The sequence below is a fragment of the Portibacter lacus genome (assembly GCF_021533215.1).
Taxonomy (GTDB): Bacteria; Bacteroidota; Bacteroidia; order Chitinophagales; family Saprospiraceae; genus Portibacter; species Portibacter lacus.
This window is the reverse complement of record NZ_JAJNKA010000006.1, coordinates 115,344-230,686: the sequence shown is the minus strand read 5'-3', so window position 1 is coordinate 230,686 and position 115,343 is coordinate 115,344. Positions and strand designations below refer to the sequence as shown.

Genomic DNA, 115,343 nt, shown 5'->3' with positions numbered 1-115,343 from the left:
GGTGGGCAATTCTTCTTCATAAGCAAGCCCTTATTATACATGACCTGCGCCTTGAAAGCGGCATAGAAATCCCCGAATCTGCGAAGGAACTTAACAGACAACGATGGATGATCGGAAGTGAAGCACTTTTTTTTGGCGCCATTCTGATTTTCGGAATAATTCTGCTTAATCGGGCATTCCGAGCTGAAATTTTCGCAGCAAGACAACAAAAAAACTTCCTCCTTTCTGTAACACATGAATTAAAATCTCCGATTACTGCAATCCAGCTCATTCTAGATACATTCAAAAGAAGAAAACTAAATGAAAGTCAAGCCTTAGAATTAATTACAAATGGCCAAGAAGAAGCTTTCCGTCTGAATAAACTTGTAGAAGACTTGCTAACCGCCGCCAGACTTAATCCAAAGAAGAACTTAGATAGAGAAAATGTGGATATTCTGAAAGCGATTAATCCCATAATTGCTCAATATCAAAAGAACTATCCGCACTTCCAATTTACGGTTCCACCTTACGTAAACACATTTATTTGCCATACGAATGAACCAAGCTTGTGCTTAATAGTTTCTAATCTGTTAGATAACGCTGTTAAGTATTCGCCAGTTAACAAAGAAATAAAGGTGGAAATTTTGAAGAAAAACTCATCGGTGTATCTTCGCGTCCTGGATGCAGGAATCGGTATAATAGATGATGAGAAACTCAGAGTCTTTGATCAGTTCTATCGAATAGGTGATGAACATATCCGAACGACAAAAGGAACTGGATTAGGTTTGTTTCTGGTTAAAGAGTTGTGCACAAAATTAAATATTAAGGTATTTGTAAGGGATAATGAGCCAGAAGGCAGTATTTTTGAGCTTGTGATTCCTACAAAATGAAAAGACAATGGAGAAAAGAATACTATTAGTCGAAGATGAAATAACCATTCAGAAGGTTGTTAAAATGAATCTTGAACTTGAAGGTTATGAGGTAATTGTTTCAGCAAATGGAAAGGATGCACTAGAATTAGCTAAGAACCAATATTTTGATCTAATTGTCTTAGATATTATGTTACCAGAGGTCAATGGCTTTGAAATTTGTGAGCAAGTCCGACTAAACAATAAAGAAATCGGTATCATCATCGTTTCGGCTAAAGATAATGCTGAAGACCGTGTATTAGGATTGAAAATGGGAGCAGATGATTATTTAGCTAAGCCATTTAATTTAGAAGAATTACTTTTGCGCGTTGAAAAATTGATTAGTAGGAGAACGAAGACGGAGCGAGCAACCTCTGAAGTATACCAATTCGGAGACAATAGAATTAATTTTTCTTCGTATGAAGCACATGGAAATGGTAAAGATCTAGTATTGACTAAAAAAGAAGCACAGCTCCTTCAGTTGCTGATAGAGCGAAAGAATGAAGCCGTTTCTAGAGAGCAAATATTAAAGACAGTCTGGGGATATGACGTATTTCCAGCAACGCGAACGATAGATAATTTCCTTCTATCCTTTCGGAAATATTTTGAAAAGGACCCTAAGAATCCAGAATTTTTTAAATCCGTAAGAGGAATTGGATATAAATTTACAGATAAGTAATTATGATTATTAAGAGTGATGAAGAGCTCAAAGGCATGCAGGAAATTAGCGAAGTTGTAGCTAGAACACTAAGCGAAATGAGAGCATATGCTGAAGTGGGCATGACGACCAAAGAGATCGATGAATTTGGTGGTAAACTGCTAAAAAAATATGGAGCGAAATCAGCGCCATATGAATCTTACAAATTTCCAGGTTATACCTGCATCTGCGTGAATAATGAAGTAGCCCATGGCATTCCTCATTCAAGAAGAAAACTTGAAGAAGGTGATTTAATTAACATTGACGTATCCGGTGAAAAGAATGGATTTTGGTCTGACAATGGTGGATCTTTTATTATGGGAGAAGATATCCATGGTCATAGTGACTTAGTTCAAGCATCGAAAGATATTCTGCACAAAGCGATATTTGCCATTAAAGGTGGCGTGAAAGTCAATGAAGTCGGGAGAATAATTGAATCCGAAGCGAAAAAAAGAAAATTTACCGTTATAAAGAATCTTGCTGGTCATGGTGTAGGCAGAAGCCTTCATGAACCACCAGAAGATATCCTCAATTATCGTGATCGCTTTAATAGAGATCGTTTTAAGAGAAATGCCGTAGTTGCCATCGAAACCTTTATTTCTACCAAATCTACTGTTGCAGTTGAACTAGAAGACGGATGGACACTAGTAGGTAATAAGGGTGGTTTCGTAACTCAACATGAACATACAATTGTAGTAACAGATAAAGAACCGATCATTTTGACTTCGATGAATGGAGTCTGGGATTAATAAAAAATAAAAGAATGAATGTACATCCGTGGCATGACGTCGCTACTGGTGCGGAAGCACCTAATTTCGTAACTGGAATCATTGAAATACCAAAGAATTGTAGAGCGAAATACGAATTAGACAAAGAATCTGGAATGCTAATACTAGATCGAGTTTTGTACTCGTCTATTAACTATCCAGCAAATTATGGATTTATACCGCAAACCTATTGTGATGATAATGATCCGCTTGATATCCTAGTACTCTCTCAGATAGAAATAGTGCCTATGACCTTAGTTAAAGCTAAAGTGATCGGTGTCATGAGAATGATGGATGGAGGTGAAATGGATGATAAGATCATCGCCGTGGCTGCGAATGATATGAGTGTAAATCACTATGAACAGATAGAAGAACTACCAGCACACTGGATTAACGAATTACGTTCTTTCTTCGAAGATTATAAAAAACTTGAAAATAAAACGGTTACCGTTGATGAATTTCAAAACAGAAGTATAGCTATTGATGTAATCAAGCAAAGTATGGAAGATTACAGAGTGAAATTTGAAATTAAATAATACACTATACTTTACATTCGCATAGTTAAAGCATGAAATTGAGTTAGTAATGTAAAGTATGACAAGACATTACCTCTATTTTTCATCTTATAAACGAATTGCAGATGTTGTATAAATTATGTTTGTTTTCATATTGTTTATTAGTTTTTAATTGTTCCTTATCAGATGAACAGTTGAATAAAGATGAAAATCAAGAACATACCGTCAATCAGGACTCTTCAGTGGTCGTCGAAAAGGTTGCAGTTTCTGGAAATGAAAATGCATATCTTTTTAATGTTACCCTGAAAAGTCCTGATACTGGTTGTGACCAATATGCTGACTGGTGGGAAATCATCGATGTTTCGGGAAATTTAATCTATAGAAGGAATCTGAGTCATAGTCATGTCAATGAACAACCCTTTATTAGATCAGGATCTCCAGTACAAATACTAGCATCAGATTCTGTAATCATCAGGGGGCATATGAATAATTTCGGATATGGTCTTAGTGCAATGAGTGGAAGTGTAGCATCGGGCTTTGAAACGGTAATCCTAGATGATCAATTCGCCATATCACTAGACACTGTATCTCCTTTACCTCCTAAATGTGCTTTTTAAATGAAAAATCCTGCAGTTCTCTACGCGGAAAAACTAATGAATATCATTATTTCGAGTGTATCCCTATTAGAATCTTTAGGTCCTGAATTTCTGGATGGCCATAATGAAAATCAAAAATGGACATACAAAGAAATCCTTGGTCATCTTATAGATTCCGCTTATCATAATCACCAGCGAATTGTGCTAACATTGACCGAAAAACATATGAGTTATCAGTCTTATGATCAAGATCAATGGGTTGCATTAAACCAATATAAGTTAAGAGGTGGCGAGGAAGTTATTCAGACGTTTATTTCAGCACAGCAACACCTTGCTATTCTTATAGCTGGAATTCCCAAAGATGAATTGTTAAAGGAGTATTCGGAACATCATTTTGATAAAATGGCGATGAATAAGCTTGATCCGAGTATAAAAGGAACGCTTTCTTTTCTTGTGTGGGACTATATTTTTCACCTTGAACATCACTTGGCACAGATAATTAAAGGTTATATTGTTGTCAATGAGCAAGAATATTACAAATAGTTAGCAATTTTAAGAAAAACCCTTGCGTTTATTATTGGATGGGCAACTTAGGCACATTGTTTGTCGTATTTATATTTTTATTAATATATAATTAAGGATACATTAACACAATTTGGTTTTAAATTGTAGTCTTTAAATAAAAAAGGTTTATGCAGATTTCAGCAAGTATAGAAGAACAAAGAATCCAAAGAAGATCTAAGAGGTTTTCTGTGGCTATACATTTACTGCTCTTATTGCTATTGTTTTTATTATGGAAAATGCCTTTAGAAGTTCCAAATAAAAGCATCGATAGACAATTTGCAGTTGCGGTAAATTTTTCAGATTCTAAGAGTTCAGCAAGTTTCAAAAGTCAAGCAGCTGCTGGAGCACCTGCACCTAAAGACGAGAAATTTCAGAAAGCTGAAGTTACTCCTGAGCCAGAGGAAGAGCCGGAACCAGAACCAGAAGTGGAGCCAGAACCAATTCCAGAACCTGAGCCGGAACCAGAACCAGTTGTGGTAGAAACGCCAGAACCAACAAAACCTGTATTCACAAGAATCCTAGATAAAATTTCAGATGTAATTGCAGTAGAGGAAGAGCCAGTAGTCATAGAAGAGCCAGAGCCAGAAGTCATCCCTACTCCACCGAAACCTGCTCCTAAGCCGACTACAAAACCAACGACCAAGACGAAAACGACTGGTTCAGGAAGTTCAGGAGCCGTAAAAACATCAGGAAGCGATTCTAAAACAACTTCACCGAATGGTGGAAAAACAACTGGTGTAGGAAAAGCAGATGCTGGCCCTGGAGCAGGAAGTGATGCCGGTGGTGATGATGGAGATAGTGGAATCGGAGACGGAGGAGCTGGAATCGGGGAATATGACGATAGTGGTGATGGAGTATTCGGAAGAAGGATTACCTATCGAGATCCAAGTATGGTCGCTAATGCATCTGGAAAGTCAGGTAAAATAACATTTAAGGTATGTATCAACAGAAAAGGTAGCGTCCAGTATGTTGAAATCATCAACTCACTGACCACCATTAACGATAAGAAATTATTAAAACAAGCTTTAGCAGCTTTACAGAAATACAAATACGAACCTGATTTTACTGCGCCTAAAGAACAGTGTGGTCGGTATACATTGAAAATCGACAACTATCAAGGTATTAACTAAATAAAGGCTTCAAGAATAAAAAAACCAGCACGTTTCAAAATGTGCTGGTTTTTTTATTGCGTATTCTATTCTTCCGAAATTATAAAATTGACCTAAATAATCAAAAGCTTACATTTGAACTACTTTCCTAGTTCAGGAGGCACACGCAATTTCGTTGCTTGTTCTATTACATAGCCAATCTTAAGCAATTTCTCTTCAGACAAACTCGGTGCAATGATGGTAAGATTCATCGGTTCACCGTCCTCTTGATATCCCATAGGGATCGTGAGGGCTGGATAGTAGGCAATAGCAGCACGAGAAGCATCATAGTTATTAATAGATGTTATGGCATCTAATTCAAATTTTTCCATTGGCACATCAAAGAAGGCTCTTGCCGCAGCTTGTCCGTTACTTATAATTTCTTTCAGCTCGTCATCGGTTGTCTCATCAGCGATAATGCCTGCAAACAATTCTTGATCATATGGTGCACGTGTATCCATATCTTTCTGATTGAATATCATTACGTCTTTCACACTTCTGACTTGAACTTTAGGTCCTGCATGATTGGTCAAATATTCAGGCAAATCATTCCTCATATCTATATTAAGAATGGACAGAAAACCGTCTAAGTCCACTTTCGTAGGCTCATAACCGAATACCTCAGCACCCATTTTCTGCAAGGCGACCATTATATCTGCATACAATGGCACATTGTTCATGAAGGACTTATTCGCTCCTAATCTTAACCCGACTAAATCAAGCTCTTCCAAGTTCTGGGTATAATCTTTCTCATTAAAACTTAGAGAGGTATATGAATCTTGCGCATCTTTTCCTACCATAGCTGAAAGAACTATTGCATTATCGATTACATTTCTAGTCATCGGGCCAGGCGTATCTAGCGTGCTTGAAATGGGTACAATACCGCTTCTACTTAATAAACCTATCGTTGGTTTTAGCCCAACTACTGAATTCTGACTACTTGGCGAAAGAATGGAACCTGAAGTCTCAGTTCCGATGGCTGCAGCAGCATAATTTGCAGCCATTGAAGTTCCACTCCCAGCACTAGACCCACCCGTTTCATAAATGGTACGACCATATGGATTCAAGGTCTGGCCCCCGATAGCGCTGTATCCTACTGGACATCCACTGCAAAAGAAGTAAGCCCATTCACTGAGATTAACCTTTCCTAGTATAATGGCTCCTTTATTTTTCATTTGCTTAACGATGAATGCATCCTCAGCGTAATTGTCTTTTAGGGCAATTGCTCCAGCCGTCGTGGGCATTCCTTGCGCATTGATATTATCTTTTAGTAAAATAGGCATTCCGAAGATACCATGATCATCAGAGGAACGCGAAAGGTCCCTTGCCTCTGCGTCAGCAACTGCATTAGGATTTATGGCAATAATCGTATGCAGAGATGTATTCGGCTCAAATTCAAACTTATTAATTCTATAAAGATACCACTGCACTAACATCTTATAAGTCAGCGAGCCTTGCTGAATATGATTTTGGATCGTAGGTATATCTTGCTCATAAATTAATGGTTTCAGAGTTTCATAATCCTCACTAGTAAATCCCTTTATTTGCTTCTTAATTGACTTCTGGATGGCTTTTTTATCTAGAACCTTAGAAGTTATAAGCTTGTATTGCATCCTCTTGTTCTCATGCGTCGCATTCTTAGTAAGGATTGCAGCCTGGTCATATCCGCTTGCAACATTAGATGCCAGATTATTTTTTGATGAGCAGCTGACTATGACTGCGGCTATAAGTAGAAGGTAAACTAATTTCACTTTTCGAATTTTTAGTGAAATTAGTAAAAATTGCAATTCTTACCGATAAGTCTTATTCGCACTTTGTGATGTGCTAAGCTAATTCAAACTTTTTGAATGCAATTTCTACTCTTGTTCCATCTTCAGACACCACAGAAATATCACCTTTCAGTTGCTTAGTCAAAGCCTTAATTAACTTTGTTCCAAATGACTTATTCGAACCCGCGGAATCTATATCATAGCCTATTCCATCATCTGAAATGGTTAGCATTAACTGATCTTCAGCAGTTCTCAATTTAATTTTAAGAACACCTTCTCTTTCATCCGGGAAAGCATACTTTAAGCTATTTGTAATTAATTCATTGATAATCAGACCAAGTGGAACAATCGTATCTATGTCAAGAATAATATCATCTATATCTAGTTCTAATTCTACTCGACTCGGATTAATGTTGTAAGTATTAAATAATTCCGTGCATAGATCATCTAGATAACTTTTCACGTTCACTCCTTTCAGGTTCTCATTCTGGTATAAATCATTGTGTATTAAAGCCATAGATCGCACCCTAGACTTTCCATCTTCTATCGCTCCTGACACTGATGGATCCGAAATCGTCCTCGACTGCATAGACAACAAGCTAGAAACTAACTGGAGATTGTTCTTAACTCTGTGGTGAATTTCCTTAATCAGCAGGTCTTTATCACGCAATGCAAGAGATAGTTCCGATTTCTGAAGATTCACTTTCCTTAACACTCTATACAATAGGAAAGAAAGAAAACTTATTAGAAATAAACTGATTGCACCGATAACTATAGTTCTATTTTTCTGCTTCAGAATTTTTGCAGAGGCCATTTTTTCTGAATTTAATAGAGCGATTTCATTGTCTTGTTCCACTTTATTAAACTTCGCATCGTTCTCCGCAATTTCTCCAAGGTGATCTCGATTATATATAGAATCGCTAATCATCTTATAAGACTTTTGATTTTCGAAAGCCTTTTTATAATTGCCCGTTATTTCATACGCCTCTGAAAGTATTTCGAACGCAGATTGCTGGTGAGTCAGCGACTGTTGCTTTTCTTTATTCTCAAATATTTTCTCGGCTTCAATAATGGCCTCATCATAACGCCCCATTTTTAGCATAACATTGGCCAAACTAACTCTCGATTCATCTAAGTTATAATGACTTTGTTCTCCTTCTCTAATCTTAAGTGCGATATTATAGTTTTCATACGCTTCTTCGTATCTAGCTTGCTCAGAATATAAATATCCCATAAAATCAAAATAAAATCCTAGGCCCCAGTTGGTGCCGATAATAGAATCGTACTTTCCTTGCAGCCTCAAATTTGCTTCTGCTTCATCATACTTTTTTAGGTCAATGTAGACTAAACCTAGATTAGCATGAACATTAGCCATTCCGGAAGTATCCTTTGCTAGGTCATAAGCTTTTAATGCCATTTTATAGCGTTCAATCGCTTTATCATTCTGTCCCATATCAGCATAAAAACTAGCCAATCCATTATTTGCTCCTGCGATATCAGCTTGGCTTCCTTTCGCAACATAGAAAGCATGAGATTTCAAAAGGTAGTCTTGTGCGATGGTCATATTACCACTGAAGAGATTTAAAATGCCAATCTGACTAGCAGATAGCGCCATGCCCAGTGTATCTTTCGTTCTTTCATGATAGTCGTAATGTTGCTGATATTTTTTCAAGCTATTGACATAATTTCCTACAGCTCGCTGGGTCTTTCCTTGATACCTGACCACTTCCATGAATTTAGAAGAGTCTTGGTGGATACCAGGTATAGCTAATAGGCTGTCTACCAGCGTCATTGAAAAAGAAGGCTCTGTCCAAGAAACTTCTTCTAAGAGTTTCCAAATAGGTTCTTCTTTTTCAGTTAAAGGGATATTAGATGAAATGATCGTTTTGAGACTATCTAGATGAACAGACTGGCCTAGCGCGACAGTAGGAAGTAATAAAAAGTATGTGAGGATCCGTAAATTCATCTTGACCAAATTTTAAAGGAAGATAACTCATTTAAAAGAAGCCTCATAATGGAAATTGATTCAGTAATATCGCCACTGTCCAGCTGACTTTGAATTTTGGGGTATTTCTTATTAAAATCAAAGTTATGTTCCTTAATTTTCCTTGAAATAGTATATAAATCGATAGTGGTATCGATTAACTCTTGCTTCATAAGAGCAAAAATAAAGACAATTATTAAGTTTGATTTCACCCAGCAGGGTGATATTAGTTCTTCCTTTCGTTTCCGAATACGTCTTTATTAGACTTTCCTAGAATCTGATTAGGTCGTGGAGCTTCATCATAAGTGTGACTGAATAGCTTTTCTTCATACACCCACTTTCCCTCTTTATAGATATAACCTTCATAAGTTCCATCGGGCACCATTGTTGGACCTTGGCCTTCTAACTGCCCCATCACTTGCATTAAGTGATCATTCACCACCATTTTCATCTGGACATTATAGTTTAAGGATAAAATGGCATCCGCTGAATAGGTAAAAGTAATTCTATTCTTTACGACGTCTCTGGTATCCTTATTAGGAATGACAAATACTTCTTCACCTAAGCTAGGTCTACCATCCTCATCGAAACTTAAAACGTCGAAACTCTTAAATTTTGTAAATTGATCCAGTTGGCGATATGAAAAAAGATAGTTCTTTCCTCCCATCTGAATCATATTATAATATATGCCTCCAAGCCACTCTTCGTTATCCAACGTTAGATAATCTATATCATCTAATGTGTTGTAAGCATCGTTAAGCTTGAAAGTCTTGCCATCTTTATGAAGGACATAACCGTAGTATCCGTATGATGTCTCAGATTTCTGAACTTGCCAAGTGACAATTTTAAAATTATTCAAGCTATCCGAAAGAACAGTCAACTCTGGAGTAGTGGAGAAATCAAACTCAAAAGCATTCCCATCTTCTATAATTTGATCAAATGATTTCTGGAATTGGTCAAGCGCAAGGATTCTATTTTCAGCAGAATTCGCATTAATCATTACGTCACTCCAAAAAGAAAGATCTAATTGCTGCTGACCACTTAGTGAAAGCGATATGGTAAAAATCGTGATTAAACTAAAAAGGAATTTCATATAGATTTTTTGCTTGTAAAGTATAGTACAAGTTTAACGCCGAAAAAATTCCATTAAGTGCGCTGGGACAAGGTTAATAAAGCGTTAAGCTTATAGATATTAGTTTTTAAACTGCTCAACTTTAGATAAGATATCCAGATAATTAGGTCTGTCAGCCGCGGAATTATGAACAAAACTATATTTTATATCACCGTTATCGATAAGAAATACACCTGGCATTTGGAATCCATCTCCTAATTGCTTCCAACTAACACCATTACCTTTGATAATGGCTGCATCAACACCACGTACCCAATTTTTAAATCCAAACAACTGGTTAAAAGTACCTTTCACTAGGCCAAATTCTTGGTAATATTTACATTCTGAATCTTGCACCCACTTCGGGTTAACTAATTTATATTTTTTAAAATATTGTTCAGCAGTTTCTTTATTCGCCATATGAATAAAAACAAGATCCCCGCCTTTCTCCTGAATTTCATCTTGCAATTTAGATAAATCCTGGAGTGCTTCTCTACAGAAAATGCATCCGAAGTGTCTGAGAAAAACAACAAGCAGGGGTTTCTTTTTGGATAGCTCCATTACACTTTCACCATCGCTGGTAACCATTTTTTCAAGAACAGAATTATCCATTATAACATTTATGTTAAGACAAATTACATATTTTTATATACATCTATCACAGCTTTCACGTGCTCTGCAGATTCTTTCATCAAAGCCATTTCAGCTTCATCAAGTTTTAATTCTAAAACTTGCTTGATTCCTCCCTTTCCAAGTTTAACCGGAACACCTAAGAAGATGTCTTTTAAGCCGTATTCACCATTTAATTTTGCGCAACATGGGAAAATTCTATCTTCATCTCTGACAATAGCCGCAACCATCTGAGCTGCTGCTGCTCCTGGTGCATACCATGCTGAAGTACCCATCAATTTCACTAACTCTCCTCCACCCTTCTTTGTTCTTTCTACGATCTCATTTAATCTATCTTCTGCAACTAGTTCTGTAATCGGAATACCTGCTACAGTTGTATATCTAGGAAGTGGAACCATTGTATCACCATGTCCACCTAGTAACATTGCTTGAATATCTTTAGGAGAAACTTCTAATTCCATTGCAAGAAAAGCTCTATATCTAGCGGTATCTAATATGCCAGCCATTCCGAAAACCTGAGTATCAGGTAGACCAGAAGCTTCTTGTGCTGCATAAGTCATCACATCTAATGGATTAGAAACCACTATGATGATAGGATTCTTAGAATACTGCATAATTGATTTTGTAACAGTACTCACGATATTAGCGTTTGTAGAAATTAAATCGTCTCTACTCATTCCTGGCCTTCTAGGAATTCCTGCAGTAATCACAACGATATCAGAATCAGCAGTATCTGCATAATCTTCCGAACCAGTCATACGTGTACTATAATAATCTATGGGTGCCTGCTGGAAACTATCTAGTGACTTTCCTTTAGCAAAATCACCTTTAATATCAAGGAGAACAATTTCTCTTACTAAATCTTTGTGTGCTAAAACATTTGCTACTGTTGCACCAACATTTCCTGCGCCTACTACTGTTACTTTACTCATTATAATTTTTCTTTTATTAAATTCGTTTTCATAGAAGTTGCAAAGGTATTACATATTTTTTAGATATTTACCTAGAAAGAGCCACTTTAATACACATTTATTGTAGATCATGGGACATTACTAATAAACCATTTTTTATATTTTTGTTTTATAATTAGCATATGAAAGAAATTCTAAGCCTTTTTTTAACCATATTTATCAGCCATGTGGGTCTTAATGCCCAGACAACCAGCTGCGGAACAGTCTTTGATTCCCAAAGCATGAAGAATTTGATTGCGCTAAAAAAAGCACCACTTTCAAGTTCTGCTAGGTCTGGTGACTTTACTTATATCCCGATAATTTTTCACCTTGTAGCAAATTCTGATGGTGAAGGAAGGATTAGAATAGAAAGTGTGTTAGATCAACTTTGTGCGTTAAATGAAAACTTTGAGCCATTGAAGATTAAGTTTTATCTCAAAAACTCAGAAGTTAGATCACTTAATGATAATACCATTTATAGTAATCCAGCATCTGCTGCGGGATCTACCAAAATTTCCTTAGAGAAGAATAAATCAGGCGCGAATGGAATTAACATTTTCATTACTGATAATGCAGATACGGGCTCTGAAGGGACCACATTGGGTTATTATTCGCCTAGTCAAGACGTTATCGTTCTGAAAAAATCCATTGTCCAAAATGATACTCAAAGAAAGTTTGTCCTTGCCCATGAAATGGGACATTTCTTTAGCCTTCCTCATACCTTTAATGGATGGGATCAGGAACCATGGGATGGTACACCAGTTACTCAAGCGAATTCTCCAGGAGGAATTCTCAGTGAATTAGCTGATAGTTCCAATTGTGAAATTGCGGGTGATATGATATGTGATACACCGGCAGATTATAATTTAGGCTTCGGATGGGATGGCTGCCGAGACTATGATGGCGGTTGTGCAGATATCAGTGGTCAATTACTTGCACCAGATGAAAGTAACTTCATGGGCTATTTTCTAGGCTGTGATGATTATTACTTTTCTGAAATGCAGAAAGAAATTATACTGAAAGATTATGATACTGGACGAAGAGCCTATTTACGCGTAAACTATATGCCCAATGATGTTTCCATTACGGAATCACCTAGCGTCGTGGGACCTGCTGATAATTCAACAACTACATTTTATAATAGTGTAGAATTATCTTGGTCACCTGTAGAAAATGCTTCTCATTATTTAATAGAATTAACTCAGGGATTATTCAAATTTTATTACACAACAGACGAGACCAAACTCTTCCTAACTGATCTGAAAGAAGATAAAGCTTATCGATGGATGGTGAAGCCATATAGTGATGTTTATACCTGTGCAGATTTTTCAGAATCGTTTTCTTTTAGAACAGGAACCATGACTACAAGCACGAATCAAATAGAATTAGGTGATGAAATAAATATTTTCCCAAATCCAAATAAAGGGAATAATCTAAACATTGACCTTAATAATGTTGTTTCTGATTATGTAAATTATGAGATCATAGATATCAATGGTAGCAGGCTTTTTAGCGGAATTCTAAATAAGCAAATAACAGAAATAAGTAACCTTAATCTAATTCCAGGATTTTATTTGATTAAATTTACGCAAGAAAACGTTCAATTTTACAAGAAATTTATCGTCAATGAATAAATCTTTTATAATATTTTTCATCTCCATTTTTGCCCATACCTTAATAGGACAAACTCTTGACTATTGCGGAACGGAAGGTGTAAACGAAGAATGGGAAACTTTTCTTGAAAAGAATAATGACTTATTAGTTACTTCTAGAAACTGTGAAGTTTACGTTCCATTAACAGTGCATATATTAGGAGATGATAATGGTATCGGTTACCATCCACTTTCTTCCATTTTTGAAAATCTAGAGACTTTAAACAAAGATTTTGAGGAAGCTGGGATAACCTTCTATCTTGCTGGTCCATTAAATTATATCAATAAAACCAGTTGGTATGATCATTCAGAATTCAATTCTGGGTCACAGATGATGAATACGAACAATGTTGCGAATACAATCAATACTTATATCGTTCAAAACCCTGCAGGCAACTGTGGCTATCGTGCATATGATGGTGATGCTATAGCATTAGCGAAATCTTGTTCTAAACCTGGTGATCACACTTGGGCTCATGAGATGGGACATTGGCTTAGCTTAAGACACACTTTTTATGGTTGGGAAAGAACAACGTATGATGATTCTATGGATACGCCTTCTTCTATAGGTAGTCAAAATGTAGAATTATTAAACGGAGAAAATTGTAATAAATCTGCGGATAACTTTTGTGACACCCCTCCAGATTATCTAAGTTACAGATGGTCTTGTGATGATAATAACGAATTTCCAGATTCTCTTAAAGATCCTTCCGGAAAGGCATTTGCAGTAGATGGATCTTTATTTATGTCTTATGCTAGTGATGATTGTCAGTCTAGATTTTCAGGTGACCAGATCGAAGCCATGTGCAGCTATATGCAAAATTGGGTGCCAGAAGTTATTTCAAATAAAGATCCTCTAGCGAAAGTTGATATTTCTGAAACGGAATTGATCTATCCGATCGGTGGAGAAGAGGTAATGGGTGAAGTAAAATTAAAGTGGGAAGAAGAAGGAAATGCAACCTTCTATATCGTGGAAGTAAGCAGATTTTCTAACCTCGGGATACTAAGCTTAAGAGAATTAGTTAGAGGAAATGAACTTGATGTTTTCGGATTGTCTAGTGGTAAAAAATATTACTGGAGAGTAAGAGCTCTTAATGAATACGACTTCGATTACAAAGGTAATATGACAGAAACTGAATCATTCGTCACAGGAGAGTTAAGTTCGACTACAGATTACTATACTGAGCATCTACAAGTGTATCCTAATCCAGCTTCGCAAAATGATATCATTAATGTTTCACTTGATTCTCAGACAGGAGAAAATATAACATTGACCATTACAAGCTTAGATGGAAGAAATGCATACAGAAAAGAACACTATTTAAGAAATGGTTCTAATCAACTAGAGATTAGCACTGCAAGTATGCCATCTGGCATTTATTTTATGACTGGGATCGGCGAATTACATAAGTTTCAAAAGAAAATAGTCATTGAATAAATATTGACTTAGAATTTTTTACTTTTGGCGAAGAATCCAATAAAAAAGAAAAATGAATTTACACGAGTACCAAGGAAAGGAGTTATTAGCCTCATATGGAGTTAAAATTCAAAGAGGAGTTGTTGTTGAAGATATCAACGAAGTAGAGGCTGCATATAAGAAATTGCAAGATGAAACAGGCACTGAGTATTGTGTCGTAAAAGCACAGATTCATGCAGGTGGACGTGGAAAAGGAGGAGGAGTAAAAGTTGCAAAAAACCTAGAAGATACAAAGGAAAAAGCAGGTGACATCTTAGGAATGATGTTAAAAACACCGCAAACTCCAGGAGGTGTGGATGGCCCAGGAAAATTAGTTAGAAAAATAATGCTAGCTGAAGATTCATATGCTCCAGACTTTGATGCATGTAAAGAATACTACGTTTCTATCCTACTTGATAGAGGAAGTAAAAGAAATGTAATTATTTATTCTGTACAAGGTGGAATGGATATCGAACAAGTAGCTGAAGAAACACCAGAATTAGTACATAAAGAATTTATAGATCCTGCATTAGGATTACAGGCTTTCCAAGCTAGAAAAATAGCATTCAACTTAGGATTATCAGGAAAAGCGATGAAGGAAATGTATAAATTCATCACGAATTTATACAAAGCTTTCTTAGGCTCTGATGCATCTATGTTTGAAATTAATCCATGTATGCATAATGGAGATGATGAAATCATTGCGGTAGATTGTAAAGTTTCATTGGATGATAATGCTTTATATAGACATAAAGATTTAGCTGCGCTTAGAGATAAGCTGGAAGAAGATCCTACAGAAGTAGAAGCTGGAGAATACGGATTAAACTATGTGAATCTAGATGGAAATGTTGGATGTATGGTGAATGGAGCTGGACTTGCAATGGCTACGATGGATATTATCAAGTTATCAGGTGGTTCACCAGCGAATTTCTTAGATGTAGGAGGAACTGCTGATGCTGAAAGAGTGGAACAAGCATTCAAGATTATTCTGAAAGATCCAGAAGTTAAAGCTATCTTGATTAATATTTTCGGAGGAATTGTAAGATGTGATCGTGTAGCAAATGGTATAGTAGAAGCATACAAGAATATGGGGAATATTACGGTTCCTATCATTATTAGACTTCAAGGAACAAATGCTGATATCGCTAAGAAAATTATCGACGAGTCAGGTTTAGAAGTACACTCAGCTATTCAACTTCAAGAAGCAGCTGATATCGTAAAAAAAGTAATCGCATAGAATTAAGAACTTTAAGTGTTTTATAATTTTTCAGCCTTCTCAACGCCGTACAACGTCTGAGAAGGCTGATTTTTTTTTAAGTGTTATCCTGTTTTCTAGATGACAGGATAGAATAAGACAACAATTCCTTTGTTAAGGAAAATTAGTAATTTCATATTTTTTAAATTCTTCTTTAAATACACAATTGGAAACGTACTCATTATTTCAGCTCAACGAATACATTAAGAGGGTAATCGCTCTTAACTTTCAGGATTCCGTATGGATTAATGCTGAAATATCACAAGTCAAATATTCTCGTGGTAATTACTACTTGGACCTGATTCAGAAAGAAGAACATTCAGATACGATCAAAGCGCAAGCTTCAGCCATCATTTGGTTTAAAAAAGCAGCTTTCCTTGAGAAAAAATTTAAATCGCTCTTTAAGTCAATCTTAGATACTGGTAATGAAGTAAGAGTGAAGGTGAGTATTTCATTCAGCGAACGATATGGCTTCAGTCTGCTTATCGAAGATCTAGACGCTAGTTATACACTAGGAAAGGCAGAGATGGTTAAACAAGAAATTCTTAACAAACTTAAAGCAGAAAACTTACTTTATGTCAATGCTGAAATACCTCTTCCTGCTGTACTTCAAAATATTGCAGTCATCTCCTCAGAAACTGCCGCAGGTTATAAAGATTTTCTAAGTCATCTAAGAACAAACAGCTACGGATATCACTATAACATAACGCTGTATCAGGCTGCAATGCAAGGTCAGGCAGTAGAAAACGAAGTCATCGCTTCATTAGATCAAATAGAGCGTGAGGGTGGCTATGATTGTGTCGTCATCATTAGAGGTGGAGGTGCCAAGTTGGATTTATCAGCGTTTGACAATTATAATTTGGCTAAGAGAATTGCTAAATGTTCACTGCCTGTTATTACTGGAATCGGACATGACATCGATCAGTCTATAGCAGATATCGTAAGTCATACCGATTTAAAAACTCCTACAGCTGTAGCAGATTTTTTAATTGAAACAACGCTACATTTCGAATCCCGACTGATAGATATCGGCCAGCAAATTCAAATAACCTACAAAGACATTCTACAAGCTGAAAACAATAAGCTCGTGTTAATTTACGAGCAATTAAAAAATTCATTTTCCTTTAGAAAGCAGTTAGAGCAAAACAAACTGAATGAGCTAGATCTCAAACTCAAACATGGCAGCACGCTGAATTTAAAAAGTATGAAGGATTTACTCGTTTCTTTCGAATCTCAAATTGACCTATTAGCACCAGACAAAATTCTACAACGGGGTTTTGCTATCGTGAGACAAAATGGAAAAGTAGTGAAAGACGTCAAAAAATTGGACTCCAATAAAGAAATAGAAACAGAATTTATCAACGGTAAGATCAAAAGTAAAATAATATGAGTTATAAAGAAGCAATGACCGAATTAGAAGGAATATTAGCTGAAATCAGCAGTAATCAAGTAGATATAGATCAACTTTCAGAAAAGGTATCCAGAGCTGCTGAACTGATTAAAATGTGCAAGACTAAATTAAAAACAGCTGAAAATCAAATCCAAAATTTGCTCGAAAACGAAAACTAGGCATTAAGCTTCGTTCTTTTAGAGCTTAGAAAAGATTGGTCCAGAACAGGAGCTTTCCAACGCTCAGTTGGAAAATATACCGCATAAGAAACCAACACACCTAGTAAGGATCCAAATATCACATCTTCAAGGAAATGATGACCAAGGTAAATTCTCGAAACTCCAACAATACATCCAACTAAGAAAAACAAGATCGTCAATACTGGATTTCTTAAGTACAAACTCAATAAACTCATCAGCGCAAATCCTGCCATAGCATGTCCAGAAGGAAAGCTAGTCATACCTGTATAAGGTTCTATGCCTTCTATTTTATTATACATCGTCTCCATTCCCATCTTCTGAAAATATGCAAACGGTCTGTCAAAAGCGAAGATCTTTTTCAAAATTCCAGCAACTATCGTCACGCCAATACCAGTAAATGCGATAGCAAGAGAAACTCTATATCGTATAAAAAGAAATACCAGAGCGAATAAAGTGTAAGTTATTTCTTCTGCAAATTGCGTTGTAATAATAAAAAATGAATTCAAGCCATCACTGTGTGACATGCTTAGCTCTAATAATGCTTCACCTTTGTCTATCGACAAGCGAAAAACTAAAACCCCAATCCAAGCTAATATAAAAAGCGCTAAAAAAATCTTATTTATTCCTTTCATTCCTTCTTCTTAAATCGCGCAAAAATATCAGTCAGCCAATTAAAATTAAAACCACCGATATCCCCGAGCGCAAGGTAACTTAACAATACACTGACAGGAAATAGCGATATACAAGGTAGCCAAGCAGCCATTTCCGCACTTAGCGATTCTCCTTTGTTCAGTTTCTCTCCCATAATCATCAGAATAATAAATACCATGAAAAAGACAATCGCAATCAATAGTGGGTATCCATATCCTCCTTTACGCACGATAGATCCTAGTGGTGCTCCGATAAACATAAAGATGATACATATAGTCGCCCAACTGTACATCTGATGAAGTCGAAGAACATACCGCCGCTTATTCGTATCTTTCATCCTTTCTTCATTCAAGGAAGATTTAATCCTTTCGTTCACTGTCTGGGATAAATTTAACGCCCTAAAAATTACCGAAGAGGCAGCGTCACTTGGGAGAATCTGGCCAATAGATGTGACTGAATCCATTTCTACATCTTCTCTGAATAAGACGATATCCGTCTCGACTCTTTTCTTTCTAGGAGTTCTGATCACTTTCTTAGGGACACTTTTAACCTCCTTAAGCTTGTTGTTTAATTTGGCCAAATTATCCTTAGATGTTGCAGTCTTATTGGTGATCTTCTTAGCTGATGCTGGTTTTTCTTCAACAGACTTGGGTAGGCTTTCATTTTTCTTATAATCGCCCTTTATCCTTTCTTCTTCAGCCAGATCATCCATTGCCTTACGCTCGATTTCAGCAGAAGTCATACTTTCTTTGGCCTCCACTTCTTTTAGTCTCGTAGAATCTATGGTGATTAAGTCTAATTCCTTAAATGCGTATTTATTTCTATAAGATACTTTGACTAAGTCATTGTTCAAAGAATCAATTCCAGATAACAATTGGAAAGTATTATAAAGATCATACTTCCTACGAGCAAGTCCAGAAGTCCGTTCAGAAAATTCAAACTCACTCATATCAAAAGTCTTCTTCCACGTCTTAAAGTCACTTCTCAGAAAGGTAGTCGGGTTATTTCGATTCTTACTGTCCTTGTCCATCACCTCTCTAAACTGCTTCACATCTTCTAGCTCCATAATGAAATACTTACCATTATTAATAGTATACATCTTTCCTTTCTGAGCTGTAGTAAGATTCAGGAAACTTCTATCCGTATTATCATAGATCATGACGTCTTTAATTCCGACATCATCCGGATCCTTCTTCCCTACCCTAATACTGAATCCTCGAAAATCATCATTAAAGATTCCTTCCTCTATGGTCATCGATGGTTTCTGCTTTCTGACATTTTCGAAAGCTTGATAGAATTTTAGATTTGCTTTAGGTTTCAGGTAATTCGAAGAGACTAAAGAAAAGGCGAATGTAAACAAGGCTAGCATAATTCCTGGTCGCATCACCCTAAGCAATGAAACGCCCGCAGACTTAAAACTGGAAATCTCATACTTTTCTGCCATGTTCCCGTAGACCATGACCGAGGAGATCAGAATGGTAATCGGAACTGCTAGCGGAATAATGGTTACCGCGTAATAAAAAACCATTTCTACTAAAAACCAAAAAGACAAACCTTTCCCAACCAATTCGTCCACATATTTCCATAGAAATTGCATAACCAGTACGAATTCGGCAACAAAGAAAGAGAATACATAGGGCCCTACGAAACTCTTTAAAACCAGTTTGTCTAGTATTTTTAAAATCATTTACTATACTATATCGTTTTTATCCGACCTATTAGCGCACAAAGAAGAAAAAAAATAATAAATTTTGAGCGATTTGTAACATTTATTTATTCATATCGTCTCTATTATGAAGACATTATAATGCAACTCAAAGAATTTGAAAATATGGTTTTACCTTTTAAAAATAAAATGTACCGGCTTGCTTTAAGGATAGTTGGTAGTTCGCACGAAGCGGAAGATGTGGTTCAGGAAGTTATGATTAAAGTTTGGAAAAAAAGAGATCATCTTGAATCCGTGAAGAACATGGAAGCATGGTGTATGACGCTAACTAGAAATGAAGCGATCGATGCAACTAGATCAAAGCACAGACGAACTGTAGGAATGGAAACACAGTTTGATATGCAGGATCAAGGTGCAAGTGCACAAAGACAAATGGAATCGTCGGAAACAGTTAATCGAATCAAAGGTTATATCTCCGCTTTACCAGAAAATTATAGAACAGTTGTTCACTTAAGAGATATAGAAGAAATGAGCTATGATGAAATAGCAGAAGTTTCAGGATTTACTAAGGATCAAGTCAAAGTATATCTACACAGAGGAAGAAAGAAATTAAGAGAACAAATTTTAAATCTTAAATAATGAAAATGAATGAATTATTAAACCGCTACTTCGAAGGAGAATCCTCTCTAGAAGATGAGAAAGCACTTAAGGCGTATTTCGCTGGTGAGCATGTAGCGGAAGAACATAAGATTTATAGTGATCTCTTCCGTTTTTTCAATGCAGAAGCAGAAATCGAGTTTACGGCTGAAGATAGTTTCGACTTATTACTAGAGAAATACTTCGAAGGTGAAACGACTATAGCGGAAGAGCAGCGCTTAAAGCACTATTATAAGCACGGAGACGTAGCAGATGAGCACAAGCAGTACGCAGATCTATTCGCTTTCTTCCAAGAAGAAGCAGAAGTAACGTTCGATGCGGAAGATAGCACGAGTCTTCTTTTAGAAAAATACTTTGCAGGTGAAACTAGCATCGCAGAAGAGCAGCGGTTGAAATCTTACTTTAATAGTGACGATGTTGCGGAAGAACATAAGCAATATGGAGAACTTTTTGGATATTTTTCCATTGCACAGACAGAAGTATTAGAGAAAAAAATTGACCTAAAAGAAGCGAAGACGCTACACATTGTTAGAAGAACAATGATGGGTATTGCCGCGGGATTAGCACTCGTATTAGGTTCACTCTTTGTGATGAATTCTTACCAGGATTATCAAGAAGAATTACACTTAGCACAGATTGAAGAAGCTGAAGCTCAGGAAGCTTTAGAAACGACCATGGAAGCTTTAGCTTACTTAGGTATACAGTTTAACAAAGGAACAGAGTCTTTAGAAAAAATGAAAGCTTTCAAAAAGACCGAGATTTTTAAAAATTAGCAATAACATTCAATAACAATATCAATTTATTAAAATGAAAAAAATTAGTTTAATCTTAACCATGATGGTTGTCGCCATCGCCTCATCATTCGGGCAAGCAGACGCAATAGAAAAATACTTTGACAAGTATATGGATGATGAGAATTTCACGGTGGTTTACATCAGCCCGAAAATGTTTGAAATGGTTGCGAAAATAGCACCGGAAGACATGGATCAAGAAACCAGAGATGTTATCAAAGATCTTAAAGGGCTTAGAATTTTAACAACTGAGTATAATACCAAAGCTTTCTACAAAGAAGCAAAGTCACTGATCAACACTAAGGAATACGAAATTTTAATGACGGTAAGAGATGATGGGACCAATGTAGAATTTTTAGTGAAGGACTCTGGAGACATTATTAACGAACTCCTGTTACTTGTGGGTGGTGATGAATTTGTCATGATGAGTTTCGTCGGAAACATCGATCTTAAGAAAATAGCAAAGCTTGCTAACTCTGTAGATATCGATGGAATGGAACATCTTAAGAATTTAGACGACAAGAAAAATTAAATCCAATGAAAAACCTCTATATACTTGCATTGCTTTTATTTGTAACAAACATTGCATTTTCCCAAACCAGATCCCTTAACAAGTTCATAAATCACCATAAGGTAGAAGATCATGCACTTGCTATCAATGTTCCAGGATGGATGCTGGATGCAATCGGACTTTCATCAAATTTTATAGATGACGATGATGTAGAAGCGAAAGAGCTTTTAAAATTGACCGATAAAATTAGCAGGATTAGATTCCTAATTATCGATGATGGACCTGAGGTGGAAAAGAAAGATATTAATAAACTGCTCAAAGGCTTGCAGAACGAGCAATTCGAAGAGTTGTTATCCGTTAGAAGTGAAGGCACTCAAGTTCGTTTATTAATTCGTGAGAAGCGAAATCAAATCAGAAATATTGCCGCATTTATCAATAGTGAAGATGCAACCATCTTAATGAGTCTTTCAGGAAGATTCAAAATCGAAGATCTCAAGAATCTTAAAATCTGGGATTACGACAAAGACGAGGAAGAACTCCTTTCTATTTAAACAAACTCAATTAAAACAAATATTATGACCAAGTTAGCTATCATTAGCCTGTTATTCTTATGCCCATTACTAAGCTCTAATTTCAACCAATTCTTAGAAGACTTTGTAGAAGATAGAGAATGCTCTAAAATATCGTTGAGTGGAAATTTATTCTCTTTCAAGAACAGCGACAATGTCAAATCAGAAATTGACAATTTCCAGCTGTACATCTTTGACGAAGAGGATTACCTTTCTAAAAATGATGTTTCTAAAATTAAGAATGCTGTCAGAAAAAACAACTTGGAATTATTGAATTCCATAAAATCTAAAGGAAACTTAATAGAAATCTATGTCAATGAGAAAAATGGGATTATCTCCGAGCTTTTCATGATCGTGAAGGGAGATGATAGTAGTGTTTTGTTCAACGCAACTGGGAAGATAAGATTTGAAGATTTTAAGAATATCGACTTAGACTTCGATGGATCTGAAGAATTAAAAAATTATAAAAATTAATAACCGTTCTAGATTGTGAAAAGAAAAGTTGCTTCTGGCTGAGGCAACTTTTTTTTTGTTTTAAGACAAGGTCATCTTATCCATTGCCATCACGAACTTGTCTTTCTTATTCCTAGAAATAATCGCTTCATCGCCATTAACGAGAACCGCAATATTATCACCTTTGATGTACTTTCTTACGCACTTCAGATTAATCAAATGTGATTGGTGAGTTCTGAAAAAATTAAATTTCGAAAGCATCTCATCGTAAATTTTAATGACTTTAGAAACCGTGTGACAATCACCATTCCTCAGGAAAATTTGGCTGTAAGCTCCCATAGCCTTTATATGAATAATCTCCGAAATTCGAATATACTCCGTTGTGCTTGTTCCTGAAATCGCAATTAATTGTTCTTCAGAGTCTACCATCATCTTCGTTAACAGATTTCGAATGTTACTTAACTGAACTTTTCCTTTCGTCTCTACGACTTTCTTAACCGAGGAGATCAGTTCATCATCATCTATCGGTTTCAGTAGATAGTTCACCGCAGAATACCTAAAGGCATCGATGGCATACTGATCATATGCAGTAGTAAATATAATCTTGGGTTGATCTTTCTCTTCTAAAGCATTCAAAATATCGAATCCACTTCCATCCTTCAGTTGAATATCCAGAAAAATAATTTCAGGCTTTTGCTCCTTGATGAAATCGATTGATTCTTGAACACCTTCTAGCACACCTATGATGTTTATTTCAGGACAAGAATTCGAAATCATATGACTTAATAATTGTTGATTACGAATTTCATCTTCTATGATCGCAGCAGTTATTAATTCCATAGATTACGCTTTATTTTTTTCGAACATGAGCACAGCACGTGTCCCATTAGCCATATTATTTTTGTATAAATCTTCCATAAAGAAGCTTGATTTAAAATTTAATTTGTTCAAGTTCTTAATTCTTTCTTCTGTTAGAAAGATACCTTTTTTTGTGTTTGTGTTTTTGTAAATTTTCATTTTACTAGCAGCTTCTCTTCCGATCCCATTATCTTCTATAATGATTTTCACCATTCCATTTTCCTCCATCAGTTCGATAACAATGAGACTGTGCTCTTTTTTGTTAAGAAGTCCATGCTTAATGGCATTCTCTAGTTGTGGTTGAATAAAAAATGGCGGGATTAATATGTTTTCCGGATTTTCAACCTTGTTATTTATTTGATATTCAAAAGCATCAGAGAATCTTAATAATTCTAGGTCAAGGTAATTTCTAATGAAGTCTAATTCCTCCGAAAGCTTAATTTTCTGATGAGTCGAATATTGAATAACATGTCTTAACAACTTAGAATACTTAGACAGATAGATTTCTGCTGTTTTCGTTTCATTACTGGTGATCAACTGCTTTATAGAGCTCAGTGCATTAAAAATGAAGTGCGGATTCATCTGAGAGTTTAGTGCGGTCAGCTCTAACCTTGCTAGTTCTTCTTGTAGGATCAGTTTCTCTTGAATTCTAGAGTTTTTCACTTTTTGATACTTAAAAAGTCCGAGCGTAATTCCCGCTAAGCACAAAAACGCAAGTCCTGTTAACAACGCAAAGTTTTCATACCACTTTTGTTTTATCGTTGCTTCTAACTCTTTAACTTTACTAGTCACGCTACCATATTCATCGACAGATCTAAATTCCAAGTTCATTTTCCCTGGCTTAGGATTGTATAACACAAATCGGTTCTTTCCACTCAGATTTAACCAGGCACCTTCTTGATCTATTCTGGCTTGGAAAGTATTTCTTCCTCCGGAACTTGCTTGTGGGGTGGTCACCTTAACTTCTAATATTTTAACATCATTAGGAATTTTTATTTTCTGATCAGGATCAATAAATTGTGGGACGCCATTGAAATAAACCTGATCAATTAAGATTTCATTTATTGTATTTTGTAGCTCTAAACCTTCATCTATGATTTGGTCTATACCATTTTCTCCTCCAAAAAAAATCCTTCCATGCTCATCTTTGTAAGAAGACCTTAGGTTATAATTCTTATTAATCAGTCCTTGCTTGTAGTTGAATGATTTGATTTCAAAAGATGGGAGGGAAACCCGTAATATCTTATCTCTAGCACTAGCAAATAAGACCGAATCACTTGCGAAAACTACATTTGTAAAAAAATGGTCTTTAGTATTTACCTTTTCTTTTTTACCATTTAGATGCTTAATTATCAAACCATTATCCATTGCCAGTGCAATCAGTTTTTTATTAGGTGAGATATCAGCGTGGTTAATTTTAGTGATTTTTAATGAATCATGTAGTACACTTACCAAGATACTAGCAACATCTACTTCATCCTCATTTAAGTTATAATTGATGAGTCCTAAATTAGCCGATCCTAATATTAAATTCGATTCATCCTTTTGCAAAATAGCATTGATCGCATTACCAGCATTCGGATTAAATGTGGGTATTTCTATTTTTTTAACTACACCATTAGCTTTATTTACTTTAAATGCATTCTTATAACCTCCTAAACAATAGTAATTATCGTTTTCAACTGCGCTTCTTATAATTCCAGGAAATTCTACTGCTTCTTCGAACCCTGTTTCTGTGTTGTATACTTGAAAATAATTGAACATACACACGCCTATCCTACCCTTTCCGAAATCTACTAGGCTAGATATAAAATCATCCGCTAGTTTGCTGTTATTATCTGTAAAATGCTCGAGTTTATTTGTCTTTTTATGATAAACGTAAAGTCCTTTATTGGTTATGCTCATTAATATTTTATCCGCCATCACCACCATATCATTCACACTTCCTATATTCTTGGAAAGGTAAGTTGGAGTAAACGGACTATCATTAATGATATAATGCAGGTTTTTACTGAATAGCCAAGTCCTTTGCTTAGAATCTTGAAATGGTTGCCGTAAAAACCTCTCTTCTCCTAGTTCATATAGTGACTCTAAAATATGCTGAATTTCTTCTTTTTCAAAATCTACGATTTCAATAAACAATCCATTCACAGGAAACGAAAGCAGACGATTATTCTCAAGCCAAACGTAATGTCTAGAGCTCTTATAATTCTTATATGGTTGATATGATGGACCTATGAACTGTTTCAACTTAGGTTCATAATAGGAGATATGATTGCCATTCTGCAAGTATGCTACCCACACTTTACGCTCACTATCCTTGAAAAATCGAGCTTCATTATAATTTTCAAAAGTCTCTACATGCTTGGTCTCAAGATTAGCGATTTGTACAGATGTAGGTGTTGCAGCGTAGATCAGTTCATCTTGAATGGTAATGTCATTGATACTTTTAGAATTCAATGACGCTAGTTCAACTTTTCTATATTTCGCTTGGTCTCTTTTAAATATTTCCAAGCCGTATTCACTGAGCACAAAGAGGTAATTCTTATAGGTAAGTATCTTTTTTATACTTTTTGCTTCAAATTTCTGATTAGAATTAAGTAATTCTTGAAAACTGGAAAAGCTTCCTTTTTGATCAATGGTGTACAATCCTTGATAAGAAGTTCCAATCCAAAAATAGTCTTCACTTCTATGCAGTGAAAGGCAATTCTTTGATGGTAAATTTATGGCTTCTGGGTAGATATCTTCTATTTTCTCAAAATTACTTCCATCATAGCGAGAAATTCCATCGAAGCCATAAAACCATAAAAATCTAGACTTTTCTTCATACATTCCGACGATACCAGAATAGATCTCAACCTCCTCCTTTGAGAAATTAACGGTTTGCAAAAATTGAGCATTTAATTTTAGTACAAGAATAAAACAGAACCCAATATGTATTAAAGTTTTTCTCATAATGCTTTAAATTTAAGGATAAAGTTTAATGTTGCACTAATGATTTGGATTCTATCAATTTGGACAACAGAACTTTAATCTCAGCCATTTCTTCTTTTACATTAGCGAGTTGAAGTTCTTGATTTTCTATCTTTATTTTCTGTTGTTCAATGATTTCTTGTTGCTCTTGGACTGCTTTAACTAGCGGTACAACAAAGGCTGCATAACGAATTCCGTAAAAATCCTTTTTATTTTTGGGCGCATCTATACCTGAGAAGTCGTAACCTAAAGACTTTGCAACGGCCTCCACTTCTTGTGCGATGAATCCACTACGAATTAAAGTAGGTGCCTCACTTTGATCTATATATCTTCTATTTCTTTCCTCACCATATTCTCGTAAATAAAAGTCACGTACTGCATTCATATCTAACTTATAAGTAACTGGTCGAATGCGTTTTATAAATTCTAGCCCAACTACATTTTCCTCAACATCTTTTTTGAATTGCCCATCACTTACATTCGTCCAGTTAGCAAATCCGCCTATGGAAGTAACATCCTCATTCCCTATTCTCACTTGATGCGCCGCGGTACAATCTGCATCATTGCCTATCCCTGTATTATTTCCATTATCATTTATAGAGTTAGCAGAATAACCAATTGCTGTTCTTCGATGTCTTGTGGAATTAGCGAACAACGCGAAGACACCTACTGCGGTGTTTTCTTCGCCGTCCATATTACTGTGCAGCGCTGAATATCCGATAGCGGTGTTATAATCGGCCTTATTTTGGTACATACTGGAAGGTCCGATAGCAGTATTTCCTATTCCAGAGACATTTCTTAACAAGGATTGATATCCAACCCCAATATTATTATACCCAGTCTTGTTTGCATATTGTGATTTAAAACCAATGGCTACTTGTCCATGATAGAATGCATCTTCAACAGACTGGTACAATGCAGAATCACCGATTGCTACACTTCCTTTCTGGCTCGTTGCTAGTGCAAGAGCAGAATCTCCTATCCCTATGTTCGCTTCACCTGTTGAATTATATAGCAATGCTCCGTTACCGATCGCTACATTTCTATTACTATTATTCCTAGCTAATGCATATCTTCCTATTGCAATATTCTGATTACTGTTATAGGAATATGCTTGTGCATATTGACCAATACTAATATTTTGACTGCCTGCAACATTAAATGGCAGCGCCGAATTTCCAATGGCAACATTACCAGTTCCTGAAACATTCTCCCGTAACGCTCCACTACCTATTGCAACATTGCCATTTCCTTCTATGTTGTTATGCAGAGATCGAAATCCTAATCCAGTATTAGAATAACCTATGGTATTTTCAAACAGAGATTTGTAACCGATGGCTGTATTCGCATGTGTATCATTAAGATTCGAACCTAATCCATCATGAAAAAGTGCAGAATCCCCTACAGCAACATTATTGGAAAGTCTATAATTATAATTCGCACCATTACCTATAGACACATTGTTATTTCCATCTTGATTCAAATTTAAACTGCCAAAGCCTAAAGAAATATTACCATTTCCTGTATTGGTAGAACTCCCGGCAAGGACACCAATTGCCACATTTCTTTCTCCTGTGGTAGTTCGCCATAATGCATTAGTCCCTACTCCGATATTATAACGACCTGAGCGATTCCGCAATAATGCTCGGTGACCTAGAGCTATATTGCTATTACCTTCAGAATTATATTCTAATGTCTTATGACCTATAGCAATGTTCCCAGAACCGGTCACATTCCCTTTTAAAGCATCTGTTCCAATGGCAATACTTTCCCATCCAACATCATTATTTCTCAATGCTGCTTTTCCGATAGCGATATTATTATTCCCTTGTGTTGTTCCACCAGCATTTTGTCCATTAAAATAAAGAGACGAATCACCGATAGCAATGTTACCAATTCTATCTTCTGCGGTAAATAACGCACTCGAACCAACAGCAATATTGCTATTGTTTAGATTATTCATCCTACCAGCATCTATACCGATTAGAATGCTCTTGTTATCTTTTGACTGCTCAAGTCTAGGGCCTACAATTGCCCACTGCTGAACGCCTTCTGTAATAAATCGAATAATATCATCATCAGGAGATTGTTCTAATTCGATATAAGTATCTTCATCTGAGTCTACGAACTTTGAAACAAATGAAATAGCGGAAAAGCCTGTTCCATTCCAAAAATAAAATTCATTTTCATCCGTATCAAATACCATCATACCTGCTTCCTCTGTCCCTAGCGAACCAGCAAAAGTATTTCTTAGTACAGTAGTCATACGAGGGATTAAGAGACCCTTATTATCGGAATTAATATCAAGTATGGCATTCTCATTCGGTTCTGAATTGTTTTCACTTATACCTATCGATTGTGCGAACAGAGAAGGGAAAGTATAAATCAGCATAGTTAGGAACAAAAAAAATTTAAGGGTACGTTTCATTTTAGATCTGGTTTTTAATTATATCCACAAATCTAGTCTGAGACTCCCATTATATCTTGTGCATTTAATCAGTGGTTACTCCTAATTGATATTGTCACCGATTAGCTTTATATCCCTATAAATCAACTATTCCGTAATCCTGAGTTCCGCGCCTTGTCTCACGATAATACTATTAGTACTTTTCAGTTCAAATGGAGACCGCTCGCAATATTTTTCTATGATAATAAGACCCTCATAGCAGTCTGACGGAGGATCTAATTTGTTCCAATTCGCAGGATCATACCAATTGCTTCCTGGTCCAATGAATCTATAATTGCTATTGTTCACTAAGATTTCTGTCGTTTCTCCACTGCCTAATTGACCATTAGAAATAATAAGATCTTCATACGTACTTGTCAATGTATAACTTCCCGTTCCTTCATTGCAACATAATCCATCTCCATAACTATCATCTATGGAAAATGAATAGGTTCCGTCTGGCACACAAGTGGAAACATGAAGTGAAGTGTTCGCAAGCGTATTAGGATAGTAAACTGAATTCATTACAGTTTCTGAGGTTTCAGCATTTCTTAAGACCCAAGAAATATCAGCAGGATAATCATCAAAGTTGATTGTTAAAAACAACTTATTACACTCCAGCGGTTCTCCACAACCTTTCGAAGTCAATAAACTTGTCCTAAATCCTCCAGGTTCAAACAATGCCCGCATTCTATTTTTCTGTCCTATTGTAAATAGATTCATGCATACGTCATCCGAATAATCCATGTAGTTCTGTACCATATCTACACTTCCGCATGAAATATGACCTGGGTTGCATCCGTAGTTATGGTCATCAGAAACGGGTGTGTCACTCACAAAATCATCGTAAAAACAATCTCCATCACCCCAGATATGCCTTAGATTTAACCAGTGACCAACTTCATGTGTAGTCGTTCTTCCCAGATTAAAATCTTCCTTCAGATTTCCTATCCTTCCGAAACTTAAGTAATCTGTCACCACGCCATCATAAAGCTCTGGATCTGAATATTCAGGAAATCGAGCAAATCCCAGCAATCCTGAAATATCGCAAACCCAAATATTGAGATAATCCTGATATGGCCAAGGATCTATTCCTCCAGTTGCACTCGATTTCATTGTAAATTTAGAATAGAACTTAATACTGTCAGTTTGAGTTCTGGTAATTCCACACGTGGCATCACCATAAGGGTCTCTACTAGCAAGGCAAAATTCAATTTCCGCATCAGCTGCCTGCCCCCAGAGATTATCTGCATCAGCATTTAATCTTCTGAAATCTTCATTAAGAACGTCTATTTGAGATTGAATCTGAGCATCGCTAAGATTTTCGCCTGAATGATTGTAGATTACATGGACAACCACCGGAATGGTAATAATACCACTTGGACCCGCATTACGTTTAATACTGGCATTTTCAGACAGCTTCTGTAAATTTCTAAAAGCAGGATTACTTTTCATCTCTTCTTGAAATTCATCATGGCTTCCACACGATCGCTGACCATAGGAAAAAAGAGATATCAGTGTGAAAAGAAATGTAAAATGAAGGGTGTTCATAGTCTATATTTTTATAGACTTATATCCCTCCTTCGCTAAAGGTTACCCTGAGCTGCTGCGATTACTTTTTTAGAATTCCCTACGAATGCTTTGTCATCGATGATGATAACAGGTCTCTTCAGAAAGGTATATTCACTAAGGATATATTTTCTATAGTCGTCTTCGGTTAGATCCATTTCGTTCAGGCCCATAGAACGATATTTCATCGCTCTCCTATTAAAGAGTGCTTCATACGATCCTTCTTTTTTCGCCAAATCATCTAACTCTTCTGCTGAAATGTGCTTTTCCTTAATGTTTTGAAACTCAAAACCTTCGTGGTGAAGATCTAGATCATTAATAATTCTCTGGCAAGTATTGCAGGTAGACAAGTGATAGATTTTTCTCATTTCAACATATTTTTTTATAGCTTGCAAAGGTATAAAAAATATAATCTATGCCGATTGCTTCTTCCGAATTAATCTTGAATGATGATGGCTCGATATACCATCTTAATCTGCTACCTGGCGATCTAGCCACTACGATCATCACTGTAGGAGACCAAGAACGAGTCTTCGAAATTTCGAAGTACTTTGACGAAATCGAAATAAAAAAACACAAGCGTGAATTCACGTGTCACACGGGTTACATCGGCGCAAAGAGGATTTCTGTGATCTCGACAGGAATCGGAACGGATAACATCGACATTGTTTTCAATGAAATCGATGCTTTATTTAATGTGGACTTTGAAACACGAGAAATTAAAGAAGAAATTACGGTTCTTAATTTTATTCGCCTAGGAACATCTGGGAGTTTACAAGAAGATATTCCTTTAGGTCAATTTTTGATCTCGGAAATAGCAGTAGGCATCGATAACATGAATGCATTCTATGAGGTCCCACCAGCTTTTCAAGATCTTTACACAGATACGAAAGTAACTCGATTCTTCACTAAAAACCTAAATGCTTATAGTGTTAAGGCAGATAAAAGTTTAGTGAATACCTTTGCGAGTCATCCGGAATTTATAAAAGGAAAAACACTAACGTCTATTGGATTTTACGCACCACAAGGTCGTGCAATAAGATATAATATCAAGGCGAATAGCAGGATAAACCAAGTCGTAAGTGCAGGAATAACCAATCTAGAAATGGAAACTTCTGGGATCTATTTGTTAGCGAGTGTACTCGGTCATCGCGCGGTTTCTATCAATGCTATTCTTGCCAATCGACAATTGGGAACTTTTGCTGAAAATCCTGGGAAAGTAGTAGATAATATGATCAAAAAAGCTTTGAATATTATTGTTGAATTATAACACGTAGTTAAGTTCTTTTTGGGTTTAGGTCAATTTTAGAAGTTCATTAACCAGAATACTTACTGTTTCAATGAGATGAGTTGATTTATAGAATAGGATTCAAATCAAGGCTCGATATTATCATTAGTTTTAAGTTGTTAAAATAATCACCGCAAATCCCAATATCATAGCAATAGAAGCGGACATCGCCATTCGCATTGTACTCTTAAAATTAGCTTTTAATGGATCTTTAAAACATTGATATGCCCAAAAGATAAAAAAGCCAGCTGGAAAAATCATGAATGCTTCGAATATTAAAAACGCAGAAGTCGTTAGGATGAAATATAGACAAACATTGGCCAATAAAAACAGAAATCCACTGAAAACAAAGGTACCTCTAACGCCTAGAAGCATACTCATTGTTTGATCTCCCTGCTTTTCATCTTCCTCATGCTGATACACCTGGGTAATCGGATAGATCGCTCCCACAAATAAAGATGCAACCGCAACTTTGAGGGCTAGATCTATAGTCAGCGCAGGAAAATAGTCAAGCCCCTGGATTCCGATAAACATATTATAGAAACTTAGTCCACCTTGAGCAAATGCCACCATGATAAAAGATAAAACAGCATATTTCTTTAGCCTAATTCCTCTATAACTATACGCCCTTGAAAGCAGCATTAGAATAAAGTTGATAGCAAAAAATGGTAAACTGATTAGTAAACTTAAACTAAGTCCAACGATATCTAATAATACAGATGCTTGGTACAATTGCTTCGTAGGTGCCGGCGGATTCTTAATCCCAGCTATACTACTCGTATCTGCATCCATGAAACTATTATAAGCATTACTTGCTGGATAAAAAACAAAGTGAATGAGTATAAAAACTAATGCCGCTTTCCATGTATGAATATTCTCACCACAACTATAGAATGCAAATAAAAATATCGGTAATAAATTGATCGAAAAGGGAATTCTTAATAGTTGTATTGTGCTTCTATAAATGGTCATCGAAGCAAAGTAATATCACCTGAATATTCCCTTGGCGGATTATTATCAATGAATTGTATATCAAAAATGTAAGTGTATACACCTGGTTCGGCTAAGCTGTTGTTAAACATACCATCCCATCCAAAAGTCGTATCACTTATAGGAAAATTCCTCTCCTCATACACTAAATTTCCCCACCGATCAAATATTTTCAAGAGCGCAATTTCTTGTACAGCAATTCCACCGAATGCCGTAAATCGATCATTAAAACCATCATCATTAGGTGAAAAAACATTTGGAATATAGAGTGGATAATTCAGGTCAACATCAATAGCAACTCGATCGGAAAATTCACATCCAAATTCATCGATTGCCGTTAAAGTAAAAGTTGTAGCTCCAAAGGGGAAAACATTCGGATCTAGACAATTCACACAGGATACTTCCGTACCATTAGAATTCCAAGTCCATACAATATCGTAATCTCTCCCATTGTCCGAAACGATTTCCCCTTCTAAGTCAATCATGTCTCCTAGATCGATTAAGGAATCGAGACCTGCATTCACAATAATAGAATCCGGATCGAAGAGATTCAAGTCAATGCTTCCTTCACAACCTTTATCATCTATGACATCAATATTAAAGGTACCATCTGGTAAGTTCATAAATTCAGAACCTGAAACAAATGGGCTTCCATTTATAGAGAAAGTATATCCAGAATTCGATCCGCCAGAAGCTGCTAATTCAAGACTTCCATCGCTAAAATTAGGACAAGTAGGGTCTACCGCATTAACAAGTGTAGGGACCAATGGATCGATATCTTCGCAACATGCTTCAGCGAAAATGTCAAATATTTCAGTTACTTCACATCCATTCACCTGGTCTTTCACCGTTAGAACGATGTACTTCTGACCAAATGTCGTATAATTCACGTCAAATGGCCCTGCCTCCGTACTTGTTTCTGGTGTAGCATCTTCGCCAAAGTACCATTCGTAAGTTAATGGATTACCATTATCCCTACTTCTATCTTCTATCGTAAATGCTTGATCACATCTCAATCCCGTAATCGGTTCTATACTGAATTCAGGCACTGGCCCTGCAAAAGTCCCTGTTCCACCAAAATCAAGATTGTACCCAACACCAGATTGTGAAAAATTCATCACCATTAATCCGTAACTTTTTCCTGCTTCCATTTGTATAGCATTCGCAAAATTATTGTCACCATTTTGGCAACCACAGGATTCTCCGTCTTGTCCATCACCGGATATCAACCCAGTCGGTCCTACGCAGACTGCCCATTGATTCATATTCTGACCTTGGTTCTCACCAGAAATCATATTTCTTATTAATACTTTAGTGTTGCAATTTTCCAGTCCATCTGGAAACTCATATACAACGAAATCTATATCATCGAACTGTTTTAAAGGAGTGATGGTGAATTCTAATGTTCCAGGCTGATCACATGTCCATTTATACCAGTTACTCGCATCTTCTACAACGCCACAAGCTGGAAATTGAATGGCTGGATTAGAACCTAAGTCTAAGTCATCTCTTATACTCCCGAATCCAACAACACTTTCCACTCCTATCGGTGACTTATCACATAATATTCTCGCTTGTCCACAGTCCTGTAAAGGTTCTGGATCTACATTAAAACTATTCAAACACAATCTAAATGATCCTTGGCTATTATTCTTAGCACCAATCATTAAGGTATAATTCTTTCCAGGCACCGTCGTTATAACGATTTCAGCTACATTCACACCCGTTGCAGTAGTCACACAGTTTAACTGATTCAGATTGCCGCAACCTCCTTCATAAATTCCTATTATAGGTTCCGTAAGAAGTAAACCATTTCCAGCATCTTCTCCTTCCACTGTAATCCGAACAAATTTCGTAATCGCCGTAAAGTTGTACCACACGCCTAAAGGTTGAAAGGAGGTCTGACAACCGAATCCTTCAGTTGTATCAATCGTAGCACCTTCTGTAGAAAACAAATCAACATCGTCACTACAGAAATTTTCAAGTTGGGTTAGTTTTATGGATTGCGAACAATTATCATTTAAAGGGACACCGAATTGGGCCTTAAGTGCAATACTTGAAAGGATAAAAAAGAAAAGGAAATGTACTTTTAATCTCATAGACATAAATAATATACGAATCTAGAACGATTTCAATTTTGTTTTTATGATTAATTCATTGCTGAATAGACCTTATTTAAAAAATCTTTAAGATTTCGAGGTTCTAACCATCTGGTAACAATCACAAGCTCATTCTGTTTATCAATCACTATAAAATTACCGCCAAATCCAGCCGCGTAATATACATTTTCATCGATACCTTCCATAAATCGATTACCCTTTTCGTCGTTTAACCACCACATAAAGCCATAACTAGCATTAGCCTCTGATGGTTGGATCGCTAATCTTATCCATTCGCTGCTTATCAGTTGTTCATTCTTCCACTTACCTTCATTCTGGAATAAAAGTCCAAAGCGAGCATGATCAAGGGTAGAAATAAACATACCGCCACCAGAATGCCCACCACCACTTACGGATTGCATTTGTAAGCCATCTATTGGAACCCAAGAATGATCATATCCATACCATCTCCAGGTAGGTGAAGCACCGATCTTATCCATGATTCTTTCTTTTAAAACTAGAGGAAGTGGTTTTCTAAGTACATTTAATAAAGAATAAGCGAGCAGATTTACTCTGACATCATTGTATTCGAATACTTTTCCCGGTTCATTGAAAGATCTATTTTTCCAATCATCAATTTCACCCTCTGATGGTGGTCGATCTGCCCAGTCTTTTCCGCCAAATAATTCACCTGACCAATCTGAAGATTGAGTTAAGAGATGTCTCCAAGTTATTTTGCTGTTATGCCGACCATCAAAGTTTCCATCCCAAATCAAATTTGCAACAGGATCATCTACCTTGAAATATCCATCGTCAACTGCTAGTCCTGCAACCGTAGAAAGATAACTCTTAGTGACACTGAAGGTCATGTCTACTCTATCAACATCGCCCCACTGCTTAAGGATTCTTCCTTTATGTAGAATGATACCTGCTGGTCTTCCTCTATCTTTTGTTGGACCTAAAATTTCATGATAAGGTTCCCTTTCGAAGCCTTTCAAAATGGCAACTTTTAAGTCTATTGCACCTGAATATTCATGTTTTATTGCATAATTCACTACTGAATCTAGCAAGGCATCAGAGAAACCAGCTGCTTTGGAAGTTGTTGTTTCCCAGTCGCCTTTTTCAGGAAAATAAGAATTTGCATTCTGAGCATTTATAGATGTACTCAGGAAGAAAAGTGAGAAGAAGAGGGCTAATTGTTTCATTTGATAAAATCTTGCGTGAACTTATGAAAATTTATCAACTATAACCTTAAATCAAAATGCTATTTTATACCGCATCAAGTCCTACATGTGTATTATTTACACGTGTATTAATAATATTCTTATTTCTAGTATTGAAAAATTTTGGTTTAATCAATGTTTCTGACATTAAGGCCGCTTCAACCATTTAGCGGGACAATCATAGCAGAATATATAATAGAATTGACTCCTAACCAAGTGGTTCTTACCTTAAACTAATCAAGTGTTGTCGTTGACAATTATTGATCCTACATTGACATTATATTTTTAGGTCAATGCAAATTCCTAGGGCGACAACTAAACTTAAACCATTACTTCAAATAAAATCCAATGCTATGCGACTATATCATCTAATCCTCCTTTTTTCATTTGTAAATCTTCTAAATGGTCAAAGCACAGTTGTTATCGAATCCTCTGGAATTGATTCGGCACATTTAATTGTACATCAAGGAAATTTAACAGTTAATGGCGAGGTTAACGCACAGCGAGGAGTAATTTTGGGGACATTAAGTTCTGAAAAACCAGGGGCTATAAAATTTGAAAATGGATTATTTTACGGCTTTGATGGGGCGACATGGATACCTCTAAGCTTGAACAGGGAAAAGTATATTTTAGGTCCATCTAATTTGACAACAGATGGCTCTTTTTCTTATAACTCATTTACAGGACTTGTTGCTGCGGACGCTATGTGTAAAGCAACCTACCCTGAGGAACCTTCTGCACATTTTTACGATGTTAGCGAAATTAATGACGCTATGTCTCATAATAACATGGGTACATTAAGTCTAAATACTGATTACTGGGTAATGTCCACAAGTTATAGGGCGGGAACTGTAGGTAGTAACTTAACGAGTTTTTCCAACTATAATAACTGCTTTAGTTATCTTTCATCAAGTGGTGCATTATCTGAAAGAGGAACGGTTTTCACCTATAGCATTAGTGCACCATATGCTGGACAATTAACTGGCATCAACAGCAACTTCAAAAATAATATTTCCTGTGGGACTCAGCTTCGTCTAGTCTGCGGCAGATAGGAAATTTTATTTATTTGTCTAGATCCGGTTGCTATTTAAATCTATAATTTACACCAATTGAAAGATTGATCTCTGGCTTAAATTCTGATGAAACACCATTGTCCCAAGTAGTGACGTAGTTATATCTATATTTTACATTAGCCGTAAAAGTTAATCGTTCATTTATTACTTGGCCTATACCAAGTCCATATCCGAGACCGACGGCAAATTTAGACTTGATCGGTTCTCCTTGAACTTGAAGCAAATTTTTATTTCGATCACCGAGGTTAAATTCTGGACCATGGGATAGATAGAAAGTTCCTCTTTTTCCAAGGTAATTTCTATACTCGTTCCAAAATTCGAATGTTCCTAGAAATGAATTGGATGATGCAGCATAGTAAGGTGTAAAATTAAAATGGAGTATGTTTTTTTCGGATAAATATCGATTAAAACTAATTAAAATTCCACCGCCGATGGAACTTGTGCTCCCACGTTGTATTCCTATTTCAAATTTAGATAGTTCTGGTTGACCCACAACCTTTTCCGTATTTTGAGCAGATATATTTAATTGAAAAATAGCAAAGCTGAAAATGATGAAGAGTTGTTTCATGATTTGATTTTTATTGTAAGATTATTGCTTTTAAGCTGATTTTTATTGCGAGCTTATTTGGTAAACAAACGAATTAATCTGAGTTTCTGTCGACTTGGAATGTAGAACTATAACATAATTTTAACGATTATGACCTGTTATAAAATGGATCTGAAATAGATGGATCTGTACGCCCGAACGTGGTCTTGCTTGAGAATAGTGATTGTACTTCTCGAAGTTGATCATGATGAAAATTAAAGGACATCATAATAAAGGGATTGCAGAGCCGATAGGTCTGAAATCGTGCTAAAAATGGACCTTTAAGCCCGTAATGAGGGCATACTTGTATCTGGAAATTTTAATTCCTAGTAATATCTTAATTGAGGTTTTAGCAATGACAATCTGTAGGGACTGATGAGCCATTTTTATTCCTTTCAGCTCTGCAATCCTTGCCAGCGCACCTAGCCATTCTCGGCTTACAGATCTAATTGGATCTGTACGCCCGAACGTGGTCTTGCTTGAGAATAATGATTGTACTTCTGGAAGTGAATCATGATGAAAATTAAAGGACATCATAATGAAGGGATTGCAGAGCCGATGGGTATGAAATCGTACTAAAAATGGACCTTTAAGCCCGAAATGAATGTGTACTTGTATCTGGAAAACTTAATTCCTAGTAATATCTTAATTGAGGTTTTAGTAATGACAATCTGTAGGGACTGATGAGCCATTTTTATTCCTTTCAGCTCTGCAATCCTCGCCTTCGCACTATGCCATTCTCGGCTTACAGATCTAAATGGATCTGTACGCCCGAACGTGGTCTTGCTTGAGAATAATGATTGTACTTCTGGAAGTGAATCATGATGAAAATTAAAGGACATCATAATGAAGGGATTGCAGAGCCGATGGGTATGAAATCGTACTAAAAATGGACCTTTAAGCCCGTAATGAATGTATACTCGTATCTGGAAAACTTAATGCCTTGTAATATCTTAATTGAGGTTTTAGTAATGACAATCTGTAGGGACTGATGAGCCATTTTTATGAGCTAACACTCTCCAAAAAACATTCACGCATCTGCTGGTAATCGGACAAGTTCCGCTGGTAATCGGACAAGTCCTGGAGGTGATATCATGAGTTTTTTTTGCCCCATGAGCTCTTACATTCAGCTCTGCAATCCTAGCCTTCGCACTATGCCCTTCTCGGCTTACAGATCTAATTGGATCTGTACGCCCGAACGTGGTCATGCATAAGAATAGTGGGTTGCACTTCTAGCAGTTGATAATGATGAAAATTGAAGGACATCATAATGAAGGGATTGCAGAGCCGATGGGTATAAAATCGCACTAAAAATGGACCTTTAAGCCCGTAATGAGGGCATACTTGTATCTGGAAAATTTAATTCCTAGTAATATCTTAATTGAGGTTTTATCAATGACAATCTGTAGGGACTGATGAGCCATTTTTATTCCTTTCAGCTCTGCAATCCTCGCCAACACACCTAGCCATTCTCGGCTTATAGATCTTAAAATTTATTCCACAGAATCTTACTCCGGAAACATACTTGCATCAATTCCTGGTATCAACTTAATCGCATTTTTATAATACAATTTCTTTAATATTTCATCAGGTAGAGCTAATCCATACATTTTCCAAAAAGCGTGATATCTTTTATAATATGGAAAATACTCATCATCAGATTCTAACACTCTGAAATAAGTAGGATATTCCTCAGGCTTATAAGAATCCTTACCAAACAACACCCTATCTTGATATTTCTCAAAGAATCGATTCGCCGCTCTCGGCTGTCTACCTAGTTCTGCTATAACAGCACCTATCTCAACATACATATTCGGCATCTCATCAAGTAACTCTCCTAACTTTCCTAAGTTATTCGGATACCAGCCCATATGCGCAGCAATGAAATTGGTATTCGGATGCGCTCTAAAGATATTATGTTGTTCTTCTATAATGGTTTCCCATGGCGCTGGATCATTCGGTCCACGCTTACGACGAGAATGCGTTTTCAATTCTAGCCATCTTTCATTTAGAGAATCCATTGGCTCCCAAAAAGACTTCGGGTCTGCACTATGGATAAGCACTGGAATCCCTAGCTCACCACATTTTTCAAATACAGGTCCTATTCGTGGATCATCTATTCTTATTCTTTCTCCCTTCGAATCCACATTTGTCATCCCCTGACTCTTATAAATCTTAAGTCCTCTTGCACCAGTTTTATAATCAAACTCAATCTGCTTTACAGTTTCTGACGTCCAATCTGGTTCATCAATACTTCTCAACTCTATGTTGGTAAAGTTGATAATTCTTGGTTTGTGGACACTTTTATTAACATTTTCCATGATTCCAACCAAGTGCTCCCCTCCTCTACCACTTAGATTTACGATAACTTGCATATTCAGCGAATCCATTTCTCCAATTAACTTACCAAGATCCATCTCTGCCATTCTCCAGTGATGGGAATGTACATCTATGAATGGAAACTTAGCGTGGCTCTTTGGATTTTCAGGAACAACTAATGTCGACGGTGGATCATATGATTCGAAATCCATTTGTTGAGCAAATACTGTAAAACTCATTACGGACAGAAATGCAAGTAGAAAATGTTTCATGTAGGTATATTTATTTTATGAGTTGTCAAAGTTATAAAGTTTTTTGACTCGTCAATTTTGATTTTAGCTTTTCAAAGACAGAATCCTGTATTATAAGGAATTAGACGATAAAATTTATGAAAAAATTAACGCTTAAACCTGCATCTTTATATTTTATAGTTTAACATTTACAAAAATATTAATCAGAGTAGGCAACGTTATTAAATGAACCGGTGTCTACCCAGTATGCCATTAAATCCATTAATGTTGACCGAAAAGGAGATTATAGACGGATGCAAAGCAGGAAAATCCAATGCTCAGAAAGCTTTATTTCTGAAATATGGACCTATTATGCTATCTGTGTGCAGAAGATATGCTCGACATCAAATGGAAGCTGAAGATTTTGTGCAGGATGGATTTATTAAAGTTTTTAGACACATTGATAAATTCAAAGAAGAAAGCAAACTAGGCACTTGGATAAGAAGAATTATGATTAACAACGCACTCAAACACGTTTCAAAGTCTGCATTTAAAAGGGAAAGCATCGGTATCGCGGATAATTACGATCAAGATATCGATGCTGGAACTTATGCTAAGCTTTCAGCTGAAGAAATCATGAAATTAGTCAACGAATTACCGACTGGATATAAAATTGTTTTCAATCTATATGCCATAGAAGGATATTCACATAAAGAAATTGCTGAACAACTAGAAATAGGAGAAAGCACTTCGAGATCACAACTATTAAAAGCAAGAAGAATGCTACAGGAAAAATTCATTGAACTTCAAAAAATTGCCGTATGAAGGAAATGGATAAAATACTTCGGTCAAAACTTTACAATCATGAGTCTGCACTACCAGATGATCTTTGGAGTAAGATTGAAACTGGGATCGAAAAGAAGAAGAAAAAAGGATTTATCTGGTTCCTTTTCGGTGGAATTGGTTTGCTAGGGATACTATCAGCGACGATATACTTTAGTGGTTTTATGGATAGCGATCAAATGAGCAACGTACCACTTACGCTTTCACCTGTTTATGTTGTTGAACAATCTATTCCAGCTGAACCTCAGCAGGTTGAAAAACTAGGTATCATTGACAAAGAAGAAAAAGAACTAAGTATTCCTATAATAGATGGCACAAAAAAAATCAGAAAAGATTTAGTTCATCAGCAGATTTCTAAACCTAGCATTCCAGAAATTAAGAAAGTACTTATATCGGCTCAAGAAAATGAACAGCATAAGATACTTGTAGAAAGGGAGGAAAATTTAAAAATTGACATACCTAAAATAACGGTTTCACTGCCTGCACTGATTAACAATAATGAAAGGTCATTCGGCGATCCTGTAGGTTGTCCTACATTTTCGAAACGAAATAGAGCTAACTTATTTATAGAAGCATATTATCAGCCGCTTTTTGCTTATTCACAGCTGTCTTCTAATAGTCCAGAGGTCGGAGAGCAATACCTCAAGCTGCGAAAAGATTCAGAAAGCAATCTGTATTCTTGGTCTACAGGCATAAATGTAGGTTGGATTTCAGATTATAATGTCGGTGTGAAAGCAGGAGCTGAATATGAAGTGATCAATGAACGATTCACTTATGAAGATCCAGCAGCGATTAGGAATCAAACAGTCATTACAATAGATACGATCTTTAATGGAGATGGCACTTTCGATCTGACATCTGATACTTCAGTTGTTCAAATTTCAGGGGCTGAAATTCAAAAGATTCATAATTATCATAGGACTTTAAGTATTCCTATCCATGCACTCTACCAAATGAATTTTAACAATTTAGCAGTAGAATTAAGTGGTGGACCAATATTTAATATTTACTATAAAAATAGAGGTAAGATAGTAGATCCGTCTAATCAAGCTCAATGGTTCACAAACGGTGAATCTGGATCATATAATGTTTATAAAGACCGCCTCAGTGTAGGATTTTCACTCTCTGTAAGTGCATTGTACTCCATTAATGAGCACATACAATTATTTGCGAGACCGACATTTAAATACACACCAGGAACCATGAGCGTAAGTTCTAGTCCATTTAACCAGACTTACATGAATACTGGCTTATCCTTAGGAGCTAGATATTATTTTTCAGGAAATCCTAATTACTAAGCAACGAATGAGAAAGACAAAGAGTCATAATAATAAATTAAAAAAAGGAATGATGAAATTTAAATTAATCGCGTTCCTGTTTACGATAGTTATATTTTTTAGTAGTTGTTACAAAGATGAATTCAAATTTACAGCGGATGAAACTCCAGAAGTTGTAGATCCAGGAGACATCAGTAATTTCTTCGCACAGGTTCCTAACAAATTCGATTCTCTAGTTTTCAAAGCTGAAGATGGAATAATCATTGTGACGGAAAACCAAACCATTATTGAAGTGTCCCCAGGATCACTTCTCGATCAGTCAGGAAATTTTGTTACCGGTGATGTAGATTTTAAATACATCGAAGTTCTTAATCCAGCTGAATATGCTTTTTATGGACTGCCTACTATTTCGAATAAGCAATTGCTTAGAACCGATGGCGTCTTTAGATTCGAGGCTAGACAAGAAGGCAAGGAGCTCTCGTTCAAAGGTGGCAGGGGTGTAAGAGTTAGGCTGCCAGATGACAATCCAGAAGAAGGCATGCAGCTCTTTAGAGGAGAAGGTAGTGGAGATGATTTTAACTGGTCTCCGATTTCTGATGCGACTGGATCACCTAATAACACTGACATTATTTTGAATGAGTGGTTTCTTAATATAGATTCTACAGGTCAGGATTTTCTTCAAGGGTTTGGGTATGAATTTACTTGTGAATTATTCACTTGGATTAATGTGGACATATTCGTTGACATTCCAGAGGATGAAAGAACGACAGTTTGTGTGGAGCTCCCTGAAATGTTTACCAACAAGAATACGACGATCTTCATGTTATTCAAAGAATCTAAATCCATATTAGGACTTAATGGAGATGCGGAAAAGATGCAATGGTGTGAGCCGTACGGTGCTACTCCTAAAGGGTTCGAAGTCACTTTCATAGTGATTTCACATCAAGGAGATGACAAATATTACTTTGCACTAAAAGATGCAACCATCGTGGAAGATCATTTAGAATATATAGAACCAGAAGAAACTACAATAGATGAAATCGTTAAAGAAATAGAAAACTTATAAAATAGTTAGTTGCAAGATTTCGTAAACAGGGCCCGGGGAAGATCGAAAGATTTTTTTCGGGCTATTTTAGTTTAATGTCAAATATTAACTCAGATAGAAATTTAAAATATTATGAAAAATGATCATATTACATTCAAGTTAATTTATATCTATAGAGCTGATCTCTAAATATGTCCATGCATGGCCCAAAAGAAGAAAAATACCAAAAAAGCTAGCGTCAAGCCACAAACCAAACGTGTTAATCCAAAACCGAAAAAATCTATCAACGTCAATTATGACTATATATTCCTTGGATTACTCATTGGGTTAATCATTTTAATCTACTTTATCAGAGTGAACTTTTTCGATATGCCACTCGAAAGAGACGAAGGAGATTATGGCCTAGCTGGTAAGTTAATCTTAGAGGGAGCCACTCCATATGTCGATGTCTTCGAGCAAAAACCTCCTGGGTTATTCTATAGTTATGCTTTTGTAGAAGCACTATTCGGTACCAGCTCCAGGAATCTTCACGTAGGTTTTATGGTGGTAAATATGGTAACGGTCGTCCTCTTAGCCTATGGGATTAAGTTCATCATGAATCCGCTAGCAGCTATCGTTGCGGCTTATGTATATGCCATACTGAGTATCAATCCATATGCATCCGGTTTCGCCGTCCAAGCGGAACACTTACTAATCTTTTACGTCAGTATTTCTTTTTTCATGCTGGCGTATTTTTACAAATCTGAAAATAAATTAGCGCTGATTGCTGCCGGTGCAGCTGTCGCATGGTCGGCCACCATAAAGCAAAATGGAATTTTCTTTATTGCGGCTATGACCATTGGTGTCGGTGCGATTCACTTAGCGAAGCAAAAACTGGATCTACGAAAGCTAATTATCGAATATAGTTATTTGGCCATTGGTGGCATCGGAATGTTCATTATCGTCTGTCTATTGATGCTTGTACAAGGTGTCTGGCAGGAGTTTATTTTCTGGTCTATTACATTTCCTCGAGAATTCTACATTTCTGAAATCCCATTCTCACAAGGGATGACCTTTATGAAAGGTTATTTTACAAATATCAGTGCTTATGATATATGGATGTGGTATGGCGGCATAGCAGGTCTTGTTTTAGTACTTTTTTCTAAACTAAAATGGGGCATTAAAGTCTGGATTATAACGATCGCAGCATTTGCCTTTTTCTCTATATGGCCAGGATATAGATTCTACGGTCATTATTGGATACAATTGTTTTTTGGAATCGCTATTGCAATGGCCGCATTGGTATACAGTATTACAGATTTACTCTCAAGAAAGCTGAGCAAACCTATCAGTTACGGAATTCCACTACTGATTTTTATCGTTTTCGCTACTTTCTATTTCAATAAAAATAAGGGATACTATTTTTCTCCCAACGCGGACAGCATTATGAATGCGATATATGGTGATAACCCATTTGTGGAATGTAGAACCATTGCAGAATTCATTAAAAGCAAGAATCCAGATCCAAAATCAGACAAATTACTCGTCGTAGGTTCTGAGCCACAAATCTTACTAGAAACTGGCCTTCAGAGCCCTACTCCATTTACATTCATCATGTTCATGACGAGTACGCTGGAGATTAACAAGGAGTGGCAAAGAGCGTATTTAGAAATGATGAAAAAGAATGAAGCGAAGTATGCGGTCTTGGTATTTCATCCCTTTTCTTGGCTTCCGCAAAACGAAGAGGCCAATCAGTTTTTCAGAGAGACTTATGCACACCTTTTAGAACACTATAAAGTGATCGGAGTTGCAGATATCTTAAATGTTACCCAAACGGTATACAAATGGGACGCTGAAGCAGGTGCCTATCAACCGCAAGGCGATAAGTATGTACTCGTATTCGAACGAAGGTAATTACTTAGATTCTGAATAGAAGTCTTTCACGACAAATAGTGGGCGATCTCTTGATTCGTCATAAATTCGGGTGATGTACTCTCCCAGTATTCTAATGGAAACCAATTGGACACCGCCAAAGAAAATAATAGCAAGAATTAGTGTGGTGAACCCTTGAGGAACTTCTCCCCAGAACATCCTTTTAGACAACAAATATACCGTATAAATCAAGGTCAATGAAATCGTAAAAAAGCCTAGACTTCCTAGAAATTTAATCGGGAAATTACTGAAACTAAAAACTCCATTTGCTGCCAGTTGTAGCAACTTTGCAAAACTATACTTCGTTTCTCCTGCTTGCCGACTATCTCTTTCATATTCCATGCCTACTTGCTTATAGCCAACCCAGTGCCTAATCCCTCTAATAAATAAGCTTTGTTCTGGATATTTAATAATATGATCTTTTACACGTTTCGTCATTAAGCAAAAATCACCACTGTCTAGTGGAATATTCTCGGCGGACATGAACTTAAGCATCCGGTAGTACAACCAATATGAAAACTTCTTAAAAGCTGATTCTTTCCGCTTCTTGCGAACAGCGTAAACGACATCGTAGGATTCTGATTTCAACTTATTGAAAAATTCCTCGAACACTTCAGGTGGATCTTGAAGGTCTCCATCCATTATGCCGATGAAGTCACCTGACGCATAATTCAGTCCTGATAAGATAGCTTTTTGGTGACCGAAGTTTCTCGACAGATCAACAACTTTGAACCTATTATCTTTTCTATTATAGGCAACTAATTTTTCAAGACTCGAATCTGAACTTCCATCATTAATGCATATTATCTCGAAAGGAAGACCAATTTTTTCCAAAGCACTAGTCGTCCTAGTGTATAATTGATCGATAATCAATTCTTCATTGAAAACTGGAATGACAATAGAAATCATAAGCTATTGAATATTTTTAAAAGAGTCTTACTTTCATTTTCCCAGCATAAATCTTTGGCTGCAATTCTAGCATTTTTCCGCTTTTCGGATAGCAACTGTTTATTTTCAACTAGATTCATGATGTTTTGAGCAAGTTCTTGTGCATTATTAACATCCGTTATAATACAACAATTATACCTTTCATTGATCTTCACATATTCTGGGAAAGAATTATTCAAACTTGGAATTCCTGCTTGAATATAATCAAAGAACTTATTCGCAAGACTATAGTAATAACTTCTCGAGCTATCGTCTAATAAGTTATATGCCAATGTTGCTTTTTCCGTAAGTCTATATAATTCATCTGGATGAACCCAAGAATGAAACACAACATTTTCTCCCGATTGCTCTCTAAGTACTTGACTCAAGTCACCCTCTCCTATTATCCACACCTCGTAATCTTCAGGTAGGTACTTAGCACTATCTACTAGCAAGTCTAATTTTCGACCTTGATTGATGACACCTTGATAAAGAATCACTTTTTTAGAATGTGGATTGCGAATTTTAGATAACTCATGAAAATATGGAACATTCCGAACAGTTTGAAAAGGAATTCCATGCATTTCAGAATAAGTTTGTGCAATCGTTCCGCTCACCGTATAAGCCGAATCAGCCTTTCTAACAAACTTCTTCCCTACCCATTTCCAGAATTTCTGAACATTTTTCCGATGGACTATTTCGATCGATTCCTCATAAAATTCATGCGCATCAAAAACCAGTTTTGTACCGCGGAATCTAGAAGAAAGTTGGGCTGCTATAATGGTATCATAGTCTACTGCAACCACAATATCAATCTTTCTGAGCAATAACATTAGAAAAACTCTCAAATTAAAAAATGCGTAAAACAGAAAGCCTTGATTAAAAAGCATCCTGATCCGAGTTACTTTAATGTCTGGATAATCGGTGTTTTCACCATGAAGGTTTCTACATATAATTTCAATATCATAATGTGTTTTTAAAGTTTCTACACACCGTTGGATCCTTCGGTCATATACATAGTCATTCGTAATACAGATTGTAATTTTCTTCATTTCCCTTGGGTCAATCTAAAGTAATTCTTCTCATATCTGATTTCTTCTTTTTCTAATAGCGACTTCAATATTTCCTTTAATTTACTTTGTTTATTCCACGGCCAAAGTTCTATTAAATCGTCGATTCTTCCATTCTTTTTTGAGAGCGATGACAAAATAAGGTGTCGTGCTTCGTTATATTCCTCTTCATTGTAATGAGTTTCAAAAGCACCTTTACAATAATCACAGACGCCACATGGTTCTTTAGAGATTTCACCAAAATTAGCTAGCAGTTGATTAGCACGGCATTCTTCATTTAAGACGTAATTTACGACAGCCTCGAATCTTTCCTTTTTAGCTTTATAGAATTGCCTTAATGCTTTACCATCCAAGCTTAAATTTGATTTTGGTAATCTTTCTGTTAAGTAAGTGATTTTTTCTGATCCATCATCATGGATATAATTAAAAATATCTTGTTTCACACCTTGGGCAATAACAGAGAATAAATGCTCAGGAGACCACTTGTTTTTTAATCGAATAGGTTCTAGAGAAACAGAAACATAACCATATAATAATCCTTCATAATTCCGAAGCAGATGTTTGACTAAGATAGACAAGTCTGAAGTTTGATTCAAAAAATTATTCAATGTTGACTTCCCTGCTTTAATTAAAAATTTATCACTTGTGAAAAAAGACGAACTAACAGATAGGTATTCGTTTTTTTCTAAAGTTTGCAGTGCTGATTTCAATTCTATTTTGTTGGACTTTATTTTTTCCAGAAACTGTTCGGTATTCATATTATATCCTTTCCCGATGCCGTCACCAACTGCAATATGAAGAAAAGTACCTAATTCATGGTAGATCTCTTTAATCCTAGCTGGAGAAGGAATCCCTTCCGCATAGTGAAATTCTAACTCTTGTAGATCATAGTTATTAAATAACATGACGGCATATGAAGATTGACCATCCCGACCTGCTCTACCAATTTCTTGAATATATTCTTCTAAAGAAGGTGGCAGATCGTAATGCATAACTAATCTTACATCAGGTTTGTCTATTCCCATTCCGAACGCACTGGTACATACGATGCATTCAATCTTATTCTCTAGCCAATCCTGCTGTCTTTCTTGCCTTACTTTTATAGGAATATCTGCATGATATATAGCGGATGTAATACCATTTCTAGAAAGTGCGGTATGGATTTCTTTACAATGCCGTTTGTTTCTAGCGTATACAATTTTAGATCCTTTAATTCTCTTAGAAAACCTTATAATATTATCAACCTTCCGTGTTGACTTAACAACAGAAATAGAAATGTTAGGTCTAGAGAACGATGATTTGAAAATTCGGTGATTTTCGTCAAAGTCCAAGTAACTTAGAATATCAGCAATGACATTTTGAGTAGCTGTTGCTGTCAATGCTAGAATGTGGTGGTCAGGAAAATGCTCTTTTATAGATGTTAATCCGAGGTAAGATGGTCTGAAGTCATGTCCCCACTGAGAAATACAATGCGCTTCATCAATTGCAAAAAAAGAAACTTTCATCTGCGATATCCTCGCCATAGCCAGCTTCGAATGAAACTTTTCAGGTGATAAAAACAAAAATTTTACTTTTCCATAGATACAGTTATCAAGAATTTCATCTTGTCGCTTCTTGGATTTGCCAGAATGAATACTTTCTGCCATGATTCCTTTAGACTTCAAACCTTTTTCTTGATCTTCCATTAATGCAATCAATGGCGAAATCACAATACAGATTCCTTCTTTCATCATTGCTGGTAGCTGGTAGCACAATGATTTACCACCACCTGTTGCCATAAGTCCTAATGTATCATGACCTTCTAGGACTGCATCAATGATGTCAACTTGATTCCTCCTAAATTCGGAATACCCCCAGTATTTTTTTAGAATTGTGTATTTATCTGCTTGCTCACTCATAGAAAGTGTACAAGATAAGGATAGTTTAAAACTTCGGACACTTTGAAGTATTCGATTTCCGATTTCTACTTCTATAATTGTTGGATGAACCGAAATCTACCAGATTATATGAAATTCCGATATGGAGCGTAAAATAATAATCTCGTATATCAGGATTTCCTCTTCTTCTACCATTCAATTCACCAATAGTTTCCTCCATTGCTCTATGGGACAACTGAGCTGCCACTTCGCCTCTATTTTCTAGTAATACGTTATAATCAGGATAGGTAGTACTTAAGTCATCGATATAGTCAGTAAAAGTTAACCGCCATGATAGCTCAGTATTAAAATTAAACGATTCATTTATTTTAAATTTTAGACCACCACCGAAAGGTACAGCTAACTGATATAATGAATAAAAATCTCTATCTGGATATTCCGCTAATCCTTGTCCTTCCGTTCCTAACTTTTGTAATTCATATTTTTGACCATCTAACTCAGCAATTGGGTTAAAATAAAAACCACCTATACCGCCCATTGCATAAAGCGTGAATAAACTCCCATCATCTAAAGGTTCATATTTGAAAATATTAATTTCCCCTGTCAGAGCAATTTCATATAAGTTCGTATAAAATGATAAATTTCTATTTTTAATACCTTCAGATTGAGACGTTGCATCATCAGCTCCAAGGCTAGCATAAGTTAATCCTAATTTGAAATTCAAATATGGATTCAAATTATATCTGATAAATCCAACGGCTGAAGCTCTAGAAGTTCCTAGGATCACTCCTACATTATCGGAAGACATATCTCCATTATAATTGGATAGTCCTATACCACCTCCAGCTTCGAAGTAAGAAGTTTGGGCGCTCAATTTGCTTTGAAATTGGCCTATAAAAAGAAATAGAAAAAACAGAATGTTAAAGACTTTCAAAAAAATTGTTTTGTTATCAAAATATTAAAATGGGAACAAATTATTTACTTAACTCGTTCACAAGTATATTATTATAAAACTTATCAAAAAACAATCCAAATGTAACATATATTATTTTTGTATTAAGAAAATGATACATTTGCGGATTATTTTTTTTCAAAATCATTATTAAAGAGAAACAATGAAATTTATTAAGCTATTTGCACTGATCTTAATCACTCAAAATCTTGTAGGACAAGGCCAACCTTCTACCGATTGGTTTCATATGGATCCAACCTCTAGTGTTGTTCCAGGTATTGCTACTGATAAAACTTATGAAACCGTATTAAAAGATAAGCCTTCACAAACGGTTATCGTTGCAATCATCGACTCAGGTGTAGACGTTGAGCATGAAGATCTTAAGGATATCGTATGGGTTAATGAAAATGAAATTCCAGATAACGGTATCGATGACGATAAAAACGGATACATCGATGATATTCACGGCTGGAATTTTATAGGTGGTGCGAATGGTGTAAATGTAGGTCCTGATACTTACGAAGTAACTAGAATGTACAAAAAATATAAGTACAGATACGATGATGCGGATCCTGAAAAACTAAACAAAAAGCAAAAAGAAGAGTATAAATTGTTTCTTGAGTTCAAGGAAGAAGTAGAAAGTAAAAAAGCTTCAGCTGAAAACAACTACAACAAGATTCTTGAAAATGAAACCTTGTTGATAGGAGCCATTAACGCTTTAAAATCTGAATTAAAAGGTAAAGCAATTACAATTGAAAATATAAGAGCTATAGAATCAGTAGATCAATCTGTAATGATTGGGAAAAGCATCTCTGAGAATTTTATTGTTTCTGGTGACACACTTGAAAATTTCTCTCCTATTGAAGATGAAATTAATACTCAATTAAAAGCTGCTAAAGACCATTATAAAAATCAAATGGACTTTGCTTACAATACTGATTTTGATTCAAGAAAAATAGTAGGTGATAATTACGCTGATCAAAGGGAACAGTTTTATGGCAATAATGATGTAGAAGGCCCAGATGCGTTTCACGGAACTCACGTTGCAGGTATTGTTGCAGCTTCTAGAAACAATGACATCGGTATTAATGGTATTGCTGACAATGTTAGAATCATGTCTGTAAGAACAGTTCCAGATGGAGATGAAAGAGATAAAGATGTTGCGAATGCGATCAGATATGCAGTTGACAATGGAGCGTCTATTATCAACATGAGTTTCGGAAAAGGATATAGCTGGGATAAAAGTGTCGTAGATGATGCAGTTCGTTACGCTAGAAAAAATGATGTTTTATTGGTTCATGCAGCTGGAAATAGCTCGCAGAACAATGATATTACTGATAATTTCCCGAACAACACCTACGAGAAGAAAAAACTATTCGGTAAGAAAGAAGCGGATAACTGGTTAGAGGTAGGAGCATTAAATTGGCAAACAGGTGAAAACCTTGCAGCACCCTTTAGTAACTATGGAAAGAGTGAAGTTGATGTATTTGCACCAGGAATGGCAATTTATTCAACGACACCTAATAACGAATATCAAAATGCACAAGGAACCAGTATGGCTTCACCAGTTGTAGCAGGAGTTGCTGCAGTTCTTAGATCATATTTTCCTGAATTATCTGCATCTCAAGTTAAAGAGATCATTATGAAGAGTTCCGTACCTCAGAATATTAAGGTAAGAAAGCCAGGAAGTGATGAGATGGTTAATTTTTCTGATTTGAGTCAAACTGGAGGAATTGTGAATTTGGAGAAAGCTGTTGAGCTTGCACAAAAAACAAAGGGCAAAAAGAAAATTAAGAAATCAAAGAAAATGAATAATTCTAAGGCTTAAGTTAAGCCTTGGGTAGAAAGGATACGAGAGCTGCACATGTAATTTGTGCAGCTCTTTTTTTATGCTGTTGATTGATGAGGTAGAAAAATTTCATAGTATTATCTACAGTACAGATCCATTTAGATCTGTAAGCCGAGAAAAGGTTATTGTGCTGGCGAGGATTGCAGAGCTGAATGGATGGGCGCGTAGAAAAAAACTCATGGTATCACATAAAGTGATGCTATGAATGTTTTTTTTGAAGAGCGTTCGATCATAAAAATGGCTCATCAGTCCCTACAGATTGTATTTGATATCATCTCGATTTGAATTATCTTCATCTTAAAATTTTCCAGATATAAGCATACAATCATTACGGGCTTAAAGGTCCATTTTTATACTATTTCATACCCATCGGCTCTGCAATCCCTTCATTAGGATGTTCTTTAATTTTCATCAATATCAACTTCTAGAAGCACAATCACTATTCTCTAGCATGACCACGTTCGGGCGTACAGATCCATTTAGATCTGTAAGCCGAGAAATGCTTTGTGCGCTAGCGAGGATTGCAGAGCTGAATGGAATAAAAATGGCTCATCAGTCCCTACATATTGTCATTGATATCATCTCGATTTGAATTATCTACATCTTAAAATTTCCAGAAACAAGTATACATTCATTACGGGCTTAAAGGTCCATTTTTCATACAATTTCATACCTATCGGCTCTGCAATCCCTTCATTAGGATGTCCTTTAATTTTTATCATTATCAACTTCTAGAAGTACAATCACTATTCTCTAGCATGACCATATTCGGGCGTACAGATCCATTTAGATCTGTAAGCCGAGAATGGATTAGTGCGCTAGCGAGGATTGCAGAGCTAAATGGAATAAAAATGGCTCATCAGTCCCTACAGATTGTTATTGATATCATCTCGATTTGAATTATCTACATCTTAAAATTTTCCAGATATAAGCATACAATCATTACGGGCTTAAAGGTCCATTTTTTATACAATTTCATACCCATCGGCTCTGCAATCCCTTCATTAGGATGTTCTTTAATTTTCATCAATATCAACTACTAGTAGCACAATCACTATTCTCTAGCATGACCACGTTCGGGCGTACAGATCCATTAAGAAAGATCTGTAAGCCGAGAAGGGATTAGTACGCTGGCGAGGATTGCAGAGCTAAATGGATGGGCGCGTAGAAAAAAACTCATGGTATCACATAAAGTGATGCTATGAATGTTTTTTTTGAAGAGCGTTCGATCATAAAAATGGCTCATCAGTCCCTACATATTGTCATTGATATCATCTCGATTTGAATTATCTACATCTTAAAATTTTCCAGATATAAGCATACAATCATTACGGGCTTAAAGGTCCATTTTTATACTATTTCATACCCATCGGCTCTGCAATCCCTTCATTAGGATGTTCTTTAATTTTCATCAATATCAACTTCTAGAAGCACAATCACTATTCTCTAGCATGACCACGTTCGGGCGTACAGATCCATCCAAGATCTGTAAGCCGAGAAGGGATTAGTGCGCTAGCGAGGATTGCAGAGCTGAATAGAATAAAAATGGCTCATCAGTCCCTACAGATTGTATTTGATATCATCTCGATTTGAATTATCTACATCTTAAAATTTTCCAGATATAAGCATACAATCATTACGGGCTTAAAGGTCCATTTTTTATACAATTTCATACCCATCGGCTCTGCAATCCCTTCATTAGGATGTCCTTTAATTTTTATCATTATCAACTTCTAGAAGTACAATCACTATTCTTATACATTATCAAGTTCGGGCGTACAGATCCATTTAGATCTGTAAGCCGAGAAGGGATTAGTGTGCTGGCGAGGATTGCAGAGCTGAATGGTTAGAATAACTTGATAAAAACCAACTCCTAATTAATAAATATCTTCTTGATAATCTCTGATCCTAATTCCTTGTTCAGCAATGCAATGATCTTATCTTTGCTAAGCATGAACTCATTTTTTAACGGGGCGGAATCAACCTTAATGTAAAGTTGATCTTTAGAAAGTATGACACTTCTAGTGTGCTTATTAACGCTAGGTCCCATTTTCGCTTCCCATATCTGCTGAACCTTTGCATTATAATAACCTGGTGTGATTTTATTCTGCTTTATAAAATTACTAAGAATATCCTTTATAGGCATATCATTCTTCTTCACCTGCATCTTTCTCATCTTGTTGTGATCCATTATTTATAACAATTTTATTGTATTCAACATTCATTTCCTCTAGGATATTTATTATTCTATCTGGATCCGTATCACTAATAAATACTTGTTCCACCTTTTCACTTTCCAGCAAACTTATTAAGTGCTGCACTCTCCTATGATCTAATTTATCAAACAAATCATCCAAAAGTAAGATCGGTTTGACATTTTTTACTTGAGCAATGATTTCATACTGCGCTAACTTTATACTTAACACGAATGACTTCGTCTGTCCTTGAGAAGCAAAATACTTAACAGCTTTATCATCCATTTTAAATACAAGATCATCTTTATGAATTCCTATACTTGTTCTATTCAGAATTCTATCCTTCTGAATATTTTCTTTTGTCAATTCTAAAAAGTCTCCATCAACTAACTGTGACTTATAATTACACGAAGCAACTTCCTGTCCGTTAGAAATCACACCGTATTTCTTGGCAAAAGAATCAGAAAACTCTCTTATAAAATCTGAACGTTTCGTAAAAATATATTGACAAGGTTCTAGCATTTGCTGGGTATAGGTCAATGCCATCTCTTGATTATAACCACCAGATTTTGCAACCAATTTCAAATATGCGTTTCGCTGATTTAACAACGTATTGTATCTTATTAAAGATAACAAATACTTTTGATCTAATTGAGAAATTGTATTGTCTAATAATTTTCTCCTTTCTATACTTCCCTCTAACAATAAATTCTGATCATTCGGAGCGATAAAAACTACAGGAAACTTCCCAATATGATCAGATAGCTTAGTATATGCCTTTTTATTTATCTCAAATACTTTTTTCTTTCCTTTTTCATATTTGCAAACTATCTTCGAATCTGATATTAAAGCATCAGTTCGTAAGAAATCTTCTCCCATTAAAACAAGATTCCTATCTTGGCTGGTAAAATTGGACTTAGTCATGCAAGTAAAGTAAACTGCATCCAGCAAGTTTGTCTTACCCATACCATTAAAACCAACAACAGCGTTATATTTGGAGTTAAAATGGAAAGACTCACTCTTATAATTTTTAAAATTGGTGAGTTTTAAGTTTTTAATATGCAAGAAATAGGAATTAAATGACTAAAAATCAAAAATACAACAAACAAAAATACCAATAGGTTATTATAATAATAGAGGTTCAGAAAATAATATATTATCTTCACCTTTATAAATTTAAATTATGGCAGAAGTAATAGAGAAAAAGAATACAAAGAAAAAATCTTCAAAGTACAGTAAAGAGACTTATTTGACTTGGTATGAAACCATGTTAAGAATAAGAAGATTCGAAGAAGCTACTCTACAGGCTTATGGAAAACAGAAAATTAGAGGTTTCTGTCATGTCTACATTGGTCAAGAAGCAATAGCAGCAGGATTAGTAACCGCTATCAAACAAGAAGATCCAATCGTAACAGCTTACAGACAACATGGTATCGCCTTATCTAGAGGTTTATCCGCTGATTCTTGTATGGCTGAATTATATGGAAAAGAAACAGGTTGCGTAAAAGGAAAAGGTGGATCAATGCACTTTTTCTCTAAAGAACATTACTATTTCGGAGGAAACGGTATTGTCGGTGCTCAGATTCCAATTGGAACTGGAATTGGATTTGCTGAAAAATATAGAGAAACTGGTGGGTTATGTGTAACTATGTTCGGTGACGGTGCAGCAAGACAAGGTGCATTATATGAATCATTTAACATGGCGATGTCATGGCAGCTTCCTGTATTATACATCTGTGAAAACAATGGTTATGCAATGGGAACGTCTGTTTCTAGAACATCTAATGTTGCTGAACTTTATAAAATAGGTGATGCTTTTAATATGCCAAGTGAGCAAGTTGATGGAATGAGTCCTGAAGCAGTACACGAAGCACTTGAAAAAGCTGCTAAACATATCCGTTCTGGAAAAGGACCGTACTTCTTAGAAATTAAGACTTACAGATACAAAGGTCACTCTGTTTCAGATCCAGCAAAATATAGAACAAAGGACGAATTGAATTCTTATAAAGAAAAGGATCCTGTTAAAATGACTGAAGCAAAGATACTAGACAATAAAATTGCTTCTCAAGATGAAATAGACGCAATTAAAGCTAAAATAAAAGCGGAAGTTGCACATGCTATCCAATTTGCAGAAGAATCCGATTATCCAGATCCTTCAGCACTTTATGACGATAATTACGTACAAGAAGATTATCCTTTTATCAAGGATTAATAATCTGTATCAACAAAATATTAAAAGGCTATCTGAATTTCAGATGGCCTTTTTTCATATTCCTGAAACCTAGTCTATGATTTGTATAAGTTAAAAACAAGTTGCTTATTTTCTAGCGCCGAGGTGGTGTTAGCATCGTCCCATATAACATTACCCATATGTCACCTCTGTTTACATATACGTTACTTGCAATATCAGCAATTTCATTATCAAATGGATTTAGTGGATTATTATAATTAGTTCCTATTCTTTCTTTCCCCCCAGCATTAATAAGATCTTGATTGTTTTCAAAAAAGGTTTTAACATCTGCTTTTACTGGAACTTTGAAAGCATCTTGAGCTGGCATCGCATGCATATCCATCATAAATAAAAGCAAATCTAATTTTCCTTGTACGCTGATCCCAGGCAGACCAAGTGTCATTCCAGATCTTATTTTGTTCTGATTATTCTTTTTCACATGCTGGATAAGTCCTTGTGCAATACCTAAGTCTTTTAAACTTTCGTCTCGTTGTTTCTTGATCATATCGATTCCATCGAGGCAAAAATTGATTGCCGGGCGATAGGCTGTCCACAATGGAACAAGTGCTTTGGAAAATGGATTTCCTACTATCGTATCTATTAAGTCAAATGTTTTCCTCATCCCATCTACTGAATCGGACTCATCTATACCAAAAACATCTATAAGCCCCGAAACAAATGAAATCAAATATTCACCGTGCGATTTAAACTCTTCCAAAGCTTTACTCAAAAAATCCTCTAATTTTTTCAAACCTTCAGCCCATATTACGCCACCTACTTCACCAACTACATTCCATGCTGCTTTTTTTAGTGCGCCTACTATTCTATGGTATTCTTTACTACCTTCTAAAGAGTACATAATATTGTCGAGCTCTTCTTGGTTTTTATCACCAAAATTTTGTCTGATTAACTCTTTCAAACTTCCATCTACTCCACTCAAATCCGGAATATTTCCAATATTCTTTGCCGCTTTTTGAGACTGACCTATTATTAATCCAATAGCATCTCCATATGAAGTTTCAATATTTCCAGAGATCTCATTTAGCACTTGTACTTCTGATGAGTAAAGTTTTTCATTATCCGAATCTCCTTCATTAATGATTTTCATCATTTCATCACAATCGCTGGTTAGATTCACTAAGTCATCTAAACTTTCTGGTTTTTTAGAAATATCACCACTTTTCTCCCATAGATCAAGTAAATAATTAATATGAACTTTAATTTGGTGCAACTTGATCGTAGCAGCTGATTTTGTGCTAATTTCTTCACGTTCTCGAGGCGTGGTCCATGTCCCAGTTTCCTCTTTGTCTGAGTCTGTATTTTCGGGAATAGCCTTTTCATCTAGTTTACCACCTGTTTCAAGTGGTTGAGTTGAAAATTGATTTTCAGGTGGCATAATAGAATACCCGTCATCGGAAAATTCGCCATATGCTGCACCCACTGTATCATCTTGAGGTTGATGATCTAGTAAGGCATCGGGGTCTGTAAATAATGTTGACATATCCCAAAACTACTGGAAATCTGAGGTCATCTCCTCACCCGCATGGGTGAAATTTACCAATGCTTGCAATGAATGATCAAGAATAGAAGCTCAAAAATTGAAGGAAAAAAACTAGCCAAGCTCCATAACAGGAAATAGAACTTGCTACAAATAAAAAATTCGATCTTCCTCAAAGGCTTAATACCTCTAAGTAAGATCGAATTTGTAAACTAGAATTTTCTGTATTCAGAAATTCTAATTTATTTAGGCATCCATTCATTGTTATCCATAACCACATCAGCCATTCTTAAAGAAGGGTCTATTCTAATCGATTCTATATCTGAAGCTTTCACTTTAGACATAAACTCGTAAGACCTATGTGTCCAAGGCCAGTCTTTCTGCTGAACAAATTTTTGATCACCGAAATCTTTGTCACCTCTCATTATCCTCATTGGAATATAATGTAACTCAGACGATCCATCTTTTTTCTTGATAAGCACTTCCACCGGCATAGGCATTTCCCCTACTCTTTCTAAAGAAATTTTAGAGCCACCATTGCTTTCGATTACATCCACGATTCCATAATCAATGAATTTTGTCGTATATACAAAGTATTCTTTATACCAATCAAGCTCTATTCCCGATTCCTTTTCCATTATTCTAATGATATCATTAGGTGTCGGGTGCTTAAATTTCCAAGTATCATAATATCTCAGAAGTCCTTTTCTAAAAGGCTTTTCTCCGATAATATATTCTAATTGACTTAAAAATACACTACCTTTTGTATAAGAGCCACGGCCGTAAGCTGTATTCGTATTATAATGGTCTGAATGTGTGCTCAATGCTTCTTCCATTCCTGACTGTGAAAACATGGCATAACCCATTGTACTTCCAGCATGAACATTATCTCGTACTCTAGCTCCTGGTATTAAACCTTTCGTAGCTAAGTGATTCATAATTTCTGCCGAAGCGAAACTAGTAAAACCTTCATCCATCCAAGAATACAAACTTTCATTTGTCGCAAGTGTAAATTGATACCAACTATGCATCCATTCATGAATACAAACACCAACTAGACTTCCTAAACTTCTTTCACCTGTAATTAAGGTAATCATCGGATATTCCATTCCTCCATCGCCACCTTGAATAAAAGTGTACTGTGGAAACTGGTATTTTCCATAATTTGCATTCATGAATTTAAGAGCTTCATCCATGATTTCAGGAAGCATCTCCCACTTTTCAGTCGTTTCTTCACCTGGTTGGAATATAAAGTTCATCATTGTTCCATCATGTGCTTTCTTAGATATGTGCGTAAAATCACGATCTGCCACCCATGCGAAATCAATTACATTGTCTGCTTTCCAATTCCAAGTCACTTTCTTCTTTAATTTTGGTTGCTCGACGTTTTCTCCTTGAAAACCAAATCCAATCTTATCCGCATTCTGTAACATTCCGGTGGCTCCCATTTTATATTTAGAATCCATCTTTATATTCACTTCGAAATCTCCCCAAACACCGTGAAACTCTCGGCCTATATAAGGATTAGCACTCCAACCCATAAAATCATATTCCGCTAACTTAGGATACCATTGAGTCATAGAATAATCTACTCCTTCCTTATTGTCTCTTCCTGATCGTCTAATCTGAAGTGGAACTTGACCTAAAAAATCCATTTCAAAAACAGTACTTGCTCCAGGTAATATCGCTTTATCCAGCTTTACTTCTAGAATTGTTCCTTCTACTACATAGTCCAGTGATTTCCCATCTTGCTTAAGACTATTTACTTTTTGGAAACCAATTTCACTTTCTGTCAATGCTGCAATGCGCTCTCCTACTCTAGGATCAGGATCTTGAATTGTTCTAGATCGTTCATCCATCATACTTCCTGGCTGGAAAGCATTAAAATATAGATGGTAGAATACTTTGTCTAAAGTATCAGGAGAATTATTCGTGTATTTCAACACTTGTTTACCTTTGAATTGATGTTTGTCTACATCAAAATCTATATCCATTTTATAATCAACCTCTTGCTGCCAGTAGCAGTCTTGCCCTATGGACAAAAGAGGGACAATAAATAACACTACAAATATTAAATTTTTCATTTAACCTTTTATTTTTATTAGTTTTGCAAGATAAAAATACTTAACGTGAACAGAAATATATTTGCACTAACCTTACTAATTATATTATCAGCTGCTGCTAGATTTATCCCGCACGGTTATAATTTCACGCCCATTGCAGGAATGGCGCTCATCGGTGGAGCTTACTATCATAAGAAATTTTTTGCTTTTTTAGTTCCTCTATTGACCTTATACGCAACTGACTTTGTACTTAACAACACACTTTATCGTTCGTTTTTCCCAGATCAAGAAGGAATAATTTTCTTTTCGAGCTTTATGCTATATACTTACGTAGGAACAGCAGCTATTGTATTGATAGGAATGGGATTACTTAAAAAAGTAACTGCACCCCGTTTATTAGGAAGTGCAGTTTTCTCTTCTATCTTATTTTTCTTAATTACTAATTTCGGTACTTGGGCATCTGGAATGATGTACCCTAAAACTGGGGCTGGTCTTGCTGCTGCTTATACAGCTGGAATACCATTCTTAAGTGGGCACCTTATTAGTAATATTGTTTTTAGTTTCCTTTTATTCTCTGCTTATGAGTTGATAATAAAAAGAAATTTATCTACGGTTTCTAGAATGCATTTATAATCTGAACAAAATCTTCAGCTTTTAAAGAAGCTCCTCCTACTAAACCGCCATCTACATCTTTCTGAGAAAAGATAATTTGTGCATTTGCAGGTTTCACACTTCCTCCATAAAGGATAGAAATCCCGTTTGCTATATCTTCTGAATATTGTTCAGCAAGAGCGTTTCTTAAGTATTCGTGCATTTCTTGAGCTTGTTCAGGGCTTGCAGTTTCTCCTGTTCCGATGGCCCATATTGGTTCATATGCAACAATTACTTTAGATAATTCTTCAGCTGAAAGATGATATAAACTTTCTTTTAATTGATTAGCAACGTAGCTTAAGTGCTTGCCACTTTTTCTAATTTCTAGAGATTCTCCACAGCAAAATATAGGAATTAAATTATTTGCAAGTGCGATATCGACTTTTCTTGCTAGAACTTCATTGCTTTCTGCGAAGTATTCTCTTCTTTCAGAATGCCCAATGATAACATATTTTACACCAATAGATTCTAGCATCGGCGCTGAAATCTCGCCTGTATAAGCTCCTGATTCTTTTTCGTGACAATTCTGTGCAGCCACTTCTAGACCTGGAACATGTAACACTTGATCCACGATCATTTTTAAATATATAGAGGGTGTTGCCATAATGGTCAGCACATTCTCATCTCTTGTTGCATTTGCTAAAGCTCTTGATAATTGCATGGCATCTTCAAATGTTTTATTCATTTTCCAATTCCCAGCAGCGATTTGTAATCTAGTCATGATTTTGTATTTATGAATTGCAAATATAAACTTATTGAACTATTCGGTTAATTTTGCACAAATTATTACCTATAAAATGAAGAAATTTATACTACTTTTAATAATCCCATTCCAACTATTTAGTCAAGACATTGATACTTCTTTACTCCTAGATGATGTGATGTTGTATGCCGATCGGATTTCACTTCCATTCTCAGAAGCATCCAGAAGTCTAGAAATTATTAGAGCTGAAGAGATTGCTAAGTTCCCAGCTAGAGATGTTGCTGGAATACTTCAATACGCCACAGGAGTTGATATAAGACAACGTGGACCACATGGTGTGCAATCAGATATTGGTATCAGAGGAGGCGGTTTCGAGCAAACATTGATTTTGATCAATGGGTTAAAAATGACAGATCCCCAGACGGGACATCATATCATGAACTTGCCTATTTCTCCTGAAAACATCGAAAGAATCGAAATTATAAAAGGACCAGCTGCTAGAATATACGGTCAGAACGCTTTCGCAGGTGTGGTCAACATTATTACTAAAACACCAGATGAATTAAAAGGATCTGTGAACGTTTCTGCAGGCCAAAATCAATTATTAGGATTGGGCGTAGAAATGACTTTACCTGGTAAGAAAAACAATCAATATCTTTCCTTAAACCGTAATGTCAGTGAAGGTTATCGATATAACACAGATTATGATATCACCAATTTCATGTATCAGAACCAATTTGCCTTATTCGGTGCTGAAACATCTCTACTTGCTGCATATACTGAAAGAGAATTTGGTGCGAATGGATTCTATTCTAGCCCAGCATCAAGAGATCAATATGAAGAAATCCAGACCAGCATCATCGGCTTACAAAGTAAAATCTTAAGCGGATCCTGGATTATAAAACCTAAAATTTACTGGAGACGAAATCAAGATGAGTATATTTTCATCCGATCTAATCCTAGTATTTATAGAAATCTACATATTGGAAATAATATAGGAGCGGAGTTAAATACTTCCTATCTAAGCGAATTCGGGATTACTGGAATTGGTGTTGAAATTCGTAGAGAGCACTTAGAAAGCAGCAATCTGGGCGAAAATAGTAGAAATCTAGCCAGTGCTTACCTCGAACAACGACTTGAGTATGGCGACTTTACTTTTACTCCGGGTGTTTCCTTCCAATATTATAGCGACTTTGGACCGAAATTTTTCTACGGCGCTGATGCTTCGTACAATTTGAGTCGGAATTTCATGGTCTATGCTAATGCTGGTACAACTTACAGAGTGCCATCTTACACCGATCGTTTCTATGTGGATCCTGTCAATGAAGGAAATCCTGATTTAAAACCTGAAACCGCATTGACCTACGAAATAGGAATCAAAAAATTAGGTCGAACCGGCAATATTCAGGTTGCAGCGTTCAAAAGAATCGGTAGTGATATGATCGATTGGACACGAGACACCATTATGTCCCCAAAGTGGACGCCTATTAATCTGAATAGAGTCCCAGTTAATGGTTTCGAAGCCATCATAAGTAGTAACTTGGGTTATATTACTGGTGTACCTGTTTTGGGTTATCAGAGATTGACCTATACTTACATTGATGCGAAAGTAGAAGATAATGATGCTTTCGAATCTAGGTACTTGCTTGAAAATCTAAAACATCAATTTGCATACCTTGGAAGTTTTAATGCGAAGTACTTTTATGTCAATGTAACCTATAGATATTATGATAGAGTAAACCTTGACGATTATCAATTACTAGATCTAAGAATAGACAAAAAGTTTAATAAGTTCAAGGTATTTCTTGATGTGAATAATGTACTAGATGCCGATTATAAAGAAACTAATCTAGTTCCGATGCCCGGAAGATGGGCGGTAATAGGTGCTAATTTTAGAATATACTAGTGAATGAAGTTTGGGAAATTAGACCATATCGATCATGTAGATTTCACATTACCAGAAGACAATGAATTCTTTAATGTAACGCCAAGTGATCCTGTATCTATGAAAATTTATACAGGAGCGACCTCTTGGATCAATCCAGCATGGAAAGGTAGCTTGTATTCTGAAAAAACAAAGAAATCAGATTTTCTCCGTCAGTATTCTAGCCAGTTTAATTCCATTGAACTAAATGGCACTCATTATAGAACACCAAGTGATGCGACGATCGAAACATGGGTCAATGATTCCGCTGAAGATTTCAAGTTTTGTCCTAAGATTTTACAAGCGATTTCTCATCGTCATGATATGCTCACCAATAAAGAATTAGTGAATAACTTTATTGTACAGCTTTCGAAACTGGGTGATAAACTAGGTCAATGTTTTATTCAATTGCCTAATTACTTTAAGTACAGCAGCCTCCCCTACTTAGAGAAGTATTTGGCAGCATGGCCAGAAGAAATGAGTCTAGCTGTAGAAGTTCGGGATGAAGAACTTCATCAGAATCGAGATCATTTCCATGAATATCTAGAATTGCTATCGAAGTACAACGCTTCTCCATGCCTTACTGATGTTTCAGGAAGAAGAGATCTGATGCATATGGCAAATACGAACGATAAGGCATTTGTAAGGTGGGTAGGAAATGGTTTACATAAAACTGATTTTGAGCGTATTAAGGCATGGGTAACACGTTTTGAGTTATGGGCAGAAAAAGGAATAAAGGAGGTTTACTTTATGCTGCACGAGCCAGAAAATCTAAAAACTCCGGAAATCGCTGAATACTTGGCGGGAGAATTAGAAAATATTCAATATATTGAACATCGAGGGCCAAGGCTTATTAAAGAACAACCAAACTTATTTTCATCATTATGAAAGAGGAAGAATTAGATAATTATATACATAGAGACCTGACTTGGTTGGATTTTAATTATAGAGTATTACAAGAAGCAAAAGATAAGTCGCTTCCACTTTTGGAAAGGGTTAAGTTTATGGCCATCTATTCTTCTAACTTGGATGAATTTTTCAGGGTTAGGGTTGCGAATCATCGAAATATAATGCGGGCAAGTAAAAAGACCAAGAAAGAACTTGAGTTTGCTCCTGAAAATATATTGAAAGAGATTCTAAAGAAAGTAAATAGACAACAGGAAGAAATTAGCAACATCTTTGAAACTCAATTTATTCCTGAATTAGAACAAAATGGCATTAGGGTTCTAAGAAGACTAGATCTTAATGAGGAGCAGAAAGTGTTTGTAGAAGAATATTTCAATCAATACCTTTTGCCATTCGTACAACCTGTTCTCCTTGTAGAAGATAAGATCAAACCATTTCTGAATAATGCCTCATTGTACTTGGCTATCCACCTTAGAGACAAAGCGAATGATAAAGTTAATTATGCGATCGTAAAAATACCATCTGACCAATTGGATCGATTTATCATCCTGCCTTCGTCAGAAGAACAATTTCACGATCTTATTTTATTAGATGATATAGTTAGGCATTGCGTTAAGTGGATTTTTCCTGGATTTGATATCATTGACACTTATTCGATAAAATTAACCAGAGACGCTGAATTATATATAGATGATGAGTATTCAGGAGACTTAATTGCGAAAATCAAGCACTCATTGAATAAACGCCAGGTAGGACCTGCATCTAGATTAGTCTATGACCGAGAAATGGATAAGCCATTCTTGAAATATTTGATAAAAGTATTCGACTTAGGTGAGTTTGATTTGTTGCCAGAAGGACGTTACCACAATAATTTTGATTTTTTCAAATTTCCAGATTTCGGGAACAAGCACTTAACTAATATTGCTTTTCCACCTTTGCCTTATGCTGAGCTAGAAGGCAATGATATATTCGAAGCTATTACAGCAAATGATCATTTATTGCATGTCCCGTATCAATCATACGAGGCGGTAGTCAACTTTTTCGAACAAGCAGCAAAAGATCCGAATGTAACACACATAAAAATTGTCCAGTATCGAGTCGCTAAGATTTCAAGAATAATGAATGCCTTGCTAGAAGCAATTCGCTTAGGTAAGCATGTTAGTGCATTTATAGAAGTGAAAGCAAGATTTGATGAAGAAGCCAATCTAAAATGGGGTGAGACCCTGGAGAATGCAGGAGTGAATGTATATTATAGTATTCCGGGAATTAAGGTGCATGCTAAGATGGCGATCGTTCGAAGAATCGAGGATTCCAAGCCTAATATTTATGCTTATATGAGCACTGGAAACTTCCATGAAGACACAGCTAAGATATATTCTGATGTGGGAATATTTACCAAGGACCCAAGGATCACAAATGAGGTTACGCGATTATTTTCTTTCTTAGAAACACAAAAGAAACCATCACATGATTTCGAACACCTTTTAGTTGGTAAGTTCGGAATGAAGGAAAAGCTTATTCAGCTGATAAGAAATGAAGTTAAAAATGCGAAAAACGGTCATGAAGCGCTTATCTTTTTGAAATTGAATAGTCTTCAGGATCCAATGATGATCGACGAGTTATATAAGGCTTCTTCTGCTGGTGTAAAAATAAAGCTCATAATCAGAGGAATTTGTTCCTTGCAGCCAGGCATTCCAGGCTTGAGTGAAAATATCGAGGCCATAAGTATCGTAGATCGGTTTTTAGAGCATGCAAGAATCTTAATTTTCTTTAATAAAGGGAAAAGAGACATTTACATTTCTTCTGCAGACTGGATGGTGCGAAATCTAGATCATAGAATAGAAACTGTCGTTCCTATCTATGATGAAAAAATAAGAGAAACGCTACTAGATCTGGTTCGTATTCAACTTTCGGACAATGTGAAAGCTCGACTTATTCATTATGAGAAAAACAACAATTACAAGTCCGATAATGATGACCTCGCTATTCGATCTCAAACGGAAACGTACTACTACATGAAGCGACTTAATGAAAGTAAGGTCGAAGAAATTCCTGAAATAGAAGAAGACTAACTATTCAAGTATTCTTCTATTCCTTCTTTGATTTCCTTAAAAATGTAGCGTAGAGTTTCTTCGTTTTCCTCTAATAAGGTCACTCTGAATCCTAGCAATTCTGAACAAAAACTAGATACAGGAACAACACAAATACCTTTCGCTGCAAGTAAATAATACACGAACCGCTTGTCTAAGGACATCGATTCATCAATCCAGCTATCTAGTAATGATTGAACTTTTTCATCTTTTATCTTCATTTTCTGATTCCGATTCAAGACGTTGTCTTCGAAAATGATGGTATTATAAAAAGCACCAAACGTAGGATTAAACCTTATTCCATCAATGTTGCTTAACAGGCCAGAAATAATCTTGCTACGCTCGCCGATTCTTTGATTAACATCCTTTCTGTATGCTTTATAATTAGGATGCTCCATAATCATAGGAATAGCCATCTGAGGTAACTTTGTAGAACAAACTTCTATCATTTTAGCATCTTCAAGTGCCTTGCACAAGCGACTAAATGCTGGATCTTTATCTCTATTATAGAACTCTGTCCAGCCGCACCTGGAACCTGGCCATGGTATTTCCTTCGAAATTCCTTTCATAGAAATAGCAGGAACATCTCCGATTAATTCAGCGATACTCTTAGTTTCAGCCCCATTATATAGGATATTCAGATAAATTTCATCAGCAAGAATAAACAAATCGAACTCTCGTGCGATACCTATCATTCGCTCCAGAATATCTTCCGGATAAACCATACCAGTCGGATTGTCCGGATTAATAATTAGAATTCCTACGATATTTGGATTATACTTCACTTTCAGATACAAATCCTCCAAATCAGGCAACCAACCATTATCTGGGTCTAAGAAATAGGTAACTGGTTGGTGATTAGCATGCGCAGCTTCTGCTGATGAATGCGTAGAATATGCAGGCGAAGGACCGATGACACGAGAAGTCGGTAGTAGAAATTGGTAGACTTTAGAAATTGCATCTCCCAGCCCGTTAAAAAAGATAATGTCTTCGGCTGTTATCTGGGCTCCTTTTCTTGCATTCGTTTTGCTCGCTAAGTATTCACGTGTTTCCAGCACACCTTTAGAATGACAATAGCCGTAAGTTTCATCCTGATCCATGAGGCCTTTCAAGATATCCTTAATCCACTGAGGCATCTTGTGATTCTTAGCAATAGGATCTCCTATATTTTCTTGGAAAATTTTCATTCCCAATTTCTCCAGCTTTTCCGCTTTCTTTACAATTTCTCTAATTTCGTACTGAAGTTCCGTTGCTCCAGGACTGATCAAATTCTGCCTCATTTTTCTTAATTTCTAAATCTGCGCGAAGATAAAAGAAAAATATGTTTTGCTCTTGATATATTAGTTATAGTAGATATCCTGCAAAAATTCCATATTACCTACATCCAAGAATTGTTAAAATCTAAAAAAATCATCAAAAAATATAAATAATTAATTACACGAAATACCAAATTTAATACGGAATACAGCAACAATTCAAAACAAATCTTTATCACTAAAAATAATATCAAATTTAAATTCTCACATTAAAAATTATCTGTATATGTTAATATCTCAAGATCAAACTTTTGTACATCTTTATGTGTTATCTTTGCAGTATATAAACTAAAACACAACATTTATGCGAATTCTAGCATTGGTCTTAATGACCATTTTAGCGACCACCTCTTGTAAAAAAGATGTACAGTGTCCAGCTGAAGATTTTGTCGGAACATATATGGGAGATACAGAATGCTCTTTAGGGCTAATTTCGGAGGAAGATGACTTAGTGGTGGTTTCTAAATTAAATGATGACACCGTAGAGATTGAATTTCAAGGAGAAGTACTTGTAGTAGACATCAAAGGTTGTAATTTAGAAGTTGATGGAAATGTTACTTTAGGAACTGGAATAGATGGAACGGCATCTTTAGATGGTAATACGCTAACGGTATCATTCCAAAAGAAAGCCGCAACTATTATTGTTTCAGAATGTGATTTTACGGGAGTTAGGATATAGCTTTATCATTTCAGGTTAACGCACACAACACTTTTTTTTAGCATAGCGGAATAATTCATTATCACTGAGTTATTTCATCAATGATTTTAATATCATTGGATTTCGGATGATAAGTTAAATCACTAACTCGCGATCAAGCATCAAATAATCTCAGCTTCTTGTAATATCACTCTTGCTTTATCCTCATCTTCTTTATGGACAATGATCTGAATTTCTCCGAATATATTAGCATGCGCTGAATCCATTTTATTAATATGATGAGCAGTAATACCTGCTTCTTTTAGTAAATGCATTGCTGTCATTACTTTAAGCTCCGAGACCGAGATAAATATTGTTTCCATTTCCATATTTCTGATTTACTTATAAAACAAAGATGTTATTTAATTTAGTTCCAATGACAAAAAGCCATTCATAAAAAGAGTTTAAGATAATATCATTTTCTTACATCCATATTTTTATGTTAGCTCCACAAACTTCTATGGAAACCAGACTGTTCTAGTTATTTAATGGTCAATGTATAGACCTGCCCACGAACAGTAGTAAATCCTATCGATCCATCATTCAGGATTTCGTGAGCAACCTGCTTACCATTACTCATTACTTTCAAATTTCCTTCAGTCTTCATTCGAATAGGTTTTCCTGCTTTTGATAAAAGGTTAACCTCAGTGATGCTTCCATTCGTCCATGCCATATCCACTTCAAAGCCACCCCGTGCTTGAACTCCACGAAAGGAACCTGATAACCATTCATCTGGCAACGCTGGAAGTAAGTGAACCACTCCTTCATGAGATTGCACCAACATTTCAGATATTGCAGCCGTTAAGCCAAGAGATCCATCCACTTGTAATGGTTTAAAACACTTCGCAAAAAGAGACATATAACATTGCTCTTTGAGATAGCCTTTATAGATTGAGTTTGCTCTTTCTCCATCATACAATCTCGCCCAAAGCGCCATTTTCCAGGCTCGCGAAAATCCAGTTCCGCCATCACCTCTTTGTTCCAAGACCGCCTTAATTGGATCTATAAATTCGGGCGTACGGTTTGCTGAAAGCACATTTCCTGGATATAATCCATACATATGAGAAAAATGCCTGTGCTTATCTTCTAATTGACCTAAATCATCGGACCATTCCTGTAGACTTCCATCCTTTCCTACTTGAGAAGGCGCTAACCTTGCCTTCACTGCTAACACCTGAGAAGCATATGCGGTATCTTTTCCGAGGATAGATGCTGCTTCCGTGTAGTAGGTAAATAAATCCTTTAAGATCTGCATATCCATCGTTGCACCGTAAGTAATGGTGGTGAAATAGTACATTCCTGTTACTTCGTCATAGAAATATTCATATCCAGGCCCTTTAGGTGGATTCTCAGGAGAGTTAGATGGATTCGTCACTAACCACTCTCCATTCGGATGCTCCACAAGGAAATCCATAAAGAAGTCGACGGACCCTTTGATGATAGGATATGCTTTTGCTAGGAAATCTTCATCTTGGGTGTAGAGATAGTGCTCCCATATATGAGTAACCAACCATGCTCCACCCACGGTAAATGTTCCCCACGTCGGCCCATCCATTGGCGCTGCAACTCTCCAAAGGTCAGTATTCTGATGAAAAACCCAACCAAAAGCGCCATAATGTTCCTTTGCAACTTGGCTTCCTTGATCGGTGAGTTCCTCGATCATCTTAATAAGTGGTTCAGAGAGTTCCGACAGATTAGCAGATTCAACTGCCCAATAATTCATTTCGGTATTAATATTGGTCGTATACTTTGAATCCCAAGGCGGATTCATATCCTTATTCCATATTCCTTGCAAGTTCGTTGGCTGGGTACCTGGACGACTGGAAGCAATTAGCAAATATCTCCCGAATTGATAGGACAGAGCTGCCATTTGTGGATCGGGTACGGAATCGATACTCGCCATTCTTTCATCTGTAGGAAGAAACGACGTCTTCGTTTCAGGTAAATCAAGTATTACTCTATCAAAAAACTCCTTGTGATCATTTATAGCGTCTTCCCTAATGGCTAAGTATTTTTTATCTTTCAATTTTTTCAGCACTTCCTGAACACGCATTTTTTCGTTACCACTTACATCCTTGTAATTGACAAAATTCGTAGCTGCAACAAAGTAGATCGTCACCGAAGTGGCATTCTTAACCGTAATCTTAGCATCATTACGAAGCAGTACTCCTCCGTCGGTTTCTACTCTCACTCGCGCCTCGTATCTTAGTTTCCCTTCGATACCCATGTAATCCGCAGACTTCCCAGTTAGAACTAATTCATTTTCTCCAGCGCCATCCATCCTGAAATAGTCTGTGGCATAATTCGAATGTGTGCTATTTCTAACACCTCGTAATTGGGTATCGAAATTGATCATTCCAGGTTTGCTAGCTGATAATCGAACCACTATGGTTTGGTCTACCGCAGATGAAAATACTTCCCTTAGATAAGTAACGCCATCTATTGTATATTCCACACCGCTAATTCCGCTAGCTAGATCCAACCATCGTTTGTAATTTTTCTGCTTTGCTTCTTTATGAAAAAAGAGGTGAAGATTTGCAAGGGACTGATATTTTTGCTGCTCTACTGGATAACCCATCAGGTGCCTCCCAAAAAGCTTATGAGCTTCGATAGGTTTTCCATCAAAGATCAGTTTTTGAATCTCAGGGAGTTTTTTGTAACCTCCTTTGACCACCGTATTATAAGGTCCACCAGACCAATATGTTTCCTCATTTAGTTGGATTCGCTCTTCACTAACTCCTCCAAAAACCATCGCTCCTATTCGACCATTTCCTACTGGCAAGGCATCTTCCCAAACTTCTGCAGGTTTCTGGTACCACATTAAGCTAGTCGGATCGAATGACTGATTGTCAATACTTTCAGCAATCAAACTTGGTATATCTTGTGCGCTAAGCAGGCATTGTGAAGATAGACTTAGTGCCAATGAAAAAACAACCGTAAGTAAGGAATGCTGCATCATATACTTATTATAATCTATTCTTGATTTAAAAAATTGACCTAAAAAAAAATAAAAGTCTACAATCAAAGAAGTAGAAAAATAGTCGTTAGAGTTAGTTGTTATAGGACTTTCTTTCGAATAGATCATTGGATAAGATTACGATTGCAATAATGTGTTTCTTAAATATATGATTTTTATGTTCAACCAATAAATTGGGACTTAAATCATTAATCATATTTTCAGAACAAATCTTCAGTACTCTTGCGTCGATGAACCACTTATAGCAAGTTTTCAATGACAGCTTACTAAACAAAAAAAGGCGATGTTCCATTTCGAAACATCGCCTTTATATTTTTTATTAATTCCTATTTATTTTCCAGCTCCTGGCTCAGCCATTAATTGGAAGAATTCATCTAATCTAGGAGTAACAATAATTTCTGTTCTTCTATTCATAGATCTACCTTCAGATGTTTCATTATCTGCTTTAGGTAAGTACTGTCCTCTACCTCCAGCTGTCATTCTAGAAGGATCTACATTGTAATCTTTTTGTAGGATTCTAACAACAGAAGTTGCTCTTTCCACACTTAATTCCCAGTTGTCTTTGAATGAAGCCGTTTCTTTTAATAACTTATCATCCGTGTGTCCTTCTACGATGATATCGAAGCTATTGTGATCATTAACAACTTTAGCAACTTTCGCTAGTACATTCTTCGCTGCATTGTTAACTGTAGCGCTTCCTGATTGGAAAAGTAATTTATCAGAAATAGAGATAAATACAACACCTTTCTTAACATCAACTTGGATATCAGAATCGTTTACATCAGCTAAAGAACGCTTCAAATTCATCACTAAAGCAAGATTTAAAGAATCTTTTCTCTTAGCATCTTGAGAAAGGTTCTGGATGTACTTACTTTGTTGGTTTAAAGATTCAAGAGATTGCTTGATACTTTCAGCTCCTGCTTTATTAACAACTGATAAATCAGAAAGTCTATCTAATAAATTCGTACTTGTCTTTTTGTTGAATTCAAGTTCCTCTGAAATGATCCTCAACTTTTCATCTTTAACATTTAAATCTGATTGGAACTGAGCTTCAGAAATTTGCATCTGCGCTTTCATGTTCTCTAATTGAGTTTTAATTTTCTCCTTATCATCTTCACATTTTGAATTATCCGAACTTAATTGGTCATACTTTAATTCTAATGCACTCTTTGATGCTTCAAGATCTACAAATTTTTTCTTACTCACGCACGAAACGCTGAAGGAAGAAATTAGGAAAAGTAGAGTAAAGCTTTTAAGAAATGTCGACATAATAATTGTTTTTTTTATCTGTTGGTTCTAAAAAATTTAATTGAAATTCATAATTAATGTTGAAGATCAAAATTTATTCCAAAAATTTTAACATTTCGGGCAAATATTTATAATTATTTGTGTCTTTCCCTCAATATTTGTTCAACATCTGCAATTGTATACCCTTTATACTGCAATAAAACTAAATAATGATACATTAAATCTGCACTTTCATTTAAAAATAAATATTCATTATCGTCCTTTGCTTCGATCACTAATTCGACAGCTTCCTCCCCTACTTTCTGTGCAACTTTATTAATTCCTTTCGCAAATAAACTCGCAGTATAAGAAGTTTCTGGTGGAGCATTTTTTCTAGATTCAAGTACCGACTCTAAATAGTGCAAGAATCTTCCTTCAGATTTATTCTCTTCATCCCAGCAAGTATCTGATCCTGTATGACATACAGGGCCAACTGGATCAACTTTAATCAGTAAACTGTCCTTATCGCAATCCAATAGTATTTCTTTCACATTTAAAAAATTGCCACTTTCTTCACCTTTCGTCCATAACCGCTCTTTAGACCTAGAATAAAAGCATACTTTATTATCTTTTATGGTCTTTTCGAAAGAGGCTTTATTCATAAAACCTTGCATTAATACTTTAAGTGTATTCTGGTCTTGAATAATGGCAGGCACTAAACCACTCATTTTCTCAAAATCTATATCTTCTATTTTAAAATCCATTTTCTTAAGTTAATCGTACGTTAATATTATTCTTATCTAAGTAATTCTTGAGTTCAGGAATACCTATTTGCCCAAAATGGAAAACACTCGCCGCTAATGCAGCATCAGCCAGTCCATCATCGAAAGTTTCTTTAAAATGTTGCATACTACCTGCACCGCCACTAGCGATGATTGGAACATTGACCATTTTAGAAAGCTTGCTCAATTCTTTATTGGCAAATCCATTCTTCGTTCCATCATGATCCATGGAAGTGAACAAGATTTCTCCAGCGCCTCTATCTACTGCTTCCTTTACCCAATCAAATAAGTCGATGGTCGTTGCTTTTCTTCCACCGACTAAGTGAACTAGCCACTGACCATTAATCTGCTTAGCATCTACCGCAAGAACAATGCACTGATTCCCGAACTTGGCAGCACATTCATTCAATAGATCTGGATTTCTAACCGCTGCTGAATTAATACTGACCTTATCTGCTCCTGACTGTAGCGCAATGTAAGCATCGTCCACAGATGAAATTCCGCCTCCTACTGTAAATGGAATATTGATCTGCTTAGCAACCTTAGTTACTAGTTCAACCATCGTTTTCCGCTTATCAGAGGTAGCCGTAATATCTAAGAATACTAACTCATCAGCACCTTGATCTGCATAAATCTTCGCCTGCTCTACTGGATCTCCTGCATCTATTAGATCCAGAAAATTCACTCCTTTGACTGTTCTTCCGTCCTTTATATCCAGACAAGGGATGATTCGTTTAGATAACATACTTCGTTAATTCATTAAGTGAAATCCTTCCTTCATAAATGGCTTTTCCTATAATTACACCATCTATTCCTAGTGCCTTCAATGTTTCTAATTCACCTATATCCGTAACTCCGCCACTTGCGACTAATTTAATATCAGGTGTATTACTCATTATTTCTTCATAAAGTTCGATCGAACTTCCTTCTAGCATACCATCCTTAGCGATATCCGTACATACAAAGTAAGAAACGCCCTTGGCCATGTAATCATTTATATAATCGAAAAGGTCGATATCTGAAGCTTCTTGCCACCCATGAATAGCGATCTTTCTATCATTCACATCTGGACTAAGAATAATGAACTCTTTACCAAAGTCAACAATAAACTGTTCCACCAACGGTCTATCCTTAATAGATAATGATCCAATATTTATCTGGTCGGCTCCTGCATTCACTAAAGACTTAATATCACTTTCATTTCTGATCCCACCGCCATAATCCACGATTAATCCTGTATTACTCTTAATCTTTTCTAATATCCCCTGATGCTGCACACTACCCTTCTTCGCTCCATCTAGGTCTACTAGATGCAAATGCTTCAGTCCAGCTCCTTCGAAAGCTTTCGCCATTTCTAATGGATCGTCTGCATATACTTTTTTCTTTTCAAAATCACCTTTTTCAAGCCTAACAGCTTTCCCTTCGATCACATCGATAGCAGGTATAATTCTCATAATTCTAGAAAGTTTTTAATAAGTTTGGAACCGTTAATAGCGCTTTTTTCAGGATGAAACTGGCATCCGTAAAAGTTGTCTTTCTGCATAATTGCGCTAAATTCATGTCCATAATCTGATACACCGATCGTATACTTTCCTACAGGGACGTAGTAGCTATGAACAAAATAAAAAGAAGCATTATCTGCGATGCCTTTTAACAACTTGGAATCTTTGATCGAAACCGTATTCCAACCCATATGTGGAACCTTGTGTTGTATATTAAATTTCTTAACTTTTTCTTGGAATATGTCTAAGCACGGTGTGTCTCTTTCTTCTGAAAAGGAACACATTAATTGCATTCCTAGGCAAATGCCGAGGCAAGGTTGTTCCAGTGCAGGAATCACTTTATCTAATCCCATTTTCGTAATCACTTCCATCGCACTTCTCGCTTCTCCTACACCAGGAAAAATCACTTTATCAGCAGACTTAATAACTTCTGCATCAGCACTTTGCACTGCTTGAACTCCTAGCCTTTCTAAAGCAAACTTGACGGATTGCACATTACCCGCACCATAATCAATAATTACCACATTGCTCATTATAGACTCCCTTTAGTACTTGGTAAAACCATATAATTTGGATCTCTTTTTACTGCCTTTCTGATCGCTCTTGCAAAGGCCTTGAAAATCGCTTCGATCTTATGATGTTCGTTACTTCCTTCCGCTTTTATATTCAAATTACATGCGGATGCATCTGAAAAAGACTTGAAGAAATGAAAGAACATTTCTGTGGGCATATCGCCTACTTTTTCTCTCTTAAATTCTGCATCCCAGACAATCCAAGCTCTCCCTCCAAAATCTATCGCAACTTGCGCCAAGCAATCATCCATCGGCAAAGAATATCCATATCTCTCTATGCCTAGTTTATTACCTATTGCTTCTTTAAATGCTTCACCTAATGCTATACCAGTGTCCTCGATCGTATGATGCTCATCTACTTCAAGATCGCCATCCACTTCTACCGTTAAGTCCATTGCACCGTGCTTAGCAATTTGCTCTAACATGTGATCAAAAAAGCCCAGACCAGTGTTTAAAGTACTTTTACCTTGACCATCTAATAGTAATTCTATTTTAATCTTAGTTTCGTTCGTGTTACGTTCATGAGTAACTATTCGATCTTTCAGGATCAAGAACTCATAAATATCCTTCCACGTATCACACTTTACAAAATCTCCTTTTTCAGTTATTTCTGGATTGATCAATATCCCAGTTGCGCCTAAGTTTACAGCTAACTGCATATCACTTAATCGATCTCCTACTACAAAAGACTTACTTAGATCATAATCACCAGAAAAGTATTTCTGCAACAACCCTGTTCCTGGCTTTCTTGTATCCTTCCCTTCATGCTCGAATGTTTTATCTATACATACTTCATCAAATACGACACCTTCATTTTCTAAAGCCTTCAATATCTTATGGTGAGCAGGCCAGAAAGTTTCTTCTGGAAATGAATCTGTTCCCAGCCCATCTTGGTTCGTTACCATGACTAACTCCACATCTAATTGTTCCATGATCTGAGGCAAATACCTTAAGACACCTGGCATAAGTTCAAGCTTCTCTAAGGAATCCAACTGATAGTCCTCAGGTGGTTCAATGGCAAGAACTCCATCTCGATCTAAGAATAAAACACTTTTCATTTCTTCAAAATTTTGATAAGCTTATCATTTTCTTCTGGCGTTCCAATGGTTATCCTCAGACAACCTTTGCAATGGAACTGATTACTTCTATTTCTTACAACTATTCCATGATCCAGTAAATACTTATAATAGTGGTCTGCATCATCAAATTTCACAAGGAGGAAATTCGCATCACTTTCATATATCTTCTTAACCACATCCATCTTGTCGAGTTCAGCGGCTAATTTCAATTTTTCACTTTTAAGAGAAGCGAGATTCTTCTTAAAGGTTTCTTCATCATTTAACTTCTCTAAAGCAACCTTCTGCGTAAGCACATTAATATTATAAGGAGGTTTTATTTTATTGATTTGGTCAATGATAAAAGGGTTAGAAAACGCCATACCAAGTCTTATTCCTGCCATTCCCCATGCCTTAGAAAAGGTCTGTGTTATGATTAGATTAGGTTTTTCGTTGATCAAATCTAGGAATCCTGAAGTTGCACTAAAGTCAATGTATGCCTCATCTATTACAACAATGCCTGGAAATTGATCAATAATATTGATCACATCTTCTCGATTTAAGACATTACCAACTGGATTATTCGGGGAACATAGAAATAGGATCTTCGTTTCTCTATCGTATTGCTTCAGAATAGAGTCCACAACAATCTGAAAATCTGTGGTTAGTGCTGCTTCTTTTACAAATATGTTGTTGATATTAGCCAACACTTTGTACATTCCATAAGTAGGTGGAGTGATAATCACCTCATCTTTCCCAGGAATACAAAACAACCTAAAAATCAAATCCAAGGCTTCATCGGATCCATTTCCAAGGAATATGCATGAAGGATCCACTCCTTTCATCTCAGAAATTTTAGATTTCAATTCTTTCTGTAACGGGTCCGGATATCTGTTGATCTTATTTTCAAACGGATTCTCATTCGCATCAACGAAAATGTCTGCTTGTCCGTGAAACTCACTTCGTGCGGAAGAATATGGTTTCAAGTTGAGCAATTCTGGCCTAATTAATCTTTCTATTTCTTTCATTCAATTGATTATAAGTCTTTCAATCGTAGGGTTACTGCATTTTTATGAGCTTGAAGTCCTTCTGCCCCAGCCATTAATTCAATGGTGTTACCAAGATTTTTAATTCCAACTTTAGAAATTTGCTGAAAAGTGATCTTCTTTATAAACGAATCTAAGTTTACTCCACTGTACATGTTTGCAAATCCTGCCGTCGGAAGCGTATGATTCGTTCCTGAAGCATAATCTCCAGCACTTTCTGGACAATAATTTCCTAAAAATACGGAACCTGCATTTTCTATTTTTGAAATATAATGCTCGAAATCATCATCTGCAATGATTAAGTGCTCTGGAGCATATTGGTTACTGAATTCGATCATGTCCTTATCATCCATGAAAACAATAAATTTCGAATTCTCAATCGCTTTTTCAGCAATCTTCTCCCTTGGAAGTTGCTTGATCTGAATAGCAATCTCTTTTTCTATCTCCGCTAACTTATCCTCCGTCCGAGCTAGACAAATCACCTGTGAATCCACACCGTGCTCTGCTTGTGACAAAAGGTCTGAAGCAACATATGCAGGGTTAGAATTTTCGGATGCAATAACCAATAATTCTGATGGTCCAGCAGGCATATCGATCGCTGTTCCTTTAGTTAATGCAAATTGTTTAGCAGCAGTAACATACTGATTACCAGGCCCGAATATCTTTTGAACTTTAGGAACACTTTCCGTTCCCAAAGATAAAGCTGCAATCGCTTGCGATCCTCCTATTGTAAAAATCTTAGTAATTCCTGCTACGTTCGCAGCATATAATATGGCAGGGTTAATTCCACCGTTTTCATCGGGAGGCGTACATAGAACAATTTCTTTGCATCCTGCTATCTGAGCTGGAATTGCAAGCATTAAAACCGTTGAAAAAAGAGGTGCTGTCCCTCCCGGAATATACAATCCGACAGACTCTATTGCTCTTGCTTCTTGCCAGCAAACCACACCAGGAGTCGTTTCTATTTTGGATGGAACATGAATTTGCGATTCATGAAACTTCCTAATATTATTACTTGCTAATTGAATGGCTACTTTCAAATTTTCATCCAGAGCTGGTGACGAAGCCTTTAATTCTAATGATGTTAATTTAACCCTATCAAATTGCTCAGTAAATTTTAGTAAAGCTTCATCTCCGTTTTCTTCAACTTCTTTAAATACCGAACTAATGACCGAACTTAGATCTTGTTGATTGAGAGCAGGCCTTTGAATTAAATCTGACCATTCATTTTTAGGTGGATTAACAATCATTACATCACAATTTTTTCAATAGGAACAATCAAAATTCCTTCTGCACCTGCTTCCTTTAACTCCTCGATCACTTCCCAGAACTTATCTTCTTCTATTACAGAGTGAACAGAGCTCCAGCCTTCTGTAGCTAGGGGCAAAACCGTCGGTGATTTTAAAACTGGTAAGATATTAGAAATCTGCTCTATTTTATCATTAGGCGCATTCATTAAAATATACTTCGATTTTCTTGCTCTGAGAACAGTTCTAATTCTAAAGATCACTTTATCTATAAGTGCTTCTTTCTCAGGAGAAAGATTCTTGTTCTTCACAATTACAGCTTGTGATTTCAAGATTACTTCTTTTTCTACTAGACCATTTTTGAATAAAGTACTTCCAGAACTGACTAAGTCACAGATCGCATCAGATAAACCAATATTAGGAGCGATTTCTACAGATCCAGAAATAACATGAATCTCAGCATCGATCCCTTTTTCATCTAGGAACTTTTGTAAAGTTACCGGATATGAAGTCGCAATCCTTTTCCCATTAAGGTCTTCTATCCCATTGTATTCACTTTCCTTAGGAATAGCGATAGAAAGACGGCATTTAGAAAAACCAAGTTTTTCGATCACTTCTACATCGGCATTTTTTTCTACCAATAGATTCTCGCCTACCACAGCGATATCAGCAACACCATCGACGACATACTGAGGAATGTCTGAATTTCGAAGATAAAGAACATCTAATGGAAAGTTATGCGAACTTGCCTTCAGTTGATCTTTTCCATTATTAATTGAAATACCACCAGATTTTAATAGTTCTAGAGAACCATCGAATAATCTTCCTTTCTTTTGAACTGCAACGTTAAGCCTATTTTCCATTTTATAGTTTTATTAATAAAAAAATCCCACCTGGTATCAGGTAGGATCATTTATATCTTATACATACAAATCACTTCTCTACCTCAGTAGGTATTCTAAAATGATGATGCATGTGTAATCTTTCTAATTTCATAATATGTCAGCAAATATATAAAAGAATTGCTTATTTACTATTTGAACTTGGCAAAAAAGGACAATTTAATAGAATAGCCTTAATAAATCTATAAATAAAGCTCAATTTAGGTCTAAAGTAAATGCAAATAAATCAAATTAACAATCCAATCTATACAAGTATTTCGATAAAAAATCCCGACCTTATTTTCCATTCTTAAATAATAACATTCAGTTTACATACAAACCTTTACTTTTGCGGCAAATCAAATAGAATAGATGGATTTTACATCACTTTTAATGTGGACTGGGTTTATACTGGCTTCTTTCTCAGTAATCGGAAATGATGTTATCCAGACGCTCGGAACCTTTATGAGTTCCAATGAGAAGAAACCATGGTGGGTACTATTTATTTTTGCAGGAAGTATACTCGCCATAACTTTGGTTTATAGTTGGGTTGTTAACAATGGAGATGTATCATTCTTGAGATTAATAGGTGACCCACCTGATCACAGTTTTGAAAATCCTAAGTATCCATTACCCGATCCTTTCGAATGGTATTATTTACTGCCACCTTTAGTTTTATTATTTGTGACACGCTGGGGAATTCCCGTGAGTACTTCTTTTCTCATTCTTACCTTCTTTAAGCCGAGAGGACTTGAAGATATGATGGTAAAATCCCTTATAGGTTACGCTGTCGCTTTTGGAACTGCCATTCTAGTATATGTATTAATTACTAAGAGGTTCGAGAAGAAATTTATGGAAAATCCGGTAGATCGGAAGCACCGCCAGATGTGGACTGTGTTACAATGGTTATCTACTGGATTTCTATGGACGCAGTGGCTAGCTCAAGATTTTGCTAACATATACGTCTACCTTCCAAGGCAGTTAGGAGTCACTTCGTTAGTTATTTCCTTGCTCATCTTGCTAGCTATGTTAGCATTCATTTTTTATGTCAAAGGTGGTGCAATTCAGAATATTGTAAAATCGAAAACGAATACAGCCGATATCCGATCTGCTACGATAATCGATTTTATTTACGGAATAGTACTTTTCTTTTTCAAAGAAATGAACAATATACCCATGAGTACTACTTGGGTTTTTATAGGATTGCTTGCAGGAAGAGAAATAGCTATTAGATGGAGATTAGATAATAAACTGACTAAAAGAGAAATTAAAGGAGTCTTAATTGACTTATTAAAAGTCACATTTGGACTGGTCATCAGTATTATTTTAGTCTTCTTCATTCGCTGGATCACAGGGTAAAAAATCCTTAGATTAGTCTTGATTTAAAAATTTTATATTAAATTTGATTATATATATAGGTGAAGACCATATACCTCAGAAGTTAAAGCCGAAAATTTAGAGTATAATACTTTTTAAGAAAAAGTTAGCCGTCAAGTGATAAGAGGAGTTGAAATCAATTTCACATGCTTTGGAAACCGATATTAAGGAATAGCCTGTGACCGATTTTCTAAATTACTACGAAAGAGAGGACATCGCCTCTTTGATCTTGATAATTTATTGAGTTTTAGACTTAATAAATCCTACCAAGATCTCAAATCCCTTATCAAAATTCACATTATTATTGATCACGATATCAGTTAGTTCCTTGTAAGGAGCAATGTATTTATCAAATGCAATCATCACATGATTCTCATATCTGTATAAAACATCCTCTAATGGATAATTCCTTTCTAACTGATCTCTTTTTATTCTTCTAATTACTTTGAGGTTTTCCTTCGCTTCTATAAATATACTGTAATCCAGTGCCTTACGAATCTTCTCGAAGTGCAAAACGAACAGACCTTCCACAATAATTACGGGTGCAGACTTCATTGTTATAATACCTGGAGTTTTCGTTTCATTGTTAAAGGTGTACTCTTGTCGTGTAACTGTCTTTCCATCTTTTAGTGCAATAATGTCGTATATCAATTCTTCATCATCAATAGAAACGGGTAGGTCAAAGTTCTTAACACCTTGCGCATCAGCGACTTGTTCGTCCCGTGGCCTATAATAGTCATCTTGGGAAATGATGCATATCTCTTCTTCATTAAAAACTGATCTCAGCTTTTTTATAAAAGATGTTTTTCCAGAGCCACTTCCTCCACTAATTCCGATTACTATAGGTTGATTCATATTTCAGCAAATGATATTTAAAACAAATATTAAAAAAAATACCTATTTTCCCACTCATAAATGAATATATGGAGTTTTTAACCGATTTATCACGGGGAGTTTTAGGGATTGTTGTGCTGATTTTAGTATGCTATTTGTTTAGTGCTAAGAAGCGAGAAATCAATTGGAAGTTGGTCGGAACAGGTATAGGACTGCAGGTATTGCTAGCTTTGTTGCTTTTAAAGGTGCCATTTATTAACAGCGCTTTTGATTGGATTGCTGACAAATTTGCTAAGCTGCTACAATTTTCTGGAGCAGGAGCAGAATTTTTATTTGGCAATTTAATTACCGATTCAGATTCCTTCGGTTACATTTTTGCATTCCAAGTGCTTCCTACGATTGTCTTTTTCTCTGCAATTTCATCGATGCTCTATTATTTTGGTATTTTACAGAAAGTCGTATATGTTCTAGCGTGGGTAATGAGCAAGACAATGGGTCTATCAGGTCCTGAGAGTCTCGCAACTGCTGCTAATGTATTCATAGGCCAGACTGAGGCGCCGCTAGTCGTGAAGCCTTATCTAGAGAAAATGACCCGATCTGAAATTCTTTGTCTGATGACAGGCGGGATGGCAACCATAGCTGGTGGTGTATTCGCTGCGTATATTGGATTTCTAGGTGGAACCGATCCAGAACTTCAAGCTTACTTTGCTAAACATTTACTAACTGCTTCCATCATTTCAGCTCCAGCTGCTATCGTTGCTGCTAAAATACTTCTACCTGAAACTAAGTCGAAAGATATTTCTTCTCAATTGGAAATGGAAGGCTCTACTGCAAATAATGTTTTAGATGCGATTTCTACTGGTACAACTGATGGATTAAAATTAGCCGTAAATGTAGGTGTTATGCTTCTTGTATTTACAGCCTTAATTGCCTTAGCGAATGCAATCATGCTTAAATTTGTCGGATCTTGGACTGGTCTTAATGATTGGGTAATCGGATTCACTGACGGTAGATTTGCTGGTTTTGACTTCACCTTTATATTGGGAGTTCTCTTCGCTCCATTCGCTTGGATACTCGGCACGCCATCTGAAGATGTTCTGCTCGTCGGTCAATTGCTTGGTCAGAAAACCATATTGAATGAGTTTTTCGCCTATGCTGAACTGAATAATCTAAGAGAAGCAGGTGCTAACTTAAGTCCTAAATCACTCATCATTGCCACTTATGCGTTATGTGGATTTGCGAATTTCGCTTCTATAGGTATACAAATAGGTGGTATTTCCGCCATTGCACCAGGACAGCGTAAGAATCTAACAGAACTTGGAATTAAAGCTCTGATAGGTGGTACGATTGCATGTTTCTTGACAGCGTGTATCGCTGGAGTACTTTATTAAGATTACTTTTTCTTAGGTTCGAAATCTAAAGATGCAGAATTGATACAATATCTTAAGCCGGTCGGTTTCGGTCCGTCATTGAATACGTGCCCTAAGTGTCCATCACATCTAGCACATAATACTTCCGTACGAACCATGCCATATTGTCGATCTTCTTCTTCGGCAACATTTGTCTCATTAATCGGCTCATAATAACTTGGCCACCCTGTACCTGATTTGAACTTCGTCTTAGAATCAAACAATGGTAATTGGCAAGCAGCACACGTGTACACTCCTTCTTCTTTGTTGTTTAACAGATCGCCTGTGAAAGCTCTTTCTGTACCTTTCTCTCTTAAGATATAATATTCTTCATCTGTTAATTCTTCTTTCCACTCTTTCTCACTCTTCTCGATTTTATCGATATTAGATTGAACTGCAGCTTTTACTTGAGTCGTATTTTCTGTTACAGCTTCTTTAGATTTTATTGCAGTTGATTGTGCATTACAAGCACTCAACGCCAAGCCTACTAGGCATAAATTGATTATATTCTTCATATCAATGTATTTATATTTAAAGATCCTTATGGATTTATGTCAATGTTTCAAAAGTACCAATCTGATGATTCCATCCTAGCAGATAACGCTTAGATAATCATTTTTGTTCGCCTCTTAACGCTTCATCTTGCTTAATTGCAATTTCTACGATTCTCCTCATTGCACCAATTATCGATATAAATAGTAAATAACAAAAGGAAAAAATGAAATAAATCCACTTCAATGAGCCTGAATCATTAATACCAAAACCAGACATGAAATTTGAAATAAATATAGAAATGGCTGCTACGACGATATAAGATGAGATCGAATAAGACCAGTATTTGCCTTTTTCCTCAGCATTTAGAAAATACACCGCATTCATCAAAGCGAAAAACAGCAACAACGTCAATGAAATTTCCCAGTGGATCGTCTCCCCTAGGTTCATCCCTGATTTCTCACCTATAAAAACTAAAAGATTCAGAACAACAATCGCTGCAATAACATATGCTGCTTGCTTAAATGGACTGATATCCTGCTTTAATATAGATCTAGGTTTTTCCATTAATCTACAACAAATGGTTCTCCATAAAGATCATAATCCTCAGCATTTATTATTTTTATATCGCAAAAATCTCCGATTCGCACAAAATGCTTCTTAGCGTCTATCAGTACTTCATTATCCACCTCGGCAGAATCTGATTCTGTTCTTCCTACAAAATATCCACCTTCTTTTCGGTCTATCAGCACCTTGAATACTTTACCAATTCGTTCTTCATTCTTCGCAAAGGAGATTTCTTGTTGTATTTCCATTAATCGGTTAGCCCGATCTGCTTTTTCTTCTGGCGAAATGTTATCCTCCAGATCATGGGCACTCGTATTCTCCTCATGAGAATATTGGAACACACCTAATCTTTCAAATTGCATCTCTTCTACAAAATCGCACAAATCTTGAAAATCCTCTTCCGTTTCTCCCGGAAAACCAACTAACATGGTCGTTCTTATAGTAATTCCAGGAATAATCTCGCGAATATCATTGATCAACTTAGTCGTTTCCTCTCTCGTCACTTGACGCTTCATCGCTTCTAACACATTGTTATTCGCATGCTGAAGAGGAATATCTAAATAATTACAAACTTTAGGCTGTCGAGCCATCGTGTGAATAATATCTAATGGAAACTTACTTGGATAAGCATAATGTAACCTAATCCATTCTATTCCTTCTACTTCACACAACGCATCCAATAACTCTGGAAGTGCTCTTTTCTTGTATAAGTCAAGGCCGTAGTAAGTTAATTCCTGTGCAATTAAAATCAACTCCTTCACTCCTATTCGAGCTAAGCTTTTCGCTTGAGTTACCAGATCTTCTATAGACTGAGAAATATGTTGACCTCTCATTAAAGGAATAGCACAGAAACTACACTTTCTATTACAACCTTCAGAAATCTTCAGATATGCAAAGTGCTGTGGAGTCGTCGTTACCCGTTCCCCTATTAATTCGTGCTTATAATCGGCATCCAATTTCGCAAGTAATCCAGGGAGCTCCATCGTACCGAAATACGCATCTACTTCAGGAATTTCTTGCTCTAGATCATCTTTATATCTCTGTGAAAGGCAACCTGTCACATATAGTTTCTCAATATTTCCAGCTTTCTTTTCTTCAGCGTAACTTAGAATTGTATTAACACTTTCCTCTTTCGCAAGATCTATAAAACCACAAGTGTTTACGATTACAATATCCGAATGCTCTTCTGTTTCATGAGCAACATCATAATCGTTACCTCTAAGCTGTGTCATGATATTTTCAGAATCTACTAGATTCTTACTACATCCTAAAGTGACTACATTCACTTTCTCTTTTCTTAAAGTTTTCGTTTTCATTGGTGCAAATATAGGTATACCTTGGTTAAAATATTGTCTTATAACCAAACGTTATAAAAAAATGAAAATCTACCTTAGTCTTTTATTCTCAATTTTCTTCTTTTCAATGCATGGTCAGATCGGCTTGCAATTTCGTTATTCTAGTCTGAATGTTGAAGAATGGACTGATGCTACTAAGGAAGCTGACTTATTCAAAAACAACTTTGACTTTGGTATTGATTATTGGCTTAGGCTTAAGGAATATCGAGTGGAGTTCAATCCTGAGCTTTATACTTCAAGGGCTAGCACAGAGGGAAATTCTGCTAATTACAAGTCAGAAGTTTATGGTTTATCTACCAATACTAATTTTTATATTTTTGATTTTATTGGTGATTGTAATTGTCCAACGTTCTCTAAGGATGGAAACTTTTTCACTAAAGGATTTTTCATTTCTGCAACGCCCATGGTAGAATATCATACGAAAAAGGCAGAAAGTGTAGACGATGGTCCAGAGCTAAAAGTTAATAACACATATTTTGCTGGAGCAATTGGAGCTGGTGTAGATATCGGCCTTACGGATCTCATTACCATTACGCCATATATCAGATACAAGCTTACTCCTAACGTTTCATGGGATGGACTGAGTCAATTCGAAGGTATGGAGAATGTGGAAGATGAGAAGTTTCTATTAAAGCAATTGCAATTTGGGGTTCGTCTTGGATTCCGACCAGACTACATCAGAGAACAGAACAAATACAGATTCAGGTAGGATAACGTTTATTATTTTCCCATTCGAATTTCACATTCTCATAAGGTGTTTATTCCATAACACTAAAATTTATAGGACTTTGGGTTTTAACCCGAGACATGAATACTATTTTCTCGTGCTGAAAAAAGAGGTCCTTTGATTCTACTTCTCTCCATACAATCGACATAGAAGAGTTTAGTTCAATACCCAGAGCAACCTAGTTACCTAAGATAATGCTTTGCAAATTCATAGATCACAATCCCTGCACATACCGAAACATTTAAAGAATGCTTCGTTCCATATTGTGGAATTTCTATAAATGTATCAATCACATCTAGGCTATCTGTGCTAATTCCTTCTACTTCATTTCCCATTACAATTGCATAACTTTCATTCACATTAACATGAAAATCAGCAAGTGAGATCGATGCATTCGTTTGTTCTATTCCAACTACATGTGCTCCCTCATTCTTTGCCTTATGAATTGCTTCCGTAGTCGTCTCAACATAGATCCAATCCACAGCATGATTAGCTCCTATAGCAGTCTTCAGGATTTCTTTATTAGGTGGAGTGGCTGATATACCACACAAGTAAATTTTAGAAATCAAAAAAGCATCTGAAGTTCTAAAAATAGATCCCACATTCAGCGCTGATCTAAAATTGTCCACAATGATCGAAATCGGAATCTTCTCAGTCTGTTTAAATGTTTCAACATCAACTCGATTCAATTCTTCTAACTTAAGTTTCTTAACGCTTTTCATACAATTCTACGGATATGGATAAAAATTTAAATGCCTTCCTTAATGTGTAATCTGCCTGTAATTTTTCATAGTCTACATCTTTGTAGTCATTAATCACTTTACTATAAATAATAAATGGCTTCTCCCCTATTTTAGCTTCTTGATAACTCGGTTTATTCGCATCCAGATAAAGAAACCTAGATTCCGATTTTAATGGAAATTCACTTCCTACTTTTTCTATGTCAATGTTTTCTTCCACTATATAATCATTCATCTTCTCTACCAAATGATAAAAAGGTAGGTGACCAAGTGTTACGTCCCAGCCTTGAGATATACTCCGAGGATAGATCCAACAGTTACCAAGGAAAAGCAAAATAAGAACCGCTGTTCTCAATTTGCTTCTATTATATTCAATTGCAGCAACGATAAACCAAAAACTAAATAAAGCATAAATTGGCATAAAATATCTGTGAGCGGTCAGATACTTAAACCCAGCTAATGGCAGCACAAATACGATTACAAATGCTATGATAAAAGCTACGAAAAAATAAAAAGGCTTAAGATCAAATTTTGATTTAATCAAAAGGAAGCCTAAACCTAGAAGTGTAAAAACGTTTCCAAAATCTAAAAATCTCCAGCAAACAAGACCAAGATTTCTTAAATACCCCAAAACACTTACCGCTTGAAAGCTTTCTTTCCACGGGGAATCTGCATGAAAACCAAACCATCTATTGTGAAAATAATGACTAACCAGAAACGCAAGAGCAGCCATTCCTGATGCGATATATTTTATTATGAGATGAATACGAAATTTCCTTTCTTTCATATAAGTCCACAATAATTCGCCTAGAAAAAGGGCGAAAACGACCATCATGCCTCTCATACTTAATATTGCTAGAAAAATAGTAGCAACAATCAGTAAGGTATTTTGCTTTCTTAGGATAGCATTTAATGCTAGAAAAAATAGAAAAATAAGAACGTTATCAGGACTTACTAGAATGGAATGACCTAGAAATATCGGGTTACAAAACAGGATGGCAGGAAACCAGAACGCTTTCTTGTTTCCTAGAAAAAATTGACCTAATCTATGTGCCTGAAAAAGGTAGCCGATGACAAAGAATCCATTAAAAATATGGCTTGTCAATAGCGATTGTCCAAAAATCTTCCAAAACAGTGCAAGACTAAGTCCATAAAATGGAGGGTGCCCACTATTGATTTCTTTAGGAAGAAAGAATGACGAAAAGTGGCCATCAAAGAAGAAAGAAGCTTGCTTTGATGACAACTGTATCGTATCCCAAAAGAAAAAATTCTGAGCATTGAGGGCTAATATAATTACCCAAATAAATGGAATGGCTAGATTACGCTTCCACACGCTCCTTCTGGTATTTAGCCTTTTTCGATGCTAAAGCCGCTTTAACAAAAGCAATAAATAATGGATGTGGATTTTCTACCGTACTTTTTAATTCAGGGTGAAACTGAACACCCACGAAAAATGGATGATCTTTTAATTCCACAATTTCCACTAGACCTGTCTTAGGATTTATTCCTGTAGCCAATAGCCCAGCTTTTTCAAAGCCTTTCACGTAATCACTATTTACCTCATATCTATGACGATGTCTTTCCGTTATTAGACCTGTACCATATGCTTCATAAGCCTTACTTCCTTTTTTCAACTTACACTCATAGGCACCAAGTCGCATCGTTCCGCCATATTCTGTAATTTTCTTCTGATCTTCCATCAGGTCGATAACCTTGTGTTCACTATCAGGATTGACTTCCGATGAAGATGCATCTGCTAATCCCATAACATTTTTATGAAATTCGACTACTGCACATTGCATACCCAGGCATATTCCGAAAAAAGGAATTCCCAATTCTCTTACCGATTTTATCGCATTCAGCTTGCCTTCGATTCCTCGCTCACCAAAGCCAGGAGCTACCAAAACACCATCTAAATCTTTGAATTTTTCGGCAGGATCTTTCCCATTTTCTAGACTTTCACTATGAATGGAAACGACTTTAACCTTACATTCATTCTCCGCTCCAGCATGAACAAAAGATTCGTATATAGATTTATACGCATCTGGAAGTTCATTATATTTTCCGACTAAGCCAATTTTTACTTCGTGTGTCGGATTTTTTAATCTGCCTAGAAATGCCTTCCATTTTGTAAGATCAGGTTCGATCGTATAATCAAGCCCTAACTTCTTTAAAGTGATGACGTCTAATTTTTCTTTAAGCATTAAAAGGGGCACATCGTAGATCGTTTCAGCATCCATCGCTTCGATAACAGAAGCTTCTTCTACGTTGCAAAACAATGCTAATTTTCTTTTGATATCATCTGATAAAGGATGTTCCGTTCTGCAAACCAGAATATCAGGTTGAATTCCTGTTTGCAATAATTCTTTAACCGAATGTTGTGTTGGTTTAGTTTTCAGTTCTTTAGCAGCACTTAGGTAAGGAATAAGTGTTAAGTGAATATTCAGACAATTCTCTTTCCCTAACTCCATTCTCAACTGCCGCAAAGCTTCTAAGTAAGGTAAAGATTCTATATCACCAACGGTACCACCTATTTCTGTGATGATGACATCGTAATTCCCTTTTTGCTCGAGCAATTTAACCCTACGTTTAATTTCATCAGTGATATGAGGAATTACTTGAACTGTTTTACCAAGGTATTCACCTCTTCTTTCCTTCTGGATGACCGTTTGATAAATAGAGCCTGTTGTTACATTGTTTGCTTGAGAAGTTGCTCTGTTCAAAAATCTTTCATAGTGTCCTAGGTCGAGATCTGTTTCTGCACCATCATCTGTTACATAACATTCGCCATGCTCATATGGATTCAGTGTACCTGGATCAACATTTATATAAGGATCAAATTTTTGAATAGTGCCCGTAAACCCACGTGCTTGGAGTAATTTCGCAAGAGATGCTGCAATGATCCCTTTACCTAATGAAGATGTCACGCCGCCCGTAACGAATATATATTTAGCCATGTTATAATTTAAAAAACGATGATTACATTACGGGATACAAAGGTAAGGTTACTTCTCATTTTTATACTATAACTTAGCAAAGAATTTTATTTTTACTTATTTATGAACTTATGGAAGTAAAAGACATCATCATATATCCGATTAAATCAGCTGGAGGAATTCATCTGGATCAAGCTATGGCGCTTGAAGAGGGACTGAAGTATGATCGAAGGATGATGCTTGCAGATGAAAATGGCCAGTTTATTTCCCAAAGAAATTTTCCTCAGTTGGCACTTGTTGGTGCAAAACTGGAAAATAATGGATTCCATTTTTTCAAAAAATCTAAGCCAAGTGACAGCATTTTTATTCCACATGATGCGGCCTTAGGTACCTATGAAGCCGTTCGGGTCTGGGAACATGAATTTACGGCAAGGAAAGTACTGTTAGATATTCACTTGTGGTTCAGTGAGATCGTAGGAATGAAAATATTCCTGTTTAAAACTGGGGAAAAAAGTAATAGAACGAAAGAACTTGTTAAACCTCCAGGAATTACAAAAGTAAGTATGGCAGATGGTTATCCTTATTTAATAATATCAGAAGCATCCCTAAGAGACCTGAATAGAAGGTTAATTGTGCCTGTTCCAATGGAAAGATTCCGTCCGAATATCGTCATCAAAAATTCACTTCCCTACCAAGAAGATGGCTTAGATAAGATCGCTATCGGAGAAGTTAAATTTAGAATGATTAAAGAGTGTGTAAGATGTGTTATGGTAAATATCGATCAAAAAACTTCTAAAAAATTAGTGGAACCGCTCAAAACATTGTCATTATATAGGAAGGAAGACAACAACGTATATTTTGGAATGAATGCAATTGCACTCCATTCAGGAAATATTCATGTTGGTGATTCGATCTCAGAAATTTAGTTATTTTTACATATTATATATTTTTTTAATATTTAACGCAATGAAATTAAAGAATATACTTTTAGGATTAGCCCTTGTATTCACGGTTCAAGGTTTATCCGCTCAGAAGGTTTATTTATGGCTTGATGCAGGTGTGAAAGGTTCTTATGGACCGAACATGATGGTGAATGCTGACATATTGAATGGTTTTAATTATACACCTAAGATTAACGGTTCCTATTCTTTCGGAGCAAAGTTTGGTTTTAACTTTGGTGAGTATTATGCCCTAACAGTAGATGGAATGTACTCCCAGTTTAAACAGCAGTTCACTTATAAGCCAGACTTATCTACCCAAACAGCAATCAATGAATATCGCTGGAGTTCGATAGATCTATATCCATTATTGAGATACAACAGAAGCATCAATTATGTAGAGATAGGTCCAAGAATTTCTTGGCTTAGAAATGCTAGGCAAGCTAATAACACTTCTGGATTTACAGATGTTACTGGTGATTTTAATGACATTAGTTATTCAGCAATTCTAGGATTCGGATGGTATGCAGCAGGTGATGATGCCTTTACTGCAATCATAGGAGTTAGGCTTGGATACGATTTACAAGATTTTGTATCTGAAGCAGGTCATGCTAACAATCAAGTTGATCTTGGTTTAGTAGAAGGAGATGCTTCTACGAATCCCGCATTTGTTCAGTTGGTTTTCGAATTAAACTGGGGATTAGGTTATTATGCGAAAACAGTGTGCGGAGGTCGAGCTAGATTTTTCAGATTTTAATTGAACCATATAGACTGATTACCTATTGTAATCATATGGAAAAGAATCGTTCATACATTCCTGTGGGCTGCGATTTTGTAGATTTAATTGAAATTCATGCAACTCGCAAAGATCAAGTCCAACTGAAATACAGAAATGGTCAAGGAACGGACTGTCTTATTAATACACGACTAGTTACCTGGGAAACGCGTAACAAAGTGGAATACCTTATCACCTCTGATCCATTAGAGATCCGACTGGATGATGTAATATCTATAAATGGCCATGTAGACGAAAAGCGTTGTTCGATCTAAGGATTCAGCGTCTTAAAGGAAACAATTCGCACAGGTTCACCCCACATGAACATATTCATTGCGTCTATTTTTACAGCTTTGCATTCCACCTTATGACCGTCTAATTTCAACTGATCCGGCATTGGCATTGGTAAGTATTCATTTCCATCATCAGAAACAATCCCCCAGAAACCAGTTCCAAGGTCCATATATTTTGCAGTTCCTACTATTTTAAAACTCATACTCTTACTCTGTTTTGTTTTAATAATTTCTGTATCGTCGCACTTAGATCTTTGATCAATTCTGATTGGTCATCTATGGTATTTCGCAATAATTCCACATCATCACTGAATCCATTCCTTACATTAGAAGGTGAGGGCATAAACGGACTTATTTTAACTTTAATATACCAAATTTCAAGGACGTCATTGATAGCAATTACTCTATCCTCATAAAATGAATTATCCGAAATAAGGGTAACACTGGCTCTTTTCGCAATGTTATTTTCAATACGCTTCACAAGTACATCATGCTGAGTAATAACTACATAAACGTAACCATTTTTCACACTAGAATGCCATTGATCTCTTTCTATATAACTACATACGATTTTATCACCTTCGAATAAAGTAGGTTCCATGCTGTCACCAGAAACTGAGAACGATCGAAAAGTACCTCGGCTATTATTGAATTCTGGTAAGCTGTAAGTTTCTAAATCTGTAAAATATGAAGGATCCATCAGTTGCCCTCCGTAACCAGCTTGTGCTGGTATAGGGATGTGTACAATCTTTTCTTCCTGGGCATTATCTGTGACTACGGTAAGTACGTAATCTTTCTTAGCATGATCATTCGCAAACATTTCACCTCTGCCAGAAAATAAATAATCGGCATTTAGATCGTATACTTCTATTGCTTTACGAAGAACTTCGATCGTTACATCTCGTCTCCCTTTCACTATTTCGCTTAAACTCTGGGGCAAATAATCGAGAGACATAGCAAATTGGCGACTAGATCTCACCATATTCGATGCTAACAAACGATCATGACACTTTATAAACCTTTGAGTTACAACACTATTCATATTATATTTATATATATAGTCCAAATGTAATAAAATATATATATAAAATATAACTAATATGATGATTTCACCAAATTAGTTACAAACATGTTTTCACTTGTATTCGACTGAATAAGGGAAGCCTTATCAGTTATTAAAAGAGCATTATTTCAAGCATACTCCCCTACTCTTCTTTTTCAAGAAGTCCTGTACTTTGACCAAAATAGTGAACAAAGTTTCCAAATTGATTAGCTAGGTCTGAATTCTGAGTTGCTTTAAAATATGTATCTGCAAGTCCTCTTAATGTTTGAAACATAAATCTATCCATCTCATCGACTTGCATACTTTTTGTCCACAAATCCAACTTGATCGTATCTAATTTATCTTCATCAAATAATGACAGAAGCATCGCTTTACAAGGCTCCATTTCATTCTTACCATCATCTGCCTTCCAATGAATTTCTGCAGGTACATTGTCTTCATCTAAGCCTATCTGTACCGTGATCGTTGATTTTTTCTTTATTTCACTCATATCGCTTTTAATTTCCAGCCTTTATCTTTTAATAATTTCAATATTCCATGTTGTCCAGCTAAATGACCTGCACCTACTGCCATAAACGACTTTTGATTTAAAGTTAATTCTTCAAATCGATCGGCCATTATGAAATTCCTTTTTTTCAATAGTATGTGCTTATACTTCCCAAGGGACTTCTTCCCGTTTTTATATAGCAAATTAATGCTTTCTTCTTCATACCACTTCGCCATTTTCAGAATATTCTTTCTATAGATGTAAGGCCTCTTAGAGATATCCTTAACCATTTTAAGTTGATCCTTCATCTTGATAGCTTGCATTATTTGCTGCTGAGATGCATAAGTTTCTACTCCGTCTAGCTCTTTCTCACTTTCCTTCGCAAAATTCCACAGAAAGATATCTAATGGCAGATGATAGTCTTTAGTGAGTATCGCTTCCCCAATAATATTAACGATTAATAAAGGTAGGTAATATTCAAATTGACGTAAATCCACCTTGAAAGACTTTTCAATAATCTTATGAATCTTACGAAATTTCTTCTCTCCGATTAAATCACTCAGGGATTTCCCATCTGGTATCAGTAAGTCTTCAGCGTGCTGTACAAACTGTATGTTATCTAAGTTATACTCTGCAATAAATAAATCAGATTCAAGAATTAACTCCTTTAACTGCGTTAACCTAGTAAAAACACGTTGGCTTTTCACATGCATAGTTCCAAAAAGAAAGGAGTCATGATGACCCTCTTTTGAAAGTTTCCACAAAAGAGATTGCTGCATATTTATGGCTTGTTAAAAAAAGAGATCTTTTCTAAAAAAGATCTCTTTTTTCAATATATCGAATATAACCTTTTATGCGGTGTGCATATTCGCTTTTATATTCAAGTTTAATTCTTATTATTCGTAATCAAAAGGTAATACTTTATCTTTCTTCACTTTTGATAAAGTCATTAACGATTTAATTCTTTCTATTTCATCTATCTGAGACAATGTTTTAAACAACAACTGCTCATATGATGGAAGATCCTTACAAACAATTTTCATTAAGAAATCTGCATCACCAGTTATGATGTAACATTCCGTAATTTCATCTATATTTTTGATCTTTTCTAAGAAATTATCCAGTGCATTTTCTTTTTGCCAAGCTAAGTTCACTAGCGCAAAAGTTCTAACATTTAATCCTATAGCTACAGCATCTACTTTCGCGTGATAAGATTTTATAACACCGGACTGCTCTAATTTTTTTACTCTTTCTAAGGTAGGTGCAGGAGATAATCCTATTTTCTTAGACAAGTCTAAATTTGTAATTTTACTATTTTCTTGTAGCAGCTTTAATATTTGGAGATCGATTTTGTCTAACTTCATATCTGGCATATCCGATAATTTACATTTTTACGAAAAACATTATTTTTAAAGAGTGCAAATTTAACAAATAATATTTTAAACGGTGATAAATATGTGTTAAAAGTTTAATTGTAGACCATCCTAAATAAGGACAATTTTGTCTCAAAAAAACATTTAACACACATTATATAAATGATATTTTAAACTTTTCAATTAATTCTACAGCCTTAGATAAAAGGCAACGACCGCTAGAAATTAACCCGCGTTATCATACAATTGAGTATAAAAGAAAATGCCAAATGATAATTATGGGAAAACCCCCATACTTAAATAATCACTGGAGATCTTATTTAATGCAGTTACAAATGCTGCAGATCTATAATCATTCACTTTTTTCCTTCTATTTTTCAATTCTCTGATTTGATAAAAAGAGTTAATCATCGTTTCTTCTAAACCAGACCGTACCAAATCCACCTCATCTGCTCCTCTTGCAATGACTTGTCGTTCTCTCTTGCCGATAACTTTACCAGTTGTTTTCTCAACTAAGTTAACAAGGCTTTCATAGGTATTCTGATTATATCTTTTTTCCATTCTTCCGAAACGCATATGAGATAGGTTTTTCAACCACTCAAAATACGATACCGTTACACCACCTGCATTTAAGAACATATCTGGTAGAATAATGACACCTTTTTCTAAGAGTATTGCTTCGGCTTCATCCGTTACAGGACCATTTGCTGCTTCTGCAATAATTTTAGCTTTTACTAAATGTGCGTTATCGATTCGAATTTGACTTTCTAATGCTGCAGGAACTAAAACGTCACAATCAATGCTCAACCATCCATTTCGATCTTCTAGTTTAGTAGATCCTGGAAACCCGATCATCGTACCGTGTTCTTTTCTATATCTTAAAACCTTATCGATATCCATTCCATCCTTATTGTAAATGGTTCCTTCTATTTCTGAAACACCTACGATAACCGCTCCTCCTTCATTCTGAGAAATCGTTGCAGCATAAGATCCAACATTTCCTAATCCTTGAACAACCATTCTTTTTCCTGAAATACCAGGAGTTAGACCGATTGCTTCCATTTCATCTTTCTGAAGTAACAATTCACGTAAACCGTAAAAAACACCTCTTCCAGTAGCTTCTGTTCTTCCTCTAATTCCACCTTGAGACACTGGCTTTCCTGTAACACAAGCGAGACCATCTATATCTCCAATCTTGAAAGTATTGTAAGTATCTAAAATCCAAGCCATTTCTCTAGCTCCAGTCCCGTAATCAGGAGCTGGAACATCTAATGAAGCTCCGATAAAGTTTTTACGGATTAATTCCGTAGTATATCTTCTGGTAATTTTTTCAAGTTGTTCAGGTGTGTATTTTCTTGGGCTAATTTTCACTCCTCCTTTTGCACCACCGAATGGTACATCCACTAATGCACACTTAAAGGTCATTAATGTTGCAAGTGCCATAACCTCATCTTGATTCACATGACTTGAAAACCTAATTCCACCTTTTGTTGGCGTTCTGTGTTGAGAATGCTGAACCCTGTAAGCTTCGATCACTTGAATTTGGTTGTTAATCTTTACAGGAAACCTCATTTGATAGACAGCATTACACTCCCTAATATGAGACAAAAGTCCTTTAGGCAAATCCGTTAAAGCCGCAGCTTTGTCGAAACTGTTTAGCACACTTTGGTAAAAAGCGGCTTGTTTTTCTCCTTTCATTTGTAATTTGTTTTATTGAAATCTAATTGTGGCTTGAGATTTCGTTTTCGATTTTTTTAATTTTCCGATCTATATATATTAAAAAACAAGTAATTCCTATGAAGGTGATCACCATCACGCCTACGACCACATAAATCTTTCCTATACTTCTAAAAAAGTCAGGTCCATCACCGTGTGCAAAAGCAGTATTAATACTCATGCTTATTATTGCTAAAACTAATAGTAATTTATATTTCATCGATTCTATTTCTTAATTTCTTATATCTTATCATCAAATTTGACATCCATAATCCGATCAACGTGAATGCAATAATTGCGGGATAGAAAACCATCCTCATTGTGTTATCCATATCTTCACCACCGAAGCCTGGATTTCCTCCATTACCTGGGTGTAAACTATCCGTTAACCTCGGTATTACAAAGATCAATGGAACAATGATAAAGAAAGCAAATATATTGTAACTAGAAGAGATTATTGCCTTTTTATCGCCATCCTTAATACTAGATCTCAATACTAAATAAGCCGCATAAATCATCATCGATACTGCTGCCATATTAAGTTTCACATCCGTTGTCCAATATGTCCCCCACGTATTCTTAGCCCACAAAGCACCAGTAGCTAAACCTAAAATTCCAAACAAGGTTCCTACTTCTACTAGGCTACTTGCAACATTATCAAAATATGGCTCTCTCTTTCTGAGAAACTTAATACTATAAATAACTGAAATAAGAAAGAGGATAAACATGGAAAACCAGAGGCTTACGTGAAAATAAGTATTTCTTAAAGTCTCGAATAAAAGGTTCCTGAATGGAATTGCTAATCCTTTATGCTTATTTAACTTACCAAGACTATCTGATGTCCACGCTGTCATTCCAGAACTTAGATCACTTCCTTTCTTCGCAATGAAAATACTATATGGTAATACGATGCTCCCCATTTCTGGTGCATCCAGAACTAAAGAGAAATCTAGTACTTCCTCATCAACTGGTAGATTTTCGGGCACATCGAATGTTACATCCACACTTTGGTCACCAGAAATTTTGACGCTTTGTGCTTGTAGAATATAAGTCGTATCTCTTACCAACCAAGCTCTTAAATCACTTGCTGAAAGGGTTTCTAACCTCGCGTTATAAGTCGAGGCCGTGATCACTGAAGTTTCTCCAGACTTAATATTTTGAGGAAATGCAGTTGTAATTCCTGGCCGTAATGGCATTAAAAATCCAACGATAATTACATAAAGCATTAATAAAACTCCTAAACCTTTCCACCAAATACCTTTCATAGACCCTTTTTAAGTACGCCAAATTTGTGGGAACAAAATTAATGAAACACCTACAAGTATTGTAATTATTGACAACAATAATAAAATGTCATTTGCAATTGTTGTCATTCCAAGAATTCCTATGCCTGCACCAGTGATTCTTAGATTGAATAAAACCACCGGTAAAACTAGAGGAATCGAAAGCACAGACATAAGCGTAGCACTATTTCCGCCCTTCGATGCAATAGAGGAAACTAAAGTGAAAATAACACTTACTCCTAATGCACCTAAAATCACACCCAATACAAATATCCCATAGTTCTCGATCGGATTATTTATAAAAACAATAAAAGCTGCCATTATGAGTAATCCCATAAGCAACAAACTGAAGAAATTATATATAAATTTCGCAATAATTATTTCGATAGGTCCAGTAAGATAGTAGTAATAAAGGGACCGTTGAGAAATTTCTTGGCTGAAACTTTTCATCATCGCACTTACTGCAGTGAATATGAAAAGTATCCAAAAAATCGCATTCCATAGCATAGGACTAACCGTCTGAAGTATCTTAGAAATAATAAATACAGTACTTATTACGTATAAGAATATACTCGCTAAGATGTAACGTTGACGAAGCTCAATGTTGAAATCTTTAAGGATTAGATACCAGATGTTAGATAAAACTTTCACTCCTACAAATGTAGTGGTGTTTATTGAAATCTTTGCTTTTAATGCAAAATTTTTGAATTCCGATGAATTATATTTTTTTCTTGATTAGAATTTGATAACTTTGTTATATTACAATAATTTATAATATATAAAATACTGGTTTCCCATGACTCGATTGGCCTATATTTTCCTTTTTTCCTTCTTTTCTACGATAGGAATTATTGCTTCTGATGCAACGTACTATAAGGTTGCAGCAGAAAACGGCGATGGAGTTTACTCTATTTTAAGAAAATACAACTTAGTAGATGAGTATTGTAATATTAAGCAATTCTACAAATTGAATAATCTTGGTAAGGACGCTAAACTTCAAGTAGGAAGAAAATACTTTATTCCAATTCTGGTTTATAGTTACAATGCTGTAAATATCCGAACTTCTATAGGTAAAGATGACTGGGATCTTGCAGTTGGGATTCAGAAGTATAATGAAATGATGCATGCTAATGGGCTCAGAAAATCTTCTTACAAAGAAGACAAGCAGCTTTGGGTTCCCTTTTCATCGTTATATTGTGGTGGTAGTACGAAACAAAACAATGAGCACCAAACCTTAGTTGGCGTTCCTGTTGCCAATAACAATATCAATAAAGTTACACCTGCAAAGGTGGAAGCACCATCTTCTAATAATTCTAGTACAAAACGAAACTTTAAAGTAGAACAGCTATTTGGCAAGGCTTACGAACAATATGAGGAAGTAGATCAGTCTTTAAAAGATAAGGTGTTTTACATCGTCAGTGGTCATGGAGGTCCGGATCCAGGAACAATGTGTACTACTTGTCCACAAGATTTATGTGAAGATGAATATGCCTACGATGTTGCATTAAGACTTGCAAGAAACCTTAAGCAGCACGGTGCAGTTGTGGAAATTATTATTCAAGATGAAAATGACGGAATACGAGACGCTCAATATTTAAAGTGCGATAAAGATGAAAGATGTAATGGTCGAAAATTGCCTCTAAACCAGCGTGCGAGACTTGAACAACGAGTTTCACATATTAACACCCTATATTTAAAATACAAGAAAAAAGGATACAAAGATCATACTGTAATCGCCTTGCATGTAGACTCTGCGGGGAAAAGTGCAAGAAAAGATGTTTTCTTTTACCATCACAAAAACTCACCTAGAGGAAAGGAGTTAGCTCATAATATCCATAAAACATTCCAGAGTAAGTATGACAAGTTTCAAAAAGGAAGAGGTTACAAAGGAACCATTCGGCACCGTGGATTATATATGGTAAATAATACGAATCCTCCTATTGTCTACATTGAGTTAGCAAATATCCAGAATCCGCTTGATCAGAAAAGAATTTTATTAAATTCTAATAGACAAGCACTAGCTAACTGGATCTTCCAAGGACTCATCAAGTAGTAAATTACAACCGCGCAGTTCGGCATTATCCATTCTGCCTAATACTTGAAATTCAGATCGATCATTTAGAATACCTAAGTCTTGCGTTTCTATAAAGCTACAGGTATCAAAATTGGCACAATCTATCACCTTTATAATTCCAGTTTTATGATTCTTCTCTAACTCTAGCGGATCTCTTAATTCTCCTATATATATTTTCTTAGTAGAAGCTGACTGATACCACTTTCCATTTGAGGAATAGGACTGAGACAATAATTCTGTCATTCCATATTCAGATCCGACCGCATCTAGATTCCACGCTTTTCGAAACTTAGCTATAATTTCTTCCTTAGACATTTCTATTTTAGAAGTTTTCATACCACCTGTTTCTATTACCTGTAATCCTGGAAAATCGATCTGATATTTACACAAGTCTAAAAGCGCAAAGCTCACTCCGAACAGAACTGTTGGAATACCCTCCGACTTGCATTGATTAAGAACTTCAATTAATTCCGTTTCCTTTCCCAGGTAGTAACCAGAAAATGCATAATCACTTTGTTTAATAAAAGAGTTAACCATACTCACTAATGAGGAATCAGGTCTTTCAGTATATCCTGGCAAAATGGCTAGAAAACAATAATCTTTAATGGGACCGAAAGCTTCTATAAATCCTTCTTTTGCATTTTCTAAGTAGAACTCCTCAGATCGTATATGATGCTTACTGCGAATAGAACCTGTCGTCCCGCTGCTACCAAACACAACATCACCTTTCCACTGTCCAGTCTTGATCACATAATTTTTAAAAAAACTTATAGGCAGAAATGGAGCTTGTTCTGGTGAAGTGATTTGAAGTGGATTTATTCCTAATAAATCACAGAAAGACCGATAGGTAGAATTGTATTCATGCTGAAATCTAAAGACTTCTAACGCGAACGCATTAAAATCTGCCTTATAAAACCGTTCGTTAAACAGTTTTACTATTTTTTCTCTTTCTAAGATGTAATTAGACATATTTCAAACGTTCTACTAAAAATTAAGGCATAATTAATTAATTTTATATATATGTTCAGATATATTCCATACATCTTTGTTCTTTTTATTTTCCATTCTTGTATAAATGCACCAGATTATCCAGATGAACCGGTCATAGAATACGTTGGAATTAGTAAAACGACATTAAACCAAAATAGTCTAAATACAGATTCATTGTTTGTAACGTTCTCGTTTACAGATGGCGATGGAGACTTAGGACATAATCCTGAAGATACGACAAGGAACATTTTCATAAAAGATTTACGAACAGGAAATTTTCAAGATAAATTCAAGAGCCCATATATTCCTGAAGAAGGGATAGGAAATGGAATTACTGGAGAGATCCAATTACTCTTATACACAACGTGTTGCATCTTCCCCAATAATATTCCTCCATGCAGCGCACCACAAGAATTTCCTCTTGATACAGTTACTTATGAGATCACAATTATGGACAGATCTGGTAACTTAAGCAATAAAATAGTAACTGAACCCATTATTGTTAGGTGTATTAATTAGGATAGTTCCACAGGATTATTAAATTTATGGAACATTACTACGCTAAATCTAATTTTAATGACAAAAACCACTCGATTGTTATTAAGTGCGGTTACGTGCTTATTACTTACTACGTCTGCATTTTCTCAAGGATTTCAGCCTCCTTCTAGCAGGGCGAAAGACAGAGCAGAAGCGTTTGAAAAAAGAGAAGCTCTTAAAAAATCTAGTCCATTTAATCAAATTCCATTTATCAATGTCGGTCCTACTGTAATGAGTGGTCGAGTAGTTGACATTGAAGTAAATCCAGATAATCCTACTACTTTTTATGTAGCATATGCTTCCGGAGGATTATGGAAAACCATTAACAATGGGACAAGTTTCGATCCTATTTTCGATAATGAAGCAGTGATGACAATTGGTGATTTCGATGTAGATTGGAAAAATGGGGTTATTTATGTTGGAACAGGTGAAGTCAATTCGAGTAGATCTTCATATGCTGGTCTCGGTGTTTTCAAATCAACCGATGATGGTAAATCATGGAAAAATGTTGGTTTAGAAGATTCTCACCACATAGGTAAAGTAATTATTTCAGAAAGTAATCCTAATGAAGTATTAGTCGCTGCCCTGGGGCACCTTTATTCAGATAATTCAGAAAGAGGTGTTTTTAAATCTAAGGATGGTGGTACAACGTGGGAGAAAACATTGTTCATAGATGATAGAACCGGTGTAGTAGACCTAGAACAAGATCCACAAAATGATCAAATATTCTATGCTTCAAGTTGGGAAAGAGAAAGAAGAGCTTGGGACTTTGTAGAAGCTGGCGAAGGATCCGCAATCTATAAAAGTGTAGACGGAGGTGAAAGTTTCAGCAAATTGACTACTGCAGATAGTGGATTTCCTGTAGGTCAAGGTGTAGGGAGAATTGGTTTGTCAATGCATCATAAAGATGGAGTTGAAAAAATATATGCGTTGCTTGACAATTATGAAAGACGTCCGGCAGAACCTATTGATGAAACGAAATTAAGTAAAGATCAACTTCGAACAATGTCTAAGGATGAGTTTCTAAGTCTTGATAATAAGCTGCTTAGCGGGTTTTTGAATAGTTATCGATTTGATAAAAAATACAATGCTGATAAGCTAAAAATGATGGTGAAAAGTGATGAGATCAAACCAATAGCATTGGTTGAATTCGTCGAGGATGCAAATTCATTGCTTTTTGATACCCAAGTTATCGGGGCGGAAGTATATGTAAGTATTAACGGAGGCACCACGTGGAAGAAAACACATGATGGTTATATAGAATACCTCTACAATAGTTATGGATACTATTTCGGAATGATCGAAGTTTCGCCTTCTAATCCTGACAAACTATATATTGCAGGAGTGCCAATTTTATCCTCAAATGATGCTGGTAAAACTTGGAAAAATATAAATAAAGAGAATGTACATGTAGATCATCATGCATTGTGGATCAACCCAAATATGCCGGGTCATCTAATAAATGGAAATGATGGTGGTGTTAATATTACTTATGACGATGGAGAACATTGGATAAAATGTAATTCACCTGCTGTAGGTCAATTTTACTATGTCAATGTCGACAATGAGGATCCTTACAATATATATGGTGGTGCTCAAGATAATGGTGTATGGTACGGTCCAAGTAATTACAAGGCAAGTTCGAGATGGCATGGAACGGGAGATTATCCATACAAAGCTTTAGTAGGTGGAGATGGAATGCAAATTCAAATTGACTCGCGTAACTCAGATATCGTTTATGCTGGGTCTCAATACGGAAATTATTATAGAATCAATAAGAAAACAGGTCAACGAGCCCGTCTTACACCAAGTCATGAATTAGGTGAAAGGCCTTACAGATGGAACTGGCAAGCCCCTATCCTACTCTCATCTCATAATCAAGATGTTTTCTACATGGGATCTAATCATCTTCACAGAAGTATGGACCAAGGCAAATCATTTACTACTATTTCAAAAGATTTAACAAATGGAGGTAGAAAGGGAGACGTTGCATATGGCACATTATCAACTATAGATGAATCGGTATTTAGATTTGGCTTAATTTATACGGGCTCGGATGATGGAGTCATTCAAGTTTCTAAAGATGGAGGTTTCACATGGGACCGAATATCTAACAAGCTGCCACAAGATATGTGGGTAAGCAGAGTTAGAGCTTCTACTCATAAAGAATCAAGGGTATATGCTAGTCTGAATGGATATCGATGGGATGATTTCACCCCGTATTTATATATCTCAGATGATTATGGTCAAAATTGGTCAAGAATAGGCCAAGAATTACCTCATGAAGCAATTAATGTGGTAAAGGAAGATCCTGTCGACGAGGATGTTCTTTATGTAGGAACTGATCATGGTGTTTATGTTTCTACAGATCGTGGTGTAACTTTCACCATTATGTCTAAAGATTTGCCAGCTGTAGCTGTTCATGATCTAGTTATTCAAGAAAAATCAAAGGAGATTGTTTTAGGAACACATGGTCGCTCTTTCTATAAGGCTGATATAGAACCAATCCAAGAATTTAATAAAATCAAAAGTGAGAAGTTACATATCTTTGCTTTAGAAGATGTACGTAAATCATCTCGCTGGGGAAGTAAACCTTCTATTTTCAATAGAGATACCGAACCAAAATTTGAAATAAAGATTTATGCTTCTAACGCTCAGAATGCAATTATCAATATTAAAAACGAAGAGGGAAAAATCATTCAAACTCTCAATAAGGAATTGCCTTATGGTATCTCTTTGATAACCTATAATCTGTCTGCGATAGAAGGAAGTGAGAAGGCTGATGATGGAAATTTTTATTTGGAGAGGGGAAAATATGTGATCGAATCTGGAGCAAGTAAACAAGAATTTGAAGTTAAGTGAGTAAGATAAAAAACCTGTTTTTCGATTTAGACAATACCATTTTGGATTTTTCTTATGCTAGTCATGTGGCATTCAAGTCATTGTTGAATCATTTTAATCGAGATGCATATGACTCCTATTCGGTATACAATCAGGGAAACTCAAAAGTCTGGAAGGAGTTCGAAGAAAATAAAATAACAGCTCTAGAATTGAGATCGAAAAGATTTGATTTATATCTCGATGCTATGGGCTGGGAAGGTGATGGAGGAGAATGGAACAAGGTTTATCTAGAGAATGTGATTCTCAATACGAAGTATGTTTCAGGCGCGGAATTACTCATCAGAGATTTATCTAAAGATTACAATATCCATATCGTAACGAATGGCTTAAAAGAAGTTCAAAGACCAAGACTAAAGGCTGCACAACTTGAACCGTTTCTCAGTTCGATAACGGTTTCTGATGAAATCTCTGCAGCAAAACCACAACCTCGATTCTTCGAAGTAGCAATGGAGAATGCTGGTATATCTAACCGAGAATCTGTTCTTATGATTGGTGATAGTTATGGAAGTGATATTACTGGTGGTCATGGTTATGGGTTAAAGACTTGCTGGTTTAATCATGATAAGATTAAAGAGGATCGGAAAATACACGATTTTGAGATCCACCAGATTTCAGAGTTGGCGGGTATTTTAAGATAATGACCGGATCTGTAAGCCGAGCAAAGCAACGAGCGCAGGCTTGGATTGCAGAGCTAGCATCAGCTGCGAAAAATTGATAACATCACTAAAAAAGTGCTGTCATCAAAATAATACCAATAACAAAGAGATGACCCCGGATCTGTAAGCCGAGCAAAGCAACGAGCGCTGGCTAGGATTGCAGAGCCTGTACCAGCTCCAAGAAATTAATAACATCACTGAAATAATCTTAGGTGTCACCCCGCTGGGGCTCATTCATACTCTAGTTTGCTTGGATACAGAGGTTGAACCCCGCTGGGGTTATCATTTCAAAAAATGGTGTTTGATCATTAACCTTTGTAAGTCCAATAGCTTTGTTAAATAACGTTAATTCTCTATCTATGATCATGATTTGCTAAGGCTCAAGAGGAGCCATACCTAGTACCCCGGATCTGTAAGCCGAGCAAAGCAACGAGTGCAGGCTAGGATTGCAGAGCCAGCATCAGTTTCGAGAAATTAATAACATCACTGAAAAAGTGCTGTCATCAAAATAATACCAATAACAAAGAGATGACCCCGGATCTGTAAGCCGAGCAAAGCAACGAGCGAGTGCTAGGATTGCAGAGCCAGCATCAGCTCTGAGAAATTGATAACATCACTAAAAAAGTGCTGTCATCAAAATAATACCAATAACAATGAGATGACCAGGATCTGTAAGCCGAGCAAAGCAACGAGCGAGTGCTAGGATTGCAGAGCCTGTACCAGCTCCAAGAAATTAATAACATCACTGAAAAAGTGCTGTCATCAAAACAATACCAATAACAAAGAGATGACCCCGTATCTGTAAGCCGAGCAAAGCAATGAGCGCAGGCTAGGATTGCAGAGCCAGCATCAGTTTCGAGAAATTAGTAACATCACTGAAAAAGTGCTGTCATCAAAACATAAATTTGCTTAATCCCAACCAACATTCAAATTAGCCATCCTAGATTTCGATATAGAATTATCCTCAGGCTTATTCTCCAAGTTCAACGTAGAATTATTTCTCAAGCTCCCTGAAATGGAGTTCAAAGCATTCAACTTAGCATCAGTTTGATCACTTAATTGAACATTTATCGTTTTACTATTTAATGATCCAGCTTTAATTCCAGATTGATCCTGCAATTCTACATTCAACACTTCACAATTCCCATTGACATAAGCATTAGACTGCTGCACCAATGACAAATCTATAGAGTCAACTTCTAACCTTCCTCTCAGATTACTTTGATTAGACATTTCGATACTTATTCGATCCTGTTTCAACGCTCCCTCTATGAGAATCTCACTTTGATTAAAAGCTCTAATACTCTGAAATTCAGGATTCGAAATTCTGACCACCATCGGAAAGTTACTATGAACGTTAGGCTTATTTTCTCTATCTATAAAGATTTTCAACTCTCCATTTATGTTTTCAACTTTGAGAAATTCTAGTAAATTATCCTCCGCAGAGATTTCCACTTTGGCTTCACCTTGTTGGATCACAACCTGTATCTGATCATGCGCCATAATGCCCTCAAATGAAGCAACTTCTATTATTTTAGAAGTAAGATTTTCACTCCCAGTTATCTCTGAAAATTCAACAAACTTAATTTCTTGTTTCATTGAATAGATAAAAGAGAAACTGGTTACAATTCCTAAGCTGATTAAGCTAAGTATAATTATATTACTCATTTTCATTTGATTTAATTTTGGAGATTAGTTGATTTCTTATAAATTTTTTCAAGTTCTTTAAAGTCAATTTTAAGGAGGTCCATCATTTTAAAAAACTCAGGTAAACTCTCCTTTATGAACTCAGCTTTTTTAGTTTTCATAACAATATCTTTAGCGTTATCTGAAACAAAATATCCAATTCCTCTTTTGTTGTAAAGTATACCCTGATCTTGCAAATGTCCATAAGTTCTCATGACCGTATTCGGATTAACTTGTATATCTGCGGCAAATTCTCTAACAGAAGGTATTCTGTCTTCGCCTGCAATTTCATCACTCAGAATCTGCTCACAAATTCGATCTGCTATCTGAATGTATATCGAATTATTACTATTGAATTCCATTATACCTCTTTTTCTGAAAGTTTGAAAAGACTAGCGACCCAAAGCACCGGGGCCAATAGATATTTAAAAGCGAATATGAAAAACTTTATCTGCCACATATCCGCAGGATCTTCATGGTTCACACCAAATTCTGTCCGCTTATTGACCTCTGCAACATGAAATAATCCATCAAACATGTCAGCCCAAACAATTCTGAACCATACAGCATTCAATGCAGCAATTACCAATGCGATAATCATAACCGCCAGCACTGTTTTTATCCATGAAGTTTTATTAAAAGCAATACTTCCGAAAAAGAAAATACTATGAAGGATAAAGTAAATCCCAACTAAGTTCCAGTAAATTCTAGAAGTAAATATTTCATTGACATATTCTTGCCCTACAAATCTATCCATCGCAGGCATTAACAGACTAGCCAGAATAAAAACTAATAGACTTGTGGTTAAGATAAAAATCGGGTTAGTGTAAAGCCACTTAATGGTTATTTTTTCCAAACTCGATCCAGGCAAGGCAAGAAATTCAGCCCGAGTGGATAAGTTACTAAACTCTCTAAATGCTATAGATGCATAGTAAAAACCTCCCAGAAATAAGATGATGGCAAATTTGATCATCGTCGAATTAATCTCATCGTTTCCTTGAAAGTTTCCACTATTCCTTTCGAGAAATCGAATGGCAAAATGAACTAGAAAGATGACCGTAGTTACTGTGGTTAATATTTTCAAAATGGGCTTGTAACCAAAATGAAACTCTCTATAGAAAAGAGCTTGAAGTCGTTTTAAATTAAAGTTGAGCATCCTTGTTCATGTTTTGGTTTTTGAAAATAGATTTGACCTTATCCTTACTTGTGACTACAGCGTTAAACAAGGCTTCTAAGTCAATTTGGCTTTGTTCAACTCCTTCATTAGGTTGCACCACTAAAAAACCTCCAGGAATCATTTCATGATATAATGCATTCTCTGGCACATTCGAGCCTTGGATTTGCCTAAAAAGCAATGCACTAGAAATATCATACACATCTTCATTTAGTACTACTGATCCATCTTCTACAATCACTACTCTATCTAATAAATTGCTTAAGTCCCTAACCTGATGTGAAGAAATAACAATGCTCTGATCTTCACGTAAAGATGAAATAACAACTTTTCGGAACTGAGCTTTAGAAGGAATATCTAGTCCATTCGTAGGTTCATCCATTATCAGCAACTTAACTCCTGTAGAAAGTGCAAATGCAATCTGAACCTTTTTCTTTTGACCGTATGATAGGTTCTGCGTTTTCATGGAATAATCCACTTCAAATTTTTCTAATAGATCTTTAAAATTTGATATGTCGAATCGATCATAAAACGGGGCATATATTTTAGCATATAAATCAATAGACATCGCTGGCAATTCATACTCCTCTTGAACATAAAATATCTCTTTCGCGATCTCTGGATTTCTTTTTGAAACATCCTGACCTAATACATATACAGAACCATGAGTAGGAAATAAAAGGCCTGTCATATTTCGAAGCAAAGTGGTCTTCCCTGCTCCATTCTTCCCTAACAAGCCACATATCTTCCCAGCTTCTAACTCTAAATTTAAGTCTTTAAACAACTCCTTGGTTTTGGAGTATTTAAAAGTGAGGTTTTTGATTGAAATCATCTTTACTGTTTTAGTGTATTACTATATTAGTACACTACAATAATATAAACATAAATTGATATCGCCAAATAAATCTTTAAAAAATGTGTTTTATTTTATATTTGCATGAATATTATGAGTAGAGGAAGAACCATATTGTTAGATAAGCGATTTGAACTTACACTTCAGAGGCTTGCCCATCAGTTGATTGAAAACTATGGAGACTTCAGCAACACCTGTATTATAGGTGTTCAAGAGCGAGGTGTATTACTGGCAGAAAGGTTGATTGAGCTTTTAGAAATAGAGCTTGGACATCGCAACTTAGAATATGGCAAACTTGATATCACCTTCTACAGAGATGATTTTCGAACACGAAAAAACCCACTCAAGGCTTCTTCTACTGAAATCGATTTTCTCATTGAGGCGAAAAGGGTGATTTTAATTGATGATGTGTTGTACACTGGAAGAACGATTCAGTCAGCACTAGCAGCACTTCAAGACTTCGGAAGACCTGAGCAAGTTGAACTACTGTGTTTAGTGGATCGAAGATTTAATAGACATTTACCTATTCAAGCTGATTACGTAGGTATCACCATAGATGCTTTAGACGAAGCCTATGTGAAAGTTGAATGGAAGGAACAAAATTCGAAAGATAGAATACTTTTATTTCCCGCAAAATAAAAATTGAATGACAGAAATTAAAGAACTCAGCAGCAAACATATACTTGGGATAAAAGATCTGAATGCTAATGATTTAAAATTAATTTTTGAAACTGCTAAGAACTTTAAGGAGGTCATTAACCGACCGATTAAGAAAGTACCTTCACTGAGAGATGTAACCATCGCTAATCTATTCTTCGAAAACTCAACAAGAACGAGAATTTCATTTGAATTAGCGGAGAAACGATTAAGTGCTGATGTGGTCAATTTTTCAGCTGGATCTTCTTCAGTTAAAAAAGGAGAAACATTGCTCGACACTGTGAATAACATCCTTTCTATGAAAGTAGATATGGTAGTGATGCGGCATCCAGCACCAGGAGCATGTGCCTTTCTAGCTAAGAATATAGATGCTAATATTGTCAATGCTGGAGATGGAACTCATGAACACCCTACTCAAGCTTTGTTAGATGCTTATTCCATGATGGAAATCATTCCAGATTTAGCGGGAAAAAACATTCTAATTGTAGGTGACATTAAGCATTCTAGGGTTGCCTTATCGAATATCTTTTGTTTAAAAAAACTTGGTGCCAATGTTAAAGTTTGTGGCCCACCTACCCTAATTCCTAAATTTATCACATCCTTAGGTGTTTCTGTAGAATATGATATCAGGAAGGCGCTAGAATGGGCCGATATTGCTAATGTATTAAGAATCCAACTAGAAAGGCAAGATATCAAGTTCATTCCTTCGCTAAGAGAATATGCTCAGTACTTTGGAATTAATAAGCAGTTATTGGACAGCCTTAATAAAGATATTACCATAATGCATCCTGGACCCATTAATCGAGGTGTAGAGATAAGTAGTGACGTCGCTGATTCTGACCAATCCATTATCCTCCAGCAAGTTGAAAACGGTGTTGCCGTTAGAATGGCTGTACTTTATCTACTAGCTGCTAAAAGAGCGTAAATATCTGATAGCTTGCAAAGATTTATCTTCTTAACAATTGCATAGACAATAAGATTGAATATTTTTCGTAATTTGTACTAAACAAATAGTGTAGGTGAGGAAAATTATTGTACATATCTTAAGCATAATATGTTTATGTGTTCAATTGAACGCTCAGAATTGCGATCAATTTATTAGAGACAATAGCTCCCTTGCCCAATTACAAATTCTAAAAACGACTTCTGAAAAAATAGTATCTAGAGGAAGTTATGCCTATTTCGTATCCTTCGAAACAAATAATCAAAATATTTTTGTAAAGTTAATTTCAGATAATGGAGGGATTCTCAATGAAGGCGATGAAATCATTCTTATCGACGAAAACAAGAAAAGACAGCGATTTAGATTTCAGAACAAATCGAAAAGAACAAGTCGAGGTAATATCCCTATTTATGAAAATAAATTCCAAATTTCTGTCAATGACTTAAAATGGTTTGCATCAACTAAAATCCACGTTTTATATGTACAAAACAACGTAAGTAACGATTGGAGAAAGCTTTCACTACCCTCAAATTATCAAGCAATTCTAAGAAAACTTGCAGAGTGTTTTCAAACCAACTTAAATACTGAAAAAATAAATAACGTAATTCCTGCAAGTAATATCAGCGAAGAGAAGAATAAGTCGATTTCTACTCGTGCCATTTCACAGATGAATGATTCAGAAATTTCTGAATTAAAAATGGACTTGGATGAAGTCAAAGAACGGATGAGGGCCGAAATAGAAGAAGAACGTAAAAGAGCAGAACAGATAAAATCTCAGATCAATGAGGAAGTTGCCTTAGCATATGAGAATTCGAATAAAAAGAAAAAACAATTGGCTGATGAGGTACTGGAAGAACGTCAAAAAGCCAATGCTCAAATCGAATTAATAAGGAATGAGAATCAAAATACTCTTCTAAAGGAAAAGGATAAAGCGACTAAAGAAATAGAAAAGATAGGACTCAGTGTCCAAGAAGCAAGACAAAGAGCTACTGAAGAGATTCAAGATGTAAAACTAAAATCAGCTGAAAAGATTGCTCAGATAAGAGCTGAAACTGAGCAAGAATTATTAAAGATTACCAAGGCCTTAGAGGAATCTAAACTAGAATATGCTGACAATATCTCATTGACAAGGGAAAAATACAACTCTGAAATAGAAAAAATAAGAAGTGAACTAGAAGAAAATCTAGCCAACATCAGAGATAAAATTAAAGAGCGAAAGGAATTTTCAGCAAAAGAGATCGGTGATGAAAAGATGAAAGCACTTGAAATGCTTGAAAAGATTCATGAAGAAAATGCCCTTGCTGTTGCGAAATCTAGAGAAAGTGCAGCAATTGCCAAAGAAAAAGTTTCACTGGATGTAGCTGAAGCTAAAAGAAAGGCAGCTGAAGAAATTGCCTTAACCCAAACCCAGAATCTAGAGGAAATAACTCGGATAAAAGAGGCCAATAATGCCGCTCGAGAAAAATTAAACTTGGATTTTATAGAAGCAAAGAAAACTGCTAATCTAAATGTAGAAGCACTTAACACTCAAGTTGCAGAACAAGAAAAAAAGGCACAAGAGCGGATTCTGATATTGAAAGAAAATACAAATAAAGCCATCGAAGAAATCAATGCTGCTCTGACGACTAAGATTAAGAATACGGCGGAAATCGAATCGGAAAAACTTGCAAAAATTGAAGAAGAATTCAATAAAAAGCAGGAAGCCTATAAGCAAGAAATTGATAAAATAAATCAAGCATTAATAGACAAAAAACAACTCGCAGCAGAAGAAGAGAAAAAAATTCAAGAAGAATCTTTAGCGAGACTCACACTCACAAAAGAAAAGTCCAATGCTGCAATAGAAGCTGCAAGAAAATTATCCGAAGACGAGTTAAATAAATTAAACCAAGCGCTAAAAAGCGAAAAAGAGGAATATTCTGAAGCAGTCGTCAAATCAAAAAGTGCAGCGAACCAGGCACTTACTAAAATTGAAGAAGAAAAGAAAGCTGCCATATTAGCTTCACAGGAAGAATTAAAAACTTCTAGAACTAATGCCATGGATCGATTAAAGTTGACTAATCAAGAAGCCAATGAAAAGATCCAGTCTATCAAGGAGGAAAATGCACAGGAAATTGCAGACCTCAAGAAATTAGCAGCGAATCAAAAAGCAAAGATTAATGAAGAAATGATGCTTGAAAAGCAGCAATCTGCTCAAGCCATTAAAGACATTAGAACTGAAAATGCAACGAGAATCAGAGATGAAAAAATTAAGTTTAACGAAGAACTAACAAAAATAGCAACAGAAAGAAAAAACACATTGCAACAACTTGCTTTAGAGACCAAACTGGCTAAAGAAAAGGCTGCAAAAGAAATATTCGAAGCAGAACAAAAAGCGGCTCAAGCTAAAGCCAATTCAGCACAAGAAGTAAAACTAGCTCAACAAGAAGCGGCTCAAAAAATCAATAATATTACAAAGGAAAGTGCGAATGAAATCGAAACTGTAAATAAGCAAGCTAATCAAGCTATCGAAGCTGCGAACACTTTAAAAGAAGAAGAAATTCAGAAAATCAATCAGGATATTGCGCTTGCGAAAGAAGAAGGTGCGAAGAAAATTGCTGAATACCAGGCAAAGGTTGATAGTGAAATTGCTGAAATGATGAAGGAAGTTAATCTTAAGAAAGCTCAGTACAATTCTGCTGCGGTAGAGGCGAGACAAAATAGCAATGAGGAGAATCAGTTACTACGAGAAGAATACACCAACCAAATCTACGAAGCTCAGAAAAATGCTACTGAATCAGTTCAAAAAGTGAAGGAAGAAACCGCGGTAACCATAAAAGAAAAAGAAAACCAAATCAGTGATCTAGAAGCCAAGATCAAAGCTTTAGAAGAGAAGCTTAAAGCATTAGAAAAAAACAACAAGCAACGTTAATGATTTCATAAGACGTTTAACAAATGAATGGTTTATGCTATCTTTGTGTTCTATTATTTTAGAAAATAAAGAAAGAATGAAGATTACTTCAATTATTGCATTAATTGCTTTTTCCATAAACCTAGGCTTTTCTCAATCCAAAATAGATATCACTTTTAAAAATTACGACAAGGATTTTGTTGTTATTGGATATTATTATGGTGATCGCCAACTTGTTCTTGATACAGTCATGAGAAATGACCAAGATCATTTCCTTTACGAAAATGAAGAAAATTTAAATAGCGGTGTATACTTACTGCTAATGTCTCCGAATAATAGATACATTCAGTTCCTTGTCAATGATCAAGAGCAAAATTTCTCGATCGCTCTGGATACTCTCGACCTTGGTAAACCCATCATCGAAGGCTCAGCCGACAACCAACTGTTTCTAGACTATGTAACTTTTCTAAATAAGAAAGGGACTCAAAATGAAGCATTAATTAGTGAGATGAATGCCAAGAAAGAAAAAGGTGAATCCACGGAGAGCATTGATCTTAAAAGGAAAGCAATTGATGCTGAAGTAAAGGCCTATCAGAAAAACATCATTGACAATCATCCGAACACCATTACTTCTACACTCATTTCGTCAACGAAAGATGTAGAAATTCCTGAATTCCAAGGAAGCGCTGAAGAAGTGAAACTTAAACAATATCAATACTATAGAAATCACTATTTTGAAAATATTGATTTGGGAAATCCTGTGTACCTAAGAACACCATTTGTACACAATAAAGTGGATTCTTATATTAATAAGTTAACATCGCAAGCACCGGATTCTTTAATTCAAGCCATTGATTTCATCCTTGAAAAAATGGAGCCGGCACAAGAAACCTACAAGTTTTACCTGAGTTATTTTCTGAATACTTATGCTGGAGCTAAAGTGGTAGGACAAGATGCTATTTATGTACATCTAGTAGATAACTATTATGCTAAAGGAAAAGCGGACTGGGTAGATGAAGAAAATCTAACAAAGATTGTCACTGAGGCAAATAAGATAAGACCAACATTAATTGGCAAAATGGCACAGGACATCACCGTATTCAGACGAGATAGTACCCCAATTACGTTATCCGAAATAGAATCTAAATATCTAATCTTATATTTTTGGGCACCAGACTGTGGACATTGCAAAAAAGCAACGCCTCATATGATAGATTTTTATAAAAAATACAAAGATTCTGCAGACGTAGAAATACTTGCAGTGTGTACGAAACATCGTGACAAGGAACCAGCTTGCTGGGAATCCGTTGATGAAAAAGGAATGGATCTATGGATCAATGCTTCCGATACTTACCACCTGAGTAATTTTAGAGCGAAGTATAATGTAGAACAGACACCATCAATATTCATTCTAAATGAAAAGCGAGAAATTATAATGAAGCGAATCGGTGCTGAATACTTAGATGAAGTCATGAGCGAAATTATTAGAATCGATGATGCTGAAGCTGCAGCAAATGCACAAATGAAGTAAAATAAAATAGTACTCAAGAAATAAAAAAGCCTCTATTATTTTCAATAATAGAGGCTTTAGTTTTTTTAACAATAATTTGTTATTTCTTCCAGCTACTTTTAAGAGCGACTGTCCGATTAAAAATTTTCTTATCCTCAGTAGAATCTGGATCTAAGGTAAAATAAGCATTTCTAATGAACTGAAAATATTGACCTTCCTTAGCTTTAGCTAATGCCGGTTCCATATATGCGTCCACAACTTTGATCGAGTCCTC

General features: G+C 35.9%; 112 protein-coding genes (2 of these 112 cut by a window edge). 46 read left to right on the top strand and 66 right to left on the bottom strand.

Annotated elements, in window-relative coordinates:
• The 7 genes from L2586_RS12195 to L2586_RS12165 all read left to right on the top strand — a co-directional run.
• On the top strand, positions 1-869 hold the 3' portion of the coding sequence (locus tag L2586_RS12195) for a sensor histidine kinase (RefSeq protein ID WP_235293183.1). The gene continues 97 nt to the left of window position 1, outside the view; the window shows 869 of its 966 coding nt (coding positions 98-966); its start codon lies off the left edge, out of view; its stop codon occupies positions 867-869.
• Positions 870-876: 7 nt separating this feature from the next.
• Positions 877-1,566 carry a response regulator transcription factor gene (locus L2586_RS12190; protein ID WP_235293182.1) on the top strand — a complete coding sequence of 230 codons (690 nt, stop codon included), beginning with the start codon at positions 877-879 and terminating at the stop codon, positions 1,564-1,566.
• 2 nt (positions 1,567-1,568) lie between these two features.
• The gene (gene map, locus L2586_RS12185) at positions 1,569-2,333 is read left to right on the top strand and encodes a type I methionyl aminopeptidase (RefSeq protein WP_235293181.1); all 765 of its coding nucleotides are present in this window, start codon (positions 1,569-1,571) and stop codon (positions 2,331-2,333) included.
• Between the two features lie 14 nt (positions 2,334-2,347).
• Positions 2,348-2,887, top strand: coding sequence for an inorganic diphosphatase (locus tag L2586_RS12180; protein WP_235293180.1), 540 nt, complete (start codon positions 2,348-2,350; stop codon positions 2,885-2,887).
• Between the two features lie 104 nt (positions 2,888-2,991).
• Positions 2,992-3,483: a hypothetical protein gene (locus L2586_RS12175; protein WP_235293179.1), complete on the top strand. Its 492-nt coding sequence runs from the start codon at positions 2,992-2,994 to the stop codon at positions 3,481-3,483.
• Positions 3,484-4,005: a DinB family protein gene (locus tag L2586_RS12170; protein WP_235293178.1), complete on the top strand. Its 522-nt coding sequence runs from the start codon at positions 3,484-3,486 to the stop codon at positions 4,003-4,005.
• Positions 4,006-4,154: 149 nt separating this feature from the next.
• Positions 4,155-5,156: an energy transducer TonB gene (locus tag L2586_RS12165; RefSeq protein WP_235293177.1), complete on the top strand. Its 1,002-nt coding sequence runs from the start codon at positions 4,155-4,157 to the stop codon at positions 5,154-5,156.
• 119 nt (positions 5,157-5,275) lie between these two features.
• Here L2586_RS12165 and L2586_RS12160 read toward each other — a convergent pair whose 3' ends face one another.
• The 5 genes from L2586_RS12160 to mdh form a co-directional block, all read right to left on the bottom strand.
• Positions 5,276-6,925 (bottom strand): amidase family protein, encoded by a 1,650-nt coding sequence (locus tag L2586_RS12160; protein WP_235293176.1) that lies wholly within the window; start codon positions 6,923-6,925, stop codon positions 5,276-5,278.
• 73 nt (positions 6,926-6,998) lie between these two features.
• A complete protein-coding gene (locus L2586_RS12155; RefSeq protein ID WP_235293175.1) occupies positions 6,999-8,909 on the bottom strand; it encodes a histidine kinase dimerization/phosphoacceptor domain -containing protein in 1,911 nt (636 codons plus the stop codon).
• Between the two features lie 244 nt (positions 8,910-9,153).
• Positions 9,154-10,020 carry a hypothetical protein gene (locus L2586_RS12150; protein ID WP_235293174.1) on the bottom strand — a complete coding sequence of 289 codons (867 nt, stop codon included), beginning with the start codon at positions 10,018-10,020 and terminating at the stop codon, positions 9,154-9,156.
• A 99-nt stretch (positions 10,021-10,119) separates the two neighbouring features.
• The gene (locus tag L2586_RS12145) at positions 10,120-10,650 is read right to left on the bottom strand and encodes a peroxiredoxin-like family protein (RefSeq protein WP_235293173.1); all 531 of its coding nucleotides are present in this window, start codon (positions 10,648-10,650) and stop codon (positions 10,120-10,122) included.
• A 23-nt stretch (positions 10,651-10,673) separates the two neighbouring features.
• Positions 10,674-11,600 (bottom strand): malate dehydrogenase, encoded by a 927-nt coding sequence (gene mdh, locus L2586_RS12140; RefSeq protein WP_235293172.1) that lies wholly within the window; start codon positions 11,598-11,600, stop codon positions 10,674-10,676.
• Positions 11,601-11,761: 161 nt separating this feature from the next.
• Here mdh and L2586_RS12135 point away from each other — a divergent pair, with 161 nt between their 5' ends.
• From L2586_RS12135 to xseB, 5 genes are all read left to right on the top strand, one after another.
• Positions 11,762-13,252, top strand: a complete 1,491-nt coding sequence (locus tag L2586_RS12135) for a zinc-dependent metalloprotease (RefSeq protein ID WP_235293171.1) — start codon at positions 11,762-11,764, stop codon at positions 13,250-13,252.
• The gene (locus tag L2586_RS12130) at positions 13,245-14,708 is read left to right on the top strand and encodes a zinc-dependent metalloprotease (RefSeq protein WP_235293170.1); all 1,464 of its coding nucleotides are present in this window, start codon (positions 13,245-13,247) and stop codon (positions 14,706-14,708) included. The genes L2586_RS12135 and L2586_RS12130 overlap by 8 nt, the downstream gene beginning before the upstream one ends.
• A gap of 52 nt (positions 14,709-14,760) precedes the next feature.
• Positions 14,761-15,963 carry an ADP-forming succinate--CoA ligase subunit beta gene (gene sucC / locus L2586_RS12125; protein ID WP_235293169.1) on the top strand — a complete coding sequence of 401 codons (1,203 nt, stop codon included), beginning with the start codon at positions 14,761-14,763 and terminating at the stop codon, positions 15,961-15,963.
• 184 nt (positions 15,964-16,147) lie between these two features.
• Positions 16,148-17,371, top strand: a complete 1,224-nt coding sequence (gene xseA / locus L2586_RS12120) for an exodeoxyribonuclease VII large subunit (RefSeq protein WP_235293168.1) — start codon at positions 16,148-16,150, stop codon at positions 17,369-17,371.
• Positions 17,368-17,550: an exodeoxyribonuclease VII small subunit gene (gene xseB / locus L2586_RS12115; RefSeq protein WP_235293167.1), complete on the top strand. Its 183-nt coding sequence runs from the start codon at positions 17,368-17,370 to the stop codon at positions 17,548-17,550. Before xseA ends, xseB begins: the two co-directional genes overlap by 4 nt.
• Here the strand turns inward: xseB and L2586_RS12110 are convergent.
• Together L2586_RS12110 and L2586_RS12105 are read right to left on the bottom strand one after the other, a co-directional pair.
• Entirely contained in the window at positions 17,547-18,203 is a 657-nt protein-coding gene (locus L2586_RS12110) for a phosphatase PAP2 family protein (protein ID WP_235293166.1), read from the bottom strand. The genes xseB and L2586_RS12110 overlap by 4 nt on opposite strands.
• Positions 18,200-19,909: an LptF/LptG family permease gene (locus L2586_RS12105; protein WP_235293165.1), complete on the bottom strand. Its 1,710-nt coding sequence runs from the start codon at positions 19,907-19,909 to the stop codon at positions 18,200-18,202. Before L2586_RS12105 ends, L2586_RS12110 begins: the two co-directional genes overlap by 4 nt.
• A 120-nt stretch (positions 19,910-20,029) precedes the next feature.
• On the opposite strand from L2586_RS12105, the gene L2586_RS12100 reads away from it, so the two are divergent.
• The 5 genes from L2586_RS12100 to L2586_RS12080 are packed head-to-tail and all read left to right on the top strand — an operon-like array spanning position 20,030 to position 22,890.
• Positions 20,030-20,527, top strand: coding sequence for an RNA polymerase sigma factor (locus tag L2586_RS12100; protein WP_235293164.1), 498 nt, complete (start codon positions 20,030-20,032; stop codon positions 20,525-20,527).
• A 5-nt stretch (positions 20,528-20,532) separates the two neighbouring features.
• Positions 20,533-21,318 carry a hypothetical protein gene (locus L2586_RS12095; protein WP_235293163.1) on the top strand — a complete coding sequence of 262 codons (786 nt, stop codon included), beginning with the start codon at positions 20,533-20,535 and terminating at the stop codon, positions 21,316-21,318.
• 34 nt (positions 21,319-21,352) lie between these two features.
• Complete coding sequence (locus L2586_RS12090) at positions 21,353-21,868, top strand: DUF4252 domain-containing protein (protein WP_235293162.1); 516 nt, start codon at positions 21,353-21,355, stop codon at positions 21,866-21,868.
• Positions 21,869-21,873: 5 nt separating this feature from the next.
• The gene (locus L2586_RS12085; RefSeq protein WP_235293161.1) at positions 21,874-22,398 is read left to right on the top strand and encodes a DUF4252 domain-containing protein; all 525 of its coding nucleotides are present in this window, start codon (positions 21,874-21,876) and stop codon (positions 22,396-22,398) included.
• 24 nt (positions 22,399-22,422) lie between these two features.
• On the top strand, positions 22,423-22,890 hold the full coding sequence (locus L2586_RS12080) for a DUF4252 domain-containing protein (RefSeq protein ID WP_235293160.1): 468 nt from the start codon (positions 22,423-22,425) through the stop codon (positions 22,888-22,890).
• A 60-nt stretch (positions 22,891-22,950) separates the two neighbouring features.
• Here L2586_RS12080 and L2586_RS12075 read toward each other — a convergent pair whose 3' ends face one another.
• From L2586_RS12075 to L2586_RS12055, 5 genes are all read right to left on the bottom strand, one after another.
• Positions 22,951-23,709 carry a LytR/AlgR family response regulator transcription factor gene (locus L2586_RS12075; protein WP_235293159.1) on the bottom strand — a complete coding sequence of 253 codons (759 nt, stop codon included), beginning with the start codon at positions 23,707-23,709 and terminating at the stop codon, positions 22,951-22,953.
• Between the two features lie 3 nt (positions 23,710-23,712).
• Positions 23,713-26,682, bottom strand: coding sequence for a sensor histidine kinase (locus tag L2586_RS12070; RefSeq protein WP_235293158.1), 2,970 nt, complete (start codon positions 26,680-26,682; stop codon positions 23,713-23,715).
• 25 nt (positions 26,683-26,707) lie between these two features.
• On the bottom strand, positions 26,708-29,128 hold the full coding sequence (locus L2586_RS12065) for a tail fiber domain-containing protein (RefSeq protein ID WP_235293157.1): 2,421 nt from the start codon (positions 29,126-29,128) through the stop codon (positions 26,708-26,710).
• Between the two features lie 126 nt (positions 29,129-29,254).
• Positions 29,255-30,697: a zinc metalloprotease gene (locus tag L2586_RS12060; RefSeq protein ID WP_235293156.1), complete on the bottom strand. Its 1,443-nt coding sequence runs from the start codon at positions 30,695-30,697 to the stop codon at positions 29,255-29,257.
• Positions 30,698-30,732: 35 nt separating this feature from the next.
• Positions 30,733-31,083 (bottom strand): arsenate reductase family protein, encoded by a 351-nt coding sequence (locus L2586_RS12055; protein ID WP_235293155.1) that lies wholly within the window; start codon positions 31,081-31,083, stop codon positions 30,733-30,735.
• 47 nt (positions 31,084-31,130) lie between these two features.
• Between L2586_RS12055 and L2586_RS12050 the strand changes: the two genes are divergently transcribed.
• On the top strand, positions 31,131-31,985 hold the full coding sequence (locus tag L2586_RS12050; protein ID WP_235293154.1) for a nucleoside phosphorylase: 855 nt from the start codon (positions 31,131-31,133) through the stop codon (positions 31,983-31,985).
• 129 nt (positions 31,986-32,114) lie between these two features.
• Here the strand turns inward: L2586_RS12050 and L2586_RS12045 are convergent, their stop codons facing one another.
• Genes L2586_RS12045 through L2586_RS12035 form a run of 3 tightly spaced genes read right to left on the bottom strand, consistent with a single transcriptional unit; the run spans position 32,115 to position 36,297 of the window.
• Positions 32,115-32,975 carry a UbiA family prenyltransferase gene (locus tag L2586_RS12045; protein WP_235293153.1) on the bottom strand — a complete coding sequence of 287 codons (861 nt, stop codon included), beginning with the start codon at positions 32,973-32,975 and terminating at the stop codon, positions 32,115-32,117.
• A complete protein-coding gene (locus tag L2586_RS12040) occupies positions 32,972-35,092 on the bottom strand; it encodes a T9SS type B sorting domain-containing protein (protein WP_235293152.1) in 2,121 nt (706 codons plus the stop codon). The genes L2586_RS12045 and L2586_RS12040 overlap by 4 nt, the downstream gene beginning before the upstream one ends.
• Before the next feature lie 50 nt (positions 35,093-35,142).
• Positions 35,143-36,297, bottom strand: a complete 1,155-nt coding sequence (locus tag L2586_RS12035) for a serine hydrolase domain-containing protein (RefSeq protein ID WP_235293151.1) — start codon at positions 36,295-36,297, stop codon at positions 35,143-35,145.
• Between the two features lie 371 nt (positions 36,298-36,668).
• Between L2586_RS12035 and L2586_RS12030 the strand changes: the two genes are divergently transcribed.
• A complete protein-coding gene (locus L2586_RS12030) occupies positions 36,669-37,367 on the top strand; it encodes a hypothetical protein (RefSeq protein ID WP_235293150.1) in 699 nt (232 codons plus the stop codon).
• 31 nt (positions 37,368-37,398) lie between these two features.
• On the opposite strand, the gene L2586_RS12025 is transcribed toward L2586_RS12030, so the two are convergent.
• From L2586_RS12025 to L2586_RS12005, 5 genes are all read right to left on the bottom strand, one after another.
• The gene (locus L2586_RS12025) at positions 37,399-37,956 is read right to left on the bottom strand and encodes a hypothetical protein (RefSeq protein ID WP_235293149.1); all 558 of its coding nucleotides are present in this window, start codon (positions 37,954-37,956) and stop codon (positions 37,399-37,401) included.
• A gap of 285 nt (positions 37,957-38,241) precedes the next feature.
• A complete protein-coding gene (locus L2586_RS12020; protein ID WP_235293148.1) occupies positions 38,242-38,511 on the bottom strand; it encodes a hypothetical protein in 270 nt (89 codons plus the stop codon).
• 38 nt (positions 38,512-38,549) lie between these two features.
• A complete protein-coding gene (locus L2586_RS12015) occupies positions 38,550-38,819 on the bottom strand; it encodes a hypothetical protein (RefSeq protein WP_235293147.1) in 270 nt (89 codons plus the stop codon).
• 120 nt (positions 38,820-38,939) lie between these two features.
• Complete coding sequence (locus tag L2586_RS12010) at positions 38,940-39,182, bottom strand: hypothetical protein (RefSeq protein ID WP_235293146.1); 243 nt, start codon at positions 39,180-39,182, stop codon at positions 38,940-38,942.
• A 300-nt stretch (positions 39,183-39,482) separates the two neighbouring features.
• Positions 39,483-40,565, bottom strand: coding sequence for an amidohydrolase family protein (locus L2586_RS12005; RefSeq protein ID WP_235293145.1), 1,083 nt, complete (start codon positions 40,563-40,565; stop codon positions 39,483-39,485).
• Between the two features lie 243 nt (positions 40,566-40,808).
• On the opposite strand from L2586_RS12005, the gene L2586_RS12000 reads away from it, so the two are divergent.
• From L2586_RS12000 to L2586_RS11985, 4 genes are all read left to right on the top strand, one after another.
• A complete protein-coding gene (locus L2586_RS12000) occupies positions 40,809-41,348 on the top strand; it encodes an RNA polymerase sigma factor (protein WP_235293144.1) in 540 nt (179 codons plus the stop codon).
• Positions 41,345-42,664: a hypothetical protein gene (locus tag L2586_RS11995; protein WP_235293143.1), complete on the top strand. Its 1,320-nt coding sequence runs from the start codon at positions 41,345-41,347 to the stop codon at positions 42,662-42,664. The genes L2586_RS12000 and L2586_RS11995 overlap by 4 nt, the downstream gene beginning before the upstream one ends.
• A 52-nt stretch (positions 42,665-42,716) precedes the next feature.
• Positions 42,717-43,709 carry a hypothetical protein gene (locus L2586_RS11990; protein WP_235293142.1) on the top strand — a complete coding sequence of 331 codons (993 nt, stop codon included), beginning with the start codon at positions 42,717-42,719 and terminating at the stop codon, positions 43,707-43,709.
• A gap of 180 nt (positions 43,710-43,889) precedes the next feature.
• Positions 43,890-45,581, top strand: a complete 1,692-nt coding sequence (locus L2586_RS11985) for a glycosyltransferase family 39 protein (protein ID WP_235293141.1) — start codon at positions 43,890-43,892, stop codon at positions 45,579-45,581.
• Here L2586_RS11985 and L2586_RS11980 read toward each other — a convergent pair whose 3' ends face one another.
• Genes L2586_RS11980 through L2586_RS11965 form a run of 4 tightly spaced genes read right to left on the bottom strand, consistent with a single transcriptional unit; the run spans position 45,582 to position 50,407 of the window.
• A complete protein-coding gene (locus tag L2586_RS11980) occupies positions 45,582-46,508 on the bottom strand; it encodes a glycosyltransferase family 2 protein (RefSeq protein WP_235293140.1) in 927 nt (308 codons plus the stop codon).
• A complete protein-coding gene (locus L2586_RS11975) occupies positions 46,505-47,578 on the bottom strand; it encodes a glycosyltransferase (protein ID WP_235293139.1) in 1,074 nt (357 codons plus the stop codon). The genes L2586_RS11980 and L2586_RS11975 overlap by 4 nt, the downstream gene beginning before the upstream one ends.
• Positions 47,575-49,494: a RecQ family ATP-dependent DNA helicase gene (locus tag L2586_RS11970; protein ID WP_235293138.1), complete on the bottom strand. Its 1,920-nt coding sequence runs from the start codon at positions 49,492-49,494 to the stop codon at positions 47,575-47,577. Before L2586_RS11970 ends, L2586_RS11975 begins: the two co-directional genes overlap by 4 nt.
• 25 nt (positions 49,495-49,519) lie before the next feature.
• Positions 49,520-50,407, bottom strand: a complete 888-nt coding sequence (locus L2586_RS11965) for a DUF6089 family protein (RefSeq protein WP_235293137.1) — start codon at positions 50,405-50,407, stop codon at positions 49,520-49,522.
• 181 nt (positions 50,408-50,588) lie between these two features.
• Between L2586_RS11965 and L2586_RS11960 the strand changes: the two genes are divergently transcribed.
• Positions 50,589-52,253 (top strand): S8 family peptidase, encoded by a 1,665-nt coding sequence (locus L2586_RS11960; protein ID WP_235293136.1) that lies wholly within the window; start codon positions 50,589-50,591, stop codon positions 52,251-52,253.
• Positions 52,254-52,668: 415 nt separating this feature from the next.
• Positions 52,669-52,866 (top strand): hypothetical protein, encoded by a 198-nt coding sequence (locus tag L2586_RS11955; protein ID WP_235293135.1) that lies wholly within the window; start codon positions 52,669-52,671, stop codon positions 52,864-52,866.
• Between the two features lies 1 nt (position 52,867).
• On the opposite strand, the gene L2586_RS24465 is transcribed toward L2586_RS11955, so the two are convergent.
• A complete protein-coding gene (locus tag L2586_RS24465) occupies positions 52,868-52,996 on the bottom strand; it encodes a hypothetical protein (protein WP_262914151.1) in 129 nt (42 codons plus the stop codon).
• Positions 52,997-53,032: 36 nt separating this feature from the next.
• On the opposite strand from L2586_RS24465, the gene L2586_RS11950 reads away from it, so the two are divergent.
• Complete coding sequence (locus L2586_RS11950) at positions 53,033-53,173, top strand: hypothetical protein (RefSeq protein ID WP_235293134.1); 141 nt, start codon at positions 53,033-53,035, stop codon at positions 53,171-53,173.
• 5 nt (positions 53,174-53,178) lie between these two features.
• Here the strand turns inward: L2586_RS11950 and L2586_RS24460 are convergent, their stop codons facing one another.
• The 4 genes from L2586_RS24460 to recF form a co-directional block, all read right to left on the bottom strand.
• Positions 53,179-53,301, bottom strand: a complete 123-nt coding sequence (locus L2586_RS24460) for a hypothetical protein (protein ID WP_262914150.1) — start codon at positions 53,299-53,301, stop codon at positions 53,179-53,181.
• A gap of 571 nt (positions 53,302-53,872) precedes the next feature.
• Positions 53,873-53,998, bottom strand: coding sequence for a hypothetical protein (locus L2586_RS24455; RefSeq protein ID WP_262914149.1), 126 nt, complete (start codon positions 53,996-53,998; stop codon positions 53,873-53,875).
• A gap of 149 nt (positions 53,999-54,147) precedes the next feature.
• Entirely contained in the window at positions 54,148-54,465 is a 318-nt protein-coding gene (locus L2586_RS11945) for a DUF721 domain-containing protein (protein WP_235293133.1), read from the bottom strand.
• Positions 54,422-55,534: a DNA replication/repair protein RecF gene (gene recF / locus L2586_RS11940; RefSeq protein WP_235293132.1), complete on the bottom strand. Its 1,113-nt coding sequence runs from the start codon at positions 55,532-55,534 to the stop codon at positions 54,422-54,424. Before recF ends, L2586_RS11945 begins: the two co-directional genes overlap by 44 nt.
• A 118-nt stretch (positions 55,535-55,652) precedes the next feature.
• Between recF and pdhA the strand changes: the two genes are divergently transcribed.
• Positions 55,653-56,681: a pyruvate dehydrogenase (acetyl-transferring) E1 component subunit alpha gene (gene pdhA, locus L2586_RS11935; RefSeq protein WP_235293131.1), complete on the top strand. Its 1,029-nt coding sequence runs from the start codon at positions 55,653-55,655 to the stop codon at positions 56,679-56,681.
• A gap of 112 nt (positions 56,682-56,793) precedes the next feature.
• Here pdhA and L2586_RS11930 read toward each other — a convergent pair whose 3' ends face one another.
• Both L2586_RS11930 and L2586_RS11925 read right to left on the bottom strand, forming a co-directional pair.
• Entirely contained in the window at positions 56,794-58,200 is a 1,407-nt protein-coding gene (locus L2586_RS11930) for a hypothetical protein (protein WP_235293130.1), read from the bottom strand.
• Between the two features lie 239 nt (positions 58,201-58,439).
• Positions 58,440-60,281: a M1 family metallopeptidase gene (locus L2586_RS11925; RefSeq protein ID WP_235293129.1), complete on the bottom strand. Its 1,842-nt coding sequence runs from the start codon at positions 60,279-60,281 to the stop codon at positions 58,440-58,442.
• Between the two features lie 45 nt (positions 60,282-60,326).
• Between L2586_RS11925 and L2586_RS11920 the strand changes: the two genes are divergently transcribed.
• Positions 60,327-60,893: a DUF6580 family putative transport protein gene (locus L2586_RS11920; RefSeq protein ID WP_235293128.1), complete on the top strand. Its 567-nt coding sequence runs from the start codon at positions 60,327-60,329 to the stop codon at positions 60,891-60,893.
• On the opposite strand, the gene tpiA is transcribed toward L2586_RS11920, so the two are convergent.
• A complete protein-coding gene (gene tpiA / locus L2586_RS11915; RefSeq protein WP_235293127.1) occupies positions 60,877-61,632 on the bottom strand; it encodes a triose-phosphate isomerase in 756 nt (251 codons plus the stop codon). The genes L2586_RS11920 and tpiA overlap by 17 nt on opposite strands.
• Before the next feature lie 76 nt (positions 61,633-61,708).
• Here tpiA and L2586_RS11910 point away from each other — a divergent pair, with 76 nt between their 5' ends.
• The 3 genes from L2586_RS11910 to ppk1 are packed head-to-tail and all read left to right on the top strand — an operon-like array spanning position 61,709 to position 66,516.
• Positions 61,709-63,520: a TonB-dependent receptor plug domain-containing protein gene (locus tag L2586_RS11910; RefSeq protein ID WP_235293126.1), complete on the top strand. Its 1,812-nt coding sequence runs from the start codon at positions 61,709-61,711 to the stop codon at positions 63,518-63,520.
• Between the two features lie 3 nt (positions 63,521-63,523).
• Positions 63,524-64,426 carry a DUF72 domain-containing protein gene (locus tag L2586_RS11905; RefSeq protein ID WP_235293125.1) on the top strand — a complete coding sequence of 301 codons (903 nt, stop codon included), beginning with the start codon at positions 63,524-63,526 and terminating at the stop codon, positions 64,424-64,426.
• Positions 64,423-66,516, top strand: a complete 2,094-nt coding sequence (gene ppk1 / locus L2586_RS11900) for a polyphosphate kinase 1 (RefSeq protein WP_235293124.1) — start codon at positions 64,423-64,425, stop codon at positions 66,514-66,516. The genes L2586_RS11905 and ppk1 overlap by 4 nt, the downstream gene beginning before the upstream one ends.
• Here the strand turns inward: ppk1 and L2586_RS11895 are convergent.
• On the bottom strand, positions 66,513-67,814 hold the full coding sequence (locus L2586_RS11895; protein WP_235293123.1) for a pyridoxal phosphate-dependent aminotransferase: 1,302 nt from the start codon (positions 67,812-67,814) through the stop codon (positions 66,513-66,515). The two genes, ppk1 and L2586_RS11895, sit on opposite strands and share 4 nt — an antisense overlap.
• A 340-nt stretch (positions 67,815-68,154) precedes the next feature.
• On the opposite strand from L2586_RS11895, the gene L2586_RS11890 reads away from it, so the two are divergent.
• A complete protein-coding gene (locus L2586_RS11890; RefSeq protein WP_235293122.1) occupies positions 68,155-68,529 on the top strand; it encodes a hypothetical protein in 375 nt (124 codons plus the stop codon).
• A 140-nt stretch (positions 68,530-68,669) separates the two neighbouring features.
• On the opposite strand, the gene L2586_RS11885 is transcribed toward L2586_RS11890, so the two are convergent.
• The 11 genes from L2586_RS11885 to hisG all read right to left on the bottom strand — a co-directional run bounded on the left by L2586_RS11885 (position 68,670) and on the right by hisG (position 79,818).
• Positions 68,670-68,870, bottom strand: a complete 201-nt coding sequence (locus tag L2586_RS11885) for a putative signal transducing protein (protein ID WP_235293121.1) — start codon at positions 68,868-68,870, stop codon at positions 68,670-68,672.
• 158 nt (positions 68,871-69,028) lie between these two features.
• Positions 69,029-71,632, bottom strand: coding sequence for a glycoside hydrolase family 95 protein (locus L2586_RS11880; RefSeq protein ID WP_235293120.1), 2,604 nt, complete (start codon positions 71,630-71,632; stop codon positions 69,029-69,031).
• A 222-nt stretch (positions 71,633-71,854) separates the two neighbouring features.
• A complete protein-coding gene (locus tag L2586_RS24670) occupies positions 71,855-72,730 on the bottom strand; it encodes an OmpA/MotB family protein (RefSeq protein ID WP_235293119.1) in 876 nt (291 codons plus the stop codon).
• A gap of 176 nt (positions 72,731-72,906) precedes the next feature.
• Positions 72,907-73,515, bottom strand: a complete 609-nt coding sequence (gene hisIE, locus L2586_RS11870) for a bifunctional phosphoribosyl-AMP cyclohydrolase/phosphoribosyl-ATP diphosphatase HisIE (protein WP_235293118.1) — start codon at positions 73,513-73,515, stop codon at positions 72,907-72,909.
• Between the two features lie 4 nt (positions 73,516-73,519).
• Positions 73,520-74,278, bottom strand: a complete 759-nt coding sequence (hisF, locus tag L2586_RS11865) for an imidazole glycerol phosphate synthase subunit HisF (protein WP_235293117.1) — start codon at positions 74,276-74,278, stop codon at positions 73,520-73,522.
• Positions 74,268-74,987, bottom strand: a complete 720-nt coding sequence (gene hisA / locus L2586_RS11860) for a 1-(5-phosphoribosyl)-5-[(5-phosphoribosylamino)methylideneamino]imidazole-4-carboxamide isomerase (RefSeq protein ID WP_235293116.1) — start codon at positions 74,985-74,987, stop codon at positions 74,268-74,270. Before hisA ends, hisF begins: the two co-directional genes overlap by 11 nt.
• Positions 74,984-75,568, bottom strand: coding sequence for an imidazole glycerol phosphate synthase subunit HisH (gene hisH / locus L2586_RS11855; RefSeq protein WP_235293115.1), 585 nt, complete (start codon positions 75,566-75,568; stop codon positions 74,984-74,986). The genes hisA and hisH overlap by 4 nt, the downstream gene beginning before the upstream one ends.
• Entirely contained in the window at positions 75,568-76,665 is a 1,098-nt protein-coding gene (gene hisB / locus L2586_RS11850; protein WP_235293114.1) for a bifunctional histidinol-phosphatase/imidazoleglycerol-phosphate dehydratase HisB, read from the bottom strand. The genes hisH and hisB overlap by 1 nt, the downstream gene beginning before the upstream one ends.
• On the bottom strand, positions 76,662-77,690 hold the full coding sequence (gene hisC / locus L2586_RS11845; protein WP_235293113.1) for a histidinol-phosphate transaminase: 1,029 nt from the start codon (positions 77,688-77,690) through the stop codon (positions 76,662-76,664). Before hisC ends, hisB begins: the two co-directional genes overlap by 4 nt.
• A gap of 8 nt (positions 77,691-77,698) precedes the next feature.
• A complete protein-coding gene (gene hisD, locus L2586_RS11840; protein WP_235293112.1) occupies positions 77,699-78,958 on the bottom strand; it encodes a histidinol dehydrogenase in 1,260 nt (419 codons plus the stop codon).
• Complete coding sequence (hisG, locus tag L2586_RS11835; protein ID WP_235293111.1) at positions 78,958-79,818, bottom strand: ATP phosphoribosyltransferase; 861 nt, start codon at positions 79,816-79,818, stop codon at positions 78,958-78,960. The genes hisD and hisG overlap by 1 nt, the downstream gene beginning before the upstream one ends.
• Positions 79,819-80,208: 390 nt before the next feature.
• Between hisG and L2586_RS11830 the strand changes: the two genes are divergently transcribed.
• On the top strand, positions 80,209-81,195 hold the full coding sequence (locus L2586_RS11830; protein WP_235293110.1) for a hypothetical protein: 987 nt from the start codon (positions 80,209-80,211) through the stop codon (positions 81,193-81,195).
• 255 nt (positions 81,196-81,450) lie between these two features.
• Here the strand turns inward: L2586_RS11830 and L2586_RS11825 are convergent, their stop codons facing one another.
• A complete protein-coding gene (locus L2586_RS11825) occupies positions 81,451-82,068 on the bottom strand; it encodes a uridine kinase family protein (RefSeq protein WP_235293109.1) in 618 nt (205 codons plus the stop codon).
• Between the two features lie 68 nt (positions 82,069-82,136).
• Between L2586_RS11825 and L2586_RS11820 the strand changes: the two genes are divergently transcribed.
• Positions 82,137-83,438, top strand: a complete 1,302-nt coding sequence (locus tag L2586_RS11820; RefSeq protein ID WP_235293108.1) for a NupC/NupG family nucleoside CNT transporter — start codon at positions 82,137-82,139, stop codon at positions 83,436-83,438.
• 2 nt (positions 83,439-83,440) lie between these two features.
• Here L2586_RS11820 and msrB read toward each other — a convergent pair whose 3' ends face one another.
• The 3 genes from msrB to rimO all read right to left on the bottom strand — a co-directional run bounded on the left by msrB (position 83,441) and on the right by rimO (position 85,831).
• Complete coding sequence (gene msrB, locus L2586_RS11815) at positions 83,441-83,971, bottom strand: peptide-methionine (R)-S-oxide reductase MsrB (protein ID WP_235293107.1); 531 nt, start codon at positions 83,969-83,971, stop codon at positions 83,441-83,443.
• A 97-nt stretch (positions 83,972-84,068) separates the two neighbouring features.
• Positions 84,069-84,515, bottom strand: a complete 447-nt coding sequence (locus tag L2586_RS11810; protein WP_235293106.1) for a hypothetical protein — start codon at positions 84,513-84,515, stop codon at positions 84,069-84,071.
• Entirely contained in the window at positions 84,515-85,831 is a 1,317-nt protein-coding gene (rimO, locus tag L2586_RS11805) for a 30S ribosomal protein S12 methylthiotransferase RimO (protein ID WP_235293105.1), read from the bottom strand. The genes L2586_RS11810 and rimO overlap by 1 nt, the downstream gene beginning before the upstream one ends.
• A gap of 61 nt (positions 85,832-85,892) precedes the next feature.
• On the opposite strand from rimO, the gene L2586_RS11800 reads away from it, so the two are divergent.
• Positions 85,893-86,579 (top strand): hypothetical protein, encoded by a 687-nt coding sequence (locus tag L2586_RS11800; RefSeq protein WP_235293104.1) that lies wholly within the window; start codon positions 85,893-85,895, stop codon positions 86,577-86,579.
• Between the two features lie 200 nt (positions 86,580-86,779).
• Here L2586_RS11800 and L2586_RS11795 read toward each other — a convergent pair whose 3' ends face one another.
• The 3 genes from L2586_RS11795 to L2586_RS11785 are packed head-to-tail and all read right to left on the bottom strand — an operon-like array spanning position 86,780 to position 90,294.
• Positions 86,780-87,319 carry a TrmH family RNA methyltransferase gene (locus L2586_RS11795; protein ID WP_235293103.1) on the bottom strand — a complete coding sequence of 180 codons (540 nt, stop codon included), beginning with the start codon at positions 87,317-87,319 and terminating at the stop codon, positions 86,780-86,782.
• Positions 87,306-88,670 (bottom strand): ArnT family glycosyltransferase, encoded by a 1,365-nt coding sequence (locus L2586_RS11790; protein ID WP_235293102.1) that lies wholly within the window; start codon positions 88,668-88,670, stop codon positions 87,306-87,308. Before L2586_RS11790 ends, L2586_RS11795 begins: the two co-directional genes overlap by 14 nt.
• The gene (locus L2586_RS11785; RefSeq protein WP_235293101.1) at positions 88,657-90,294 is read right to left on the bottom strand and encodes a CTP synthase; all 1,638 of its coding nucleotides are present in this window, start codon (positions 90,292-90,294) and stop codon (positions 88,657-88,659) included. Before L2586_RS11785 ends, L2586_RS11790 begins: the two co-directional genes overlap by 14 nt.
• 110 nt (positions 90,295-90,404) lie before the next feature.
• On the opposite strand from L2586_RS11785, the gene L2586_RS11780 reads away from it, so the two are divergent.
• Genes L2586_RS11780 through L2586_RS11770 form a run of 3 tightly spaced genes read left to right on the top strand, consistent with a single transcriptional unit; the run spans position 90,405 to position 92,261 of the window.
• A complete protein-coding gene (locus L2586_RS11780) occupies positions 90,405-91,199 on the top strand; it encodes an MOSC domain-containing protein (RefSeq protein WP_235293100.1) in 795 nt (264 codons plus the stop codon).
• 40 nt (positions 91,200-91,239) lie between these two features.
• On the top strand, positions 91,240-91,968 hold the full coding sequence (locus L2586_RS11775) for an outer membrane beta-barrel protein (RefSeq protein ID WP_235293099.1): 729 nt from the start codon (positions 91,240-91,242) through the stop codon (positions 91,966-91,968).
• A gap of 35 nt (positions 91,969-92,003) precedes the next feature.
• Complete coding sequence (locus L2586_RS11770) at positions 92,004-92,261, top strand: hypothetical protein (RefSeq protein ID WP_235293098.1); 258 nt, start codon at positions 92,004-92,006, stop codon at positions 92,259-92,261.
• Here L2586_RS11770 and L2586_RS11765 read toward each other — a convergent pair.
• From L2586_RS11765 to L2586_RS11725, 9 genes are all read right to left on the bottom strand, one after another.
• Positions 92,258-92,482, bottom strand: a complete 225-nt coding sequence (locus L2586_RS11765) for a hypothetical protein (RefSeq protein WP_235293097.1) — start codon at positions 92,480-92,482, stop codon at positions 92,258-92,260. The two genes, L2586_RS11770 and L2586_RS11765, sit on opposite strands and share 4 nt — an antisense overlap.
• Positions 92,479-93,321 (bottom strand): XRE family transcriptional regulator, encoded by an 843-nt coding sequence (locus L2586_RS11760; RefSeq protein WP_235293096.1) that lies wholly within the window; start codon positions 93,319-93,321, stop codon positions 92,479-92,481. The genes L2586_RS11765 and L2586_RS11760 overlap by 4 nt, the downstream gene beginning before the upstream one ends.
• A 163-nt stretch (positions 93,322-93,484) precedes the next feature.
• The gene (gene gldC / locus L2586_RS11755) at positions 93,485-93,832 is read right to left on the bottom strand and encodes a gliding motility protein GldC (RefSeq protein ID WP_235293095.1); all 348 of its coding nucleotides are present in this window, start codon (positions 93,830-93,832) and stop codon (positions 93,485-93,487) included.
• Positions 93,829-94,608, bottom strand: coding sequence for a TraB/GumN family protein (locus L2586_RS11750; RefSeq protein WP_235293094.1), 780 nt, complete (start codon positions 94,606-94,608; stop codon positions 93,829-93,831). The genes gldC and L2586_RS11750 overlap by 4 nt, the downstream gene beginning before the upstream one ends.
• Before the next feature lie 117 nt (positions 94,609-94,725).
• The gene (locus L2586_RS11745) at positions 94,726-95,202 is read right to left on the bottom strand and encodes an Lrp/AsnC family transcriptional regulator (RefSeq protein WP_235293093.1); all 477 of its coding nucleotides are present in this window, start codon (positions 95,200-95,202) and stop codon (positions 94,726-94,728) included.
• Positions 95,203-95,478: 276 nt separating this feature from the next.
• Positions 95,479-96,900 carry a Glu/Leu/Phe/Val family dehydrogenase gene (locus tag L2586_RS11740; protein ID WP_235293092.1) on the bottom strand — a complete coding sequence of 474 codons (1,422 nt, stop codon included), beginning with the start codon at positions 96,898-96,900 and terminating at the stop codon, positions 95,479-95,481.
• A 22-nt stretch (positions 96,901-96,922) separates the two neighbouring features.
• Positions 96,923-97,138, bottom strand: a complete 216-nt coding sequence (locus tag L2586_RS11735; protein ID WP_235293091.1) for a CcmD family protein — start codon at positions 97,136-97,138, stop codon at positions 96,923-96,925.
• On the bottom strand, positions 97,128-98,183 hold the full coding sequence (ccsA, locus tag L2586_RS11730; protein ID WP_235293090.1) for a cytochrome c biogenesis protein CcsA: 1,056 nt from the start codon (positions 98,181-98,183) through the stop codon (positions 97,128-97,130). The genes L2586_RS11735 and ccsA overlap by 11 nt, the downstream gene beginning before the upstream one ends.
• Positions 98,184-98,192: 9 nt before the next feature.
• Entirely contained in the window at positions 98,193-98,852 is a 660-nt protein-coding gene (locus tag L2586_RS11725) for a heme exporter protein CcmB (RefSeq protein WP_235293089.1), read from the bottom strand.
• Between the two features lie 145 nt (positions 98,853-98,997).
• Here L2586_RS11725 and L2586_RS11720 point away from each other — a divergent pair, with 145 nt between their 5' ends.
• Positions 98,998-100,254 carry an N-acetylmuramoyl-L-alanine amidase gene (locus tag L2586_RS11720; protein WP_235293088.1) on the top strand — a complete coding sequence of 419 codons (1,257 nt, stop codon included), beginning with the start codon at positions 98,998-99,000 and terminating at the stop codon, positions 100,252-100,254.
• Here the strand turns inward: L2586_RS11720 and L2586_RS11715 are convergent.
• On the bottom strand, positions 100,219-101,244 hold the full coding sequence (locus L2586_RS11715) for a LuxE/PaaK family acyltransferase (RefSeq protein ID WP_235293087.1): 1,026 nt from the start codon (positions 101,242-101,244) through the stop codon (positions 100,219-100,221). The genes L2586_RS11720 and L2586_RS11715 overlap by 36 nt on opposite strands.
• 51 nt (positions 101,245-101,295) lie before the next feature.
• Here L2586_RS11715 and L2586_RS11710 point away from each other — a divergent pair, with 51 nt between their 5' ends.
• From L2586_RS11710 to L2586_RS11700, 3 genes are read left to right on the top strand one after another with little or no spacing between them, the layout of a single operon-like run.
• Entirely contained in the window at positions 101,296-101,784 is a 489-nt protein-coding gene (locus L2586_RS11710; protein WP_235293086.1) for a hypothetical protein, read from the top strand.
• Between the two features lie 57 nt (positions 101,785-101,841).
• Positions 101,842-104,664 carry a beta propeller repeat protein gene (locus tag L2586_RS11705; RefSeq protein ID WP_235293085.1) on the top strand — a complete coding sequence of 941 codons (2,823 nt, stop codon included), beginning with the start codon at positions 101,842-101,844 and terminating at the stop codon, positions 104,662-104,664.
• The gene (locus tag L2586_RS11700) at positions 104,661-105,341 is read left to right on the top strand and encodes a YjjG family noncanonical pyrimidine nucleotidase (RefSeq protein WP_235293084.1); all 681 of its coding nucleotides are present in this window, start codon (positions 104,661-104,663) and stop codon (positions 105,339-105,341) included. The genes L2586_RS11705 and L2586_RS11700 overlap by 4 nt, the downstream gene beginning before the upstream one ends.
• A gap of 927 nt (positions 105,342-106,268) precedes the next feature.
• Here the strand turns inward: L2586_RS11700 and L2586_RS11695 are convergent.
• The 4 genes from L2586_RS11695 to L2586_RS11680 are packed head-to-tail and all read right to left on the bottom strand — an operon-like array spanning position 106,269 to position 109,051.
• Complete coding sequence (locus L2586_RS11695) at positions 106,269-107,027, bottom strand: GIN domain-containing protein (protein WP_235293083.1); 759 nt, start codon at positions 107,025-107,027, stop codon at positions 106,269-106,271.
• Positions 107,028-107,038: 11 nt separating this feature from the next.
• Positions 107,039-107,407, bottom strand: a complete 369-nt coding sequence (locus L2586_RS11690) for a GntR family transcriptional regulator (RefSeq protein ID WP_235293082.1) — start codon at positions 107,405-107,407, stop codon at positions 107,039-107,041.
• Positions 107,407-108,129, bottom strand: coding sequence for a hypothetical protein (locus L2586_RS11685; protein ID WP_235293081.1), 723 nt, complete (start codon positions 108,127-108,129; stop codon positions 107,407-107,409). The genes L2586_RS11690 and L2586_RS11685 overlap by 1 nt, the downstream gene beginning before the upstream one ends.
• A gap of 58 nt (positions 108,130-108,187) precedes the next feature.
• Positions 108,188-109,051 carry an ABC transporter ATP-binding protein gene (locus L2586_RS11680; protein ID WP_235293080.1) on the bottom strand — a complete coding sequence of 288 codons (864 nt, stop codon included), beginning with the start codon at positions 109,049-109,051 and terminating at the stop codon, positions 108,188-108,190.
• A 114-nt stretch (positions 109,052-109,165) separates the two neighbouring features.
• On the opposite strand from L2586_RS11680, the gene pyrR reads away from it, so the two are divergent.
• The 4 genes from pyrR (at position 109,166) to L2586_RS11660 (ending at position 115,090) form a co-directional block, all read left to right on the top strand.
• A complete protein-coding gene (gene pyrR / locus L2586_RS11675; protein ID WP_235293079.1) occupies positions 109,166-109,711 on the top strand; it encodes a bifunctional pyr operon transcriptional regulator/uracil phosphoribosyltransferase PyrR in 546 nt (181 codons plus the stop codon).
• A 7-nt stretch (positions 109,712-109,718) separates the two neighbouring features.
• Positions 109,719-110,654 carry an aspartate carbamoyltransferase catalytic subunit gene (locus L2586_RS11670; RefSeq protein WP_235293078.1) on the top strand — a complete coding sequence of 312 codons (936 nt, stop codon included), beginning with the start codon at positions 109,719-109,721 and terminating at the stop codon, positions 110,652-110,654.
• Between the two features lie 94 nt (positions 110,655-110,748).
• Positions 110,749-113,580 carry a hypothetical protein gene (locus L2586_RS11665; protein ID WP_235293077.1) on the top strand — a complete coding sequence of 944 codons (2,832 nt, stop codon included), beginning with the start codon at positions 110,749-110,751 and terminating at the stop codon, positions 113,578-113,580.
• A 76-nt stretch (positions 113,581-113,656) separates the two neighbouring features.
• The gene (locus L2586_RS11660) at positions 113,657-115,090 is read left to right on the top strand and encodes a thioredoxin-like domain-containing protein (protein ID WP_235293076.1); all 1,434 of its coding nucleotides are present in this window, start codon (positions 113,657-113,659) and stop codon (positions 115,088-115,090) included.
• 79 nt (positions 115,091-115,169) lie between these two features.
• On the opposite strand, the gene L2586_RS11655 is transcribed toward L2586_RS11660, so the two are convergent.
• Positions 115,170-115,343 carry the final stretch of a glutamine--tRNA ligase/YqeY domain fusion protein gene (locus L2586_RS11655; RefSeq protein WP_235293075.1) on the bottom strand. It continues 1,479 nt past the right edge of the window, so the window shows 174 of its 1,653 coding nt (coding positions 1,480-1,653); its start codon lies off the right edge, out of view; it ends in the stop codon at positions 115,170-115,172.

Coding starts and splice junctions, on each gene's coding strand:
- L2586_RS12190 (WP_235293182.1), top strand. CDS start 877: ATGGAGAAAAGAATACTATTAGTCGAAGATGAAATAACCATTCAGAAG.
- map (WP_235293181.1), top strand. CDS start 1,569: ATGATTATTAAGAGTGATGAAGAGCTCAAAGGCATGCAGGAAATTAGC.
- L2586_RS12180 (WP_235293180.1), top strand. CDS start 2,348: ATGAATGTACATCCGTGGCATGACGTCGCTACTGGTGCGGAAGCACCT.
- L2586_RS12175 (WP_235293179.1), top strand. CDS start 2,992: ATGTTGTATAAATTATGTTTGTTTTCATATTGTTTATTAGTTTTTAAT.
- L2586_RS12170 (WP_235293178.1), top strand. CDS start 3,484: ATGAAAAATCCTGCAGTTCTCTACGCGGAAAAACTAATGAATATCATT.
- L2586_RS12165 (WP_235293177.1), top strand. CDS start 4,155: ATGCAGATTTCAGCAAGTATAGAAGAACAAAGAATCCAAAGAAGATCT.
- L2586_RS12155 (WP_235293175.1), bottom strand. CDS start 8,909: ATGAATTTACGGATCCTCACATACTTTTTATTACTTCCTACTGTCGCG.
- L2586_RS12150 (WP_235293174.1), bottom strand. CDS start 10,020: ATGAAATTCCTTTTTAGTTTAATCACGATTTTTACCATATCGCTTTCA.
- L2586_RS12145 (WP_235293173.1), bottom strand. CDS start 10,650: ATGGATAATTCTGTTCTTGAAAAAATGGTTACCAGCGATGGTGAAAGT.
- mdh (WP_235293172.1), bottom strand. CDS start 11,600: ATGAGTAAAGTAACAGTAGTAGGCGCAGGAAATGTTGGTGCAACAGTA.
- L2586_RS12135 (WP_235293171.1), top strand. CDS start 11,762: ATGAAAGAAATTCTAAGCCTTTTTTTAACCATATTTATCAGCCATGTG.
- L2586_RS12130 (WP_235293170.1), top strand. CDS start 13,245: ATGAATAAATCTTTTATAATATTTTTCATCTCCATTTTTGCCCATACC.
- sucC (WP_235293169.1), top strand. CDS start 14,761: ATGAATTTACACGAGTACCAAGGAAAGGAGTTATTAGCCTCATATGGA.
- xseB (WP_235293167.1), top strand. CDS start 17,368: ATGAGTTATAAAGAAGCAATGACCGAATTAGAAGGAATATTAGCTGAA.
- L2586_RS12110 (WP_235293166.1), bottom strand. CDS start 18,203: ATGAAAGGAATAAATAAGATTTTTTTAGCGCTTTTTATATTAGCTTGG.
- L2586_RS12105 (WP_235293165.1), bottom strand. CDS start 19,909: ATGATTTTAAAAATACTAGACAAACTGGTTTTAAAGAGTTTCGTAGGG.
- L2586_RS12100 (WP_235293164.1), top strand. CDS start 20,030: ATGCAACTCAAAGAATTTGAAAATATGGTTTTACCTTTTAAAAATAAA.
- L2586_RS12095 (WP_235293163.1), top strand. CDS start 20,533: ATGAATGAATTATTAAACCGCTACTTCGAAGGAGAATCCTCTCTAGAA.
- L2586_RS12090 (WP_235293162.1), top strand. CDS start 21,353: ATGAAAAAAATTAGTTTAATCTTAACCATGATGGTTGTCGCCATCGCC.
- L2586_RS12085 (WP_235293161.1), top strand. CDS start 21,874: ATGAAAAACCTCTATATACTTGCATTGCTTTTATTTGTAACAAACATT.
- L2586_RS12080 (WP_235293160.1), top strand. CDS start 22,423: ATGACCAAGTTAGCTATCATTAGCCTGTTATTCTTATGCCCATTACTA.
- L2586_RS12075 (WP_235293159.1), bottom strand. CDS start 23,709: ATGGAATTAATAACTGCTGCGATCATAGAAGATGAAATTCGTAATCAA.
- L2586_RS12070 (WP_235293158.1), bottom strand. CDS start 26,682: ATGAGAAAAACTTTAATACATATTGGGTTCTGTTTTATTCTTGTACTA.
- L2586_RS12065 (WP_235293157.1), bottom strand. CDS start 29,128: ATGAAACGTACCCTTAAATTTTTTTTGTTCCTAACTATGCTGATTTAT.
- L2586_RS12060 (WP_235293156.1), bottom strand. CDS start 30,697: ATGAACACCCTTCATTTTACATTTCTTTTCACACTGATATCTCTTTTT.
- L2586_RS12055 (WP_235293155.1), bottom strand. CDS start 31,083: ATGAGAAAAATCTATCACTTGTCTACCTGCAATACTTGCCAGAGAATT.
- L2586_RS12050 (WP_235293154.1), top strand. CDS start 31,131: ATGCCGATTGCTTCTTCCGAATTAATCTTGAATGATGATGGCTCGATA.
- L2586_RS12045 (WP_235293153.1), bottom strand. CDS start 32,975: ATGACCATTTATAGAAGCACAATACAACTATTAAGAATTCCCTTTTCG.
- L2586_RS12040 (WP_235293152.1), bottom strand. CDS start 35,092: ATGAGATTAAAAGTACATTTCCTTTTCTTTTTTATCCTTTCAAGTATT.
- L2586_RS12035 (WP_235293151.1), bottom strand. CDS start 36,297: ATGAAACAATTAGCCCTCTTCTTCTCACTTTTCTTCCTGAGTACATCT.
- L2586_RS12030 (WP_235293150.1), top strand. CDS start 36,669: ATGCGACTATATCATCTAATCCTCCTTTTTTCATTTGTAAATCTTCTA.
- L2586_RS12025 (WP_235293149.1), bottom strand. CDS start 37,956: ATGAAACAACTCTTCATCATTTTCAGCTTTGCTATTTTTCAATTAAAT.
- L2586_RS12020 (WP_235293148.1), bottom strand. CDS start 38,511: ATGATGTCCTTTAATTTTCATCATGATTCACTTCCAGAAGTACAATCA.
- L2586_RS12015 (WP_235293147.1), bottom strand. CDS start 38,819: ATGATGTCCTTTAATTTTCATCATGATTCACTTCCAGAAGTACAATCA.
- L2586_RS12010 (WP_235293146.1), bottom strand. CDS start 39,182: ATGACCACGTTCGGGCGTACAGATCCAATTAGATCTGTAAGCCGAGAA.
- L2586_RS12005 (WP_235293145.1), bottom strand. CDS start 40,565: ATGAAACATTTTCTACTTGCATTTCTGTCCGTAATGAGTTTTACAGTA.
- L2586_RS12000 (WP_235293144.1), top strand. CDS start 40,809: ATGTTGACCGAAAAGGAGATTATAGACGGATGCAAAGCAGGAAAATCC.
- L2586_RS11995 (WP_235293143.1), top strand. CDS start 41,345: ATGAAGGAAATGGATAAAATACTTCGGTCAAAACTTTACAATCATGAG.
- L2586_RS11990 (WP_235293142.1), top strand. CDS start 42,717: ATGAAATTTAAATTAATCGCGTTCCTGTTTACGATAGTTATATTTTTT.
- L2586_RS11985 (WP_235293141.1), top strand. CDS start 43,890: ATGGCCCAAAAGAAGAAAAATACCAAAAAAGCTAGCGTCAAGCCACAA.
- L2586_RS11980 (WP_235293140.1), bottom strand. CDS start 46,508: ATGATTTCTATTGTCATTCCAGTTTTCAATGAAGAATTGATTATCGAT.
- L2586_RS11975 (WP_235293139.1), bottom strand. CDS start 47,578: ATGAAGAAAATTACAATCTGTATTACGAATGACTATGTATATGACCGA.
- L2586_RS11970 (WP_235293138.1), bottom strand. CDS start 49,494: ATGAGTGAGCAAGCAGATAAATACACAATTCTAAAAAAATACTGGGGG.
- L2586_RS11960 (WP_235293136.1), top strand. CDS start 50,589: ATGAAATTTATTAAGCTATTTGCACTGATCTTAATCACTCAAAATCTT.
- L2586_RS11955 (WP_235293135.1), top strand. CDS start 52,669: ATGTTCTTTAATTTTCATCAATATCAACTTCTAGAAGCACAATCACTA.
- L2586_RS24465 (WP_262914151.1), bottom strand. CDS start 52,996: ATGATAAAAATTAAAGGACATCCTAATGAAGGGATTGCAGAGCCGATA.
- L2586_RS11950 (WP_235293134.1), top strand. CDS start 53,033: ATGACCATATTCGGGCGTACAGATCCATTTAGATCTGTAAGCCGAGAA.
- L2586_RS24460 (WP_262914150.1), bottom strand. CDS start 53,301: ATGAAAATTAAAGAACATCCTAATGAAGGGATTGCAGAGCCGATGGGT.
- L2586_RS24455 (WP_262914149.1), bottom strand. CDS start 53,998: ATGATAAAAATTAAAGGACATCCTAATGAAGGGATTGCAGAGCCGATG.
- L2586_RS11945 (WP_235293133.1), bottom strand. CDS start 54,465: ATGGATCACAACAAGATGAGAAAGATGCAGGTGAAGAAGAATGATATG.
- pdhA (WP_235293131.1), top strand. CDS start 55,653: ATGGCAGAAGTAATAGAGAAAAAGAATACAAAGAAAAAATCTTCAAAG.
- L2586_RS11930 (WP_235293130.1), bottom strand. CDS start 58,200: ATGTCAACATTATTTACAGACCCCGATGCCTTACTAGATCATCAACCT.
- L2586_RS11925 (WP_235293129.1), bottom strand. CDS start 60,281: ATGAAAAATTTAATATTTGTAGTGTTATTTATTGTCCCTCTTTTGTCC.
- tpiA (WP_235293127.1), bottom strand. CDS start 61,632: ATGACTAGATTACAAATCGCTGCTGGGAATTGGAAAATGAATAAAACA.
- L2586_RS11910 (WP_235293126.1), top strand. CDS start 61,709: ATGAAGAAATTTATACTACTTTTAATAATCCCATTCCAACTATTTAGT.
- L2586_RS11905 (WP_235293125.1), top strand. CDS start 63,524: ATGAAGTTTGGGAAATTAGACCATATCGATCATGTAGATTTCACATTA.
- ppk1 (WP_235293124.1), top strand. CDS start 64,423: ATGAAAGAGGAAGAATTAGATAATTATATACATAGAGACCTGACTTGG.
- L2586_RS11895 (WP_235293123.1), bottom strand. CDS start 67,814: ATGAGGCAGAATTTGATCAGTCCTGGAGCAACGGAACTTCAGTACGAA.
- L2586_RS11890 (WP_235293122.1), top strand. CDS start 68,155: ATGCGAATTCTAGCATTGGTCTTAATGACCATTTTAGCGACCACCTCT.
- L2586_RS11885 (WP_235293121.1), bottom strand. CDS start 68,870: ATGGAAACAATATTTATCTCGGTCTCGGAGCTTAAAGTAATGACAGCA.
- L2586_RS11880 (WP_235293120.1), bottom strand. CDS start 71,632: ATGATCTATTCGAAAGAAAGTCCTATAACAACTAACTCTAACGACTAT.
- hisIE (WP_235293118.1), bottom strand. CDS start 73,515: ATGGATTTTAAAATAGAAGATATAGATTTTGAGAAAATGAGTGGTTTA.
- hisF (WP_235293117.1), bottom strand. CDS start 74,278: ATGTTATCTAAACGAATCATCCCTTGTCTGGATATAAAGGACGGAAGA.
- hisA (WP_235293116.1), bottom strand. CDS start 74,987: ATGAGAATTATACCTGCTATCGATGTGATCGAAGGGAAAGCTGTTAGG.
- hisH (WP_235293115.1), bottom strand. CDS start 75,568: ATGAGCAATGTGGTAATTATTGATTATGGTGCGGGTAATGTGCAATCC.
- hisB (WP_235293114.1), bottom strand. CDS start 76,665: ATGAAAAGTGTTTTATTCTTAGATCGAGATGGAGTTCTTGCCATTGAA.
- hisC (WP_235293113.1), bottom strand. CDS start 77,690: ATGAAAGAAATAGAAAGATTAATTAGGCCAGAATTGCTCAACTTGAAA.
- hisD (WP_235293112.1), bottom strand. CDS start 78,958: ATGATTGTTAATCCACCTAAAAATGAATGGTCAGATTTAATTCAAAGG.
- hisG (WP_235293111.1), bottom strand. CDS start 79,818: ATGGAAAATAGGCTTAACGTTGCAGTTCAAAAGAAAGGAAGATTATTC.
- L2586_RS11830 (WP_235293110.1), top strand. CDS start 80,209: ATGGATTTTACATCACTTTTAATGTGGACTGGGTTTATACTGGCTTCT.
- L2586_RS11825 (WP_235293109.1), bottom strand. CDS start 82,068: ATGAATCAACCTATAGTAATCGGAATTAGTGGAGGAAGTGGCTCTGGA.
- L2586_RS11820 (WP_235293108.1), top strand. CDS start 82,137: ATGGAGTTTTTAACCGATTTATCACGGGGAGTTTTAGGGATTGTTGTG.
- msrB (WP_235293107.1), bottom strand. CDS start 83,971: ATGAAGAATATAATCAATTTATGCCTAGTAGGCTTGGCGTTGAGTGCT.
- L2586_RS11810 (WP_235293106.1), bottom strand. CDS start 84,515: ATGGAAAAACCTAGATCTATATTAAAGCAGGATATCAGTCCATTTAAG.
- rimO (WP_235293105.1), bottom strand. CDS start 85,831: ATGAAAACGAAAACTTTAAGAAAAGAGAAAGTGAATGTAGTCACTTTA.
- L2586_RS11800 (WP_235293104.1), top strand. CDS start 85,893: ATGAAAATCTACCTTAGTCTTTTATTCTCAATTTTCTTCTTTTCAATG.
- L2586_RS11795 (WP_235293103.1), bottom strand. CDS start 87,319: ATGAAAAGCGTTAAGAAACTTAAGTTAGAAGAATTGAATCGAGTTGAT.
- L2586_RS11785 (WP_235293101.1), bottom strand. CDS start 90,294: ATGGCTAAATATATATTCGTTACGGGCGGCGTGACATCTTCATTAGGT.
- L2586_RS11780 (WP_235293100.1), top strand. CDS start 90,405: ATGGAAGTAAAAGACATCATCATATATCCGATTAAATCAGCTGGAGGA.
- L2586_RS11775 (WP_235293099.1), top strand. CDS start 91,240: ATGAAATTAAAGAATATACTTTTAGGATTAGCCCTTGTATTCACGGTT.
- L2586_RS11770 (WP_235293098.1), top strand. CDS start 92,004: ATGGAAAAGAATCGTTCATACATTCCTGTGGGCTGCGATTTTGTAGAT.
- L2586_RS11765 (WP_235293097.1), bottom strand. CDS start 92,482: ATGAGTTTTAAAATAGTAGGAACTGCAAAATATATGGACCTTGGAACT.
- L2586_RS11760 (WP_235293096.1), bottom strand. CDS start 93,321: ATGAATAGTGTTGTAACTCAAAGGTTTATAAAGTGTCATGATCGTTTG.
- gldC (WP_235293095.1), bottom strand. CDS start 93,832: ATGAGTGAAATAAAGAAAAAATCAACGATCACGGTACAGATAGGCTTA.
- L2586_RS11750 (WP_235293094.1), bottom strand. CDS start 94,608: ATGCAGCAATCTCTTTTGTGGAAACTTTCAAAAGAGGGTCATCATGAC.
- L2586_RS11745 (WP_235293093.1), bottom strand. CDS start 95,202: ATGCCAGATATGAAGTTAGACAAAATCGATCTCCAAATATTAAAGCTG.
- L2586_RS11740 (WP_235293092.1), bottom strand. CDS start 96,900: ATGAAAGGAGAAAAACAAGCCGCTTTTTACCAAAGTGTGCTAAACAGT.
- L2586_RS11735 (WP_235293091.1), bottom strand. CDS start 97,138: ATGAAATATAAATTACTATTAGTTTTAGCAATAATAAGCATGAGTATT.
- ccsA (WP_235293090.1), bottom strand. CDS start 98,183: ATGAAAGGTATTTGGTGGAAAGGTTTAGGAGTTTTATTAATGCTTTAT.
- L2586_RS11720 (WP_235293088.1), top strand. CDS start 98,998: ATGACTCGATTGGCCTATATTTTCCTTTTTTCCTTCTTTTCTACGATA.
- L2586_RS11715 (WP_235293087.1), bottom strand. CDS start 101,244: ATGTCTAATTACATCTTAGAAAGAGAAAAAATAGTAAAACTGTTTAAC.
- L2586_RS11710 (WP_235293086.1), top strand. CDS start 101,296: ATGTTCAGATATATTCCATACATCTTTGTTCTTTTTATTTTCCATTCT.
- L2586_RS11705 (WP_235293085.1), top strand. CDS start 101,842: ATGACAAAAACCACTCGATTGTTATTAAGTGCGGTTACGTGCTTATTA.
- L2586_RS11695 (WP_235293083.1), bottom strand. CDS start 107,027: ATGAGTAATATAATTATACTTAGCTTAATCAGCTTAGGAATTGTAACC.
- L2586_RS11690 (WP_235293082.1), bottom strand. CDS start 107,407: ATGGAATTCAATAGTAATAATTCGATATACATTCAGATAGCAGATCGA.
- L2586_RS11680 (WP_235293080.1), bottom strand. CDS start 109,051: ATGATTTCAATCAAAAACCTCACTTTTAAATACTCCAAAACCAAGGAG.
- pyrR (WP_235293079.1), top strand. CDS start 109,166: ATGAGTAGAGGAAGAACCATATTGTTAGATAAGCGATTTGAACTTACA.
- L2586_RS11670 (WP_235293078.1), top strand. CDS start 109,719: ATGACAGAAATTAAAGAACTCAGCAGCAAACATATACTTGGGATAAAA.
- L2586_RS11660 (WP_235293076.1), top strand. CDS start 113,657: ATGAAGATTACTTCAATTATTGCATTAATTGCTTTTTCCATAAACCTA.